The organism is Streptomyces sp. NPDC002324, assembly GCF_053593335.1.
Map to the genome: position 1 here is coordinate 1 of NZ_JBSFCF010000007.1, position 114,316 is coordinate 114,316.

91 protein-coding genes and 3 pseudogenes (1 of these 94 cut by a window edge) are annotated in these 114,316 nt (G+C 72.7%); 48 read left to right on the forward strand and 46 right to left on the reverse strand.

All coding sequences use genetic code 11. The features are described from left to right. Nucleotides 1–59: 59 nt before the first annotated feature. Nucleotides 60–356, reverse strand: coding sequence for a DUF4235 domain-containing protein (locus ACWCRJ_RS12145; RefSeq protein ID WP_450939187.1), 297 nt, complete (start codon nucleotides 354–356; stop codon nucleotides 60–62). A 34-nt stretch (nucleotides 357–390) separates the two neighbouring features. Next, nucleotides 391–1,407, reverse strand: coding sequence for a glutathione S-transferase family protein (locus ACWCRJ_RS12150; RefSeq protein WP_450939188.1), 1,017 nt, complete (start codon nucleotides 1,405–1,407; stop codon nucleotides 391–393). A gap of 106 nt (nucleotides 1,408–1,513) precedes the next feature. Here ACWCRJ_RS12150 and ACWCRJ_RS12155 point away from each other — a divergent pair, with 106 nt between their 5' ends. Continuing rightward, a complete protein-coding gene (locus tag ACWCRJ_RS12155; protein ID WP_450939189.1) occupies nucleotides 1,514–2,554 on the forward strand; it encodes a cation diffusion facilitator family transporter in 1,041 nt (346 codons plus the stop codon). 117 nt (nucleotides 2,555–2,671) lie between these two features. On the opposite strand, the gene ACWCRJ_RS12160 is transcribed toward ACWCRJ_RS12155, so the two are convergent. The 3 genes from ACWCRJ_RS12160 to ACWCRJ_RS12170 form a co-directional block, all read right to left on the reverse strand. After that, a complete protein-coding gene (locus ACWCRJ_RS12160; protein ID WP_450939190.1) occupies nucleotides 2,672–3,118 on the reverse strand; it encodes a nitroreductase family deazaflavin-dependent oxidoreductase in 447 nt (148 codons plus the stop codon). Between the two features lie 116 nt (nucleotides 3,119–3,234). Further along, complete coding sequence (locus ACWCRJ_RS12165) at nucleotides 3,235–3,873, reverse strand: LysE family transporter (RefSeq protein ID WP_450939191.1); 639 nt, start codon at nucleotides 3,871–3,873, stop codon at nucleotides 3,235–3,237. 264 nt (nucleotides 3,874–4,137) lie between these two features. Further along, nucleotides 4,138–4,710: a MarR family winged helix-turn-helix transcriptional regulator gene (locus ACWCRJ_RS12170; RefSeq protein WP_450939192.1), complete on the reverse strand. Its 573-nt coding sequence runs from the start codon at nucleotides 4,708–4,710 to the stop codon at nucleotides 4,138–4,140. An 83-nt stretch (nucleotides 4,711–4,793) separates the two neighbouring features. On the opposite strand from ACWCRJ_RS12170, the gene ACWCRJ_RS12175 reads away from it, so the two are divergent. Beyond that, a complete protein-coding gene (locus tag ACWCRJ_RS12175; RefSeq protein WP_450939193.1) occupies nucleotides 4,794–5,735 on the forward strand; it encodes an LLM class flavin-dependent oxidoreductase in 942 nt (313 codons plus the stop codon). 62 nt (nucleotides 5,736–5,797) lie between these two features. Here ACWCRJ_RS12175 and ACWCRJ_RS12180 read toward each other — a convergent pair whose 3' ends face one another. The 4 genes from ACWCRJ_RS12180 to ACWCRJ_RS12195 all read right to left on the reverse strand — a co-directional run bounded on the left by ACWCRJ_RS12180 (nucleotide 5,798) and on the right by ACWCRJ_RS12195 (nucleotide 11,341). After that, nucleotides 5,798–7,495 carry an amidohydrolase gene (locus ACWCRJ_RS12180; RefSeq protein WP_450939194.1) on the reverse strand — a complete coding sequence of 566 codons (1,698 nt, stop codon included), beginning with the start codon at nucleotides 7,493–7,495 and terminating at the stop codon, nucleotides 5,798–5,800. Nucleotides 7,496–7,574: 79 nt separating this feature from the next. Beyond that, nucleotides 7,575–8,567, reverse strand: coding sequence for an ABC transporter permease (locus ACWCRJ_RS12185; RefSeq protein WP_450939195.1), 993 nt, complete (start codon nucleotides 8,565–8,567; stop codon nucleotides 7,575–7,577). Next, complete coding sequence (locus tag ACWCRJ_RS12190) at nucleotides 8,564–10,294, reverse strand: sugar ABC transporter ATP-binding protein (protein WP_450939196.1); 1,731 nt, start codon at nucleotides 10,292–10,294, stop codon at nucleotides 8,564–8,566. The genes ACWCRJ_RS12185 and ACWCRJ_RS12190 overlap by 4 nt, the downstream gene beginning before the upstream one ends. Before the next feature lie 9 nt (nucleotides 10,295–10,303). Continuing rightward, entirely contained in the window at nucleotides 10,304–11,341 is a 1,038-nt protein-coding gene (locus ACWCRJ_RS12195; RefSeq protein ID WP_450939197.1) for a sugar ABC transporter substrate-binding protein, read from the reverse strand. Nucleotides 11,342–11,671: 330 nt separating this feature from the next. Between ACWCRJ_RS12195 and ACWCRJ_RS12200 the strand changes: the two genes are divergently transcribed. Together ACWCRJ_RS12200 and ACWCRJ_RS12205 are read left to right on the forward strand one after the other, a co-directional pair. Continuing rightward, nucleotides 11,672–12,700 (forward strand): response regulator transcription factor, encoded by a 1,029-nt coding sequence (locus tag ACWCRJ_RS12200; protein WP_450939198.1) that lies wholly within the window; start codon nucleotides 11,672–11,674, stop codon nucleotides 12,698–12,700. A 23-nt stretch (nucleotides 12,701–12,723) separates the two neighbouring features. After that, nucleotides 12,724–13,311 carry a flavoprotein gene (locus ACWCRJ_RS12205; protein WP_450939199.1) on the forward strand — a complete coding sequence of 196 codons (588 nt, stop codon included), beginning with the start codon at nucleotides 12,724–12,726 and terminating at the stop codon, nucleotides 13,309–13,311. On the opposite strand, the gene ACWCRJ_RS12210 is transcribed toward ACWCRJ_RS12205, so the two are convergent. After that, a complete protein-coding gene (locus ACWCRJ_RS12210; protein WP_450939200.1) occupies nucleotides 13,301–14,092 on the reverse strand; it encodes an MBL fold metallo-hydrolase in 792 nt (263 codons plus the stop codon). The genes ACWCRJ_RS12205 and ACWCRJ_RS12210 overlap by 11 nt on opposite strands. 359 nt (nucleotides 14,093–14,451) lie before the next feature. Here ACWCRJ_RS12210 and ACWCRJ_RS12215 point away from each other — a divergent pair, with 359 nt between their 5' ends. From ACWCRJ_RS12215 to ACWCRJ_RS12225, 3 genes are all read left to right on the forward strand, one after another. Then, a complete protein-coding gene (locus tag ACWCRJ_RS12215; protein ID WP_450939201.1) occupies nucleotides 14,452–15,600 on the forward strand; it encodes an ABC transporter substrate-binding protein in 1,149 nt (382 codons plus the stop codon). 101 nt (nucleotides 15,601–15,701) lie between these two features. Further along, the gene (locus ACWCRJ_RS12220) at nucleotides 15,702–16,946 is read left to right on the forward strand and encodes a sensor histidine kinase (protein ID WP_450939202.1); all 1,245 of its coding nucleotides are present in this window, start codon (nucleotides 15,702–15,704) and stop codon (nucleotides 16,944–16,946) included. Then, nucleotides 16,943–17,608, forward strand: coding sequence for a response regulator (locus ACWCRJ_RS12225; RefSeq protein ID WP_450939203.1), 666 nt, complete (start codon nucleotides 16,943–16,945; stop codon nucleotides 17,606–17,608). The genes ACWCRJ_RS12220 and ACWCRJ_RS12225 overlap by 4 nt, the downstream gene beginning before the upstream one ends. A 13-nt stretch (nucleotides 17,609–17,621) precedes the next feature. Here the strand turns inward: ACWCRJ_RS12225 and ACWCRJ_RS12230 are convergent, their stop codons facing one another. Continuing rightward, nucleotides 17,622–18,416, reverse strand: coding sequence for a phytanoyl-CoA dioxygenase family protein (locus ACWCRJ_RS12230; RefSeq protein WP_450939204.1), 795 nt, complete (start codon nucleotides 18,414–18,416; stop codon nucleotides 17,622–17,624). Nucleotides 18,417–18,479: 63 nt separating this feature from the next. Here ACWCRJ_RS12230 and ACWCRJ_RS12235 point away from each other — a divergent pair, with 63 nt between their 5' ends. Next, entirely contained in the window at nucleotides 18,480–19,400 is a 921-nt protein-coding gene (locus tag ACWCRJ_RS12235) for a helix-turn-helix domain-containing protein (RefSeq protein ID WP_450939205.1), read from the forward strand. Between the two features lie 26 nt (nucleotides 19,401–19,426). Here the strand turns inward: ACWCRJ_RS12235 and ACWCRJ_RS12240 are convergent, their stop codons facing one another. Beyond that, nucleotides 19,427–20,686: an SLC13 family permease gene (locus tag ACWCRJ_RS12240; protein ID WP_450939206.1), complete on the reverse strand. Its 1,260-nt coding sequence runs from the start codon at nucleotides 20,684–20,686 to the stop codon at nucleotides 19,427–19,429. A gap of 119 nt (nucleotides 20,687–20,805) precedes the next feature. Beyond that, complete coding sequence (locus tag ACWCRJ_RS12245; protein ID WP_450939207.1) at nucleotides 20,806–23,220, reverse strand: SpoIIE family protein phosphatase; 2,415 nt, start codon at nucleotides 23,218–23,220, stop codon at nucleotides 20,806–20,808. A gap of 356 nt (nucleotides 23,221–23,576) precedes the next feature. On the opposite strand from ACWCRJ_RS12245, the gene ACWCRJ_RS12250 reads away from it, so the two are divergent. From ACWCRJ_RS12250 to ACWCRJ_RS12265, 4 genes are all read left to right on the forward strand, one after another. Beyond that, the gene (locus ACWCRJ_RS12250; RefSeq protein WP_450939208.1) at nucleotides 23,577–25,820 is read left to right on the forward strand and encodes a glycoside hydrolase family 9 protein; all 2,244 of its coding nucleotides are present in this window, start codon (nucleotides 23,577–23,579) and stop codon (nucleotides 25,818–25,820) included. 126 nt (nucleotides 25,821–25,946) lie between these two features. Next, nucleotides 25,947–26,192 (forward strand): hypothetical protein, encoded by a 246-nt coding sequence (locus tag ACWCRJ_RS12255; RefSeq protein WP_450939209.1) that lies wholly within the window; start codon nucleotides 25,947–25,949, stop codon nucleotides 26,190–26,192. A 3-nt stretch (nucleotides 26,193–26,195) separates the two neighbouring features. After that, nucleotides 26,196–26,573 carry a toxin Doc gene (locus ACWCRJ_RS12260; RefSeq protein WP_450939210.1) on the forward strand — a complete coding sequence of 126 codons (378 nt, stop codon included), beginning with the start codon at nucleotides 26,196–26,198 and terminating at the stop codon, nucleotides 26,571–26,573. A 544-nt stretch (nucleotides 26,574–27,117) separates the two neighbouring features. Then, nucleotides 27,118–29,040, forward strand: a complete 1,923-nt coding sequence (locus tag ACWCRJ_RS12265; RefSeq protein ID WP_450939211.1) for a ricin-type beta-trefoil lectin domain protein — start codon at nucleotides 27,118–27,120, stop codon at nucleotides 29,038–29,040. A gap of 46 nt (nucleotides 29,041–29,086) precedes the next feature. On the opposite strand, the gene ACWCRJ_RS12270 is transcribed toward ACWCRJ_RS12265, so the two are convergent. Further along, nucleotides 29,087–30,256: a lactate 2-monooxygenase gene (locus ACWCRJ_RS12270; protein ID WP_450939212.1), complete on the reverse strand. Its 1,170-nt coding sequence runs from the start codon at nucleotides 30,254–30,256 to the stop codon at nucleotides 29,087–29,089. Between the two features lie 504 nt (nucleotides 30,257–30,760). Here ACWCRJ_RS12270 and ACWCRJ_RS12275 point away from each other — a divergent pair. Further along, nucleotides 30,761–31,195, forward strand: coding sequence for a protease inhibitor (locus tag ACWCRJ_RS12275; RefSeq protein ID WP_179859944.1), 435 nt, complete (start codon nucleotides 30,761–30,763; stop codon nucleotides 31,193–31,195). Between the two features lie 199 nt (nucleotides 31,196–31,394). Here ACWCRJ_RS12275 and ACWCRJ_RS12280 read toward each other — a convergent pair whose 3' ends face one another. From ACWCRJ_RS12280 to ACWCRJ_RS12295, 4 genes are all read right to left on the reverse strand, one after another. Continuing rightward, nucleotides 31,395–31,586, reverse strand: a complete 192-nt coding sequence (locus ACWCRJ_RS12280; RefSeq protein WP_450939213.1) for a hypothetical protein — start codon at nucleotides 31,584–31,586, stop codon at nucleotides 31,395–31,397. Nucleotides 31,587–31,696: 110 nt separating this feature from the next. Next, nucleotides 31,697–32,176 carry an STAS domain-containing protein gene (locus tag ACWCRJ_RS12285; protein ID WP_450939214.1) on the reverse strand — a complete coding sequence of 160 codons (480 nt, stop codon included), beginning with the start codon at nucleotides 32,174–32,176 and terminating at the stop codon, nucleotides 31,697–31,699. Nucleotides 32,177–32,374: 198 nt separating this feature from the next. Further along, on the reverse strand, nucleotides 32,375–32,560 hold the full coding sequence (locus ACWCRJ_RS12290; protein WP_450939215.1) for a hypothetical protein: 186 nt from the start codon (nucleotides 32,558–32,560) through the stop codon (nucleotides 32,375–32,377). A gap of 27 nt (nucleotides 32,561–32,587) precedes the next feature. Beyond that, nucleotides 32,588–33,610: a Ppx/GppA phosphatase family protein gene (locus tag ACWCRJ_RS12295; RefSeq protein ID WP_450939216.1), complete on the reverse strand. Its 1,023-nt coding sequence runs from the start codon at nucleotides 33,608–33,610 to the stop codon at nucleotides 32,588–32,590. A 214-nt stretch (nucleotides 33,611–33,824) separates the two neighbouring features. Here ACWCRJ_RS12295 and ACWCRJ_RS12300 point away from each other — a divergent pair, with 214 nt between their 5' ends. From ACWCRJ_RS12300 to ACWCRJ_RS12315, 4 genes are all read left to right on the forward strand, one after another. Further along, nucleotides 33,825–34,379, forward strand: a complete 555-nt coding sequence (locus ACWCRJ_RS12300) for a GNAT family N-acetyltransferase (protein ID WP_450939217.1) — start codon at nucleotides 33,825–33,827, stop codon at nucleotides 34,377–34,379. Between the two features lie 70 nt (nucleotides 34,380–34,449). Beyond that, nucleotides 34,450–35,943 (forward strand): ABC transporter substrate-binding protein, encoded by a 1,494-nt coding sequence (locus ACWCRJ_RS12305; RefSeq protein ID WP_450939218.1) that lies wholly within the window; start codon nucleotides 34,450–34,452, stop codon nucleotides 35,941–35,943. 299 nt (nucleotides 35,944–36,242) lie between these two features. Further along, on the forward strand, nucleotides 36,243–37,712 hold the full coding sequence (locus ACWCRJ_RS12310) for an ABC transporter permease subunit (RefSeq protein WP_450939219.1): 1,470 nt from the start codon (nucleotides 36,243–36,245) through the stop codon (nucleotides 37,710–37,712). Continuing rightward, on the forward strand, nucleotides 37,709–39,007 hold the full coding sequence (locus ACWCRJ_RS12315; protein ID WP_450939220.1) for an MDR family MFS transporter: 1,299 nt from the start codon (nucleotides 37,709–37,711) through the stop codon (nucleotides 39,005–39,007). The genes ACWCRJ_RS12310 and ACWCRJ_RS12315 overlap by 4 nt, the downstream gene beginning before the upstream one ends. Before the next feature lie 245 nt (nucleotides 39,008–39,252). On the opposite strand, the gene ACWCRJ_RS12320 is transcribed toward ACWCRJ_RS12315, so the two are convergent. The 4 genes from ACWCRJ_RS12320 to ACWCRJ_RS12335 all read right to left on the reverse strand — a co-directional run bounded on the left by ACWCRJ_RS12320 (nucleotide 39,253) and on the right by ACWCRJ_RS12335 (nucleotide 45,435). Continuing rightward, nucleotides 39,253–42,075 carry an NHLP bacteriocin export ABC transporter permease/ATPase subunit gene (locus tag ACWCRJ_RS12320; RefSeq protein WP_450939221.1) on the reverse strand — a complete coding sequence of 941 codons (2,823 nt, stop codon included), beginning with the start codon at nucleotides 42,073–42,075 and terminating at the stop codon, nucleotides 39,253–39,255. A gap of 1 nt (nucleotide 42,076) precedes the next feature. Continuing rightward, the gene (locus tag ACWCRJ_RS12325) at nucleotides 42,077–44,314 is read right to left on the reverse strand and encodes an NHLP family bacteriocin export ABC transporter peptidase/permease/ATPase subunit (RefSeq protein ID WP_450939222.1); all 2,238 of its coding nucleotides are present in this window, start codon (nucleotides 44,312–44,314) and stop codon (nucleotides 42,077–42,079) included. Beyond that, a complete protein-coding gene (locus ACWCRJ_RS12330) occupies nucleotides 44,311–45,117 on the reverse strand; it encodes an HlyD family efflux transporter periplasmic adaptor subunit (RefSeq protein ID WP_450939223.1) in 807 nt (268 codons plus the stop codon). Before ACWCRJ_RS12330 ends, ACWCRJ_RS12325 begins: the two co-directional genes overlap by 4 nt. A gap of 102 nt (nucleotides 45,118–45,219) precedes the next feature. After that, a complete protein-coding gene (locus ACWCRJ_RS12335; protein WP_005484006.1) occupies nucleotides 45,220–45,435 on the reverse strand; it encodes a hypothetical protein in 216 nt (71 codons plus the stop codon). 773 nt (nucleotides 45,436–46,208) lie between these two features. Between ACWCRJ_RS12335 and ACWCRJ_RS12340 the strand changes: the two genes are divergently transcribed. Continuing rightward, nucleotides 46,209–47,669: a S1 family peptidase gene (locus ACWCRJ_RS12340; RefSeq protein ID WP_450939224.1), complete on the forward strand. Its 1,461-nt coding sequence runs from the start codon at nucleotides 46,209–46,211 to the stop codon at nucleotides 47,667–47,669. 213 nt (nucleotides 47,670–47,882) lie between these two features. Here the strand turns inward: ACWCRJ_RS12340 and ACWCRJ_RS12345 are convergent, their stop codons facing one another. Further along, on the reverse strand, nucleotides 47,883–50,027 hold the full coding sequence (locus ACWCRJ_RS12345) for a SpoIIE family protein phosphatase (RefSeq protein ID WP_450939225.1): 2,145 nt from the start codon (nucleotides 50,025–50,027) through the stop codon (nucleotides 47,883–47,885). Nucleotides 50,028–50,328: 301 nt separating this feature from the next. Between ACWCRJ_RS12345 and ACWCRJ_RS12350 the strand changes: the two are divergent. Then, nucleotides 50,329–50,829: pseudogene (locus ACWCRJ_RS12350) on the forward strand (LuxR C-terminal-related transcriptional regulator); the annotation flags it as partial. On the opposite strand, the gene ACWCRJ_RS12355 reads toward ACWCRJ_RS12350, so the two are convergent. From ACWCRJ_RS12355 to lanKC, 4 genes are all read right to left on the reverse strand, one after another. Beyond that, entirely contained in the window at nucleotides 50,752–52,716 is a 1,965-nt protein-coding gene (locus ACWCRJ_RS12355; protein ID WP_450939226.1) for an ATP-binding cassette domain-containing protein, read from the reverse strand. The pseudogene ACWCRJ_RS12350 and the gene ACWCRJ_RS12355 sit on opposite strands and share 78 nt — an antisense overlap. Then, complete coding sequence (locus ACWCRJ_RS12360) at nucleotides 52,716–54,527, reverse strand: ATP-binding cassette domain-containing protein (RefSeq protein WP_450939227.1); 1,812 nt, start codon at nucleotides 54,525–54,527, stop codon at nucleotides 52,716–52,718. Before ACWCRJ_RS12360 ends, ACWCRJ_RS12355 begins: the two co-directional genes overlap by 1 nt. 243 nt (nucleotides 54,528–54,770) lie before the next feature. Beyond that, nucleotides 54,771–54,887 (reverse strand): SapB/AmfS family lanthipeptide, encoded by a 117-nt coding sequence (locus tag ACWCRJ_RS12365; RefSeq protein ID WP_005483995.1) that lies wholly within the window; start codon nucleotides 54,885–54,887, stop codon nucleotides 54,771–54,773. 84 nt (nucleotides 54,888–54,971) lie between these two features. Continuing rightward, complete coding sequence (lanKC, locus tag ACWCRJ_RS12370) at nucleotides 54,972–57,701, reverse strand: class III lanthionine synthetase LanKC (RefSeq protein ID WP_450939228.1); 2,730 nt, start codon at nucleotides 57,699–57,701, stop codon at nucleotides 54,972–54,974. A 251-nt stretch (nucleotides 57,702–57,952) separates the two neighbouring features. Between lanKC and ACWCRJ_RS12375 the strand changes: the two genes are divergently transcribed. Beyond that, complete coding sequence (locus tag ACWCRJ_RS12375) at nucleotides 57,953–60,373, forward strand: SpoIIE family protein phosphatase (RefSeq protein WP_450939229.1); 2,421 nt, start codon at nucleotides 57,953–57,955, stop codon at nucleotides 60,371–60,373. A 171-nt stretch (nucleotides 60,374–60,544) separates the two neighbouring features. Further along, entirely contained in the window at nucleotides 60,545–61,048 is a 504-nt protein-coding gene (locus ACWCRJ_RS12380; RefSeq protein WP_450939230.1) for a metallophosphoesterase family protein, read from the forward strand. 33 nt (nucleotides 61,049–61,081) lie between these two features. On the opposite strand, the gene ACWCRJ_RS12385 is transcribed toward ACWCRJ_RS12380, so the two are convergent. Further along, nucleotides 61,082–62,212, reverse strand: a complete 1,131-nt coding sequence (locus ACWCRJ_RS12385) for an XdhC family protein (protein ID WP_450939231.1) — start codon at nucleotides 62,210–62,212, stop codon at nucleotides 61,082–61,084. Nucleotides 62,213–62,422: 210 nt separating this feature from the next. Here ACWCRJ_RS12385 and ACWCRJ_RS12390 point away from each other — a divergent pair, with 210 nt between their 5' ends. Together ACWCRJ_RS12390 and ACWCRJ_RS12395 are read left to right on the forward strand one after the other, a co-directional pair. After that, the gene (locus ACWCRJ_RS12390) at nucleotides 62,423–64,453 is read left to right on the forward strand and encodes a GTP-binding protein (protein WP_450939232.1); all 2,031 of its coding nucleotides are present in this window, start codon (nucleotides 62,423–62,425) and stop codon (nucleotides 64,451–64,453) included. A gap of 228 nt (nucleotides 64,454–64,681) precedes the next feature. Next, a complete protein-coding gene (locus ACWCRJ_RS12395) occupies nucleotides 64,682–66,547 on the forward strand; it encodes an endoglycosylceramidase (protein WP_450939233.1) in 1,866 nt (621 codons plus the stop codon). Here the strand turns inward: ACWCRJ_RS12395 and ACWCRJ_RS12400 are convergent. Then, complete coding sequence (locus tag ACWCRJ_RS12400; RefSeq protein ID WP_450939234.1) at nucleotides 66,540–67,805, reverse strand: YncE family protein; 1,266 nt, start codon at nucleotides 67,803–67,805, stop codon at nucleotides 66,540–66,542. The two genes, ACWCRJ_RS12395 and ACWCRJ_RS12400, sit on opposite strands and share 8 nt — an antisense overlap. Before the next feature lie 216 nt (nucleotides 67,806–68,021). Between ACWCRJ_RS12400 and ACWCRJ_RS12405 the strand changes: the two genes are divergently transcribed. Beyond that, the gene (locus ACWCRJ_RS12405) at nucleotides 68,022–68,666 is read left to right on the forward strand and encodes a TetR/AcrR family transcriptional regulator (protein ID WP_450939235.1); all 645 of its coding nucleotides are present in this window, start codon (nucleotides 68,022–68,024) and stop codon (nucleotides 68,664–68,666) included. 538 nt (nucleotides 68,667–69,204) lie between these two features. Here the strand turns inward: ACWCRJ_RS12405 and ACWCRJ_RS12410 are convergent. Together ACWCRJ_RS12410 and ACWCRJ_RS12415 are read right to left on the reverse strand one after the other, a co-directional pair. Beyond that, nucleotides 69,205–70,431, reverse strand: coding sequence for a glycosyltransferase (locus ACWCRJ_RS12410; RefSeq protein ID WP_450939395.1), 1,227 nt, complete (start codon nucleotides 70,429–70,431; stop codon nucleotides 69,205–69,207). A gap of 111 nt (nucleotides 70,432–70,542) precedes the next feature. Further along, a complete protein-coding gene (locus tag ACWCRJ_RS12415) occupies nucleotides 70,543–70,908 on the reverse strand; it encodes a nuclear transport factor 2 family protein (RefSeq protein ID WP_450939236.1) in 366 nt (121 codons plus the stop codon). Nucleotides 70,909–71,073: 165 nt separating this feature from the next. Between ACWCRJ_RS12415 and ACWCRJ_RS12420 the strand changes: the two genes are divergently transcribed. Then, complete coding sequence (locus ACWCRJ_RS12420; RefSeq protein WP_450939237.1) at nucleotides 71,074–71,370, forward strand: hypothetical protein; 297 nt, start codon at nucleotides 71,074–71,076, stop codon at nucleotides 71,368–71,370. Between the two features lie 184 nt (nucleotides 71,371–71,554). Further along, nucleotides 71,555–73,015, forward strand: coding sequence for an aldehyde dehydrogenase family protein (locus tag ACWCRJ_RS12425; RefSeq protein ID WP_005483977.1), 1,461 nt, complete (start codon nucleotides 71,555–71,557; stop codon nucleotides 73,013–73,015). A gap of 14 nt (nucleotides 73,016–73,029) precedes the next feature. On the opposite strand, the gene ACWCRJ_RS12430 is transcribed toward ACWCRJ_RS12425, so the two are convergent. Beyond that, a complete protein-coding gene (locus ACWCRJ_RS12430) occupies nucleotides 73,030–74,790 on the reverse strand; it encodes an ABC transporter ATP-binding protein (protein WP_450939238.1) in 1,761 nt (586 codons plus the stop codon). 310 nt (nucleotides 74,791–75,100) lie between these two features. On the opposite strand from ACWCRJ_RS12430, the gene ACWCRJ_RS12435 reads away from it, so the two are divergent. From ACWCRJ_RS12435 to ACWCRJ_RS12445, 3 genes are all read left to right on the forward strand, one after another. Continuing rightward, nucleotides 75,101–76,189, forward strand: a complete 1,089-nt coding sequence (locus ACWCRJ_RS12435) for an S-(hydroxymethyl)mycothiol dehydrogenase (RefSeq protein ID WP_450939239.1) — start codon at nucleotides 75,101–75,103, stop codon at nucleotides 76,187–76,189. Then, nucleotides 76,189–76,818 carry an MBL fold metallo-hydrolase gene (locus ACWCRJ_RS12440; protein ID WP_450939240.1) on the forward strand — a complete coding sequence of 210 codons (630 nt, stop codon included), beginning with the start codon at nucleotides 76,189–76,191 and terminating at the stop codon, nucleotides 76,816–76,818. Before ACWCRJ_RS12435 ends, ACWCRJ_RS12440 begins: the two co-directional genes overlap by 1 nt. Before the next feature lie 268 nt (nucleotides 76,819–77,086). Beyond that, nucleotides 77,087–78,001 carry an SDR family oxidoreductase gene (locus tag ACWCRJ_RS12445; RefSeq protein WP_450939241.1) on the forward strand — a complete coding sequence of 305 codons (915 nt, stop codon included), beginning with the start codon at nucleotides 77,087–77,089 and terminating at the stop codon, nucleotides 77,999–78,001. 7 nt (nucleotides 78,002–78,008) lie between these two features. Here ACWCRJ_RS12445 and ACWCRJ_RS12450 read toward each other — a convergent pair whose 3' ends face one another. Beyond that, complete coding sequence (locus tag ACWCRJ_RS12450; protein ID WP_450939242.1) at nucleotides 78,009–78,602, reverse strand: hypothetical protein; 594 nt, start codon at nucleotides 78,600–78,602, stop codon at nucleotides 78,009–78,011. A 78-nt stretch (nucleotides 78,603–78,680) separates the two neighbouring features. Here ACWCRJ_RS12450 and ACWCRJ_RS12455 point away from each other — a divergent pair. Together ACWCRJ_RS12455 and ACWCRJ_RS12460 are read left to right on the forward strand one after the other, a co-directional pair. Beyond that, nucleotides 78,681–79,154 (forward strand): annotated as a pseudogene (locus ACWCRJ_RS12455) (SDR family NAD(P)-dependent oxidoreductase); the annotation flags it as partial. A 783-nt stretch (nucleotides 79,155–79,937) separates the two neighbouring features. Beyond that, nucleotides 79,938–81,191, forward strand: coding sequence for an IS110 family transposase (locus ACWCRJ_RS12460; RefSeq protein ID WP_450939243.1), 1,254 nt, complete (start codon nucleotides 79,938–79,940; stop codon nucleotides 81,189–81,191). Nucleotides 81,192–81,201: 10 nt separating this feature from the next. Here ACWCRJ_RS12460 and ACWCRJ_RS12465 read toward each other — a convergent pair whose 3' ends face one another. Next, complete coding sequence (locus ACWCRJ_RS12465) at nucleotides 81,202–81,741, reverse strand: hypothetical protein (RefSeq protein ID WP_450939244.1); 540 nt, start codon at nucleotides 81,739–81,741, stop codon at nucleotides 81,202–81,204. A gap of 160 nt (nucleotides 81,742–81,901) precedes the next feature. Here ACWCRJ_RS12465 and ACWCRJ_RS12470 point away from each other — a divergent pair. After that, nucleotides 81,902–82,237: pseudogene (locus tag ACWCRJ_RS12470) on the forward strand (SDR family NAD(P)-dependent oxidoreductase); the annotation flags it as partial. 65 nt (nucleotides 82,238–82,302) lie between these two features. Here the strand turns inward: ACWCRJ_RS12470 and ACWCRJ_RS12475 are convergent. Continuing rightward, nucleotides 82,303–83,082, reverse strand: coding sequence for a DUF3050 domain-containing protein (locus tag ACWCRJ_RS12475; RefSeq protein ID WP_450939245.1), 780 nt, complete (start codon nucleotides 83,080–83,082; stop codon nucleotides 82,303–82,305). 177 nt (nucleotides 83,083–83,259) lie between these two features. Here ACWCRJ_RS12475 and ACWCRJ_RS12480 point away from each other — a divergent pair, with 177 nt between their 5' ends. From ACWCRJ_RS12480 to ACWCRJ_RS12505, 6 genes are read left to right on the forward strand one after another with little or no spacing between them, the layout of a single operon-like run. Next, the gene (locus tag ACWCRJ_RS12480; protein WP_450939246.1) at nucleotides 83,260–83,901 is read left to right on the forward strand and encodes an antibiotic biosynthesis monooxygenase; all 642 of its coding nucleotides are present in this window, start codon (nucleotides 83,260–83,262) and stop codon (nucleotides 83,899–83,901) included. A gap of 30 nt (nucleotides 83,902–83,931) precedes the next feature. Beyond that, nucleotides 83,932–86,052 (forward strand): aminodeoxychorismate synthase component I, encoded by a 2,121-nt coding sequence (pabB, locus tag ACWCRJ_RS12485; protein ID WP_450939247.1) that lies wholly within the window; start codon nucleotides 83,932–83,934, stop codon nucleotides 86,050–86,052. Then, on the forward strand, nucleotides 86,049–87,671 hold the full coding sequence (locus ACWCRJ_RS12490; RefSeq protein WP_450939248.1) for a benzoate-CoA ligase family protein: 1,623 nt from the start codon (nucleotides 86,049–86,051) through the stop codon (nucleotides 87,669–87,671). Before pabB ends, ACWCRJ_RS12490 begins: the two co-directional genes overlap by 4 nt. A gap of 4 nt (nucleotides 87,672–87,675) precedes the next feature. Continuing rightward, nucleotides 87,676–89,304 carry a class I adenylate-forming enzyme family protein gene (locus ACWCRJ_RS12495; protein WP_450939249.1) on the forward strand — a complete coding sequence of 543 codons (1,629 nt, stop codon included), beginning with the start codon at nucleotides 87,676–87,678 and terminating at the stop codon, nucleotides 89,302–89,304. Continuing rightward, entirely contained in the window at nucleotides 89,301–90,500 is a 1,200-nt protein-coding gene (locus ACWCRJ_RS12500) for an FAD-dependent monooxygenase (RefSeq protein WP_450939250.1), read from the forward strand. The genes ACWCRJ_RS12495 and ACWCRJ_RS12500 overlap by 4 nt, the downstream gene beginning before the upstream one ends. 23 nt (nucleotides 90,501–90,523) lie before the next feature. Next, entirely contained in the window at nucleotides 90,524–91,318 is a 795-nt protein-coding gene (locus ACWCRJ_RS12505; RefSeq protein WP_450939251.1) for an aminotransferase class IV, read from the forward strand. 108 nt (nucleotides 91,319–91,426) lie between these two features. On the opposite strand, the gene ACWCRJ_RS12510 is transcribed toward ACWCRJ_RS12505, so the two are convergent. Next, nucleotides 91,427–91,912: a carboxymuconolactone decarboxylase family protein gene (locus ACWCRJ_RS12510; RefSeq protein ID WP_450939252.1), complete on the reverse strand. Its 486-nt coding sequence runs from the start codon at nucleotides 91,910–91,912 to the stop codon at nucleotides 91,427–91,429. A 134-nt stretch (nucleotides 91,913–92,046) separates the two neighbouring features. Between ACWCRJ_RS12510 and ACWCRJ_RS12515 the strand changes: the two genes are divergently transcribed. After that, the gene (locus tag ACWCRJ_RS12515) at nucleotides 92,047–92,742 is read left to right on the forward strand and encodes a L,D-transpeptidase family protein (protein ID WP_450939253.1); all 696 of its coding nucleotides are present in this window, start codon (nucleotides 92,047–92,049) and stop codon (nucleotides 92,740–92,742) included. 40 nt (nucleotides 92,743–92,782) lie between these two features. On the opposite strand, the gene ACWCRJ_RS12520 is transcribed toward ACWCRJ_RS12515, so the two are convergent. Beyond that, entirely contained in the window at nucleotides 92,783–93,985 is a 1,203-nt protein-coding gene (locus ACWCRJ_RS12520) for a Gfo/Idh/MocA family protein (RefSeq protein ID WP_450939254.1), read from the reverse strand. 167 nt (nucleotides 93,986–94,152) lie between these two features. Between ACWCRJ_RS12520 and ACWCRJ_RS12525 the strand changes: the two genes are divergently transcribed. Together ACWCRJ_RS12525 and ACWCRJ_RS12530 are read left to right on the forward strand one after the other, a co-directional pair. Next, on the forward strand, nucleotides 94,153–95,313 hold the full coding sequence (locus ACWCRJ_RS12525) for an ROK family protein (RefSeq protein WP_450939255.1): 1,161 nt from the start codon (nucleotides 94,153–94,155) through the stop codon (nucleotides 95,311–95,313). A gap of 78 nt (nucleotides 95,314–95,391) precedes the next feature. Continuing rightward, a complete protein-coding gene (locus ACWCRJ_RS12530) occupies nucleotides 95,392–95,574 on the forward strand; it encodes a hypothetical protein (RefSeq protein ID WP_020115084.1) in 183 nt (60 codons plus the stop codon). Nucleotides 95,575–95,633: 59 nt separating this feature from the next. On the opposite strand, the gene ACWCRJ_RS12535 is transcribed toward ACWCRJ_RS12530, so the two are convergent. From ACWCRJ_RS12535 to ACWCRJ_RS12545, 3 genes are all read right to left on the reverse strand, one after another. Beyond that, nucleotides 95,634–97,013 carry a S1 family peptidase gene (locus tag ACWCRJ_RS12535; RefSeq protein ID WP_450939256.1) on the reverse strand — a complete coding sequence of 460 codons (1,380 nt, stop codon included), beginning with the start codon at nucleotides 97,011–97,013 and terminating at the stop codon, nucleotides 95,634–95,636. A 100-nt stretch (nucleotides 97,014–97,113) separates the two neighbouring features. Continuing rightward, nucleotides 97,114–97,647 carry a GNAT family N-acetyltransferase gene (locus tag ACWCRJ_RS12540; protein WP_450939257.1) on the reverse strand — a complete coding sequence of 178 codons (534 nt, stop codon included), beginning with the start codon at nucleotides 97,645–97,647 and terminating at the stop codon, nucleotides 97,114–97,116. Continuing rightward, the gene (locus tag ACWCRJ_RS12545) at nucleotides 97,644–98,483 is read right to left on the reverse strand and encodes an SAM-dependent methyltransferase (protein ID WP_450939258.1); all 840 of its coding nucleotides are present in this window, start codon (nucleotides 98,481–98,483) and stop codon (nucleotides 97,644–97,646) included. Before ACWCRJ_RS12545 ends, ACWCRJ_RS12540 begins: the two co-directional genes overlap by 4 nt. A 288-nt stretch (nucleotides 98,484–98,771) precedes the next feature. On the opposite strand from ACWCRJ_RS12545, the gene ACWCRJ_RS12550 reads away from it, so the two are divergent. Both ACWCRJ_RS12550 and ACWCRJ_RS12555 read left to right on the forward strand, forming a co-directional pair. After that, on the forward strand, nucleotides 98,772–99,407 hold the full coding sequence (locus ACWCRJ_RS12550; RefSeq protein ID WP_450939259.1) for an HAD family acid phosphatase: 636 nt from the start codon (nucleotides 98,772–98,774) through the stop codon (nucleotides 99,405–99,407). A gap of 91 nt (nucleotides 99,408–99,498) precedes the next feature. Then, complete coding sequence (locus ACWCRJ_RS12555; protein ID WP_450939260.1) at nucleotides 99,499–99,888, forward strand: PPOX class F420-dependent oxidoreductase; 390 nt, start codon at nucleotides 99,499–99,501, stop codon at nucleotides 99,886–99,888. A 43-nt stretch (nucleotides 99,889–99,931) separates the two neighbouring features. On the opposite strand, the gene ACWCRJ_RS12560 is transcribed toward ACWCRJ_RS12555, so the two are convergent. From ACWCRJ_RS12560 to ACWCRJ_RS12575, 4 genes are all read right to left on the reverse strand, one after another. Continuing rightward, the gene (locus ACWCRJ_RS12560) at nucleotides 99,932–100,633 is read right to left on the reverse strand and encodes a response regulator (protein ID WP_450939261.1); all 702 of its coding nucleotides are present in this window, start codon (nucleotides 100,631–100,633) and stop codon (nucleotides 99,932–99,934) included. 81 nt (nucleotides 100,634–100,714) lie between these two features. Beyond that, entirely contained in the window at nucleotides 100,715–102,718 is a 2,004-nt protein-coding gene (locus ACWCRJ_RS12565) for an FtsX-like permease family protein (RefSeq protein ID WP_450939262.1), read from the reverse strand. Between the two features lie 118 nt (nucleotides 102,719–102,836). Continuing rightward, nucleotides 102,837–103,520, reverse strand: coding sequence for an ABC transporter ATP-binding protein (locus ACWCRJ_RS12570; RefSeq protein WP_450939263.1), 684 nt, complete (start codon nucleotides 103,518–103,520; stop codon nucleotides 102,837–102,839). 35 nt (nucleotides 103,521–103,555) lie between these two features. Beyond that, entirely contained in the window at nucleotides 103,556–103,924 is a 369-nt protein-coding gene (locus ACWCRJ_RS12575; protein WP_450939264.1) for a hypothetical protein, read from the reverse strand. 163 nt (nucleotides 103,925–104,087) lie between these two features. Between ACWCRJ_RS12575 and ACWCRJ_RS12580 the strand changes: the two genes are divergently transcribed. The 3 genes from ACWCRJ_RS12580 to ACWCRJ_RS12590 all read left to right on the forward strand — a co-directional run bounded on the left by ACWCRJ_RS12580 (nucleotide 104,088) and on the right by ACWCRJ_RS12590 (nucleotide 108,687). Then, entirely contained in the window at nucleotides 104,088–105,332 is a 1,245-nt protein-coding gene (locus tag ACWCRJ_RS12580; protein ID WP_450939265.1) for a sensor histidine kinase, read from the forward strand. A 76-nt stretch (nucleotides 105,333–105,408) separates the two neighbouring features. Then, on the forward strand, nucleotides 105,409–106,209 hold the full coding sequence (locus tag ACWCRJ_RS12585; protein WP_450939266.1) for a peptidoglycan-binding protein: 801 nt from the start codon (nucleotides 105,409–105,411) through the stop codon (nucleotides 106,207–106,209). A gap of 90 nt (nucleotides 106,210–106,299) precedes the next feature. After that, nucleotides 106,300–108,687 (forward strand): SpoIIE family protein phosphatase, encoded by a 2,388-nt coding sequence (locus ACWCRJ_RS12590; RefSeq protein WP_450939267.1) that lies wholly within the window; start codon nucleotides 106,300–106,302, stop codon nucleotides 108,685–108,687. 52 nt (nucleotides 108,688–108,739) lie between these two features. Here the strand turns inward: ACWCRJ_RS12590 and ACWCRJ_RS12595 are convergent, their stop codons facing one another. Further along, nucleotides 108,740–110,644, reverse strand: a complete 1,905-nt coding sequence (locus tag ACWCRJ_RS12595; RefSeq protein ID WP_450939268.1) for a phosphatase PAP2 family protein — start codon at nucleotides 110,642–110,644, stop codon at nucleotides 108,740–108,742. A 96-nt stretch (nucleotides 110,645–110,740) separates the two neighbouring features. Then, nucleotides 110,741–111,655 (reverse strand): BadF/BadG/BcrA/BcrD ATPase family protein, encoded by a 915-nt coding sequence (locus ACWCRJ_RS12600; protein ID WP_450939269.1) that lies wholly within the window; start codon nucleotides 111,653–111,655, stop codon nucleotides 110,741–110,743. 264 nt (nucleotides 111,656–111,919) lie between these two features. Here ACWCRJ_RS12600 and ACWCRJ_RS12605 point away from each other — a divergent pair, with 264 nt between their 5' ends. Both ACWCRJ_RS12605 and ACWCRJ_RS12610 read left to right on the forward strand, forming a co-directional pair. After that, nucleotides 111,920–113,038: an ROK family transcriptional regulator gene (locus ACWCRJ_RS12605; protein WP_450939270.1), complete on the forward strand. Its 1,119-nt coding sequence runs from the start codon at nucleotides 111,920–111,922 to the stop codon at nucleotides 113,036–113,038. A gap of 276 nt (nucleotides 113,039–113,314) precedes the next feature. Beyond that, nucleotides 113,315–114,316 carry the 5' portion of an ABC transporter substrate-binding protein gene (locus tag ACWCRJ_RS12610; RefSeq protein WP_450939271.1) on the forward strand. 327 nt of this gene lie beyond the right edge of the window, so only the first 1,002 of its 1,329 coding nucleotides appear in the window; its start codon is at nucleotides 113,315–113,317; its stop codon lies beyond the right edge, outside the window.

Sequence of the window (114,316 nt, forward strand, 5' to 3'; positions counted from 1 at the left end):
GCCGCGCCGGGCCCCGGTCGCGGCCCCCCGGCCGGGCTACCCCGCCCCGGCCCCGGACGTCAGTCCCGGCCGCCCTTCTCGGTGGCCGGCCACACCCCGGTGGACCGCTCGATGGCCTTCGCGCCCGCGCGGTCCACCGCGCTGCGCACGACCGCGAAGATCGCGCCCTGCACGGCCGCCGCGAGCAGCACCTCGCCCCAGCCGCGGTCCCGGTCCAGCGCGTCGGGCGCGTCGTCCTCGTGCCGGATCAGCTTCCAGGTCTTCTGGAACGCCAGCGAGGCCAGCGCACCGCCCCCCCAGCCGAGGGCGAAGCCCAACGGCTGGTAGGCGAGCGGGAGCTTCTTCTTCTTGGACATCTGGTCCTCCTCCTACGTGTAGCGATGTCGCCGGTCAGGGGCGACCCTGTGGGGCCACGGCCTCGGCGGCGGGCACCGGCCCCGGCGCCGTCCCGTCGCCGAACGGGCTGCCGCCCAGGTCCTCACGGCCGTGCGGCGTGAGCCAGCCCGCCAGATCTGGCCCCAGCGGCACCACGGCGGTCGGGTTGATGCCCGTGTGGACCTGGTAGTAGTGCCGCTTGATGTGGTCGAAGTCGACGGTGTCGCCGAATCCGGGGGTCTGGAAGAGATCACGGGCGTAGGCCCACAGCACCCGGTCCTCCGTCAGCTTCCAGCGGTTGCACTTGAAGTGACCGTGGTAGACGGGGTCGAAACGCACCAAGGTCGTGAAGAGCCGGATGTCCGCCTCCGTGATCGTCTCCCCGACGAGGTAACGCTGCCGTGCAAGCCGCTCCGACAGTGCCTCCAGCCGCCGGAACACACCGGTACAGGCCTCCTCGTACTCCTCCTGCCCGGTGGCGAAGCCCGCCCGGTACACCCCGTTGTTGACGTCCTCGTACACCTCGGCCATGACGGTGTCGATCTCGTCGCGCAGGGCCCGCGGGTACAGGTCGGGCGCGCCCTCGCGGTGCAGGGCCGTCCACTCGGTGGCGAGGTCGAGGGTGAGCCGCTGGTAGTCGTTGGTGACCAGCTCCCCGCTCGGCACGTCCACGAGCGCGGGGACGCTGACCCCGCCGGGATAGCCGCTCTCCCGCGCGTCGTACGCCTCCTTCAGGAACCGGATGCCGAGGACCGGGTCGCGGCCTTCGGGGTCCAGCGTGAAGCGCCAGCTGCGGTCGTCCTGCACGGGGTCGGCGACGGCCATCGACAGTGCGTCCTCCAGGCCCAGCAGCCGCCGGGAGACCACGGCCCGGCTCGCCCAGGGGCAGGCCCGGCTGACCACCAGCCGGTAGCGGCCCGCCTCCACGGGCCAGCCGTCCCGGCCGTCGGCGGTGACCCGGTCCGCGAAGTGGCTCCCGGACCGCTTGAACGGCTTCCTCCCGTACGCCTCGTTGCCCTCGCCGACACTCATGCCGTCCGACCTCCCGGTCCGTCCGGATACGTATGCCCTGATGAGAGTTCCCCGATTTCGGCGACACCCACGGTGTGAGCGCGACGGGTCGGGGCAAGCGGCGAACGTGACGCGGACACCAGCAGACACGGAGACGACGGACGACCGGGGCGGGGCGGTGCTCGAAGGGCCGGGGACCCACGACGAGAGCAAGGCGCGGGAGGACCACAGGACGCGGATCACCGTCCTGGTCGCCCTCGGAGCCAACCTCGTGATCGCCGTGGCCAAGACCGTCGGCGGACTCCTCGCCGGATCGCCGGCCCTGATGTCGGAGGCCGCGCACTCGGTCGCCGACAGCCTGAACGAGGTATTCCTCCTCGCCGCGCTGCGCCGCAGCCGCCGCCCCGCCGACAGCCGGCACCCCTTCGGCTACGGCAAGGAGCGCTTCTTCTGGTCCCTGCTGGCGGCCGTCGGCATCTTCGTGATGGGCGGCTGCTTCTCCTTCTACCAGGCCTTCCACGCCCTGACGGCCGAGAGCGCCGAGTCCTACGACGGCTATGTCGCCGGCATCGCCGTCCTCGGTGTGGCTCTCCTGTCCGAGGGAGCCTCACTGCTCCGCGCCCTGCACCAGGTGCGGAGCCAGGGCGGTGTCGAGGGGCTCCGGGACCCGGCGCTGCGCACGGTCGTCGCCGAGGACGGCACGGCGGTGCTCGGCGTGACGCTCGCGATCGCCGGGATGGTCCTGCACATGATCACCGGTCAGGTCGTCTGGGAGGCCTCCGCCTCGTTCGCGATCGGGGCGCTGCTCGTGTACGTCGCCTACTGGCTCGGCCGGGACGCCCGCGAACAGCTCATCGGGGTCGCCGCCGACGCCGAACCCAGCCGGAAGATCCGCTCCCTGCTGGCGGCGCAGCCGGAGATCGACAGCGTCGAGGCTCTGCTGACCATGCAACTGGGCCTGGACTCCACCCTCGTGGCCGCCCGCGTCGACCTCGTCCCCGGCCTCGACAGCGAGGAGGTCGAACAGGTCGCCGTCCGTATCAAGGGCTCCATCGCCCACATCGTCCCCGAGGCCGACCAGATCTTCCTCGACGTGACGGAGAAGACGGGCTCGGGGGAGCGGGCAGGGGAAAGCCCCGCCGCGACGGGGGAACGCGGCGGGGCCTGAGTCCCGGGTGCCCGGTGCGCGAGAGGTCATGCGGGGGCGTCGAAGGAATTTCCTCCCCGCTCCCCGGCACTCTCCCTCGCACGCCCTCTCACCGCCGGCAGGCCGACGGGCGGGTCCTCATTCAGCCGCCGGCTCCAGCACGAAGACGGGAATCTCCCGGTCGGTCTTGGTCTGGTAGTCCGCGTACGGCGGGTACGCGGCCACCGCGCGCTCCCACCACTCGGCCTTCTCGTCCCCGGTGACCTCCCGCGCGGTCAGCTCCTGCCGCGCGGGTCCGTCCTGGAGCTCCACCAGCGGGTCGGACTTGAGGTTGTGGTACCAGACCGGGTGCTTGGGCGCGCCGCCCTGCGAGGCCACGACCGCGTACCGTCCCTCGTGCTCCACCCGCATCAGCGGTGTCTTACGGAGCTTGCCGCTCTTCGCGCCGCGCGTGGTGAGCACGATGACCGGCAGCCCCGTGTCCCGCAACGTCGTCCCGCGCGTGCCGCCCGAGCTCTCGTACAGCTCGACCTGCTCGCGCACCCACTGCGCCGGGCTGGGCTCGTACTCGCCCTCAAGTGGCATGGCAACCGTCCCTGGTAGTCGTGTTCGGCTGTTCCTCGCATTCAACACGCGCCCCTCCCGGTTTCATCCTCGTCCCGGCGAACGGGCGCGGGACCTGCCCGCCTTCCGCACGTACGTCACCCACCGTGCGACGGCACCAGCATCAGCGCCGCCAGTACCGCGATCACGGCGCTGGACAGCAGGCCCGTCACCAGGCGCCCCCGGTGCCCGGTCAGGGCCCGGCCGAGCAGTGCGCCGCCGCCCGCGAGCAGCAGTTGCCAGCTCGCGGAGGCGAGGAACGCGGCGAGGACGAACACCCCCTGTTCCACGGGGCTGACGGCGTCGGTGGCGCGGCTGCCGAGCACCAGCGCGGCGAAGTAGACGACGGTGGTGGGGTTGAGGAGGGTGATGCCCAGGAGGGCGACGTAGGCGCGGGCCGGGCTCACCGGGTCCCGCTGTGCGCGGGTGATGAGCCGTCCGGCGCGGTACTGGCGCAGGGCCGTGACCGCGCCGCGCACCGCCAGGGCGAGGAGCACCAGGGCGGAGACCCGGCGCAGGGGCGTGAGCACCGGCTGGAGGGCGGCCGCGAGGGCCGTCCCGCCGAGTGCGGCGAGCAGCGCGTACAGTCCGTCGGCCGTCGCCACACCGAGCGCGGCGCAGGCTCCGGTCCGCAGCGACGTACGGGCGGTGAGGGAGACGAGGTAGGTCGCGACCGCTCCGACCGGGATGGCGATGCCATAGCCGGCGAGGAGTCCCGCGACGAGCGCGGCCGTCATGACCGGGGCGGTGTCGGTCCCCACGGTCGGCCGGACTGCTGCTGACCCCGCACCGGCGAGGCGGTGGCGAAGGTCAGGGGCAGGGCGGCGTCGATGATGAGCATGGGCAGATCCTGGGGTCGCGGCCCTCGTCCCCGCAATCGAATTTACCGGGGACTCTTGACCGTGGTTCCCCGCCTGCCTAGTTTGTTTGCATCCAAACGATACGAGGCGATGTGAGGACGGTGGACGCGTGGACGCACGAGTGCGCCCGCCGCGCGGGCCTCAGGCCTTCGGACGCCGTCCGCTGCGACGGGGCGCGGGCTCGGCGCCGTTCAGCAGCGTGCGGCGGCGCTCCTCACCGTGCTCCTCGACCTGCAGCACGACACTGCGCAGCCCCTCCGCGAGGCTCCGGCACTCCGTGTCGCTGAGCTGCCCGGTGACGAAGGCCTCCTCCTCGTTGAAGGCCGGGAACACCCGGCGCATCAGCTCCTCGCCCTGGTCGGTGAGGGCCAGCAGCACCAGCCGCCCGTCCGTCGGGTGGGCCGTCCGCCGCACCAGCCCCCGGGACTCCAGCGTGCGGGCCACCCCCGTCAGCGTGCCCTTGGAGATGCCCGCCTCCTCGGCCACGTGCCGGGTCTCGGACTCGCCCCACACCCACACGACCCACAGCACCACGAAGGCCGTCCACGTCAGGTCGGAGCCGCGCAGCACGGAGTTCTCCAGGTGCTGCCGCACCGCGGAAGCGGCCCGGTAGATGTTCGCCACCGCCGCCATCTGGTCCCGGCGGATGGAGAAGTCCCCCAGTTTCGCCGCGGCGAGCTTCTCGGCTTCGGTGATGGATCGCTGGCCGGGCACGGGGGCTCCTCGGATCGATGGTGCGGACGGGTCGATGGTTCGGTCATTCGGCATCAAATTGTACGGAGGAGAGGGAAACCGCCATGAGCACCACCCCCCGCATGCTGCTGGTCCTCAGCGAGAACTGGACCCTGACCGGCGGCCGGGCCGACCTGCCCGCCGCCGTACGGTGGGCCCGTGAGGCCGAGGACGCCGGGTTCGACTCCGTCATGGTCAGCGAACACATCGTGCTCGGACCCGACGCCGCCGCCGACGGCATCATGGGCAACCCCCGCGACTACGCCCTCCCCGGCAACCAGGACCCCTACACCCCCTGGCCCAACTCCCTTCTCCTCCTCGCCTCCATCGCCTCCGTCACCGAGCGCCTGCGCCTGGCCGCCGCGGCCGTCCTCGCCCCGCTGCGCCACCCCCTGCTGATGGCCCGGGAGCTGGGCACCCTCGATCTGCTCAGCGAGGGACGACTGCTGGTGCAGCCCACGGTCAGCTGGAGCAAGGACGAGTACGACGCGCTCGGCGTGCCCTTCGGCAGGCGCGGCCGGCTGCTCGACGAGCACCTGGAGGTCTGGGCGAAGGCCTGGGGACCGTCCCCGATCTCCCACGACAGCGAGCACTACCCCTTCCGGGACGTCTACTTCGAGCCCAAGGCGTACCGCCCCGAGGGCCCGAGGCTGTGGTTCGGCGGGCAGCGCCTGCACGGCCCCGTACTGCGCCGGCTCGTCCGGTACGGCCACGGCTTCCACCCGCTCGGACGGCCCACCCCGGACGACCTCAAGGCGCTCGACGAGGCGATGACCGCCGCCGGACGGAACGCCACCGACCTGGAGATGATCGGCGGCACCCAGGCGGTCTTCCCCGACGACCACGCCCCGGCGGACCTCGGCGCGGCCCTCGCCTCGATACCGGAACAGCTGGAACAGGGCTTCACGACCTTCTGCGTGAAGCCGAACCAGTTCATCGACGACCCCGACGGCGTGGGCGCCTTCTGCAAGGAGGTCATGCGCCGGGTGGAGGCGCTGACGGGGTGAGGTCACGGCGTGGGGCCGGTGCCGCGCTTCGCGACACCGGCCCCACGCACGCACACCGCCGCTCAGCGCTCGAAGACGATCCCGCCGTCGAACACCGTCATGTCCACGCCGACCTCCGTGATCTCGTGAGGGTCGAGGTCCAGCAGCGGCCGGTCCAGGACGCACAGGTCGGCCACCTTGCCCACCTCCACGGACCCTTTCCACTCCTCGGCGAAGTCCTGCCGCGCCGGGTTGATGGTGTACGCCCGCAGCGCCTCGGCGAGTTCCACGCGCTGTTCGGGACCGCTGACCCGGCCGCTGGCCTTCGACTCGCGCAGCAGCATCCCGGCGACGCCCTGCCGCCAGTCGGGCTCGGTGATCGGCGCGTCCGAACTGGCGCACACCGCGAGGCCCGCGTCGAAGGCCGAACGCGCGGGCCACTGGTACGCCGAGCGCTCCGTGCCCACGACCTCCGCCATCAGGTCGGAGATCGTCCACTTGATGGCCGGGTTCATGTTCACCCCGTAACCGTGCGCGGCGAGCCGGGCGAGGCTGTCGGCGCCGATGAAGTCGCCGTGGATCACGTAGTGCCGGGCGTCGGCGCGTGGCACGGCCTCCTGGGCCGCCACGAACGCGTCCACCACCAGGTCGATGGCCCGGTCGCCGGTGACATGCACGCCCAGCTGGTAGCCGGCCTCGTGGGCAACCCGGATCATGTCGAACAGTTCGTCCACCTGCAGCTCGGGCGTGCGTCCGTGCACACAGAGGGAGCCGTGGCCGCCGTCCGCGTAGGGCTCGTTCATCCAGGCCGTACGGTTCGGGGGCACCCCGTCGGCGAAGATCTTCACGCCGATGGCGTGGAGCAGCCGGGGGTCCGCGGACTCGGGGCGATGGAGTTCGGCGAGGCCCTTGCGGACGTCGTCGGCGGAGCCGCCGATCGGCGCGGGCAGCAGCAGGACGCTGACCCGGGCGTGCAGACCGCCGCTCGCGGCCAGGTCGGCGTAGGCGGTCCAGTTGTCGGTGCTCAGTCCGCCGAACAGGGTCTCGGAGCCGCCGGGGCCGAGGCCCGGCTCGGTGTAGCTGGTGATGCCGCGCGAGTGGAGTTCGACGACGACGTTCCGGATGGCCCGGCGGCGCTGGGCGACGGTGGGGGAGGGCAGAGCGGCCTGCAGCAGGACACCGGCCGCCTCGCGCAGGATGCCGGTGGGCGCGCCGTCGGCGTCCCGGTCGACGATCCCGCCGTCGGGTGCCCGCGTCCCGGCGTCGATCCCGCAGCGGCGCAGGGCCGCACTGTTGGCCCACACCATGTGCTGCGAGAAGTCGGTCAGGCAGACGGGGTGGTCGGGTGCCACCGCGTCCAGGTCGGCGCGGTGCGGGAGACGGCCCGGATCGGCGAGGCACTCGGCGAGATAGCCGGGGTCCCAGCCCAGGCCGACGATCCACTCACCGGGCGCGGCGGCGCGCACCGCCGCGCCCACCACCCCGGCGATGTCGGCGATCGAGCCGACCGCCGGGTGGCCGACGTCGAGGGCGAACGGCGGCTTGGACAGCCCGTACGCGGCGCCGTGCAGATGCGAGTCGTTGATGCCCGGCAGCACGGTCCGCCCGGCCAGTTCGACGATCCGCGTCGCCGGTCCGGCCAGGGCACGCATCGCGGCGTCCGTGCCGACCGCGACGATCTCCCGGCCGCGCACGGCCACACCCTCGGCGACCGTGAATCCGGCGTCGACGGTGATGACCTGACCGCCGGTCAGGACGAGGGTGGGGGACGTGTCGCTCACGAGGACCTCTCGGGGGTGTCTGGGTGTACTTGCGGGTGCGGGGGAGAACCGGACGACCGGGGGGCGCCGGGCGCGCCGGTCACCGGGTCGTCCGTGGGCCGAAGTAGGCGAGCGCGGCGCCCGCCACCAGGGCCACGCCCTGGGCCATCTGCTGCCAGAACGTCGGCACGCTCAGCAGTGTCAGCCCGTTCTGCAGGCAGCCCAGGAACAGCACGCCGAGCAGGACCCCGAGAACCGAACCGGAGCCGCCGCTCAGCGCGACCCCGCCCAGCAGCACCGCCGTGAGCACGGTCAGTTCGAAGCCCGTGCCCGAGGTGCCGGCGACCACGCTGTCCAGCACGGACGCCTTGATCGCCCCGGCCAGCGCGGCGGCCGTACCCGTGACCACGAACAGCGCGAACGGCGTACGGCGGACGTCGATGCCGGAGAGGTACGCGGCCTCCCGGTTCACACCGATCGCGAACACATGGCGGCCGGTCGGTGTGAACGCCAGGAACAGTGCCCCGGCGACCAGGACGGCGGCCGCGACGACCACGGGCGCCGCGATCCCGGCGATCCGCGCCCCGCCCAGCCAGGCGAAACCGTCGCCGAAGCCGCTCAGCGGCAGCGGGAACAGCTGCTGGGCGAGGCCACGCACGGCCGCCAGCATGCCCAGCGTCACGATGAACGGCGACAGCCCGAGGTAGCAGCAGAGCACCCCGTTCACGGCGCCGACCGCCGCGCCGACGGCCAGCGCCCCGAGGACGGCGACCACGGGCGACTGGGCCCGCTCACCCGCGAGCCAGCCCGCCGTGAGGGCGCCGAGCGCCAGCGTGGAGCCGACCGACAGGTCCAGATAGCCGCTGATGACCAGCAGGGCCAGGGGCACGGCGACGATCGCGAGGGCGGCCGCGTCGGTGGCGATCCCGCGCAGGTTGCCGGGGTCGAGGAAGCTGCCGGTGGACACCTGGAACACCAGCACCAGCAGGGTCAGGACGACGATCAGGGGATTGCGCCGCAGGGCCGCGAGGCCCTGCGCGGCCAGCGCGCGAGGGCCGGGGACGACGCGCTCGGCGGCGGTCACGGTGGTCATGCTGCTCCTTCGTGGGACGGTGCGGGGGGCGCGGCCGGATCGTCCTCCGGCGGGTGGGACGGCCGCCGTGCCGCCGGTCCCGCGTCATGGACGGCGGCCAGCAGGGCCTCCTCGGTGAGGTCGGCGCCGGAGAGTTCGGCGATGATCCGGCCCCGGTCGACCACCAGACAGCGGTGGGCGAGAACGGCCGCCTCCTCCGGGTCGCTGGACGCGAACAGCACGGCCGTGCCGCGCTGTCCGGCGAGCGAGGACACGACGTCGTAGATCTCCTGCCGGGCACCGACGTCGACGCCCTGGGTCGGCTCGTCCAGAAGCAGGACGTCGACGGCCCGCGCCTCGTTGATCCAGCGGCCGAGCAGCAGCTTCTGCTGGTTGCCGCCGGAGAACGCCGAGGCCGGCAGCCCCGGGCGCGCGGGCCGCAGCCCGACCGACTCGGCGAGCGAACCGAACACCCGCCGCTCGGCCCCGAGCGCCCGCACCCCGCGCCGGGCGAGCGTCCGCACACTCGGCAACAGCACGTTGTCCTGCGCGCTCAGCCCCGCGAACAGCCCCTGCGCCCGCCGGTCGGCCGGTACGAGCGCGATGCCGGCGGCCAGCGCGTCGGCCGGACGGGCCGAGGAGACGGCCCGCTCACCGACCTGGACCGACCCGCCGGACGCGCGGCGCCTGCCGAACAGCGTCTCCAGCACCCGCGTACGCCCGGACCCGATGAGCCCGTACAGCCCGACGATCTCGCCCTCGGCGACGGTCAGATCGACGGGCCCGAAGCCGGGGCCGCGCAGACCGCGCAGGGTGAGGCGGGCGGGGGGCGTGGCGGGCGAGGGGGCCCCGGAACCGCAGTCGGGGACCTTCGCCGGTGCCCCCGCGTCCACGGCCGCAGCGGCGCCCGCACCGGGCAGCGGCCCGTCGGCCGGGGCGCGGGCCGCGGTCGGCCCCTGTCCGCCGGCGCCGGCCCGCCCGGCCCCCCGCCCTCCCGTGATCGCCTCCACCAGGTCCCGGCGGTGGTGGCTCCCGGTCGCCGCGTGGTGGGCGACCCGGCCGTCGCGGAGCACGGTCACCGCGTCGGCCAGGCGTTCGACCTCCGCCAGGAGGTGGGTGACGTAGACGATCGCGAGGCCCTGGGTGCGCAGGTCCTCCACCCGGGTGGCGAGGGCGTCGCTCTCGGTGCCGGAGAGGGCGGCCGTGGGCTCGTCCAGGACCAGGACCGAGGCGCTGCGGCTGAGGGCCTTGGCGATCTCGACCAACTGCTTCTGTCCCATGGGCAGTTCACCCACCCGGTCGCGCGGCGAGCAGCTCGCGGCGACCCGGTCCAGGAGTTCGGCGGACACCTTCTCCTGGGCCCGGCGGTCGATCCGGCCGTACCGGGTCCACTCCTGGCCGAGGAAGATGTTCTCGGCGACGGTCAGCGAGTCCACGACGCTGAGCGTCTGGAAGATGATCGCCACCCCGGCCGCGATCGACTCGCGCGGACTGAGCCGGGCGTGGGGGACACCGCCCACCTCGATCGTCCCGGCGTCCGGCGGGAACGCCCCGCCGAGACACTTGATCAGTGTGGACTTGCCGGCGCCGTTGTGCCCGAGCAGGGCGTGGACCTGCCCGGCGGGCACGGTCAGGTCCACCTCGTCCAGCGCCCGCACACCGCCGAAGGACTTGCTCAGGGAGGTGATCCGCAGATTCGGCGGGTTCGCCGCCCCGCTCACCCCGCGCGTGTCGTTCACGTCGGCCATCGCGCGGCCCTACCCGTTCTGGGCGAGCAGCGCGTCGATCTCCGCCGTGTCGCCGCGCTGGATCAGCTTGACCGGCACGTCGACGCTCGGGTCCGCCTTCCCGGCGGCGACCGCGAGCGGCACGTCGACGATGGCGTTGGAGATGTCCAGCGGGGCGAGGGCGGCGGAGGCCCGGTAGAACGTGCCCTGCTTGATGGCGAGGAGGGAGGGGGCCGAGCCGTCCTGGCCGCCGACGAACGTCCTCTTGTCGCCGTTCTTGCGCCCTGCCTGCTGCAGCGCCTTGAACCCGCCGTACGCCGCCGCGTCCGTGACGCCGAGGATGAGATTCAGGTCGGGGTGCTTGGCGAGCAGCGCGGTGGACTTCGACAGACCCGTGTCGGGGTCGATGGCCTGCTCCTGTGCCACCACGTCGACACCGGGTGCGAGCTTGGTGAACGCGTCGATCATGCCCTTGGTGCGCTCCCGGCCCAGGTCGATCGTGTTGTCGACCAGGAAGGCGATCTTGCCCTTCCCGTTCAGCTCCTCGTTGGCCCAATTCGCGGCCGACTCGCCGAGCAGCGTGCCGCTCTCGCGGAAGCTGAACCGGATGTCGGCGCTCTGGCTCTCCAGGGTCCCGCCGTACGTCACCCAGATCAGGCCCGCGTCGAGCGCGGCCCTGGCGATCGCCTCGGTGGCCTCGAAGACCATTGGGAACGACACGATGGCCTGCGTCTTCTGCGTGACCCAGGCGTTGAGGTTGCTGGCCTGGGTGTCGGGGTTGCTCGCGTCGCTCGTCGTCAGCAGCTTGACGTCGTGCTTCTTCGCTGCGGCCGTCGAGAGCTTGACCAGGGTGCTGTAGAGCGGGATCTGGGTGAAGGGGTAGTCGAGGCCGATCTGCGTGAGCTTCCTGGCGGCGGGGGAGGCGTCCGCCGCCTTCGCCGCACCGGAGCCGCTCTCCGGTGCGCTGCAGCCCGTGGCGGCCAGTCCGGTCGCGGTGAGCGCTCCGGCGGACCACGCGAGGAACCGCCTGCGCGAGGCCGGGGTGACGGAAAGGGGGCGTCTGGTCATGGCGGGGATCTCCAAGGGGGACGGGGCCGCCGACGGCGGGCGACGTGTTGCCGAAGGCGAGTGCGGTGCCGAGGCGAGCGCCGGGCCGAAGGCGAGTGCGTGCCGAAGACGAGTGCTGTGCCGAACAGGAAAGACCCCGGCGCCCCGCCCCACCATCCGTACAAATACCGAGTGCGTGCGGCGGGCGCTCGCGGGCGGTGCGTGCCGGCGGGCGCGGGCGCGGGCGCGGGCGCCCCGGCCCGGTGCGTGCCTTGTCCACCTGACCGCCTCCCCCTATCGTTAGGACCCAAAAGACCTGACCCGGTCTCGGGGCGTCCCCGGGAGGCGCGCATGCTCACCCATCACCAGATCGCCGCCGCCGCCCGCATCGGCATGCTCACCCGCGAACGCGACACCGCCTCCGCCTGCGCCGAGGCCCTCCACCAACTCGGCCGCGCCCTGCCCCTCGATGCCGCCACCCTCCTGGAGATCGACCCGGTCACCGGCACCCACGTCCAGGTCGCGGGTGTCGGCTACGACGCCGACGTCTCCGCGGCCCTCGCCGCCGAGTTCGTCTCGACCCCCTGGTACGCCAACGTCCTGCGCAGCGAGATCCCACCCTCCATCTGCGAGGACGTCGAGGACCCGGGCCAGCGCTACCGCGACGGCTGGTTCTACGCCGAACGCATGCGCCCGGCCGGCGTCCGCGACGCGGTCACGGGCGCCCTGCGCCACCACGGCCGCCTCGTCGGTCTGATCACCCTCTCCACCGCGACCCCCGACGCCTACGACACCGGCACCCGCCGGCTGCTGGCCTCGCTGCTGCCCGCCCTCGGCGTCCTCGCCGACCCCACCGCGCACGCGGGCGCCCTCCCCGACCTCCCCACGGAGGGCGGCGCGAGCCTGGTCGTCGCCGACGACGTCCTCGAACTCCCCGGCCGGGACCCCGCCCTGGTCCTGCGGGACACCGAGTTCCGCCGTCTCCTGCGTGCCTTCGCCGACTCGCACGGCACCCGGCTGCGCCTGCTCTGGCCCGTCGGCACCGAGTGGTACCGGGTCACCGTCCGCCGCCACACGCTCGGTTCGGCCGTCGTCCGCCGGGCGGTCCTCGTGCACGAGACGCCCGCCCCGCTGCCGTACGGGCTCAGTCCGCGGGAGCTGGAGGTGCTCACCCGGGCGGCCACCGGTCAGACGAACCAGGCCATCGCCCAGGCGCTGTTCCTGTCCCCGCGTACCGTGCACACCCACGTCGAGCATCTGCTGCGCAAGACCGGCGCCGCCTCCCGCGCCGAGGCCACGGCCCTCGCCGTACGCGACGGAGTGCTCCGGCCGACCGCCGAGGACGTCGAACGCTTCGTCGAGAGACCGCCCGGCGGGTGAGCCGGGTTGAGTAGGGTCGACGGGTGACTGCCACCGCGAACACGGCCGACGCCCGGTCCGGACAGGGCGGAAAACCCTTCCTCTACGTCGTCGTCTGCGCCGCCGGCATCGCGGTGGAGGTCAGCAAGCTGATCACCGTGGCGCAGGAGCGCGACTGGGAGGTCGGGGTCGTCGCGACACCCCTCGCCCTGGACGGGTTCTTCGACGCGGCGGCGGTCGAGGCGCAGACCGGCCGCCCGATCCGCTCCGCCTGGCGCAGGCCGGGCGACCCGCGCCCCTTCCCGCCGCCGGACGCCGTCGTCGTCGCGCCCGCCACCTTCAACACCGTCAACAAATGGGCCGCCGGCCTGGCCGACACCCTCGCGGTCGGCACCCTGTGCGAGACGTCCGGCCTCGGCGTCCCGATCGCCGTCCTGCCCTGTGTGGCCGACGCGCTCGCGGCCCACCCGGCGTACCGCGCGAGCCTGGACCGGCTGCGCGGCATGGGCGTCCGGTTCGGCGATCCGTACGCGGGCGGCGCCGAGGAGGGCGACGGACGCCGGGAGTTCCACTGGGAACGCGCGCTGGACCTGCTGGAGGCGGGCGGCGGGGGCGCGTCCCTCACACGCTGATGTCCGTCGCCGTCCCCGGCGGCAGCCAGCGGAAGGCGTCGCGGACCTCGGCCGGGGCCCCGGCCAGCGTCCGCTCGGCCGCCGCCCGGGGTTCGCGGAAGTGACTCCACCCTTCGTAGTGCACGGGCACGACGGTACGGGGACGGAGCAGCCGGCAGACCTCGACGGCCCCGGCGGCGGTCATCGTGTAGCGGAGCGGCCCCGTGACGGGGAATCCGACGCCGCCGAGGTGGAGCAGCGCGGTGCTCACGGTCAGACGGCGGCCGACCTCCCGTACGCCCTCGAAGACGACCGTGTCGCCGGAGATCCACAGCACCCCGTGCCGCTGGCCCGGCCAGCCGAGGGCGAAGCCGGTGACCTCGCCGACGATCGGGCGGGACAGCGGCGGGCCGTGCCGGGCGGGGGTGGCGGTCACCTCGACGGTCGTGCCGTCGGGGGCGGACAGCTGCCAGGTGTCCCAGGGGGCGAGCCCCCGTGCGTTGCCGCCGAGCCGCCGGGCCCCGGACGGGGTGGTGAGCACGGTCCCGGCGCCCGGCAGAAGGGCGCGGCCCGCGTCGTCGAGGTTGTCGCCGTGGTGGTCGTGGGTGAGCAGCACCGCGTGCACCGGGGGCAGTTCGGCGGCCGGCAGCGCCGGCCCGGCGGTCTTGCGGGACGACGTGCCCCAGCCGAAGGCGTAGCGGCGGCCCGGCGGGTCGAACGTCGGGTCGGTGAGCAGGCGCAGCCCGCCGATCTCGATCAGGGTGGTCGGGCCGCCTATGTGCGTGACGCGGACGCCGGTCATCCGGAGTTCCCTTCCAGCAACTGGAACGAGGTGAACAGGGCCTGAGCGATGGGGAGTTGAGCCCTCCGCAGAGGACGAGGAGCGGAGTCCCGCGCGGGGGACGCGGTGGAGCCGCCTCATTCAACCAGCGGGCCGCCCGTCGTACGAGGGCATCGGGACAGGGCGGTACGAGCGGATCGGCCTGAGGCGCGTGGGGCGCGGGGGCCGGGCGCGCCTCGCCCCGAGACCCTGTTCAACCGAACGGTTGAACAGGGTCTCGGCTTCCGGGGGACGCGCGGCGGACGCCGTCGATCACAGACTTACGGTGCCGCCGCAGCGGCACCGCCGTCGAGTCAAGCCCTGAAAGGACCTTTCCCCCCATGGCCAGCAGTTTCAGCAGGCGACGCATTCTCACCACCGGAGCGGGCGCCGCGCTCGGAGGCCTCGCCGCGACCGGCGCCGCCCAGGCCGCCACCGCGTCGGCGGCGGGCTCCCGTACGGCGGCGCCGGGCCCGGAGGAGACGCGCTCCCTCGACGAGCTGTGCCGCGACGCCGTCGCCGAGGGCGGCAAGCTCGTGATCTACGCGGGCGGTGACACCGCCACGCAGCAGGACTTCACTGCCCAGGCGTTCCGCACGCGCTTCCCGGACATCGACCTGACGATGGTCGTGGACTACAGCAAGTACCACGACGTCCGGGTCGACAACCAGCTCGCGACCGACAGCCTGGTCCCGGACCTCGTCCAGCTCCAGACGCTGCAGGACTTCACCCGCTGGAAGAGCCAGGGCAAGCTGCTGCCGTACAGGCCCGCCGGCTTCTCCAAGCTGTACAAGGACTTCCGCGACCCGCAGGGCGCCTGGACGGCCGTCGCGGTCATCGCCTTCAGCTACATGTACGGCGTCGACGCCGTCGCCGGGAACGCGCCCAAGTCGCCGCAGGAGCTGGTCGACCCGCGCTGGAAGGACGCCATCGCCTCCTCCTACCCGCACGACGACGACGCGGTGCTCTACCTCTACTCCCTCTACCAGGAGGCCTACGGCTGGGACTGGATCGCGAAGTTCGCCGCCCAGCAGCCGCAGTTCAACCGCGGTTCGCACACCCCGGGTGTCGCGGTCAACGGCAGGAGGAAGGCCATCGGCGTCGGCGGGTCCGGCTCCCTGACCGCCCCCTCCACCGCCGCGACCCGCTTCGCCGTGGCCGACGGGCACCCCTTCATGGCCTGGGGTCAGCGCGCCGCGATCCTCAGGAAGGCCGCCCACCCCACCGCCGCCAAGCTGTACCTCAACTGGGCACTGTCCGCCGAACGTCAGCAGGGCGCCTTCAACGGCTGGTCCGTCCGCACGGACATCACGCCCGCCGGCGGCCTGAAGCCCGTCTGGACCTACCGGAACGCGCACCTCGACGGCTTCCCCCGGTTCATGGAGGACCGCGCCCAGGTCGAGCGGTGGAAGCAGACCTTCGCGCTCTACTTCGGCGAGGTCAAGGGCGACCCGACCCCGGGAGTCCTGGGCCTGCACCCCGGGCGGTAACCACCCCGCCGGTCACGGCGGTACGGCGTTTTCCTTTACTCCGGACACACGTGTCACTGTCTACACTCGGCTGGCCCCGCCAGCCCGTGCCCGTCAGCCCCGTGCCCGTCCGGACCGTCGTAGAGGGAATCGCCGCCGCCGTGCCCGCCATCGCCGCCCCCGCCGTCCCGCACCGAGGTCCACTGCCGGTTCGCCGACTGCCGGACCTGCTGTTCCTGACCGTCGTCGTCGGCGGAGTCGTCCGCCTCGTCGACCTGAACTCCGCGCTGTGCTGGGAACTGGTGCCGCTCATCGCGCTGTTGGCGGCCGGGTACGTGGCCGGGCTCGCCCTCCGGGACCGGCTCGGCCGGTGGGGCCGGCCTCTGTGGTTCGGCGCGCTGCTGGCGCTGTGGTGCCGGGTCTCCTGGGAGATGCCGGCCCCGGCCGCCACCGCCTACACCTGGCTGGCGCTCCCGCTCGCGATCCTCGCCCTGCGCATGTTCACGGGCCGCACGGCACTCGCCGTCGTCGGCGTGATCACCGTGCCGCTCGTCCTGCTGATCGCCCGGACCGCCGGAACCGTTCATCCCGAACAGCTCCTCCCGCCGACCGCCGCGCTGTGGGCCACGGTCGCCCTCTACCGGGCCCAGCAGCGACTCCTCGGCGAACTGCGGCGCACCCGCGCCGAGTTGGCGCGGGGTCAGCGCGAGGCGGGCCGGCTCGCCGAGCGCGCCCGGATCGCCCGCGACCTGCACGACACCCTCGCCCAGGAACTCGCCGGCAGCCGTATGCTCCTCCAGGCCGCCGACCGCGACTGGGACCGCCGCCCCGACCTCGCCAGGGCCCAGGTCCGCACGGTCGTCGACGCACTGGACACCAACCTCGCCGAGACCCGCACCATCATCAGCGACCTCACCCCGCCCGCCCTGGAGCACGACGACCTCTCCACCGCGCTGCGCACCCTCTGTACCCGCTCCACGGCCACGCCGTCACGGGTGGTGTTCCGCACCGAGGGCGAGCCGGGCGATCTGCCGCACGACCGGGCCGCCGCCCTGCTCCGCGTCGCCCAGGGCCTGCTCGCCAACGCCTGTGAGCACGCCCGCGCCCGGCACGTCTGGGTCACCCTCGACCACCGCGACGACACGACCGTCACCGTCGAGGTACGGGACGACGGCGTGGGCTTCGACACGAGGGCGACGACGGCGAAGCGGCGCGACCGGGGCCTCGGCCTGACCGGCGGCCGGGAGCGCCTGGGCGCCCTCGGCGGCTCGCTCACCGTCCGCAGCGCACCTGGCCGCGGCACCCTGGCCCGTGCCAGCCTCCCCGTGGGCTCCCTCGCCCTGGCCGGCCCGGCGGGCGACCGGTGACCACCCCGGACGACACCCCGCTGCGTGTCCTGATCGTGGACGACCACATGGTCGTACGGGCGGGCCTGCGTGCCCTTCTCGGCGGTGAGCCCGGCTTCGACGTCGTCGGCGAGACCGGCGACGGCGAGGAGGGCGTACGGCTCGCCGTGCGGCTCGGCCCCGACGTGGTGCTGATGGACCTCCGCCTGACCGACGACACCGCTCCCGCCCGCCGGCTCAACGGGCTGGACGCGACCCGGCGCATCACCGCCGAGGCCCCCGGCAGCAGGGTCGTCGTCCTCACCAGCTCCGGCACCCAGGGCGATGTCGTACGGGCCATGGAGGCCGGCGCCCGCGGCTACGTCCTCAAGGCGGGCCCGCCCGAGGAGCTGTTCCGGGCCGTGCGCGCCGCGGCGGCCGGCGGGATGGGACTCGCCCCCGAGGCCGCCGGACACCTCGCCGGGCACCTGGCCGATCCTGGCGCCGCCCTGAGCGACCGGGAGATCGAGGTCGTACGGCTGCTGGCGCTGGGCCGCAGCAACCGGGCCATCGCCGCCGCCCTCCACCTCACCGAGGCCACGATCAAGACCCATCTGGTCCGCGTCTACCGCAAGCTCGGCACCGAGAACCGGGCGAGCACGGTGTCCGAGGCGGTCCGGCGGGGGCTGCTCGAACTGGGCTGAAACGGGGCCCGGTTCAGTGGGCGCCCATCGGCTCGAACTCCGTGCCGCACGGGCCCGCTCCCTCGCTCTCCGCCAGCGGCACCGGGGCACCGGTCATCGTCAGCACGTCGTAGTAGCGGCCGATGCGTTCGGTGGAGCGGCCCACGTAGTGGCCGATGAAGGAGCGCCGGAAGCGGTCGGTGGTGCGGTTGGGCTGGGAGCCGTGGACGAGGCTTCCGTTGAAGAAGAGGACGTCGCCCGGGGCCATGTCGACCGGCACGGCGGACAGACCGGGCGGCGGCGGGACGTACTCGCGGACGAACGAGACCTCCGCGTCCGCCACCTCCGGGCAGAACAGATCCATGCGGTGCGTCCCCGGCACGACCTCCAGACCGCCGTTGGCGCGGTCGATCACATCGCAGGCGATCCAGGCCGCCACACAGGTCCCCGGCTCCACCCGCAGATAGAAGTTGTCCTGATGCAGCGCCTGCCCCCGGGCCCCCGGCGGCTTGAAGTAGAACATGCTCTGCGCCGCCAGGACCTCTTCCCCCAGCAGCCCTTCGAGGATGACCCGCAGCCGTGCGTCCAGGAGCACCCGCAGGGACAGCTCGTCGACGCGGTGCGGGTGCATCACCCGGGGGTGGGTGTCCAGCGGGTCGGCCGGACCGTCCGCCGCGGGCGTCCTCGGCTGGAAGTGCCCCGGGATCGGCCCGCCCTCCCGCAGGGCCGTGAACCGGTCGCACAGCTCCTCGATCTCGGCGGACGTGAACAGCCCCCGCGCCACCAGAAAGCCGTTCTCCTCGAACTCCGCCCTGCTCGTGGCTGCCATCGGCGTGCCCCTTTCCCTGTCGTCGACCCTGTCCCACGCTAGGTCCGAGCGCCTTTCGGGAGGATGCCTGTGCGTGCTGACGACCTGCCTGGAACTGCTGCGCCCGCCGACCCGTCACCTCCGCCGGGTCAGATGATCGTCGGCCGCTTCGACCAGCGGCCGCCGTACGCGGTGCACCGGCCGCGCGGCGCGGACAGCTGGCTGTTCACCTGGACCACGGGAGGCGCGGGACTGCTGCGGCAGGGCACCGCACGGATGCGCGCGACGCCGGGCGACCTGGTGGTCCTCGGCCCGGGCGTGCCCCAGCACTACGCGGTCGGGCCCGGCGCCGGGCACTGGGCGTTCTGGTGGGTGCACTGCCAGCCGCGTGCGTCCTGGACGGCCTGGCTGCGTCGTTACGAGTCCGGCGACCGGCTGTACGCCGTGCCGTCGGCCCCCGGCGGCATCCGTGAGCGCGTGGACGCGGCCTTCGGCCGGATGCTCGCCGACGCCCGCTGGATCGGCGACGGCGCACCGCCCGCACCCGCACCCCCGGGCGACGAGCACACCGACGTCGCGGTGGCACACGGCACGGCGGCCCGCGAACTCGCCCTGTGCTCCCTGGAGGAGGTGGTCCTGCTCACCGCCGCCCGGTCCGAGCCCCGCCCGTCGGGGGCGGATGCGCGGATCCGCCGGGCGGAGGACCTGATCGCCGCCGACCCCGGAGCCCCGCACACCGTCCGTTCCCTCGCCGAGAGCGTCGCCCTCTCCCCGTCCCGGTTCGCGCACCTGTTCACCGAGCAGCTGGGGCACTCCCCGATGCGCGCCCTGGGCCACGCCCGTCTGCGCCACGCCGCCCGCCTCCTGGAGGCCACCGAACTGACCGTGGAGCGCGTGGCAGCCGCCTCCGGGTTCGGCAGCCCGTTCCACTTCAGCAGGGTGTTCCGCCGGCGCTACGGGGTGCCGCCGGGGGAGTACCGGCAGCAGCTGCGCGACGGCCGCTGACGACCACGCGCTTCGACGGCGTGCGCTCAGCCCCCGAAGGCGAGCAGCGACAGCCACAGCGCCACCACCGAGGAGAACAGCGCCGCCGGGACGGTGAGCAGGCCGAGGCGGGTGAACTCGCCGAGGTCCACGTCGTGCTCGTGCTGGTGGACGATGCGTCGCCACAGCAGGGTGGCCAGGGAACCGGCGTAGGTCAGGTTCGGGCCGATGTTGACACCGAGGAGCACGGCGAGGACGGCGCCCGTGCCGAGCGGGGCGGCGAGGGGGACCAGGACCAGGACCGCCGGCAGGTTGTTGATGACGTTGGAGAGCAGGGCGGCGAGGGCGGCGACGCCGAGGAGGGCGAGCAGGCCGCCGCCGGACGGCATCACGTGGCCGAGCGCGTCGGCGAGGCCGTTGTCGACCACCGCGCGCACCACGATGCCGAGCGCCAGCACGAACGCGAGGAAGGGCAGGGAGACGGACCGTAGCAGCGCGGCAGGGCCGGTGGTGCGGCGCACGAGCGCGCGGACCGACAGCACCACGGCCCCGGCCAGCGCCGCCCACACGGGCTCGATCCCGAGCACGGATGTCAGCACGAACCCGGCGAGCGTGCACAGGACGGTGACCAGCGCGAACATCGGCAGCTCGGGCGCCTCGACCGGCTTCTCGGGCGCGGGCGCCACGACGTCCAGGTCGGCCGCGAAGAACCTGCGGAAGATCACGTACTCGGCGGCCACGGCCACCGCCCACGGCGCCGCCATCAGCAGCGCGAACCGTGTGAAGGTCAGCCCGCTCGCCGTGAACGCCAGCAGGTTGGTGAGGTTGGAGACGGGCAGCAGCAGCGAGGCCGTGTTCGACAGATGCGCGGTGGCGTACACATGGGGCTTGGGGCGGGCGCCGAGCCTGGCGACCGTCGCGAACACCACCGGGGTGAGCAGCACGACCGTGGCGTCCAGGCTGAGCACCGCCGTGATGCCGGAGGCCAGCACGAACGTCGAGCCCAGCAGCCGCCGGGGCCGGCCCGCCGAGGCGCGCGCCATCCACGCCCCGCACGCCTGGAAGAGTCCCTCGTCGTCGCAGAGTTTGGCGAGCACGAGCACGGCGGCCAGGAAGCCGAGCACCGGGCCCAGCAGTTCGGCCTCGGCGCGGGCGTGGTCGAGGGAGACGGCGCCCACGGCGACGACGAGGCCGGCGGCCGGGACCGCGACCACGGCCTCCGGCAGCCCGAACGGGCGGGCGACCGCGCTGCCGAGGACGACGACGAGCAGGACGACGGACAGGACCTCGGCGAGGGCGGTGTTCACGGCAGGGCTTTCGAGCGGTAAGTGGCGCGGAGACCTGAGCACCCTACAACCGCCCGGTCGGGCGGAGGCCGGTGCGGCCCTGTGATGAGGCCCTTCTCACGCGGCCCGGGGAGCCTGTCTCACTCCTCGGAAAGGGTCAGCTCCGCCCAGATCGTCTTGCCGTCCTCGGTGTGCCGGCTGCCCCAGCGCTGGGTCAGCTGGGCCACCAGCAGCAGACCGCGCCCGCCCTCGTCGAAGGTCTTGGCACGGCGCAGGTGCGGGGCGGTGCCGCTGCCGTCCGACACCTCGCAGATCAGGGTGGTGTCGTCGTGGATCAGGCGGAGCTGGATGGGCGGGGCGCCGTGCCGGATGGCGTTGGTGACCAGCTCGCTCACCACCAGTTCCGCCGTGAACGCCGACTCGCTGATGCCCCACAGCGCCATCTGTGTCAGCACGTACTGGCGGGTGCGGGCGACGAACGCGGGGTCGGCGGGTATCGACCAGGTCGCGACCTGTGCCGCCTGCAGTCCGCGCGTGCGGGCCAGCAGCAGGGCCACGTCGTCGGGGGCGCCGTTCGCGGGCAGCAGGGAGTGCACGACACCCTGGCAGATGTCGTCCAGCGAGCCCGTGCGGCCGGAGAGCGCCTCGGCCAGCAGCTCCTGACCGGCGTCGATGTCCCGGTCGCGGGTCTCGATCAGACCGTCGGTGTAGAGGGCGATGACGGTGCCCTCGGGCAGTTCGAGTTCGGCGGACTCGAAGGGCAGTCCGCCGAGGCCCAGGGGCTGTCCCGACGGCACTTCCACCTCCATCGGCCGCCCGTCCGGGTCCAGCACGACCGGCGGCGGGTGCCCGGCGCGGGCGAAGGTGCAGCGACGGGTCACCGGGTCGTAGACGGCGTAGAGGCAGGTGGCCCCCACCTCGCCGGTCACCCCCTCGCTGCCGGCCTCCGCGGAGAGCCGTACGACGAGGTCGTCGAGGTGGGTGAGGAGTTCGTCGGGGGCGAGGTCGACGTCGGCGAGGGTGCGGACGGCCGTTCGCAGGCGGCCCATGGTGGCGGAGGCCTGCACGCCGTGCCCGACGACGTCACCGACGACCATGGCGACCCGCATCCCGGACAGCGGGATGACGTCGAACCAGTCGCCGCCCACCCCGGCCTGGGCCGCCGGGAGGTACCGGGAGGCCGCCTCCAGCGCGGGCATGCGGGGGAGCGTCTGGGGGAGGAGGCTGCGCTGGAGGGCGAGGGCGGTCTCGCGTTCGCGGGAGTAGCGGCGGGCGTTGTCGATGCAGACGGCGGCGCGGGCCGTCACCTCCTCGGCGAGCAGCTCGTCGTCGGCGGTGTACGGGTCGAGTCGCTTGAAGCGGGTCAGGACGGCGACGCCGAGGGTCGTGCCGCGGGCCCGGATCGGCACCGACATGGTGGTGTGGACGCCCAGCTCCTTGACCCGCGCGCTGCGCAGGGGGTCCCAGGCGAGCCAGTCCGCCAGGGTGTTCGCCGGGTCGGCCGCCACGACGGTGTGGCCGACGGACAGGCAGGCCGCCTGCGGTGAGGTGGCCGGGTAGACGTCGGTGCGGCCCACCTCGACCACCGCCTCGGGGCAGCCCGGGGTGACCGACTGGTGGGCGGCGCGGCGCAGCGTGAAGGGTGCGGAGAGCGGGCCCTCGTGCGGTTCGTCGCCGTGGTCGAGGGACTGCATGAGGTCGACGCTCACGAAGTCGGCGAGGACCGGGACGCACACGTCGGCCAGTTCCTGGGCGGTGCGCGTCACATCGAGGGTGGTGCCGATGCGGATGCTCGCCTCGTTCACCAGCTGCAGCCGCTGTCGTGCCAGGTACTGCTCGGTGATGTCGTGCCCGGTGACACAGACCCCGATGGGTGCGCCGGCGTCGTCCAGGAGCGGGGCGATGGCGGCCGACCAGGCGTGGGCGCGGTTCTCGTCGGCGGCCCGCAGGAAGGTCTGCACGTCCTTGCGCCGACCGCCGGCGAGCACCTCCCGCAGGTGGCCCTCCAGTTTCTCGCCCTGGCGCCCGCCGATGATCTCGGACATGTGCAGGCCCCGGAGGTTGTCCTCGGGCATCCCCACCGCGTCCGCCATCACGTCGTTGATGCCGCGCAGCCTCAGCCGGTCGTCGAAGACGGCCATGGCGCACGGTGACTGGAACATGACGGCCGCCGCGAGCGGATCGTCCCGCCCCAGCGGGCCGGGATCGTCGAGCGGACACAGAACCAGCCAGTTGCCGTTGCCGTCGCCGTTCTTCGCGCGCTGTTGGTGGGCGAGGAGCCACGCGGTCACCGCGCGGCCGTCACGGTGACGCAACGTGAGCGTTCCGCTCCAGCTGCGACTGCCCGGCGGGGGTGGCGGAAGAGGGTCGCCCGGGGCCAGCAGCTCCTCGGCGGGGCGTCCCACGACATCCGCCGCGGGCCAGCCCAACAGGCGCCTCGCGCCTTCGTTCCACTCGACGATCGTGCCATCGCCGTCCATGGCCGCCCGCGCCGTGGCGGCACCGTCCAGGGCATACGCAGGGGTGTCACCGTGCGTTACCTTGCGGCTCCTCATCGTCGCGAGTTCCATTTCGCCGGACCGAACGGGCTTACGGGTGAAATCCAGCCTATGCGCTCCGCCGGGAAAGCGGACCGGAAACCGCATGCCCGTGCGTTCTGTCGTACCGGTGTTCGCCGAGTGGCGGGCGGGACTCCTGCCGTCCCGGAGGTGCCGTTGTCCGAGGGCGACGCCCCGTCCGTACGGGAGAGCCGGAGGGAAACCAGTCCCGTCCGGACCGTTGACGGGCTGTCATGTCTCTAACAGCATGGCCAAGGTCCGCATCTGGGAGCGCTCCCACGCCCAAGTCGTCTCCTGCGCCACCGTACGTCCGTCACCGCTGTGCGCCCCCACCTCCCCCGAGGAGCCCAGACGTGAAACGCCGCAGAACCAGCCTGCTCGCCCTGACGGCCCTCGTGGCGGCCGCGCTCACCGCGCTGCCCGCCGGGCCGGCCCAGGCCGAGGAGGTCGAACAGGTCAAGAACGGCACCTTCGACACCACCACCGCCCCCTGGTGGACGACCGCCAACGTCACCGCCGGTCTCACCGACGGCCGTCTGTGCGCCGACATCCCGGGCGGCACCGCCAACCGCTGGGACGCCGCCGTCGGCCAGAACGACATCACCCTCGTCAAGGGCGAGTCGTACCGGTTCGCCTTCTCCGCGTCCGGCACACCCCAGGGCAACATCGCGCGGGCGATCGTCGGCCTGTCGGTGGCCCCGTACGACACGTACTTCGAGGTGAGTCCGCAGCTGAACGTCTCGGGCGACTCCTACACCTACACCTTCACCTCGCCCGTCGACACCACCCAGGCCCAGGTCGGCTTCCAGGTGGGCGGCAACGCGAACCCGTTCACCTTCTGCATGGACGACGTGTCGCTGCTCGGCGGAGTACCGCCGGAGGTGTACGAGCCCGACACCGGGCCCCGGGTGCGCGTCAACCAGGTCGCCTATCTGCCGGCCGGGCCGAAGAACGCCACCCTGGTCACCGACGCCCCGGCGAAGCTGCCCTGGAAGCTGCAGAACGCCTCGGGCACCGTCGTCGCCCACGGGCGGACCACCCCGCGCGGGCTGGACGCCTCCTCGGGGCAGAACGTCCACTCGATCGACTTCGGCGCGTACAGGAAGCGCGGTACCGGCTTCACGCTGGTCGTCGACGGCGAGACCAGCCGCCCCTTCGACATCGACCCGCGCGCCTACGAACGCCTCCGCCTCGACTCGCTGAAGTACTACTACACCCAGCGCAGCGGCACCCCGATCAGCGACGCGCTGCGCCCCGGCTACGGCCGCGCGGCCGGCCACGTCGACATCGCGCCCAACCAGGGCGACGGGAACGTGCCCTGCCAGCCCGGTGTCTGCGACTACCGGCTCGACGTCACCGGCGGCTGGTACGACGCCGGCGACCACGGCAAGTACGTGGTCAACGGCGGCATCTCCACCTGGGAGGTGCTGAGCACCTACGAACGCGCGCTGCACGCCCGTACCGGGAAGGCGGGGAAGCTCGGCGACGGCTCGCTGGACATCCCGGAGAGCGGCAACAAGGTGCCCGACCTGCTGGACGAGGTTCGCTGGGAGCTGGACTTCATGCTCAGGATGCAGGTGCCGAAGGGGCAGCCGCTCGCCGGCATGGCCCACCACAAGATCCACGACGAGCAGTGGACCGGCCTGCCCCTGATGCCCGCCGCCGATCCGCAGAAGCGCGAACTGCATCCGCCGAGCACCGCCGCGACCCTGAACCTGGCCGCCACCGCCGCCCAGGCGGCCCGCCTCTACCGCCCCTACGACCGTGCCTTCGCCGCCAAGACCCTCGCGGCGGCCCGCACTGCCTGGGCGGCGGCCGTCGAGCACCCCGCGATGTACGCCTCCGAGAGCGACGGCGTCGGCGGCGGCACCTACGCCGACAACACCGTCACCGACGAGTTCTACTGGGCGGCCGCACAGCTGTACCTGACCACCGGTGAGAAGGCGTTCCAGGACTACGTCCTCGCCTCGCCGGTGCACACCGCCGACATCTTCGGACCCATCGGCTTCGACTGGGCCCGGACGGCCGCCGCCGGACGGCTCGACCTCGCGACCGTGCCGAGCAGGCTGCCCGGCCGCGACAAGGTCCGCAAGTCCGTGATCGAGGGCGCCGACCGCTATCTGGCCACGCTGAGGTCCCAGCCGTACGGCATGCCGTACGCGCCGGACGGAAACGTCTACGACTGGGGCTCCAACCACCAGATCCTCAACAACGCGGTCGTCGTGGCCACCGCGTACGACATCGGCGGAGCGTCCAAGTACCGCGAGGGCGCGCTGCAGAGCATGGACTACCTCTTCGGCCGCAACGCCCTCAACATCTCCTACGTCACCGGCTACGGCGAGGTCGACGCCCGCAACCAGCACAGCCGCTGGTACGCCCACCAGCTCGACCCGGACCAGCCCAACCCGCCGGCCGGCACTCTCGCGGGCGGCCCGAACTCGGGCATCCAGGACCCCTACGCACAGAGCAAACTCCAGGGCTGCGTCGGTCAGTTCTGCTACATCGACGACATCCAGTCCTGGTCGACCAACGAGCACACGATCAACTGGAACGCGGCGCTGGCCCGCATGGCGTCGTTCGTGGCGGACCAGACCTGAGCACGGCGTGACGGAGTGTGCGGCCGGTGTCCCGACCGGGCATCGGCCGCACCCGTCGGTACCGCTGGTCATGCCAGGTGACCTGCGACTATTTACGGGTAAGTACCCGCGCGGTACCGTGGACGCATGCCAGCTCTGAATGTGGAGTTCAGCGACCGCGAGCTAGAGGACCTGCGGCAGATCGCCAAGGAACGCGGTACGTCGATGAAGGCGCTCGTGCGTGAGGCGGCCGCGGCCGACATAGTGCGACACCGGGCGCTCAAGGAGGGCGCGGAGGCCTTCCGCCGGTTCTTCACCGCGCACTCCGACGAATTCGCGGCCGCCTTCCCGGACGACGAGCCCGCCGCGCGGTCACGAGGACGGGCCGTCTGACCGATGGCCTCCGTCATCCACATCGACGTGCCCTGGCTGCTCCAGCGGCACGAAGAGGTCATGCCCGAGCAGCCCAGCATCAACGACTTCTCCGCACTCGTCGCCGCCGTGGCCCGGCACCGCGTCGATCCCCCGCGGCTCGGTGTCGACTCCGACCCCGCCTGGCGGGCCGCCGCCCTGCTGCACACTCTCGCGGTGCTCAAGCCCCTGCCGGCCGCCAACGCCCGGTTCGCCTGCGCGACGGCCGTGTCGTACATGTTCGTCAGCGGTGTCGGCATCAACCCGCCGTACGGATCCCTCGTGGATCTGGCGCGCGATCTGCTCTCCGGGGCGACGGACGTCTACGGGGCGGCGGACCGGCTGCGGTCCTGGCAGATCTGAGCGGGAGGCGGACAGGGCCCCCGGGGCCGCCGGCCGAGGGCGGGAGGATCAAGGCCGGCGGCCGTTTCGCGCGGGAGAGCCGCCGTTCCGCGCGGGGCCTTCCGAGGTGGCCGCCTCGATTGAACAACCAACCACCGGCTCGGGGGAGCGTGCGCGTGCCGTCGGGGTGTGCGCACGGTTCACACGGGGTGCTTGCGTCCTTGAGTTCTCAAGAACCGGAAGGCTTCATTCTGCGAAGCGGAAGCTTTCGTACCGGTCATCTGACCTGCTTTTAGTGATGCAGATGTTGCTCAAGCGCCTTGTTAGCCATGAGTAACTTGTGCAAGGGTGAACTTCCTGCGCATGGGCAATGGCCCGGCTGGAAAGGCTATTTGGCCTTTCCGGTCGCCGAAGGGCCCAAAAGGCTCTGGGGAGACGGCCGTTGCGCGGCCCGGTCCCCGGCCGCTTTCCCCGCGCCCGCCAAAAAGGTACGCACCAATCCAGGGCCCTTTTCGGCGGCCACAACTCCGTGTGCCATCTTGTGCCTTGGAAGGAAACCCGCTCTGTGCACACCCCCCACCCTCCCCGCCCCACCTATGCGCCCGCTCCCGGCCCGGTGCCCGGAGAGTCCGACGAGACTCTCGCCGCCCGGCTGAGAGGCTGGCCGGAAGGCGGCACCGGCGACCCCGTCGCCCTGCTGATGGCACGGCACTGGCAGTCGACCTACGACTACGCGGCGATCTGTCTCGCCACGCAGTCCGGTGTCGCCTCGATGGTGACCGCCACCGCGTTCCACCGGGTGCTCGACGGGCTGATGCGGGGCGAGTCGGGCGTCGCGCTGCGGCCCCGGCTGCTGGTGGCCGCGCGCGACACCGTCAAGGAATGGTCCGCGGACGAGGGTGTCTCCCAGGTGCTGTCCGACCTGAGGAAGCCCGCCGGCGGGCGCGGTATGCGGGCGGCGAAGTCCATGACGCCCGAAAACCGCAAGCTCATCGAGCGATCTTTCCAGGCTCTTCCGGCGGTCTCCCAGTGCCTGTTGTGGCACACCGAAGTAGAAGCCGAAACGATAACCATACCCACTGGTCTGCTGGGGCTGGACGCCGACAGCGCGGTGGCCACGCTGGAACAGGCGCGCGACAAATTCCGGGAGGGCTGCGTCCGTGCCCACCGGGAACTCGCGCCGTCCAAGGACTGCCGCTTCTACAACCGGCTCCTGGACGTGCCCATTCGCCGCGGCGGAGCCCTGCTGCCGGATGTCCAGCAGCATCTGCTGGAGTGCCGCTACTGCCGTTACGCCGCCGAGCAACTCAGCCATTTCGAGGGCGGACTGGGCGGTGTGATCGCCGAGGCCGTACTCGGCTGGGGGGCCCGGCGCTATCTCGACTCCCGGCCCGGCCGCATGCCGCACAAGGGTGCCTCCAGGCGGCCGGGGAGCGGTGGCCGGCACCGTCTGCTCTCCCAGATTCCCGCGCAGCGCCGCAAGCTCACCTCCGGCGCGCGCAACCCCCGGGCCCTGATCACCGTCGGGGTCTCCTCCGGCGCGCTGCTCGCGGCCGTCCTGGGCGCCGCGTTCCTCTCGGACGACGGCGGCGCGGCCGATCCCGCCGCCTCCACCAGTGCCACCGGAGGCGTCGCCACGGCGCCGGACACGGGCAACGAGACCACCAACGACACGGCCTCGCCGACCCCTCCCGCCTCGGCCGGAAGGCCCACGGGACCCCAGCAGACACGGCTGCGCAACCAGGCCGCCGACCTGTGCCTCGACATCAAGGGCGGCAAGGCCGTGAAGGGCGCCTCCACCGAACTCGCGGCGTGCGACTCCGACTGGACCCAGAAGTGGTCCTACGAGGAGGACGGTCTGCTGCGCAGTGTCGCCAACCCCGAACTGTGCCTGGACTCCCAGGTCGACGCCGGAGTCGTCGTCCTCGGCAAGTGCGCCGACGAGGACTCCGAGCGCGGTGACGACGTGCGCTACGACTTCACCGTGCAGGGCGAGTTGCTGCCCCGCTGGGGCGAGGGGCTCGCCGTCGCCCCCATCGGCAGCGACCCCAGGGCCGACATCGTCATCAAGGGCCGGGACAACTCCGGCCGTCAGCACTGGCTCACCGACGGCGTGGCCGCCAGCCCCGACTCGCTGTCCGTCTCCGGCTCCGGGGCCCCCACGCCCGAGACCGAGCCGGTCACCCGCGAGCCCGGGACGGACGCCTCCCCGGCGCCGGGACCGGAGAGGTCCGGCTCCCCGGAGCCGGGCGCGTCCCCCGAGGCGGAGGCCGAACAGGGCGGTTCGGTCCGGTCGGTGGCCGACGCCACGACGACGGAGACCGAGCCCGGCGCCGGCACCGGCTTCGGCTTGGGCACCGGCTTCGGCTTGGGCTCCGGCTTCGGCTTGGGCTCCGGCTTCGGCACCGGCACCGGCTTCGGCACAGTGCCGGTACGTCCCCTGACGTCCCTCCACATTCCGCAACCCCTCACAGGGTTCAGCTGGTGAGGCGGAGCGGTCCTCGCGCGCGGGGGCGCGAGGACCGGCAGCGGGGTCAGACGCCCGAGCCGGCGAGGCTCTCCGGCCCGATCGAGGCCGGCGTACGGTGCCCGGACAACGCGAGCGTGAGGTCGAACTCGGCGAGCAGACACCGGATGACGTGTTCCACACCGGGCTGCCCGTCGAGGGCGAGACCGTAGACGTAGGGGCGCCCGAGAAGCACGGCCCGCGCGCCGAGGGCCAGCGCCTTGAAGACGTCGTCCCCGCCGCGGATCCCGCTGTCGAACAGCACGCTCACGCGGTCGCCGACCGCCCGGGCCACGCCCGGCAGCGCGTCGGCCGCCCCGACCCCGCCCGCCACCTGCCGGCCCCCGTGGTTGGACACCACCACCCCGTCCATCCCGGCGTCCGCGGCGAGCCGGGCGTCGTCGGGGTGCAGAACCCCCTTCAACACGATCGGCCCGTCCCAGTGTTCGCGCAGGAACGCCAGGTCGGGCCATGTCTTGGCGGGATCCCCGAACATGCCCGCGAAGTGCAGCACGGCCGCGTTCGGGTCCTCGTGGACCGGCTTGGCGAGGCCCGCTCGGAACGCCGGGTCGGAGAAGTAGTTGGCGGTGCCGACACCGTGCAGGAACGGCAGGTACGCCCGCTCCAGGTCACGGGGCCGCCAGCCGAGCAGCGGGGTGTCCAGGGTGACGACGAGTACGGAGTACCCCGAGGCCTTCGCCCGGTCCAGGAAGCTGCGGGTGACCTCACGGTCCTTCGCCCAGTAAAGCTGGAACCAGCGCTCCGCGTCGCCCAGCGCCTCCGCGACCTGCTCCATGGGCGTGCTGGACGCCGAGGACAGGATGTAGGGCACGCCCTGCGCGGCGGCGGCCCGCGCGGCCGCCACCTCCGCCTCCGGGTGCACGATCGACAGCACGCCCACCGGGGCCAGGGCCAGGGGCGCGGGCAGCGCGCGGCCCAGCACATCGACGGACAGATCACGGTCACTCACGTCCCGCAGCAGCCGTGGCACGATCCGCCGCCGCTCCAGCGCCGCCCGGTTGGCGCGGGCCGTGCCGCCGTCGCCCGCGCTGCCCGCCACGTAGCCGACGGGACCCGCGCCGAGCCGGTGCTCGGCCAGCTCCTCCAGCCGGCGCAGATCGGTGGGCAGCCGCGGCACGGACCCGCCCATCCCGCCCAGGTAGATCTCGTACTGGAAGTCCGCCCAGTGCTTCGCCATCCGTCCGCCCTGCCCCTCGCCGTCGAGAACGCCCCGCGTCGCCGACGATCCTGACGAGCGGGGCGGGTGCCGTCCAGCGTCACGCACGGGGGAGGGCGCTTCGCCCGTTCCGCGGGGCCGAAATGGATGAATCGTCCACCGTTCCCGGCCGTGCAGGAGCCGTGCAGCAGCCGTGCAGCAGCCGTGCGGGGGCTGTTCGGGCGGTTGTCGCGAGCGGAAGCGGAATGTTTCAGGCCTATTGCGCAGCCGTGCGGATCCGGCCATTCATGATCATGGGGCGATCGGGAGCCGCTCAGAATCGGGGTTCACATGGTCGGATTCCGTGACTTCGAGCCACTGATTCAATACTCAAAGTTACTGAAACGCGTGGGGTCGATGTGTGTTCCGGTCCCGGACCCGGCAGACTCGCGCTCGCCGATCCGGCACCGGCCGGGCCGGCTCCGTACACACGACCGATGTGGCGGGGCCGCCCGGGAACTCCTGCAGAGCGGAAGGATGCACATCATGCGGAAGACCGCGCGTTGGGCAGCGACTCTCACCCTGACGGCCACCGCCGTCTGCGGTCCCCTCACGGGCTCCGCGCTCGCCGCCCCCGAGCCCGCCGCGGCCGGGCTCTACGCCCCCTCGGCCCTGGTGCTGACCACGGGTCACGGCGAGACCGCGGCGGCCGTCACCCCCGAGCGCGCGGTCACCCTGACCTGCGCGCCGAAAGCCTCCGGCACGCACCCGGCACCCGTCGACGCCTGCGCCGAGATCCGCCGCAGCGGCGGCGACTTCGACGCCCTGGCGGGCCGTGCCCACGCGATGTGCAACAAGCAGTACGACCCGGTGGTCGTCACCGTGGACGGTGTCTGGCAGGGCAAGCGCGTCGCATACGAGCGCGTCTTCGCCAACCCGTGTCTGAAGGACGCCGCCGCGAGCGTCCTGTACGCGTTCTGAGCGTCCCGGACGACCAGGCCGCCTCGCGCGGCCGACAGACCGGGGTCGTGTGGTTCCGCGAGTGATGAGCGAGGGCCCGTGGCTGGGGAGCGCGAGCCCTGTCGCGGTGTGCCACGTGATCCCGCCCGGGGGCCGGCCGAAGCGGAGTGGGGCCGCGGCCGGCCCCCGGCATCACCTCTGCCGGGGAGCCTGCGGCCGGTCACTCGGGAGCGATGCTCCAGCGTCCGACCTCCTGGTGCCCGGAGTCGTACAGGGGCTGGCCGTCACCGGGTTCGATCTCGCAGTGCCGGAGGTTGCCGCCCCAGTAGCGCAGGATGCGCTCCAGTTCCTGCACGGTGGTGCCCTCGTCCCAGTCCGTGCCGTCCAGGTCGACTTCGAGAAGAAACTTCACTTCGCGTGTCCCCACTTCCGTGTCACTTCTGTGTAGCTCGGATTCCGTGCCGGCGTCCCCCGGAACGGAGGGTGTGCCTGCCGTGGTCCTTCAATCGTTTCATTGAACTGCTACTTGAGACCTGGCCGCTCCGGCGGGGGCGACGCGGGGGGAACGGGAGGCAGCTCCGCGAGCGGCGGGAAGCGGCCGAGCAGCCGGGCGGCGCGCAACAGCCGGTGCATCAGGGGCTGGTCGCAGACGAGCCGGAGCCGTCCGCCGCGTGCCGTGGCCGTGGCCTCGGCCCGGCACAGCACGCGCAGGCCCGAGCAGTCGAAGAAGGCGACCTCGCGCAGGTCGACGAGCACGTCCGGCTCGCCGGGGCCCGTGGCGGCGGCCGTCAGATGCGCGGCCACGAGATCCGCCGACGCCACGTCGATCTCGCCCACGACCACGATCACGGTGTACGGGCCGACCCGGCGAGTGCTCGCGTACGGGTTGGCGGGCGGGGCGGCGGGCAGGGTGTCGGCGGATTCCGTGGCCGGACCGGGTCCGGGCCCGGCGGCCGCGTCCTCGGGCCGGGGGGCGGCGCGGTCATGGGCGTCCGGAGTCATGGCGGCTCCACCTTGTCAGGGGTAGGGCGCGGTAGATCCCGTTAGCTACCCCGGCGCGGAGCCGGTCATCCCTTCCGAGCCGCGCGCAAGATCTGCAGCACTCGAAAAGGTGAATTCCCCCTTTATGTATTGACGCTGGCAAAGTCGGCTGATCCGGCGGGTGCGGTCGCGGAGGCTGTCGTCCCGTCGGCGGGGACGTCAGTCGTGGTGGGACTCCTCCTGCGCCTGTTCGTCGGGCGTGATCGCGTCGCCCGCCTCGCCCCGGCGTCGGCGCCGCTGTTCGGGGTCGGTGACGCGGGTCTGCGCCTCCTCCGCCTCGTGCAGAACCTCGTCCAGGGCGGGGTCGGGTGTCTCGTCGGCGTTCCGCTCGTCGTGGTGGGTCATCGCGTGTGCCTTTCGGCGGGGGAGGGGTCAGCGGGCCGGCGCGGCGATGCGCAGGGGCACCGCGCCCGCTCTGCTCGACACGGCCGACCCGGTGTCCTCGACGTCCCGCGTCACCTCCGACCACCACGCCGGGCCGTCCTCGATGTGCCGCAGCAGTACACCCTCACGGATCGCCCACGGGCAGATCGTCACGGACTTCAGGCCCGCGAGCTTCATCGTCGTGTGCCCGACCAGCGCCCCGGCGAGGCTCTGCTTCGCCCGGGGCGCCGAGATGCCCGGGAGCACCGACCGCTCGGCCGAGGGGAGGCGGGCGAGACGCGCGATGGCGACCTCCAGGTCCGCGCACCGCAACTCCCGTTCCACGAAGGGCCCGTGGCGGCCCGGCGCCGACCCGCACAGCCGGGAGAGCTGCTGGAAGGTGCGCGAGGTGGCCACAGCGGTGCGCGGCCCCTCCCAGCGGATGCGTGCGGAGACGTCCCGCAGCTGATGACGGACCTTGCGCCGCAGTGCCTTGACGCTCTCCGGCGACGGAGGGTCCTGATCGAGGAAGAACTCGTGGGTCAGCCGGTTCGCGCCCAGCGGCAGCGAGGCCACGAAGTCCGGCAGCCGGCCGCGACCGAAGGCCACCTCCAGCGAGCCGCCGCCGATGTCCAGCAGGGCGAGCGGCCCCGACCGCCAGCCCATCCAGCGTCGCGCCCCGAGGAAGGTCAGCTCGGCCTCCACCTCGCCGGGCAGGGTGCAGATCGGTACCCCGGTCGCCGCGCGCACGGCCCGCAGCACGTCCTGGCAGTTCGGCGCGGAGCGCACCACGGCGGTCGCGAAGGCGAGCGGCGTCGACGCCCCCCATCTCTCCGCCGTCTGTGCCGCGGCCGCGACCGCGACACACAACTGCCGTACGGCCTCGTCGGGCACCTCACCCCCGGGCGTCACCTGCTCGGACAGCCGCAGGCGCCACTTCGCGGTGTGTACCGGCAACGGGACACCGCCCTCCGCGTCCGCCACGACCAGCCGTACGGTGTTCGATCCGACATCCAGCACGCTCATCCGCATGAACGACGAAGTACCCGCAAGTCGTTCGCGCACGCGTCCCCCGCTCGGCGGGCGGTGGCGCACGGTCGCATACCGGCCGCCCGGGCGCCGTCGCACACGCCCGGCGGAGAGCCGATCGCGCGGTGCCCGCGGTCCGGCCGGTCACGCCGGCCGGGGGGTGAGCGTTCGCACTCCTGATCGGAATCAGATCAGAGTTATTGCCTATGATGTGCAGGTGCATGACTACGACATCAGAGTGGCGGGGCCGGGCGACCTCGACAACGCCCGTACGGTGATGCTCGACACCCTCTACCGTGACTTTGACACCGGTTATGTGCCGCGCTGGCACGGGGACATCATCGATCCGCTCGGCGCCTACGTCGCTCCCGACCGGCACGTGCTGCTGGTCGCGGTCGACGGGCGGGACGGCGCGGTCGTCGCCACCGGGGCGCTGGACTCCCGGGGGCCCGCGCATCCGCCCAACCCCCGCTGGCTGGCCGAGCGTTACCCGTCCGGTGAGACCGCCCAGCTGCGCCGTGTGTACGTGCGCGCCGAGCACCGGCGGCGCGGCCTGGCCCGGCGCCTGGTCGCCGCGCTGCTCGACTTCGCGGCGGCCGACGGCGGTTACCGCTCTGTCTATCTGCACACCGACCCCGGGGTGCCCGGCGCCGAGGCCTTCTGGCGGTCGCAGGGCGTGGCCGTGTGCGACGAGCGCGAGGTGACGGGGGAGCGGGTCGTGCACTTCGAGATCCCGGTGTCCGTGAGGGTCGGCCCCCTCGTCGCGGGATGAAAATCATTCTCATGTAGGCTGCCTCGCGCACCAACGCCACCCCCGCTGTCCTCACAGAGAACCAAGGACCATGCGCACTCCCCGCCGCCGTCGCGTCGTCGCCGGCCTGCTCCTCACCCCCGTGCTGACCGGCTGCTTCGCCTCGGGCGGTGACGCCTCCGACGACGCCTCCGCCGACGGCTCCCGGCTGCGGGTGGCCCTGGCCTTCCCGCCCGCCGAGAACTTCTCCCCGTACGGCGCCGACGCCACCCTCCTCAGCCGGCTCGGGGTCACCGAGGGCCTCACCAAGCTCGACACCAACGGCGCCCCCGCCCCCGCGCTCGCCGAGTCCTGGACCCGCGAGAACGACCGGAACTGGCTTTTCACCCTGCGGGAGGCCACCTTCCAGGACGGCACCGAGGTCACCCCGGCCGGCGTCGCCTCCGCCCTCGTCCACGCCACCGAGGCCGAGCCGGTCACCGCCGCGCTCTCCGGCGTCACCCTCACCGCCGAGGCCGACGGCGACCGCCAGGTGCGCGTCACCACCGAGGACCCGGACCCCGCCCTGCCGCTCAGGCTCACCAGCCCCGGCCTCGCGATCCTGTCCGCCAAGGCCTACGGCGCAAAGCGCGTGAACCCGGTCGGCACGGCCACCGGCCCCTTCGAGCTGACCAAGGTCACCGGCACCACCGCCGCCACCCTGGACCGCTACGACGCCTACTGGGGCGGCCGTGCCCAGGCGAGCGGCATCGACGCCCACTTCATAGCCGACAGCTCCGCCCGCACCAACGCCCTGCGCACCGACCAGGTCGACATCGCCGAGTCCGTCCCCGTGGCCCAGGCGTCCACCCTGGACAAGGGCACCCGGCGCGAGACGGCCACCACCCGCACCGCCAGCCTCCTCCTCAACACCAAGTCCGGCGCATTCAAGGACCCGAAGCTCCGGGCCGCCGCCCGCGAGGCCGTCGACGGAACCGTCCTCGCCAAGGACGTCTACGAGGGCTACGCCGACGCCGGAGCAGGCATCTTCGGACCCGCCGTGACCTGGGCCGCCGGCAAGCGCGTCGCACCGGCCGGCCGCGCGAAGGCCGCCGCCCCGGACGGCACTTCCGTGACCATCGCCACCTACGACAACCGGCCCGAGCTGCCCGAGGTCGCCCAGGTGCTGCAACAGCAGCTCCAGAAGGCCGGGTTCAAGGTGAAGCTGGAGGTCCGCGAGTACTCCCGGCTGGAGAGCGACGCCCTCGCGGGCAAGTTCGACGCCCTCGTCGGCGCCCGCAACTCCCTGCTCGACACCGGCGACCCCGTCTCCATCCTCGCCAGCGACTTCACCTGCGACGGCAGTTACAACCTCGCCCTGCTCTGCGACAAGAAGGTCGACCGGGCCGTCGCCGCCGCCGCGAAGGAGTCCGACACCGCGAAGCGGCAGCAGGCGGCGATGAACGCCGAGGCCGCGATCCTCGCGACGGACGCCACCGTCCCGCTCGTCCACCAGAAGATCATCACCGGCGTCGGCACCTCGGTCCGGGGCGTGATCCTCGACCCGTACGAGCGCACCCTGGTCGGAACGGGGACCCGGCGCTGAGACGGGCACTCTGGCGGGCCCTGCTCGCCGTCACGCTGCTGTGCGGCATCGGTCTGCTGCCGTGGCTGTCGCGCACGGACCCGGCCCTCACCGTCCTCAAGGCGCGCTCGGCCGAACGCGACCCGACACCGGAGGTCCTGGCGGCCGTACGGGACGAGATCGGCCTCGACGCCGGCCCGTCGAAGCTGCTGGTCCAGTGGTGCGGCGGGCTGCTGCGCGGTGACGCGGGCCGCTCGTGGATCTCCGGCGCGGAGGTCACCCCCGCCGTCGTCCAGGCCCTCGGCGCCTCCCTGTTGCTGATGGCCGCCGCGCTCATCGTCGCGGCGGCCACGGCCGCGGCGGTCTGCGCCCGCACCCTCTGGCTTGGCGCGCACCGCCGCCTCGACGACCGCCGAGGCGGCGGCAGCGTGGCCGCGATGCTCGCCGCGCTGCCCGAGTTCCTCACCGGCTCCGTGCTCGCCGTCGCCGTCGGGGTGCACCTCGGCTGGCTGCCCGCGCTCGGCTGGTACGGGCCGCGGTGGACGGTGCTGCCCGCCCTCGCCCTCGGTCTGCCCGCCGGCGCGCTGCTCGGCCGGATGCTCGACGACCTGCTCCCCGGCGCCTTCGCCGAACCCTGGGCGCTGGCAGCCGCCGCCCGCGGCATATCCGGTCGGTCCACCGCCCGACAAGCCGTACGCCGCTGCATACCCGGACTCCTGCCCAACGTCGGCCTGTTCGTGGTCGGGCTCACCGGCGGCGCCGTCACGGTCGAGCAGATCTTCGACATACCCGGCCTCGGCCGCACCACCCTCCAGGCCGCCATCGCCCAGGACCTCCCCGTCCTCCAGGCCGGCACCCTCGCCCTCGTCCTGCTGGCCGCCCTCGCCGGAGCCCTCGCCCGCCTCGCCGCCCGCCTCCTCATCGGCCCGGCCCTCCGCGACGGCGCGCTGCACTCCCTGCACCGACCGAGCCCGCCGGCACCACGCCGCTCCCCCCTCCTCCACGGCGCCGTCCTGCTCACGGTCGTCGGACTCGGCCTGACCCGCGACCCGCTCGCCCTCGACACCGGCGCACGGCTCCTACCCCCGTCCTGGGCGCACCCGTTGGGCACCGACGCACTCGGCCGGGACCTGCTCGCCCGTATCGGCCACGGGGCGTTCACCACCCTCGCCCTGGCGGTCACGATCAGCGCGGCCGCACTGCTGACGGGCCTTCTGCTCGGGCTGCTGCCGCGGTTCTCCGGCCCCCTCGTCGACACCGTCAACGCGATACCGGCGGTCCTCGCGGGGCTGCTCGTCGCCGGTGTCGCCGGCAGCGGAGCGACGACGCCCGCGCTGGCCGTCGCCGCCGTCGCCTGGGTGCCGCTCGCCGCGCACACCACGGCCCTGCTCGAACAGGAACGGGCCACGACGCACATCACGGCCACGAAGGGGCTGGGCGCGGGGGACGGCTATCTGCTCCGCCGCGAACTGCTGCCCGCCGTCCTGCCGCCCGTCGCCCGCCACGCCCTCCTCCGGCTGCCCGGCGTGGCCCTCGCCCTGACCTCCCTCGGCTTCCTCGGCCTCGGCGCACAGCCGCCCGACCCGGAATGGGGCCTCCTCCTCGCCGAGAACCAGCCCTACGCCGAACGCGCCCCCTGGGCCGTCCTCGCCCCCGCCACCGCCCTCGCCCTCCTCGGCGCGCTCGCAGTCACGGCGGCGGGCGGGGTGCGCCTGCCGCGCCGCCCCCTGGCCCGGGCCGTGCGGCGACCGCGTCCGGCAGCCGCCACGACCGCCACAGAGACCGGATGACCGGGCCCGAGGAGCAGCGAACGGTGACCGACGTCCCCACGACACGGCCGACGAGCGAGACGTCCGAGGGCACGGCCGAGCCCTCCCGGCGCGGCACCTGGGCGAGGCTCGACCCCCTGCTGAGGCTGCTGATCCTCACCCAGCTCGCCTTCAACGTCGGCTTCTACGCCGTGCTGCCGTTCCTCGCCGAGCACCTCGGCACGGCGATCGGCATGGCCGGCTGGATGGTCGGCTTCGTGCTCGGGCTGCGGACCTTCAGTCAGCAGGGGCTGTTCGTGGTGGGCGGTGCGCTGACCGACCGCTACGGGGTACGGCCCGTGGTGCTGGCCGGATGTCTGCTGCGGATCGCCGGGTTCGCGTGGCTCGGCTACGCGGACGAGACCTGGTCGGTCGTCGGCGCGGTCCTGCTCATCGGATTCGCCGCCGCGTTGTTCTCCCCGGCCGTGGAGTCCGAGGTCGCCCGGCAGGCGGTGGCCTGGGAAGAGTCGGGCGGCGGTCCCCGGACTGGCGTGCTCGCGCTGTTCACGGTGGCGGGGCAGGCGGGGGCGTTCGTCGGGCCGCTCATCGGCGCGTTGCTGCTGGCGGTGGACTACCGGGTGGTGTGCCTCGCGGGCGCCGGGGTCTTCGTGCTGGTCCTCGCCGGGCACGTCCGGCTGCTGCCGCAGCACATTCCGGGGCGGGAACGGGTCGCGGTGAAGGGCGGCCTCGGGGGGCTGCTGCGCAACCGGCGGTTCCTGGCGTTGTGCTGCGCGTACGGGGCGTATCTGCTGGCCTACAACCAGCTGTACCTGCTGCTGCCCGACGAGGTGGAGCGGGTCACCGGGGCGCAGGCGGCGTTGGCCTGGCTGTTCGGGCTGTCCTCGTTGCTCGTCGTGACCGCGCAGCTGCCGGTCACGCGGTGGGTGGCGGAGCGGCTGGACCTGCGGCGGTCGATGACGGTGGGGTTGTCGCTGATCGGCGCCGGGTTCGCGGTGGTGGGTGGGGCGCTGCCGGCGGGGTGGACGGGGGGTGCGGGGCTGCTGCCGGCCGCCGGGTTCGTGGTGTTGCTGACGGTGGGGCAGATGCTGGTGGCGCCTGCCGCGCGGGCGTGGGTGCCGGATCTTGCGGCGGAGGGGCGGTTGGGGCTCTACACGGGGGCGATGTCGTCCGTGTCGGGGTTGATCGTGCTGGTGGGGAGTGCGGGGGTCGGGGCGTTGATGGATGCGGGGGTGTCGAGGGTGGTGCCGTGGGTGGTGCTGGCGGTGGTCCCGGTGGCCTCGGTGCTGCTGCTGCCGCGCCGGGGGGTTCGTCCGTAGGACATCCGGCTTTCCTCGCCCCCGCCGCCCCTACCCGTCCCATCCCAGGGGCTGCGTCCCTTCGACCCCCAGCCGCGTGTCCGGCGGGGCTTCTCGCGCAGTTCCCCGCGCCCCTGAGAAGCAGGGGCTGCCGCCCACCGCTTCTCAGGCCCGCCGTCGTCCTGGCCCGGCCCGCAGGGCCTGGGCTCCTAGGGCGCGGGGAACCGCGCGAGAAGCCCCCACCGGACCCGCACCCGACAACGGACCTAGGCCAGTTGCCGGCGGACCAGTTCGTGCAGGTGGCCCCTGGGGTCGGCCAGGAGATCCGCCGGGGCGCCCACTTCCGCCACCTTCCCGTCCTCCATCACGACCACCCGATCCGCGTCCATGACCGTGGACAGCCGATGGGCGATCACCACCCGCGTCGCGTTCAACGCCCGCGTGCTCTCGATGACCGTCCGCTGCGTCTCGTTGTCGAGCGCGCTCGTCGCCTCGTCGAAGAAGAGGATGCGCGGGCGACGGATCAACGCCTGGGCGATCATCAGGCGTTGGCGCTGGCCCCCGGAGATCGCGCCGTTACCCTGGACGATGGTGTGCAGCCCCATCGGCATCAGCTGGATGTCCTCCGCCAGCCCCGCCATCGCGGCAGCCGCCATCGCCTCCTCCGGAGTGAACGGCTCGGTGCCGCAGATGACGTCCAGGATGGAGCCCGTGAACGGCTGCGCGTGCTGGAGGACGACACCGCACTGCCGTCGTACGGCGGAGGGGTCGAGGGCGCCGAGGTCCTGGCCGTCGTACAGGACGCTCCCCGAGACCGGCTTGTCGAAGCCGATGAGCAGGCGCAGCAGGGTCGACTTCCCGCAGCCGCTCGGACCGACGATCGCCACGAACTCCCCGGGAGCGACGGCGAGGGACACGTCGTCCAGCACCAGGGGGCCGTCGTCGGCGTAGCGGAAGGAGAGCCGCCGGGCCTCCAGCGCGCCCGACAGCACCCCCGGCCGGGTGCTCGCCGTGCGGACCTCCGGGGCCGCCTCCAGCACGGGCTTCAGCTCCTCGAACAGCGGCAGCACCGCCACCGCCGACACGAAGGCCCCCGTCAGCTGGGTGACCGACGTGAGCAGCATCGTCACCGAGGTGTTGAAGGTGAGGAACTCCGCCGCCGACATCGAACCCCGGGCCGGGCCCGCCAGCAGCATGAACATCAGCAGGGTGCACAGCGGCAGATACACCGCGCCCAGCACGGTGTTGAGGTTCTTGATCCCGCCGACCTTCTGCTGCAGCTCCCGGCTGCGCGCGAACTCGCCCGCCCAGGCCGCGTACGCGTAGTTCTCCGCGGCGGCCACCCGCAGCTTCGGCAGGCCCCGCAGGGTCTGGTACGCCTGGTTGTTCAGCTTGTTGCCCAGCACCACCAGGTGGCGCTGCCAGCGGACCTGCCAGAGGCCGAGGCCCAGGAACACGGCGGCCACGACCACCAGCATGCCGATCGCCGCCAGGGCCATCGGCACGCTGAACCAGAGCAGCAGACCGAGGTTCACGGCACCGATCGTCACCGACTGCGCGACCACCGGGCCGACCCCGGCCAGGGTGCGGCGGATCGCGCTGATGCCCATGGCCGCGCCCGCCAGCTCACCGGTCGAACGGGAGGCGAAGAACGTCGTGGGGAGCCGCAACAGGCGGTCCCAGACGGCAGGTTGGAGCGTCGCCTCGATCCGGCCCTCCATCCGCAGGATCGTCAGGTTCTGGAGCAGCAGGAACGCGGCCGACACCACACTCGCGAGCATGATCGCCAGGCAGACCCGCACGATCAGGTCCTCCTGCGCCTTCGGCACGTACTCGCCCAGGATCGTGCCGGTCGCGACGGGCACGAGCGAGCCGAGCACGACCGTCACCAGGCCGCTCAGCAGCAGGCCCGTCAGATCGCCGCCGGTGCCGTGGAGGCTGAACCGCATCAGCCGCAGCGGGGTCAGCGCCCGTTCGGGCAGCGGCCGGTAGAACATCACGGCACGCGGCTCGAACTCCGCCGCGTTCGCCTTCTCGACCGGTGTCTCCCGGCCGGACGAGGGCTGCACGGCCACATAGCCACCGCGCCGCCACAGCAGCGCCACCGGCGCGCCGGACAGGGCGCGGTGCCCGACCAGCGGGCCCACGTTCTCCCGCCACCAGTTCCCGGCGAGACGGACGGCACGGACCCGGACCCGGGAGGCGAGCGCGATCCGTTCCACCGGGTCGAGCCGGTCGCTCTCGGTGCCGCTCTGCGCCGGCTCGGAGAGCGTGATGCCGGCCGTCCGCGCGACGAGCACGCAGGCCGCGTACGTGGCGTCGGCGTCGGCGGCCGTGGCGGGCCGCTTCGCGGAGGACCTGCCGATGGAGGCGAGCAGTGTGCGGTCGGCCTGGGCGCGCACGGCCTCACCGGCCTTGATCCCGGCGGCCGTACGGTCCTCGTGGGTGCGCTCCAGCTGCTCGATCCAGCGGTCCAGCGTGGCCAGCAGCCGGAACTGCTGGTCGACCATGCTCTGCCAGACCCCCGGGTCCATCAGCAGGTCGGCCGCCGCCTCCGCCCCGTACAGCGAGCCGTACTGGACGCTGCCGGGCGGCACCCGCATCCAGAACACGTCGTCGTCGGTGGGCGCGGCGGCCTGCTCGGTGGCCATCGGCGCCTGGAAGAGGAGGGACAGGCCCCGGCCGACGCCCAGGGCGAGGGCGTGTTCGAGGGGGCTCGTCCGCGGAGGCACGAGCTGCGGGTTGCCCCACGCGTCGTACGACCAGGTCTCGGTGCCACCCTGTGGGTACAGCTCACGCAGGCCGATGCGCCGCACCACGCAGTCCCGCGACGGCCGGGCCACCAGGGTGTGCTGGGGCCCGGCGACCGGACCGAGCAGCAGCGCACCCGCTTCGAGACGGCCCAGGTGGTGCCAGTGGCCCTGCCGGCCGGCGTCGACCGCGAACAGGTCCAGCGCACCGGACGCCACCAGCCACAGGGTCTGCGGGCCTTCGAGGTCGAGCCGGGTGTGGCCGGCGCAGTCGAGGGGCGTGCCCAGCGCGCCGAGCGCGCCGAGGACGAGGTCGCCCTCCTGGGGTACGGCGGTCATCTCATCGCTCCCTGACCAGCTGGGCGTACGCGCCGCCGCGTGCCAGCAGTTCCTCGTGCCGGCCCCGCTCCACGATCGTGCCGTGCCGCAGGACGACGATCTCGTCGCTGTCGCGGACCGTGCTGAGGCGATGGGCGATCACCACACAGGCGCAGCCGCGCTTGCGCAGGCTGTCCATGACGGTCAGCTCGGTCTCCGCGTCGAGCGCGCTGGTCACCTCGTCGAGGATCAGGATGCTGGGCCTGCGGACCAACGCCCGCGCGATCTCCAGCCGTTGGCGCTGACCGCCCGAGAAGTTCCGGCCGTCCTGCTCGACCCTGCTGTGGATGCCGCCCGGACGGCGGGTCACCACGTCGTACAGGGCCGCGTCCCGCAGCGCCTCCACCACGGCCTCGTCCGGGATCGAGGGGTCCCACAGGGCCACGTTGTCGCGGACCGTGCCCTCGAAGAGGAAGACCTCCTGGTCGACGAAGGAGACCGAGGCGGCCAGCGCTCCCCTTGGGATGTCCTCCAGGCGCCGGCCGTCGATCCGGATCACCCCGTCCCAGGGGGTGTACAGGCCGGAGATCAGCCGGGACACCGTCGACTTGCCGCTGCCCGAGCCGCCGACCAGCGCCACCTGCTGACCGGGGCCGACGGTGAGGTCGAAGCCGGTGAGCAGGGGTTTGTCGAGGGGGCTGTAGCCGAAGGTGATGTTCTCCAGCTCCACATGGCCCTGCAGCCTGCGGGTGGACCCGGTGGCGTCCGGGCGGGCGTACAGCGGGTCGGCCCGGAAGTTCTCGACGTCCTTGAGGCGGGCCACGTCCGCCGCGAAGTCCTGGATGCGGCCCGCGACGCCGTTGAGGCGGGTGATCGGCGCGGTGAACCGGGTGACCAGCGCCTGGAAGGCCACCAGCAGGCCGACGGAGATATGGCCCTCGACCGCTCGCATGCCGCCGATCCAGAGGATGAGCGCGCTGTTGAGCGTGGCGAGGGTCGGGGCGACGACCCCCAGCCAGGCGCTCGGCACGCCGAGCCGCTGCTGCTCCTCCAGCGTGGTGGCGTGCTGCCCGGCCCACTTGCGGAAGTAGCCCTCCTCGCCGCCGGTCGCCTTCATCGTCTCGATCAGCTGCAGACCGGTGTACGCCGTGTTGGTGAGCCGGGCGTTGTCGGCGCGCAGCTTCGCCGTACGGGTAGCGCGCAGCCGGATCACCACCCGCATCGCCACCACGTTCAGCAGCGCCACCGCGATGCCGACGAAGGTGAGCTGCGGATCGTAGGTGTAGAGGAGTACGGCGTAGAGGACGACGACGACCGCGTCCACACCGGCGGCGGCGAGGTCGCGGGCCAGGGTCTCGGCGACCGCGTCGTTGGACTGCAGCCGCTGGACGAGGTCGGCGGGGCTGCGCTGCGAGAAGAACGTGACGGGCAGCCGCAGCAGGTGGCGCAGGAAGCGGGCGCTGGACAGGGTGGAGGAGATCAGACGGCCGCGCAGCAGGTTGGCCTGTTGCAGCCAGGTCAGCAGGACCGTCAGCAGCACGCACGCGCCCATCGACCCGAACAGCACACCCAGCAGGGAGGTCTGGCCGCCGATCAGGAACATGTCGATGTAGGTGCGGCTCAGCGCGGGCACCGCGGCGCCGACCGCCACCAGCAGCAGGCTGGCGAGGACGGCGGCGGGCAGGGTGCCGGCGGTGCCGCGCATCCGGGCGGGCATGGCGCCGAGGACACCGGGTCTGCGGCCGCCCTCGGCGAAGTCGTCGCCCGGCTCCATCACCAGGACGACCCCGGTGAAGGAGGCGTCGAACTCCTCCATGGGCACGAACCGGCGCCCCTTGCCCGGGTCGTTGATGTGCACACCGCGCCGGCCGAGGCGGCGCCCCATGCCGTCGTAGACGACGTAGTGGTTGAACTCCCAGAAGAGGATCGCCGGCGCCCGCACCTCGGCGAGGGCGGCCACGTCCATCTGCATGCCCTTGGCCGTCAGACCGTGACTGCGCGCCGCCTTCAGGACGTTGCTGGCACGGGAGCCGTCACGGGAGACACCGCAGGCGATGCGCAGTTCCTCCAGCGGGACGTGCCGGCCGTAGTGGCCGAGGACCATGGCGAGGGAGGCGGCGCCGCACTCCACGGCCTCCATCTGCAGGACGGTCGGGGTGCGCACGGCCCGCTGCCCGCCCTTGGGTGTCGGGGGCTTGCGCGGGGCGGCCTTGCGTCTGCCGCGCGTCGACGGCCGGGCGGTGTCCTCGGTCGCGGTCACGGGAGCAGCCAATCGATCGGACGCTCGTCGGCCAGCCGGATCGAACCCGTGGCCATGGTCATGGAGGTCAGCTCGAACGGCGGCCCGTCCTGCGAGGACCACTCGTAGCCCGACTCCGTCGAGGCCTTCCGGTCCAGCCGTACGGTGACGGCCACCGGCCGGCCCTTCGCGGTGAACTGCTCGCCCAGCCGGCTGTCCCCGAGGAACGCGCCGATCGACTGCGGGGTCTGCGCGGTGCGGTCCACCTTCGTCACATGGCCGCGCAGTACGCCGTACCGGCGGGTGGGCGCCGACGGCACGGTCAGGTCCACGGGGGCGTCCTCGGGGATCGAGGCGGCGTTCTCGGCGGGGACGTACACCGTCGCGTACAGCGGGTCGTCGGCGTCGGCGACCTTCTCGATCGCCGCGACGTCGTCGCCGGTCCGGATGATCCGGCCGATCGTCGCGGCGAGCGCGGAGACCCGGCCGGCAGCGACGGACCGTACGACGGTCTCGCCGCCGGCGGTGGCGACCTTGACGACGGGGGCTCTGGCGGGCAGTCGCTCGCCCTGTCGCGCGAGCACGGCGGTGACCTGGCCGGCCACCGGGCTCTGCAGGATGTAGCTGCCCTGCCCGTGGGTGAGGACGGCCGGGGCGCCGACCGTGGAGGCGACGGAACCCGTGACGGCCCACACGGACGCGGCGGCCATGGCGACCACCGTCACGGACAGCACCAGCCAGCCCTGCGGGCGGGCGAAACGCACCGGCAGGTCGAGTTCCTCCGGTGACTGGAGCTTGGCGAGGGCCTGTTGGCGGAACTGCACGGGACTTCCCTCACCTGCGCGACTCGGGAGGAGGACGTTCGGGCACCGGAGAGTCCCGGAACCTGTCAGATGGTTCCGGGACTCAGCGGCACAGGGGCTCGATCAGAGACCGGCGACCAGGCTCGTGACCGGGGCGGTGTTCAGACCGGTGACACCCTCGACGGTGCCGACGGCCGTGTTCACCAGGCCGGAGACCGGAGCGACGCCGTCCACCAGGCCGGTGACGGTGCCGACGGCGTTGACGGACAGGCCACCGGAAACGGCGTCGAGGGCGGCGTCCGAGATCTCGGCGGTCTCGACCTGGGGGGTGGAGTTCATGGGGGAACTTCCCTTCGTATAGCTCTTCATAGGGGGGAGCGGCCCCCTTCTGGGGACAGAACGACGGCCGCGCACGGGGATGCCCGCTCTCGTCTCCGAGAGTCCGGCGGCCCCCGCGGTGCGATGGATCAAAGCAGATCGCCGCCGCGCATCTCCAATCAACATGGCCCTTCACCAGCGCACTTGGTGACCATGACGGTTTATCCGTGCAGGGCCGCGCACGTGTTGGGGGCAGCTTCTTCACACGGAACCCGGCATCGTCATAGGTCGTTCATCGCCGGCCGGAAAGCGAAATGGACAGTCCCGCCCCAAAGGCACGGCACACGTGCCGGCCCTGTGCAGAACCGTCGTCGACCGTGACCCCGCCGAGTATTCGGTGTGGAGATTCACCGAAGCCGGTTTCCGGTACGACGCCGACGACGGACGGCCACCGGCCGATCGCCGAATGTGCCTGGCCGTGCGGCCGGCCGCCCCGCCCGCGACGGATCGCGAAAGTGCGTCCGAGGAGGGTCGGAAGGGGCGGAGGAGGACCGGAGGAGGGTCGCGGCCGTCGCCGCGGAGGGGCTCCGCGGCCCCCGACGCACCCGAGCGTGCGGGAAGTCGTGACATGGCGGGCGAACTGGGGGCGTAGCGCGCTTTGCGAAATGGAAGACCGGAATCTTTTTGCGGAGCGTTGAACACCCCACCGGAACCATCCGTACCAACTGGCAACCAGGCGCCCCCAGTTCACCCGCAAGACGGCGGTACGGACCCCGTCCCCAGGAGGTCAAGAGTTGAGTCACAAACGAGCCACCAAGCGTAAGGCGTTCATAGCCACAGGCGGCGTGGCGGCGCTCGGCGCGGCAGCCCTCATCCTGCCCAACGCGATGGCGTCCCAGACGGAGTCGAAGGACGCCGCCCCGAAGACGCTCGCCGCGAGTGACGCCTCGGACCTCGCCTCCCAGCTCCGGGAGGCACTCGGTGACGCGTTCGCAGGCGCGTACTACGACTCGGCCGAGAAGCAGCTCATCATCAACGTCATCGACGGCCTCCAGATCGACGGCGACGACAACAACGTGATCATCCAGGCCCAGTCGGCCGGTGCGGAGGTCCGTGAGGTCGAGAACAGCTGGTCCGAGCTGCAGAAGGGCGCGGCGACGCTGAAGGCGAAGGCCAGCGTCCCCGGCACCGCCTGGGCCATCGATCCCCGTACGAACAAGATCCAGGTCACCGCCGACTCCACGGTCACGGGCGAGAACTGGGACACCATCGAGTCGGCCACCAAGTCGCTCGGCACGGGCATGGCGACCATCAAGAAGTCCGCCGGCACCTTCAAGACGTTCCTGGAGGGCGGCGACGCCATCTTCGGCGGCGGCGCGCGCTGCTCGGCCGGCTTCAACGTCGTCAACGCCGAAGGCGCCCCGGCCTTCCTGACCGCCGGTCACTGCGGTGTCGTCGAGGCCGAGTGGTCCGAGGAGGAGGGCGGCGCCCCGATCGCCACGGTCGACGCCGCGACCGCCACCTTCCCCGGTGCCGGTGACTTCGCCCTGGTCAACTACAACGACCCGGCGACCCAGGCGGCCAGCACGGTCGACCTCGGCAACGGCCAGACGGTCGACATCAACGCGGCCGGCGAGGCCGAGGTCGGCCTCCAGGTCTTCCGCATGGGCAGCACCACCGGTCTCGCCGACGGCCAGGTCACCGGTCTCGAAGCCACGGTGAACTACCCCGAGGGCACGGTCACCGGTCTCATCCAGACCGACGTCTGCGCCGAGCCCGGCGACAGCGGCGGCTCGCTGTTCACCGAGGACGGCCAGGCCATCGGCCTGACCTCCGGTGGCAGCGGCGACTGCACGGTCGGCGGTGAGACCTTCTTCCAGCCGGTCACCACCGCCCTCGCGGCGGTCGGCGCGACCCTCGGCGACGCGGGCGCGGGCGCCGGTGAGGAAGCTGCCGGCGGTGCCGGTGACGCCGCGGGTGCCGGCGAGCAGGCCGACGGCGGTGCCGCCGCCGGTGCCGGTCAGGAAGAGGGCGCCGCAGCCGCGGGCGCTGGCGAGGAAGAGGGTGCCGCCGCCGCGGGCGCGGGCCAGGAAGAGGGTGCCGCCGCGGCCGGTGCGGGCGAGGAGCAGGGCGCCGTGGGCGGTGCCGATGACGCCGGCGCCGCGGCCGGTGCCGGTGACGACGCCGGAGCGGGCCAGCAGCACGACCAGGGCGCCGAGCAGCAGGGCGCCGAGCAGCAGGGCGTCCGGCAGTAGGCGGACACCACCCCACACGTGGACGACGGCCCGGACTCAGCGGCCACTGACCCCCGGCCCGTCACCCCACGACCCACCTGCCGGCCCCACCCCAGCGGTGCGGCCGGCAGGTGGAACGGTCCGGCCCTCCGGCGGGAGGGCCGGACCGCTTTCGTCCGTGAGGACCGCTTTCATCCGTACTGCGGAGACACCCGACCCGCGGCACACGGACGGTCACCCGGCGGTGCCCGTGGCCCGCAGCAACAGCAGGGCCACGTCGTCCGCCCGCTCCTCCGCCGCCTCCGTCTCCCGCACGAGCCGGTCGGCGAGCCATTCCAGGGGCCGCTCCCCGGCCGTCGACAGCCGCTCCCCGAGAGCCGCCAGCGCGTCCTCGATGTCCACCCCGGGCGACTCGATCAGCCCGTCGGTGTACAGGACCAGCTCCGACCCCGGTGTCAGCGCCACCTCGGTCGTCGGATACGTCGCCGCCGCGTCGATGCCGAGCAGCGGACCACCCGCGAGGTCCAGCACCCGCACCTTCCCGTCCGGCCTGCGCAGCAAGGGCGGCGGATGCCCCGCCCGCGCCATGACGGCCGTCCCGTGCTCCGGGTCGAGCCGTAGATACAGACAGCTCGCGAACAGCTCCGAACCCAGGTCGATCAGCAGCCGGTTGGTACTGCTCATCACCTCCTCCGGTGACTGCCCGACGGTCGTGTACGCGCGGACCGCCGTACGGATCTGCCCCATCAGGCCCGCCGCCGTCACGTTGTGCCCCTGCACGTCCCCGATCACGGCGGAGGCCCGCCCGTGCGAGAGGACCAGGTCGAAGAAGTCGCCGCCGATGTCCATGCCCCGGGTGGCGGGCAGATAGCGGGAGGCGGCCTCGATCCCCGGGATCGACGGCAGCGAGTGCGGCAGCAGCGCCTGCTGCAGACCGTGCGCGAGCTGGTGCTTGGCGTCGTACAGCAGCGCCCGCTCCAGGGCCTGGGCGATCAGACCGCTGAGGCTGGTCAGCACCGCGCGCTCGTCGGCGGGGAAGGGGTGCGGCTCCGCGTACCCGAGCACCCAGGTGCCCACCGGCCGGCCCGAGGCGATCAGCGGGATGTACGCCCAGGCGCTCAGCCCGTCCGGGGTGTCCTGCCGCACCGGGTACAGGTGCTCCAGCTGCTGCCGGGACTCGAAGAAGGCCGGCACCCCGGTGGTCAGGGCGTGCGCCCCGGGCATCGGCGCGGTGAGCGGAGTGCCGTCGAAGCGCTCCACGAGGTGCGGGTCGGCGTAGCCGCGATGGCCGAGCACATGCAGCCGCCCGGCACGCGAGCCGTACATCACGAGGGCCTGACCGCCGATGGCCGGGACGATCTCGTCGGCGACCAGTTCCACCACGTCCTGCACGCCCACCGCCTCGGTGAGCGCGCTCGCCAGCGCCAGCACGTGGTGGATGGTCACCAGGCGGCCCGGCCCGTCGCCCTCCACCCGCGCGGCGTGCTCGGCCTCGGCGACCGCGCGGGCCCGCGAGATCCGTACGCTCAGCCCGTTCGTCCCCGGGTACAGCCGGAACGACAGCCAGTCGCTCGGTGGTCTGAGCGCCACGAACGACGTCACGTGCTGGCTCATCAGCGCCGCCCGGTACCGGTCCTCGTACGCCGGATCGTTGAGCCACGGCACCGACACCCACAGCTGGGTGCCCAGCAGACCGCTCACCGGGATGCCGAGCAGCTCGGCGGTGGCCGCGTTGGCGAAGGTGATCCGCCCGTGCAGGTCGAGCGCGCACATGCCGTACGGCAGCCGCGCCACCATCCGCGCCGCCTCCACCGTGCCGAGCGTCCCCGCGACCATGGTCGCCGACGGCGCCGACAGGTCCGGCTCCGGCAGCACCGGGCGGCCCTCCTCCTCCGCGCGCCGCAGCCGCTTGGCGAGCCGGTCGCAGGCCGAGGTCAGCTGGTCGCGCTCGCGTTCGCTCAGCTCCGGCGGGTGGGAGCCGGGCCAGGTGAGGAAGACGGCGCCGTAGGTGGTGTCGCGGGTCGCCACCGGCAGCGCGGCCAGGGCGAACGGATAGGGCAGGACCACGGCGATCCGGGGATAGCGGCGGGCCATCTGCTCCTCGCCGCTGACCCACACCAGCCGCTGTCCCCGCACCGCCTCGGAGACGGGGACGGGGGCGCTCAGCCCGACCCGCTCCCACGGCGCGGCGAACGACCTCGGCAGCCCCGCCATGACCGCCATCTCCAGGACCGGCTCGTCCGGCGCCAGCAGATACACCGCCCCGGAGTGGGCCCCGACGTCGTCCATCATCGAGGCCAGTGCCAGGGAGAGCAGCGGATGGCCGACACGGGCCGTCTCCATGGTCGTCCGCCCCGCGGACGCATGGACGTCGGACATGCCCACCACCTCCTCGCACGGCCGCGCGACGGTTCCAGGGTCCAGGCTCCTCCTAGGGGGCCGCCCACGCACGGCGAGCGCCCGCCCCGAGAACCGCCGTACCCCCTCCCGCCCGGCCCATGCCCCCTCGCCTGATGCGCGCGCTCGCGCACGGGCGCCGTGAGTGCGCCCCCACGCCCCCCGATGGCTGGTTCTCCGTGCCCTGGCGTGTGGTCGGGGACGCCGACAATGGGCACGCGCTTGGGGCGGAGGACATCGGTGGGCCGGGAGGCGGAGGGCGAACGTGATCGGGGTACTGCTCGTGCACGACGAATGTCTGGTCAGGTCGGTCCTCGCGGAGTGGCTGCGCCAGGAACCCGACCTGGTGGTGTACGACGCGTCCTGGCGCGCGGCGCCGGGCCGTGTCCGGTCCCTGCGGCCGGACGTCTGCGCGGCGGACCTGGACTGCGCCGACGCGGTCGGCATCCCGCCCCTCGGCGATCTGCGCGGCGCGGGCGGCCCCGCCCCCGGGCTGCTGGTCCTGGCCCACGCGGGCAGACCCGGCCTGCTGAAACGCGCGGCGGAGGCCGGGGCCCTCGGGTACGTGGACAAGAAGGGCTCGCCCCGGCGGCTGGTGTCGGCGATACGCGAGGTCGCCCGAGGGCGACGCTTCGTCGACGACTCCCTCGGCTTCGGGTTCCTCAAGGCCGCCGAGATGCCGTTCACGCGCCGCGAGCTGAGCGTGTTATCCCTGGCCGCCGAGGGTGCCTCGGTGGCCGAGATCGCCGGCAGCCTGCACCTTTCGCACGGGACCGTGCGCAACTACATGGCCGCCATCACCCGTAAGACCGGGGCGCGCAACAGGATCGACGCCATCCGGATCTCGCAGGGGGAGGGCTGGCTCTGACCAGCGCCCGCCGCGCGGGTGCGGCGGAGCCGGTACGGGGGACCAGGCGCCGACCAGGTCCCGGTAGAGCGGCGAGCGGGCCAGCAGCTCGCCGTGCTCCCCGTGGGCGACGGACCGCCCGTCCATGACCAGCACCCGGTCGGCGCGGCGGGCCGAGCTGACGCGATGGGCGACCACCACGAGGGTCGTGCCCGGCCGCCGGGCGAAGGCCCGTTCCGCGCGCTCCTCCGCCTCCGGGTCCAGGTGACAGGTCGCCTCGTCGAGGATCACGACCGGCGCCGGCGACAGGTACGCCCGGCCCAGCGCGATGAGCTGCCGCTCCCCGGCGGACAGCGCGCGCGGGTCGACCTCGGCGGCCGGACCGCCCAGCCGGACCATCACCTCGGTGAGCCCCACGGCCTCCGCGGCGCCCCACAGCTCCTCCTCGGGCACGGGTTTCGGCCGCAGTTCGCCGAGGTTTTCGGCGAGGGATCCCCCGAAGACGTACGCCTCCTGCGGAATGAGCACCCGATGTGCATGCGCTGTGGCGCCGGGTACCGGCTCCCCGCACAAGCGGACGGTGCCGTGCCGGGGGCGCAGGAGGCCCGCGGCGAGCCCCGTGAGGGTGGACTTGCCGATGCCGCTGGGGCCGACGACGGCCAGGTGCGTGCCCTGGGCGATGTGGAGGCTGAGGTCGTCGATGACGGGGGTGGCGGAGGAGCCGTAGGCGAAGGTGACCGAGGAGAGGGAGAGGGCGGGAGCGCCGCCGGGAGCGGACGGGGTGGGGAGGGGCGAGGTGGCCGGCGGGTCGGGAGGGTGAGGCGGGTCGCCCGGCGGGAGCAGGCGGCGCAGTACCACCACGAGCCGGGAGCCGCTGGTGCCGAGGCCGTGGACCAGGTTCTGGAGGGCGGGCAGGAGGGACTGGGTGACGTAGGCGAGGGCGCCGATCAGGGAGCCCGCGGTGACGCCCCGGGCCACGAGCCAGGGTGTGGTGGCCAGCAGCAGGACGACGGGCAGATGGCCGCCGATCGCGAGGGCGGCGACGCGGACGACGCCCCAGCGGGCCAGCGCGCGGGCGGCCCGGTGCTCGGCGTCGACGCGACGGCCGGTGTCTGCGGCGACGATGTCCTCCGCGCCGGCCGCCGTGATGTCGCGCAGCCCGGGGCAGACGTCGCCGAGCCGGTCGGCGAGCGCCTCGTCGGCGACGAGGAAGGTCTCCTGCCGTCGGGCCAGCGGCCTGAGCGTCGCCAGGAAGAGGGCCACGCCCGCGACCAGCGGGGGCGCCACCACGAGCAGCAGCGGCGGCGCCAGCGAGAAGAGTCCGACGAGCGCCCCGGCGGCGGTGAACAGGAACGAGCGCGACACCATCACCAGCCCGGCGAAGGTGTCCCGGGCGATCTCCACCTGCTGGGTGAGCCCGGACAGGGCCCCGCCGTCCGCCTCCCGCACCCCCCGCCCGACCACCCCGCGCACCAGCCGGTCCCGCAACGGCTCCACCAGCCCCGCCACACCCCCGTACACCCGCCCGGTCCCGAACGCCCCGACCAGCACCGCCCCCGCCCCGACCCCGAGCCACCCCAGCCCGACGCCCGCGCGCCCGGCCAGGAACCCCTCGTCGAGGGCCCGCGCCAGCGCGTACCCCGTCAGAAACGTCTGCACCGTCTCCAGCACGGACCACAGCACCAGCGTGACGACGACCCGCGCCCGGCGCCGGAGAAAGCGGAAGCCGCGACGGGGGAGGCCGGGTGGAGGGATCGGTTGTCCCGACCGGCCGGGTCCGGTGGCCGGCCGGTCGGTCGGTCGACGTTCGTCCCGGTCGCCCATCACGAACCGCCGTACGGGGGTATGTCGTCCTCGGCGGCCTTCGCCCCGCCCGCGCCGGACGAGGCGGAGACGCCCTCCTCGCCCCCCTCTGCGAACAGCTCCCGGTACGCCGCCGTCCGCCACAACGTGGCGTGGGGCCCCACCGCCCGGACCCTCCCCCCGTCCAGCCATGCCACCGTGTCCGCGCGGGCGGCCGTGGTGGCGCGGTGGGCGACGATCAGGCGGCTGCCGCCGGTGGGGCGCAGCAGCGCGGCGGTGATGTGCTGCTCGGTGACGGTGTCGAGGCTGGAGAGGGCGTCGTCGAGCACGAGGAGCCGGCTGTCGCGGGCGAACGCCCGGGCGAGACCGAGGCGTTGGACCTCCCCGCCCGACAGGGGGGCGTCGGCGCACGGGGTGGCGTAGCCGTCGGGGAGGCGCCGGACGAAGGCGTCGGCGTGCGCGGCGCGGGCCGCTTCCCGGACGCGGGCGGGGGAGGGCCGGGGGACACCGAAGGCGATGGTGTCCTCCACGGACTCGCCCAGCAGGGCCGGGCGTTCGAAGGCGTGGGTGATCGCCCGGCGCAGCTCCCGGCGGTCCAGTTCGGGCAGGGGCACCCCGTCGAGCCGTACCTCTCCCTCGTCCGGGTCCGTGAGCCGCCCCGCGACGGCCGCGAGCAGCGACTTGCCCGCTCCGGACCGGCCCACGACGGCCAGCGTGGTCCCGCCCGGTACGACGAGATCGACCCCGTCCAGCACGGTGCGCCCCCCGCGGCGGACGGTCACGGAGCGCAGTTCCAGCCGCCCCTCGGGGGCGCCCCGCCCCGGCGGCGGGAGCAGCCGTTCGCCGTACGCGGTCGGGGGCTCGGTCAGGATCTCGGCGAGCCGGTCCGACCCCGCCCGGGCGCGGACGAGGCCCGAGACATGGCCGACCAGGACGCCGATGCCGGCGGCCAGCACCGCGTAGCGGGACGCGGCGAGCAACTCGCCCACGGACAGACGGTCCCGGGTCATCAGGACGCCCGCGGTGGCCACGACGGAGAGCTGCAGCAGGGGTGCCACGGCGGCCGCTCGCGCGGCGGCCCGGCCCTGGACCCGCCACATCCGGTGCCCTGCGCGGGAGAGTTCGGGCAGGGGGCGAAGGACGCGGGCGACGGTCCGGTCGGCGATGCCCGCGGCGGCGATCGTGCGGTGTCCGGCGACGGCCTCGGCCAGGCCGCCCGCGACACGCCCCTGGGCCCGCTGATAACGCGCGACGCAGTCGGAGGAGTCCCGGGCGAGCGCGCGCAGCAGCAGCGCGAGCAGCGGCGCTCCGACCAGGAACACCACCGCGAGGGACGGGTCGATCAGGCCCAGGGCCACCACCGCGCCCAACGGCCCGACGAGCGCCGCGAGAAGCGCGGCGACGGTGGCGGGCGCCGTTCCCGCCTGGGCCGCGTTCCCGACGAGCCGGGCCACCAGGTCCCCCGGCCCGAACCGGCCGACGGCCCGTGGTCCCACCGCCAGTACGTGTCCGATCGTGCGGTGGCGGAGCCAGGCGGTGGACCGGGCGTTCGTGGTCCCGGCGAGGACGGTCTCGACCGCGTCCAGGGCGGCGACGGCGAGAACCAGCCCGGCGCACCACAGCACCCGGCGCGAGGCGCCCGGGTCGCCGGCCAGCAGCAGATCCAGGGCCCGCCCGAGGGCGAGCGGCAGCGACAGGTTCGCCCCCGTCGCGGTCATGGACACGAGTGCCAGGACCGCACCACGGGGGCCGGAGTGCCGGACAATGGAGCGCGGCAGGGAGAGGGACGCGGCGGCCGGGCCGGGGGCGCCGGCTTCGGAGAAGGTCGTCATACCCGTCCTGACGTGGGATGACCGGGTGACCGGGATGACCGGACGAAGGGGCGGAGGGACGAAGGGGGCGAAGGGGCGGAGACGGAGGTCGCACCACCGCCGTGTGACAGTGACGCGGAGGTGAGTGAGCCCCGGACGGCCCCTCCCCAGGCAGGGGAGAGGAACCGTCCGGAGCCGTCGGCGCGGCTCAGCCGCCGTGCCGGTCCGACGGACGCCCGGGAGCACCCGGACGCCCCGGCCGGGTCAGAGGCAGAGCGTGATGCTGGCCGCGCTCACACAGGACAGGACGCTCAGGGAGCTGGGCCCGCCGGTGCCGGTCGTCTCGTCGGCTTCCATCGTCTGCAGGTCGAGGAGTGCCATGTCGATTCCTTTCGGTCGTGGCCCGCTCAGGGGCCTTGGGGACGGGGGTGTTGCGTCACGACTCCGCCGGGTGGCGGAACCGCGTCATAGGGGCCGCCGTCGTAGCGGCGGCAGGAACGGAAGATGCGCCGTGGCGTCGTCGGCGGCGTGTGCCGCGCCGAGCGCCAGCAGGCAACCCGCCGTCCCGGTACCGAGGTCCATGGAGAGCCGCATCAAGTGGTTGCCGGGGAAGGCCAGTTGCCCCTCGTACGGCATGGAGTGCCAGCCGAGCGCGGCGATCTGTTCCGTCAGCGCCTCGCGCGGGGCGCCCGTCCGGGCGAGGTGCAGGATCATCCCGGCGCGACCCTCGAACAGCCCCGGCTGAGCGTAGAAACGGTAGGTCGCGGCGGCCAGGACGCCCGCACGGATCCGGGCGAAGCCCTCCGCGAAGCTCTCCACGCCGAGGGTTCCCCGGGCCATGGCGTCCTCCGCCCGGGAGACGGCCGCCGCGAAGGCGCCCGTTCCGAAGGCACCCGCCCCGGGTCCGTCCGTCGCGGTGCCGGCCGCGGCCGTGTAGTCGTCGAGCACCATGCCGACGCCCACGCTCCCGTCGCCGAGATACGGCATCGTCCGCCATCCCTCGTCGACGGCCAGACCGCCGTTCTTCTGCTCGACCAGGCACTCCAGGTCCTGCCGCAGCGCCTCACCGGCCGAGGCGAGCAGCGCGGGATCACCCGTCGCCTCGTACCGGCGCAGCAGGAACAGGGCGGGACCGCTCGCGCCGCGCAGCAGGCCGGCGCGGCGGCGCGGCGGAGCCGGGCGGGGCTCGGCGAGACGGTCGACGAGCAGGCGCGCGGCCTCGGCCGCCCGCTCCCGCAGCCCCGACTCACCGGTGCTCCGCGCCAGCTCGTCCAGCACCAGGCCGAGCCCGGCCAGACCCCCGCGCAGGTCGGACGACAGCCGGTGCCACTTCTCGCCGAGGATCCGCTCGACCAGGTCCAGGGCCCGCTGCCGGTGGCCCAGCCGGTCCAGGGTCAGGGCCACGCCCGCGAGCCCGTCGTACAGGCCGAGCGGGGTCCCGATCGGCACCGGGGCGGTGTGGTCGAGCAGCCAGCGCTCGCCCTCCTCGTAGCGCTCCGCGCCGACCTCCGCGAGCGCGTACAGGACGCCCGCCGCTCCGTGCGCGAGGCCGAGTCCGCCGCCGTCGGAGAACTGGGCGACGTCCCCGGGAAAGAGCCGGTCGTCGCGCTCCGGCGTGGCCGAGGCCAGGATCGCCTTGACCATCGAGTCACGGCTGTACGGCCAGTCCCCGGGCTCGGCGAGGGACCAGTCGCCCTCCGGGGCGCGTGTCCCCCGTGCGCCGGCCGGCCGGTGGCCGGCGGCGCCGCCCGCGCGGGTGATCTCCGCGACCGCCTCGTCGAGGAACGCGCGCGGCACCGCCGGGAACTGCTCGGCGATCACCGTGGCCAGATGGGCGGCCTTCTCCCGCTCCACCACGAACAGGGACGTGACCGGCAGGAACAGCGCGAGGCGCAGACACGCCAGGGCGTAGCGGTCGACGTCCTGGCCGGTGCGGTCCGGGGGCGCGAGGAAGCCGGGGTGGGCGACGGTCTGGCGGCCGTCGTCCTCGGCGGGCGCCGCCGCCTCGAAGTCGAGGAGGGACACCGACCGATCGTCGGGCGCGACCATGATGTTGAAGACGTGCAGGTCGTTGAAGACGATCCCGCGCGAGTGCACCGCCGCCACCGCCTCCTCGACGGCCCGGTGCACGTGCAGCGCCCAGGCCGTGTACGCGGCGACCGCGTCCGGCTCGGGGTCCGGGGCCAGCAGGGGGTGCCGTTCGGCGACGCAGGAATTCAGCGGGCGGCCCTCGACGAAGTCCATGACGAGGAAGCGGTGGTCGCCGAGCGTGAACCAGTCGCGCACCTCGGGCACCACCCCCAGCCCGGCCAGCCGCTCCAGCGCGTCCTTCTCCCGCTCCAGCCGGGTCACCGCGTCGGCCCCGTCGGCGGCCAGCCCGGCGTGCGGGCGCCCCTCCTTGAGGACGACCCGGCGGCCGTCACGGGTGTCCGTGCCGACGTACACCCCGCCGCCGTTGGAGAAGTGCAGGGCCTTGTCGATGCGGTACGGCAGATCGCCGACGGTGGTCGTGTTGCGCGCCGCCAGCTGCGGCTCCAGGAACGCGGGCAGGGTCACCCACGCGGGCACATGGAAGGTCGGCTTGCGCTGGTCCGGCACCAGGGTGCCCGCGCCGTCGCGGACGGCCGGGACGAGCGTGCCGCGCTCGTCGACGACGAAGGAGCGGGCGAAGGCGCCGTAGCGGACGTACAGCGGTCCCTCGTTCCAGCGCAGGTCCGTGAGGATGTACGGCCCGTCGAGGCCCTTGAGGAGGTCGCCCAGCTCGCACAGGACGAGGTGCAGCTGCTCCTCGTCGGCCGGGTAGACCGTGACGAACTTGCCGCTGGTGTCGCGGGCCGCGTACTTGGCGTTGCGCAGATGCAGCAGATGCGGGCCCGGCACGAACTTGAACGGGATGCCGCGGGTCACGCAGTAGTCCCACACGATCGCCGCGATCCGGTCCGCGTTCCCCCGAGTGGCGGAGGCGTGCACCTTCCATCCCTGGGTGGGCCCGGGACGGGGCCGCCCGCCGTCGTCGACCGGTGTCAGCGTCAGCCAGTCCCCGATCCGGGCGGCCCGCCAGCCCTCGGGGACCGCGCGCCCGGCGGTCGCGTAACCGGGAGCCGCCGCGCCGGCGCGGTCGCCGGCCGAGAGCCGGTCCGGTGTCTCGTAGAAGTGTCTGTCGGCGAGCGCGTACGCCTCGTACCGCTTGTCCATGCCGGTTCCCCCGGGTCGTGTGCCGTCGCTCCCTGGGCCAAGTGACGACGAGCCTTCCAGCCCGCCGACGCGCCCGACAGTCACGGCTGTCACCAGAAACCCGTCACGGCTGTCACGCGCTCACCGTGCGGAACGCACGCGTAAAGATGTGTTCGACGTTCTTCGAAACGGGCAGCCCGCGGCGGGCCGCCGACCCGGCGGAACGGTCCCAGGGGCTGCGCGACCGTGCCGGAAGCGCTGTAATTGCGGACGTGGTCAGTGCAGGCGCTGCGGAACGCGGAACGAGGACGCTGCGTGCCGAACTCGCGCTCAAGTCGCTCGGCGGCCATCTCGATCCGCACGAGCGGCTGCACGCCATCCTCGAACAGGTGCTCGTGTTCACGAGTGCGACCGTCGCCGCCGTGTACCTCCCGGACGGCGAGGGCCAGGCGCTGCTGCTGGCCGGCTCCGCCGGCGTCCCGAGGAACCTGTACGGGCTCCGGGACAGCTATCCGGCGGCGGGTACCGCCCCGGTCGCCGAGGTGTGCCGTTCGGGCCGGCGGCGCTGGCTCGCCCCCGCCGACCTCCAGCACGACGCCGACGTCCGCCGGGCCCACGCCGAGGACTTCTCACTGGGCGTGCTTCCGCTGCGTGAACGCGGCTGCCTCGTCGCCGTCGGCGACGGCGCGGACGCCTTCGGGTCCGAGGACCGGCAGTGCCTCGACCTGCTCGCCGAGGCGGTCACCAGCTCCGCACCCGCGCCGCCCGCCGGACCCGGCGCCTCGTTCGACCTGGCCATGGACACCGGGCGGGTGGAGGTCGACGAGGGGCTGCTGGAACTGTTCGGCATGGGCCCGGACGACTTCGACGGCCGGGTGGAGACCCTGATCGCGCTCACCGTGCCCGAGGACCTGCCCGCGCTGATGTCCGTCGTGGAGGCGGATCACATGTCGATCGGCGACCGGGAGCTGGAGTTCCGCATCCTGCAGCCCTCGGGGGAGCAGAAGTGGCTCCGGCTGCGCGGCCGGATCCTGCCCGGCGGCGAGGACCGGCCCGCCCGCCTCGTCGGCACCGTCGCCGACGCCTCCACCCTGCGCACCGGCCGCGGCGACGTGGCCCGCATCCAGCGCCTCGCCGCCTCCCTGGCCACCGCCGGCACGGTCCGTGACGTCAGCCAGGCCGTGGTGACCGCCCTGCGCAAGCCGCTGCGGGCCGACCGGATCGCCCTCGCCGAGCTGGAGGGAGACCGCCTGGTCGTCACCGTCCTCGATCCGCCGCAGCCGGAGGTCTGGCCCGAGGTGTGGCGCTCCGAATGGCGCTCCGAGTGGCCCGACGCGCCCGTGCGCACCATGCCGACCCTCGCCACCGCAATCCGCGAGGGACGCGCCGGGATCTGGCCCGCCGGCGCCGATCTGGAGCCCGCCCTCGCCGAGGTCGGCCCCGGCGGCCTGGCCGTCCTCCCGCTGCCCGCCGGGGGCCGGATGGCCGGGGCCTGTCTGATCGGCTGGGACAACCCCCACGACTTCGGCCCCGAGGAGCGCGCCCTGCTCACCGCGGCCTCGGGCCTCGCCGGGCAGGCCCTGATGCGGGCCCACGCCTTCGACGCCGAGCACGAACTCGTCGGCATGCTCCAGCGCACCCTCCTGCCGCGCCGGCTGCCCCAGCTGCCGGGCGCGGTCGCCGTCGCCCGGTATCTGCCCACGACCGCCGGTCTGGAGGTCGGCGGCGACTGGTACGACGTCATCCCGCTCCCGGACAACCACGTCGCCCTCGTCATCGGCGACGTCCAGGGCCACAACGCGGGCGCCGCCACTCTCATGGGCCAGATGCGCACCGCCCTGCGCGCCTACGCCGTCGAGGGGCACCCCCCGGACGTCGTGGTCTCGCACGCCAACCGGCTCCTCATGGACATGGAGACCGACCTCTTCGCCACCTGCTGCTACGTCGACATCGACATGGAGGAGGGGTCCGCCTGGTACGTGCGCGCCGGACACATCCCGCCGGTGGTGCGTCACCCGGACGGCTCCACCGAGATCAGCGAGTCGGAGGGCGGACCGCCGCTCGGCGTCGTCATGCGCGCCGACTTCCCGATGAGCCCCCTGCGGCTGGCCCCCGGCACACTGCTGGCCCTCACCACCGACGGCCTCGTGGAGTCCGCCGACGTCGACGTGGAGGACGGCCTCGACCATCTCGCCGCCGAACTGGCCGCCGCCGACCCCGCCCACCTCGGCGTGGTCGCCGACACCCTGCTCGGCGGCGCCAACCGCGACGACGACGTGGCCCTGCTCCTCGTGCGCTACGACGGCATGGCCCTGCGCCCCCAGCGCGAGAACTGGAGCGTCTGGCGGGTCCCCCAGGCGGTCGGCCAGGCCCGCCGCTACACCCGGCGCGTCCTGCGCCGCTGGGGCGTGGAGTCCACGGCCGACACCGTGCTCCTCGTCGTCTCCGAACTCGTCACCAACGCCCTCGTCCACACCGACGGCCGCGTGCGCCTCGATCTCACCCTCCTGGCCGACCGTCTGCGCGTCGCGGTCGCCGACTCCTCCCCGCGTACGCCGGCGAAGCCCACGGTCATCGGCTGGGAGGCCACCGGCGGCCGCGGCATTCTCCTCGTCGAGGCCATGTCCACGGCCTGGGGCACCGTCCCCGTCAGCGGCGGGAAGCAGGTGTGGGCGGAGATCCCCCTCGACTGAGGCGGGTACCGGCCGGACCGGCCGAGCGGCCGGCGGGTCGGTGTGCGTGCGGACGCGGCTGCGCGTGCGGGGCCGGGTGTCGGTGCGGGTGCTGTCGCGTGACGCGCGCCCGCCCGGTGGCTCCCGCGCCGCCGACGGCGTACGGCCCTCGCCGGATGCGACCCTGTCTCCGTGCGCCTCCTGCTGACGACCGACACCCACCTGCCCAAGCGCGCCAAGGCGCTGCCCGAGCGGCTTCTCGCCGAGATCGCGGAGGCCGACGTGGTCGTCCACGCCGGCGACTGGGTCGACGAGGACACCCTCGACCTCCTGGAGACCCGTGCACGCCGGCTGATCGCCGTGTACGGCAACAACGACGGCCCCGCCCTGCGCGCCCGCCTCCCCGAGGTCGCCCACGCCGAACTGGCCGGGCTACGCCTCGCCGTCGTCCACGAGACGGGTCCCGCCCAGGGCCGCGAGCCGCGCTGCGCCGCCCGCTTCCCCGGGACCGACGTCCTCGTCTTCGGCCACAGTCACATCCCCTGGGACACGACCACGGCCACCGGCCTGCGCCTGCTCAACCCCGGCTCCCCGACCGACCGCCGCCGCCAGCCCCACTGCACCTACATGACGGCGACGGCCGCTGACGGCCGGCTCACGGACGTCCGGCTGCACCGACTGCCGCCCCGGACCTGACCGGGGACCTGACCGAGGCCCTCGCCCCCGGGCTCACCGGGACGGGTCCGGCGGGGGATGGATCATCCCGGTCGTCGCCGTCAGGGGCACCCCGCTGCCGCCCCACCTCAGCGCGACGATCTCCGCCGCCACGGACACGGCCACCTCCTCCGGCGTACGGGCGCCGAGGTCCAGGCCGACCGGGGAGCGCAGCCGGGACAGCTCGGCCGCGTCGAGCCCCGCCTCCCGCAGCCGCCGCGCCCGGTCGTCGTGCGTACGGCGGCTGCCCATCGCCCCGATGTACGCGGCCGGCCGGCGCAACGCCTCCCGCAGAAGCGGCACGTCGAACTTGGGGTCATGAGTGAGGACGCAGATCACCGTGCGGTCGTCGGTCCGCGTGCCGCGCAGATAGCGGTGGGGCCAGTCGACGACCACCTCGACGGCGGCGGGGAAGCGCTTCGGGGTGGCGAAGACCGGGCGGGCGTCGCACACCGTGACGCGGTAGCCCAGGAAGTCGCCGATACGGGCGACCGCCGCCGCGTAGTCGATCGCGCCGAACACCAGCATGCGGGGCGGCGGCGCGAAGGAGTGCAGGAAGACGGTGACCGAGTCCTCGCGCCGCTCGCCGTGCGGCCCGTAGTGCCGTCGCCCGGTGGCACCCTGGGCCAGCTCACCCCGCGCGTCGTCGACGACGGCCACGTCCAGCCCCGCCGAACCGAGCGTGCCGAGGGTGCCCGGGGCGGCGGGCGCGGCGTCCGGCCACACGGCGAGGGTGGCGCCGCGCGGGGCCGGGCCGTCGAGCACGGTCGCCACGGTCACCGGGTGCCCGACGCCCACGGACTCCGCGACCCGCCCGAAGGCGAGGTCCTCGGCCGCCGTCACCCGCCGCACCAGCAGCGTGATCTCCCCACCGCACGTCAGCCCCTCCGCGAACGCGTCCTCGTCGCTGTAACCGAAGGTCTCCAGCCGCGCCTCCCCGGACGCCACGACCTCCCGGGCCAGCTCGAACACCGCGCCCTCCACACACCCTCCGGAGACGCTGCCCACGACCTCGTCACCGGGCCCGACCGCCATGGCGGCCCCCGGCCCGCGCGGCGCGCTGCGGCTGACCGCGACGACCGTGGCCAGCCCGAAGGGGGAGCCCGCCGCGTACCAGGCGCCGAGCGCCGGAAGAACCTCACGCACGGACCCGCTCCTCTCGCCACCGCCCCGTGCCTCCAGCGTCCGCCGACTCGGCCCGCACCGCCCGCCGGGGGCCCGGAAACCATTTGCGACCGCGCAAACCGCTCTGCTTCACTGCGAAGGAACCCCCGAGCGATCAAGGAGAGCCCCCGATGCGCGCAGCGTCCATGTCCCACCAGGAAGGAATGCACCCCATTTCGAAGGACATGACGCTTGTCACGCACGCTCAACCTCGGCATCCTCGCGCACGTCGACGCAGGTAAGACCAGCCTGACCGAACGCCTGCTGCACACCGTCGGAGTCATCGACGAGATCGGCAGCGTCGACGACGGCAGCACCCGCACGGACACCCTCGCCCTGGAACGGCGACGCGGCATCACCATCAAGTCCGCCGTCGTCTCGTTCGCGATCGACGATCTCACCGTCAACCTCATCGACACCCCCGGCCACCCCGACTTCATCGCCGAGGTGGAGCGCGTGCTCGACGTGCTCGACGGCGCCGTCCTGGTCGTCTCGGCCGTCGAAGGGGTTCAGGCGCAGACCCGGGTCCTGATGCGCACCCTGCGACGCCTGCGCATCCCCACGCTGATCTTCGTCAACAAGCTCGACCGCCGGGGCGCGCGCCACCAGGACCTGCTGGAGAGCATCGCGGCACGCCTCACCCCGGCGATCGTCCCCATGGGCGAGGTCGCCGAACTCGGCACACCCGAGGCCCACTTCCTCCCCTACGACCCTCTCCCGCCCCGGCTCCTCGAACTCCTCGCCGAGTACGACGACGACCTGCTCGCCGCCTACGTCGACGACGAGACGGCCGTCCCCGAGGCCCGGCTGCGCTCGGCCCTCGCCGCCCGGACCGGCGGGGCCCTGGTCCACCCGGTGTTCCACGGCTCGGCGATCACGGGATCGGGGATCGCCGAACTCGTCGACGGCATACGGGAGTTGCTGCCCTCGACGGACGCGGACCATGGGGGCGACACGGAGGGCGGCGGAGACGGAGAAGCGGCGGCCCCGCCCTCCGGCACCGTCTTCAAGGTCGAGCGCGGCCCGGCGGGCGAGAAGATCGCCTATGTGCGGATGTTCGCCGGAACCGTACGCGTCCGCGACCGACTGGCCTTCCGTGACGGCGCCCGCGAAGGCAAGGTCACCGCGATCAGCGTCTTCGAAGGCGGCGCGGACGTGCGCGCGAGCGCCGTGTCGGCGGGCCGGATCGCCCGGCTGTGGGGCCTCGCCGACATCCGGATCGGCGACACCGTCGGCGCGCCCCGGGAGCGGGCGGCGGCCTACGGGCACCACTTCGCCCCGCCCACCCTCGAAACGGTCGTCCTCCCCGCCCGCGCCGAGGACGGCGCCGCCCTGCACCTCGCCCTCACCCAACTCGCCGAGCAGGACCCGCTGATCGGCCTGCGCCACGACGAACTCCGGCGGGAGATGTCCGTGTCGCTGTACGGGGAGGTGCAGAAGGAGGTGGTGCAGGCGACGCTCGCCGACGAGTACGGCCTCGACGTCGCCTTCCGCGAGACGACGACCATCTGCGTCGAGCGTCTCGCCGGGGTCGGCGCGGCCGTCGAGTTCAACAAGAAGGACGGCAACCCCTTCCTCGCGACGATCGGGCTGCGGGTGGAACCGGCGCCGGTCGGCTCCGGGGTCGCCTTCCGGCTGGAGGTGGAGCTGGGGTCCATGCCGTACGCCTTCTTCAAGGCCGTCGAGGACACCGTCCGGGAGACGCTGGAGCAGGGGCTGCACGGCTGGCGGGTCCCCGACTGCACGGTCACGATGACGCACTCCGGCTACTCGCCCCGGCAGAGCCACGCCCACCAGGGCTTCGACAAGAGCATGTCGAGCACGGGCGCGGACTTCCGCGGGCTGACCCCGCTGGTGCTGACGGACGCCCTGCGGCGGGCCGGCACCCGCGTCCACGAGCCGATGCACCGCTTCCGGGTCGACGCCCCGGCGGACACCCTGGGCGCGGTGCTGCCGGTGCTCGCCGCGCTGCGTGCCGTACCCCGGCAGACCCGGACGAGCGGGGCGGCCGTACGGCTGGAGGGGCTGGTGCCCGCCGCCCGGGTGCACGCGCTGGAGCAGCGGCTGCCCGGACCGACCAACGGGGAGGGTGAGCTGGAGACGGCGTTCGACCACTATGCGCCCGTCGGCTGTGCGGCCGTCCCCTCCCGGCCGCGTACCGACCTCAATCCTCTCGACCGCAAGGAGTACCTGCTGCACCTGACCCGCCGGACGGGTGTCTGAGCGGCGTTTCGCGGGAGCGGCGCGTGGGAGTCCTGGGACAGGAGGGCGAAGGGGGTCTTTATCGGGTCCCCGCGCGGGCGCACAAGGGCCCTCCGGGTCGCGCAGGGCAAAGAATCGGTCGGGGTAGGTGAACTGTCTTGCGAAAACGGGTACTTACTCGTGCGTCAGTTGCTATTGACGGCCCGCCTGACCATTGGGACGGTAGTGCACATGTCGAATGTGGCGGACATGTCAAGATTGCGCACTCGTCTGCTCGGTGTCCTGGTACTCGTCACCGGCTTCCTGACCACGGCGGGCCCCATCCAGCCCGCCTCCGCTCTCACTGATGATCTCTGGTTCGACTCGCAGGCCGCGGCCACCCTCACCGTCGAGGGCGGCCGCTTCAAGGACGGACTCGGCCGCGAGGTCGTCCTGCGCGGCTACAACGTCTCGGGTGAGACGAAACTCAAGGAGAACAACGGGCTGCCCTTCGCCTCGGTCGCCGACGCGAGGAAGTCGGCGACCGCGCTCCGGGCACTGGGCGGCGGCAACTCCGTCCGCTTCCTGCTCTCCTGGGCGTACGCGGAACCGGTGCGCGGGCAGGTGAGCACCACCTACCTCGCGGCGGCCACCGCGCAGATGGGCGCGTTCCTGGACGCGGGGATCAGGGTCTATCCCGACTTCCACCAGGACCTGTACTCCCGCTGGCTGTTCGACTCCGACAGCTGGTACACCGGCGACGGCGCCCCCAAGTGGGCCGTGGACCTCGGCGACTACCCCGACGAGTACTGCGGGGTCTGCCCGTTCTGGGGCCAGAACATCACCTCCAACGCGGCGGTGACGAAGTCGACGTACGACTTCTGGCACAACACCTACGGTGTCCAGGACTCCTTCCTGGACACCGCGCAGAAGACGATGGCGTACGTGAAGTCCAACCTCACGTCCGCCCAGTTCCAGGGCGTGGTCGGCTTCGACCCGTGGAACGAGCCGCATCCCGGCGTCCTCGACTCGGGGCAGACCAGCAGGACGTGGGAGAAGGACGTCCTGTGGCCGTTCTACGTCAGGTTCCGCTCCCGGATGGACGCGGCGGGCTGGCAGGCGAAGCCGGCCTTCGTCGAGCCGAACCTCTTCTGGAACGCCAACATCGACTTCCAGAAGCAGGAGGGCGGACTCCTCGACGCGGGCACCATCGGACCGCGCTACGTCTTCAACACCCACTTCTACGACCAGAAGGCGATCTCCGGCGTCTTCATGTGGGGCAAGGCGGAGAACGGTCAGTACGTGAACGACTTCGGGACCGTGCGCGACCGGGCCGCCGCCGGGGGCACCACGGCCGTCGTCAGCGAGTTCGGACACCCGCTCAGCGGCTCGGTCTCCGACAAGGCGCCCACGGTCTACAAGGCCATGTACCAGGCGCTGGACTCCCGGGTGAAGGGCGTCGACTGGTGGACGAAGCCGGCCTCCTCCGGCCCGGTCCTCTCCGGCTCCCAGTGGCAGTGGGACATCTACTGGGGCCGCCACCACGAGCTGATGAACGACAACCCCGACAAGGTGCAGGCCGAGGCCGACGGCTGGAACGGTGAGGACCTCTCCGCCGTACGTCTCGACGACACCGGAACGGCCGTGCTCCGCCAGGACGCCCGGATGCTGGACCGGATCTACCCGAGCGCCACGGCGGGCAGCACGGTCGCCTTCACCTACGAGGACCGCTCGCGGGACGGTTCCACGACCCTGACGTGGAACCCGGTGCCCAGCTCGCTGCCGAACGTCTCCTCGCTCGTCGGCTCCGGCCAGTACTCCCTGCTGGTCTGGCGCTCGGACGGCAGTACGGAGCCGACCGAGCTGCACCTGCCGGCGTCCTTCCCCACCGCGTCCACCACGGTGGTGTCCGACCTCGGGGTGACGGCGGCGCCGCCGGCGTACACCACGTCCACACCGATCGCCGCCGCGAAGGAGCCGGGCGGCACCGGCAGCCGCCGTCTGCTGCTGACCGCCGCCGACACGGGCAAGCTCCACTACGCCCTGGTCACCAACGGCGCGACAGCCCCGTCCGCCGCGCAACTGGGCGCGGCACGGACGGAGCTGTCGAACTGGCTGACCGCCAGGTTCAGTTAGCCGAGGGTCCGGTCCAGTCGGCGGGCACCTGTGCCACGCGCACCCGCTGGGGGTGGTCGCCGACTGCGACGGACACGGTCTTCTTCCCGGTGGCGAAGTCGATCGCCGTGACCTGGTCGGCGCCGCTCTCGGAGACCACACAGGACTTGCCGTCACCGCTGACGGTCGACCAGTACGGCTTGGAGACGGGGACGAGCGGGCCCTCCTGGAAGGTCGCGCGGTCCACGACGGTCGCGTAGTCGTCCATCGTGCCGGCGATGCACAGCTTCGTGCCGTCCGGCTTCATGGTGAGGCCGTGGTGGCGCGAGTCGTTGACGAAGGTGGTGCGGTCGTCGCTGACGCCCGGGGACTTCGGCAGGGTCTTGGTGCGGGTGATCTTGTCGGTGGCGATGTCGTACTCGAAGAAGCCGTTGAAGAACGACACCTGGAAGTACAGCTTCGTCTCGTCGGGCGAGAAGGCGGCGGGCCGGACGGCGTCCGAGTAGTCGCTCAGCCCGATGGCGTCGAGCCGCGCGCGCATGTCGATCACCTTGACCTGCTGGAAGGTGTTCGCGTCGGCGACCGTGATCTTGCGGTCGCCCTTCGTCCAGTCCAGCCAGGGCGCGTCGGTCTGGGTGTTGACGTCACCGATCGCCATGTTCCAGATGTACTTGCCGTCCTTGGTGAAGATGTTCTCGTGCGGCTTGTCGCCGGTCTTGAACGACCCGAGCTGCTTGCCGGTGACGATGTCCAGCACGTGCACGGTGTTGCCGGTCGACGCCGACACCGCCACGCGCTTGCCGTCGGGGGAGACCGCCATGTGGTCGGAGCGGTAACCCGACACCGGGAAGCGCCAGTTGATGGCGCCGGTCCTGACGTTGATGGAGACCACGTCGGCGAAGCTCGGGCGGGAGACGACCATGGACGAGCCGTCCGGCGTGGAGTACATGTCGTCCACGTACTGGTCGTGGCCCTCGCCCACGCTGTTCCGGATCGTCATGTAGGCGATCCAGCGGATCGGGTCGGCGTTGATCTCCGCCATCCGGGCGTCCTTGTCGGGGATGACGTTGATCCGGCCGATCTTGGCGAAGTCGCCGGAGGCCTTGATGACGTCCGCGGTGCCCTCCCAGTTGTTGCCCACGAACATCACCTCCCGCAGGTCGGCCGCGGCGCTCGCGGGCCCGGCGGTCGCCACGGCGGTGGCGGTCAGCGCGAGCGCGGCTACGGCGGCACCGACATGCCGGGTCCTACGGCGGCGGGGGGTGGGGGAGACGGACATATCGGTTCCTCCTGCTTGCTCAGGGCATGACAAGGCGACTCGGGGACCGTGAAGGCCGGAAGCGGCTACGGGAAGTCTGAATACGGCAGCGTTCAAATGGACTTACTGGAAAGTAAGGAACGGCCCCGCTTCACCACAAGACCAAAGACACGACAAAATCAGCCGACGGCCGAACCCGGCCGTCGCAGCGAGCGGTGATCTGTCGGGAGGAGCAGCGTGGCGGGCAGGCTCAAACAGCCCACCGGCCGGTACGGGGGCAGGTCCGCGGCGGAGCGCCGGGCCGAGCGCCGGGACCGGTTCCTCGACGCGGGTCTGCAGATGTTCGGCGACACCCCAGGCTTCCGGGCGACCACGATCGCGGGTCTGAGCGAGGCCGCCGGACTGTCGACCCGCCAGTTCTACGAGGAGTTCCACACCCTGGAGGATGTGCTGGCCGCCCTCCACCTCCGGGTCAACGACTGGGCCGAGGAGGCCGCGCTCACCGGTCTCGCGGCGGCGCAGGGCGAGTCGATCGCCGAGCGCGCCACCGCCGCGTTCCGCGCCTACGCCGCGAACGTCACCGGTGACCCGCGCCGGCTGCGGATCACCTTCACCGAGATCATCGGCGTCAGCCCCCGCCTGGAGCGCCAGCGCCTGGAACGCCGCTCCCGCTGGGTCGACTTCATCTGCGCCGAGGCCACCGCGGCCGCCGAACGCGGTGAGGCGGCCCCCCGCGACTACCGCATCGCCGCCACGGCCTTCATCGGCAGCGTCAACGGCCTCCTCCACGACTGGCAGGCCGGCTTCGTCGACGCCCCCCTCGACGAGGTGGTCGACGAACTGGTCGGCCTGCTGCTCGGGATCCTGCGGCCGGCGGGGTGAAGCCCGGAGACGGACTGACCCGAAGCCGGGGCGGCCGGCCCGAGGCTTGCCGACTGTGAACCCCGAGTGCGAGACCGGCGGGGGCGCACCGGACGCCGGTGGGCGGGAGGCTCGGGCGGAGAACCGGGGGGGTTCCGGCCGGAGGCCGGGGGCCGGGGCGCGGGGAGCGGGGTCGGCGAAGAAGGAATGTGCCGACCGGGAGGGTGGAGCCGGCAAGGCGGGGTGCCGAGGGACGTTGACCGAGGGAGGAGCTGGCCCGACGGGTGGTGACTGCGAACCCGTGCACCACCGGGGGACGGCTGAGGCGGAGGCCGGTGGATGGGGGCAGGCTGAGCCCGGAGTGGCCCGGAGTCGCCCCGAAGGGCCAGGCCGAGCGGTCGGGGAGCCGAAACCGTGGCGGCCGGGCGAGGCTGGGCCGAAGGTCGACGACCGGGAGGTGAACCAGTCGGAGGCCGGCGACGAGGAGGCGGCCGGCGGCCGAGGGCGGCCGCTGCCGAGGTCCACGAGTGGGAGAAGAGGGGCAGGCGGAGGTCCGGCGTCAGGAGAGTCGGTCCAGGGCCGTCAGGACCGGTTGTACCCCGTCCTCCCCGCGCAGTTCCTCAGCCAGGGTCCGGGCGCGGTGGCCGTACGCGGGGTCGGTGGTCGCGCGGCGCAGGGCGGACGCCAGTGCGCCGGAGGTGAAGCCGCGCAGGGGGACGGCCGTGGGCGACACGCCGAGGGCGACGAGGCGGGCGGCCCAGAAGGCCTCGTCGAACTGGACGGGCACCGGCACCGCCGGGACCCCGGCGCGCAGGCCCGCCGCCGTGGTGCCCGCGCCCGCGTGGTGGACGACGGCGGCCATCCTCGGGAAGAGCAGGGAGTGCGGCACCTCGCCCACCGTGCACATGTCCTCGCCCTCACCCCGCAGTTCACCCCATCCCCGCTGGATCACCCCGCGCAGCCCGGCCGCCCGCAGGGCCCGTACGACCTCGCCGCTCATCCGTTCCGGGTCGGGCACGGTCGCGCTGCCCAGGCCCACGAAGACCGGGGGCGGCCCGGCGTCGAGGAAGTCCAGCAGCGGTGCGGGCAGCCGGTCCTCGCGGTCGTACGGCCACCAGTAGCCGGTGACGTCGTGCCCGGCCCGCCAGTCGCCGGGGCGGGGCACCACCCGGGGGCTGAAGCCGTGGAAGACCTGTCGGCCCAGCCGCTCCCGGGCCCGGCGCAAGGCCACCGGGCCGGTACGCGGGAGCCCGTACTCGGTACGCAGTCGCCGCACCTCCTCCGTGAAGATCCACTCGACGGCCGCGTTCACCGCGTGCCCGGCCACCCTGTTGCCGACCGGGCCCCAGGACCGGACCCCGGTCATCGGAGGGGCGAACTCCCGTGTCGGCGCGAGGGGTTGCAGATTGACGCCCAGGCTCGGGACCGACAGTCCCCGGGCGATGGCGTGGCCGAGCGGCGCGACCGTGCCGGCCAGCAGCAGAACGTCACCGGCACGGGCGGCGGCCTCCAGATCACCGGCCATCCGCCCCACCAGACTCCGGGCCATCTCCGCCGCCCGGTACAGCTTCCCGGCCCCGGTGGAACTTCGGTGCAGTCCCCGTCCGCGCTCCGACTCCAGCTCCGCCCGGGGATCCACGGGAAGGGCGTGGAAGGCGACCCCCGAGCCCGCCACCAGCGGCTCGAACCGGGCGTGCGTCACCAGCGTGACCTCGTGCCCGGCCCGCGCCAGCCCGTGCCCCAGCCCGGTGTACGGGGCCACGTCACCCCGGGAACCCGCCGTCATGATCGCAACACGCACGCCCGACAGTATGGCGTCGCCGCCGGACAGCGGCAGCGGGACCGCACCACGATGACCCGAAAAAGCCGCTGTCCGAAACCGCCCGCACGGCCCCGGCTACTCGTCCCAGGCCTGAAGCAGGGTGTGGTCGATGATCTTGCCGTCGCGCAGGGAGATCATCGAACTGGCCCAGACCCGTACCCCGTCGGGGTACTCGCAGGACTCGGTGACGGCGACCTGATCGCCCTGGACGAGGCACTGCTCGATCTTGTGCGTCATCTCCCGGCTGCAGACGTCGTCGTACATCGCGGCGATCTCGTCCCGGCCGTGCAGCACCTTGGGATGGCTGGGCTGGGTGTTGCGGTCCACGACGCGCATCTCGGCGTCGTCCGCGTAGAGCGACGTCAGCGTCGCCGCGTCCGCTTCCTCCGTGCCCCGGCGCAGCGCTTCGACATCGAAGGCGGGGCTCGTCGAGGTGCCCATGGCTGACCTCCTTCGAAGGCCGGGCCCGGCAGGGGGCGACGGGCCGCTCAAGGCCTCTCCTGCCAGGCTCCTCCGCCGGGCGGCGCCCGGCAAGTGCTGTGGCGGACGTGCGCCTCACGGGTGAGCGGCCGTGACCGACCGGGGCCGGGGAGCGTTGCTGAGGGCATGATCTCAACTCGACGCATCGTCGCCGCCGTGGGTCTCGCCGTGGGTGTCACGGGTCTGGCCGCACCGATGGCGAACGCGGACGCGACGGCGGACGCGACCCGCTTCAGCCCGATCTCCACGCTGGACTCGCTCGCCGTCAGCGACCTCCCCGAGGAGCGGAAGGCGAGCCTTCCGCGTCCCTCGCAGCAGCTCGACAGCCTGAACCAGGTCCACGAGCTGAACCGGCTGAACGAGCTGCACCAGGTCACCGACCTCGCCGCGCCCGCCCTCGGCCTGCTGGGCGCCGTCCAGTAGCGAAGCCGGTCGAACAGAGCGAGAGCCCCGCCGCGGTCAGCGTGGTGGGGCTCTTGACATCCCCCGGGAAACGGGCAGAGCATCACGGAACAGTAACGTAATTGAATTTCGCACTACGATCGTTCACGAGCGATCATGCTCGATCACGTACCGTCGTCGATACGTACCCCGAGGAAGCCGCATCATGGCCTTGACCCGTGACCTTCTGATCGGCGGCAAGGACGTGCCCGCCACGTCCGGCCGCACCGCCGAAGACCTCGACCCGTACACGGGGGAGGTGTACGCGACGGTCGCGGCGGCCGGACCGGAGGACGTGACCCGGGCCGTGGACGCCGCCGACGCCGCGTTCGAGGAGTGGGCCGCGCTCGCCCCGTTCGCCCGGCGGGCGATCTTCCTCAAGGCCGCCGACCTGCTGGAGGGCCGGGGCGACCAGGTCGCCGACATCATGGCGCGCGAGGCCGGCGGCACCCGCCCCTGGGCCTACTTCAACGTGGCGCTCGCGGCGAACATCCTGCGCGAGGCGGCAGCCGCGATCACCGCTCCGCGCGGCGAGGTGCTCGCCACCCAGAAGGAGGGTGCGCTGAGTCTCGCGGTGCGCGAACCCCTGGGCGTGGTGGCCGCGTTCGCGCCGTGGAACGCGCCGGTCATCCTCGGCGTACGGGCCGTGGCGGCACCGCTGGCCGCCGGCAACACCGTCGTCGTCAAGCCCAGCGAGGACGCGCCCATCGCCTGCGGGCTGCTGGTCGCGGACGTGCTCCGGGAGGCAGGGCTGCCCGACGGCGTGCTCAACGTCGTCACCAACGCGCCCGAGGACGCCGCGGAGATCGCCGAGGCGCTGATCTCCGACGAGCGGGTGCGCGCGGTGAACTTCACCGGCTCCACCGGCGTCGGCCGCATCATCGGCACGCACGCGGCGAAGCACCTCAAGCCCGCCGTACTGGAGCTGGGCGGCAAGAACGCCGTCATCGTGCTCGAGGACGCCGACGTGGACTACGCCGTCGACGCCGTCACCTTCAGCGTCTTCATGAACGCCGGACAGATCTGCATGTCCGGCGACCGCATCCTCGTCCACGAGTCGCTGGCCGAGGAGTTCGCGCGGAAGTTCACCGCCAAGGTCGCCACCCTCCAGGCCGGAGACCCGAACCACCCGCACACGGTGGTCGGCCCGCTCGTCAGCGCCGACGCCGCCCGGCGGATCGCCGCGCTGGTCGAGGACGCCGTCGCCAAGGGCGCCACGGTGCTCACCGGAGGCGGGCAGCCGGAGGGCGCGGTGCACCCGGCGACCGTGCTCACCGACGTCCCCCAGGACGCCGACCTCTACTACCAGGAGTCCTTCGGCCCGGTCTGCGTGCTGCAGACGTTCGCCGCCGACGCGGAGGCCGTGGCCATCGCCAACGACACGGACAACGGCCTGAGCTGCGGCGTCATCACCGAGAGTGCCACGCACGGCCTGACCGTCGCCCGCCGGATCCGCACCGGCATCGTCCACGTCAACGACCAGTCGGTGGCCGACGAGCCGATGGTTCCCTTCGGAGGGGTGAAGGCCTCCGGCTACGGGCGCTTCGGCGGCCGCTGGGGCATCGAGGCCTTCTCCAACACCCGCTGGGTGACCATCGCCACCCAGCAGGCGCACTTCCCGTTCTGACCGGCCCCGGCCGTTCAGCCGGCCGTCGCGAGGAACTGCGTGGCCGCCAGCTCCGCGTACAGCGGGTCGGCGGCCACCAGTTCGCGATGGGTGCCGACGGCGCGGACCCGGCCCCCGTCCATCACCACGATGCGGTCGGCCATCGTCACCGTCGACAGCCGGTGGGCCACGACCAGCACCGTCGTCGTCCGGGCCACGTCGGCGACCGTGTCCCGCAGCGCCGCCTCGTTCACCGCGTCCAGCTGACTCGTCGCCTCGTCGAGCAGCAGCAGACGGGGGCGGCGCAGCAGGGCGCGGGCGATGGCGACCCGCTGGCGTTCGCCGCCGGACAGCTTGGTGCCCCGGTGGCCGACCAGGGTCTCCAGGCCCTGCGGGAGCTTGGCCACCAGACCGTCCAGCCGGGTCGTCTTCACCACGCGCGTGAGGTCGCCCTCGTCGGCACGGGGGTTGCCCAGGAGCAGGTTGTCGCGCAGGGTCCCCGACAGCACGGGCGCGTCCTGCTCGACGTAACCGATCGCGGACCGCAGCCGGGACAGCTCCCACTCGGCGACATCGCGGCCGTCGACGGTGATCAGCCCGGCCTCGGGGTCGTAGAACCGCTCGATGAGCGAGAAGACCGTCGTCTTGCCCGCGCCCGAGGGCCCCACGAACGCCGTCATGCCCCGCGCCGGGACCTCGAAGGTCACCCCGTGGTGGACGTACGGCAGATCGTCGGCGTACCGGAAGCGGACCTCGTCGAAGGAGAGGGCGGCCGGTGCGGCGTCGGGGGAGGGCAGGGGAGCCGGCTCGCCGGCCGGTTCGGCGGGCAGTCGCAGCGCCTCCTGGATGCGGGAGAGCGCGGCGGCACCGGTCTGGTACTGGGTGATCGCTCCCACGACCTGCTGTATCGGCGACATCAGATAGAAGACGTACAGCAGGAACGCCACCAGCGTGCCCACGTCGATCGCGCCGGTCGCAACCCGGGCGCCGCCCACCGCCAGCACGGTGATGAAGGCGATCTGCATGGCGAGTCCGGCCGTGTTCCCGGCGGCGGCCGACCACTTGGCGGCCCGCACGCTCTGCCGCCACGACTCCTCGGCCGCCGCGTGGATCGTCTCCTCCTCGCGGTGCTCGGCGCCGGACGCCTTCACCGTGCGCAGCGCGCCGAGGATCCGCTCCAGGGAGGCGCCCATCGCGCCGACCGCGTCCTGCGCCGCCCGGCTCGCCCGGTTGATGCGGGGGACGATCACCCCGAACACCACGCCCGCGCCCAGGATCACGCCGAGCGTCACGGCCAGCAGCACCGGGTCCACCAGCCCCATCAGCACCACCGTGGCGACCAGCGTCAGCCCGCCGGTGCCGAGGCCCACCAGGGTGTCGGTGGTGACCTCGCGCAGCAAGGTGGTGTCGGAGGTGATCCGTGCCATCAGGTCGCCCGGCTCGCTGCGGTCCACCGCCGTGATCCGCAGCCGCAGCAGATACGAGGACAGGGCCCGCCGCGCGCCGAGCACCACCGATTCGGCGGTGCGCCGCAGCACGTACGAACCCACCGCGCCCACCGCCGCGTTGGTGACGACCAGCGCGGACATCAGGACGAGCGCCCAGGTGATGGTCCGGTCGTGCGAGAGGTCGTCGATCAGTTCCCGGGCCACCAGCGGCAGCGCGAGGCCGGTGGCGCCGGTGACGAGGGACAGCAGCGCGCCCAGCAGCAGTGCCCAGCGGTGGGGCCGTACATAACCGAGCAACAGCCGCCAGGTGGGCGGCTGTTGCCCGGTCGTGGTCTCAGGGGTGCTCACGAGGCTCCTCGGCAGGTCGGTCGGGGAGTGGGGACCGGGGCGCGGAGCTTCAGCCTACGTCGGGGGCGCGGGCCGGCGGACCGCACGCCGGGTCGGGAGCGGCTGCCGCACCGACAGGAGCCCCCCGCCCGGCGAGGACGAGCGCACCGGCGGTGACGGGCATGACGACGCGCCCCGGCTCAGGTGGCGCCCGCCGGTCCGGCGCGACGCACGACGCACGAACCCCTCCGGAAGCCGTACCGGCTGGTCACTCCGTAGGGTGACCAGGGGCGGGCGACCGCCCGATCTCGGATCGACGGAAGGGTTCACCATGGCGCAGGAAGTACGCGGCGTGATCGCACCGGGCAGGAACGAACCGGTGCGGATCGAGACGATCGTCGTGCCCGACCCGGGGCCGGGGGAGGCCGTGGTGAAGGTGCAGGCGTGCGGGGTGTGCCACACCGACCTGCACTACAAGCAGGGCGGCATCAACGACGACTTCCCCTTCCTGCTCGGCCATGAGGCCGCCGGTGTGGTGGAGTCGGTCGGCGCGGGGGTCACGGACGTGGCCCCCGGCGACTTCGTGATCCTCAACTGGCGTGCCGTGTGCGGCAACTGCCGGGCCTGTCGACGCGGGCGCCCCTGGTACTGCTTCAGCACCCACAACGCCACGCAGAAGATGACCCTCGCCTCGACCGGCCAGGAGCTGTCCCCGGCGCTCGGTATCGGTGCCTTCGCGGACAAGACCCTCGTCGCCGCCGGCCAGTGCACCAAGGTCGACCCGGCCGCCGCCCCGGCCGTGGCCGGACTGCTGGGCTGCGGCGTCATGGCGGGCATCGGCGCCGCCATCAACACCGGCAACGTGGGCCGGGGCGACACCGTCGCCGTCATCGGCTGCGGCGGTGTCGGGGACGCGGCCATCGCCGGGTCCCGGCTGGCCGGCGCCGAGAAGATCATCGCCGTCGACATCGACGACCGGAAGCTGACCACCGCCAAGAGCATCGGCGCCACCCACACGGTCAACTCCAAGGACACCGACGCCGTCGAGGCGATCCGCGAGCTGACCGGCGGCTTCGGCGCCGACGTCGTCATCGAGGCGGTCGGCCGCCCGGAGACGTACAAGCAGGCGTTCTACGCCCGCGACCTGGCCGGCACGGTCGTCCTGGTCGGTGTCCCCACCCCGGAGATGAAGCTCGAACTGCCCCTCCTCGACGTCTTCGGTCGCGGCGGCTCCCTGAAGTCCTCCTGGTACGGCGACTGCCTGCCCGACCGTGACTTCCCCATGCTGATCAACCTGTATCTGCAGGGCCGCCTGGACCTGGAGGCGTTCGTCACCGAGACCATCGGGCTCGACGACGTGGAGAAGGCCTTCGAGCGGATGCACGGCGGCGACGTCCTGCGCTCGGTGGTGACGCTCTGATGGCCGCCCGCATCGAACACCTCGTCACCTCAGGGACATTCAGCCTCGACGGCGGCACCTGGGACGTCGACAACAACGTCTGGCTGGTCGGCGACGACCACGAGGTCGTCGTCATCGACGCCGCCCACGACGCCGACGCCATCGCCGAGGCCGTGGGCGAGCGCCGACTGGCGGCCATCATCTGCACCCACGCCCACAACGACCACATCGACGCGGCCCCCGCCCTCGCCGAGCGCATGGGCGCGCCGATCTGGCTCCATCCGGACGACCTGCCGCTGTGGAAGCAGACCCACCCCGACCGGCTGCCCGACCACTGGCTGGCCGACGGGCAGATCATCGAGGCCGCGGGCGCCGACCTGACCGTCCTGCACACCCCCGGCCACGCGCCCGGCGCCGTCTGCCTGTACGACCCGGGGCTCGGCACGGTCTTCAGCGGCGACACCCTCTTCTCCGGCGGCCCCGGTGCCACCGGCCGCTCGTACTCCCACTTCCCGACGATCATCGACTCCATCCGCGACCGCCTGCTCGCCCTTCCGCCCGACACGGTCGTCCGCACCGGTCACGGCGACAGCACGACGATCGGAGCGGAGGCCCCACACCTGGAGGACTGGATCAACCGGGGCCACTGATCAGGAGAGTCCAGCACCCCGCGCCCTCAAGGGGCGCGGGGAACCGCGCGAGCAACCACGACGAACCCGCAGTCGCCCGATCACCGATCACCGATCACCGATCACCGATCACCGATCACCGATCACCGATCGACCGATCGACCGAGCTTCTGGGCACCCCACCGAAAACCCGACAGAAGATGTCCGGCTTCCACGACACCCTCATCCCAAGGACGCCGGAACCCCCGACGTCGGCCAAGGTGACACCCGTACACACAGGAGGTCGGACATGTCGAAGCCGCTGGACGGCAAGGTCGCACTCGTCGCCGGAGCCACCCGCGGAGCGGGCCGCGGAATCGCCGTGGAGCTGGGCGCGGCCGGCGCGACCGTCTACGTCACCGGCCGCTCCACCCGCGAGCGACGCTCCGAGTACGACCGCCCGGAAACCCTGGAGGACACCGCCGACCTGGTCACCGAGGCGGGCGGCCACGGTATCGCCGTACCCACCGACCACCTCGAACCGGCGCAGGTGCGGACCCTGGTGGACCGGATCGCGGAAGAACAGGGCCGGCTCGACGTGCTCGTCAACGACATCTGGGGCGGCGAGAAGCTCTTCGAGTGGGAAAGCCCCGTCTGGGAGCACGACCTCGACAACGGCCTGCGGCTCCTGCGCCTCGCCGTCGAGACCCACGCCATCACCAACCACCTCGCCCTGCCCCTGCTGCTGCGCCACCCCGGCGGCCTGGTCGTGGAGATGACGGACGGCACGGCCGAGTACAACGCGGCCAACTACCGGGCCACCTTCTTCTACGACCTCGCCAAGACCTCTGTCCTGCGCATGGCGTTCGCCCTCGGCCACGAACTGGGCCCGCGCGGAGCCACCGCCGTCGCCCTCACCCCCGGCTGGCTCCGCTCGGAGATGATGCTCGACGGGTTCGGTGTCACCGAGGACAACTGGCGCGACGCCCTCGACCGCGTCCCCCACTTCGCCATCTCGGAGACACCCCGCTACGTCGGCCGGGCCGTCGCCGCCCTCGCCGCCGACCCCGAGGTCGCCCGCTTCAACGGCGAGTCCCTCTCCAGCGGCTCCCTCGCCCGCACCTACGGCTTCACCGACCTCGACGGCAGCCGCCCGGACGCCTGGCGGTACATCGTCGAGGTCCAGGACGCGGGCAAGCCGGCGGACACCAGCGGCTACCGCTGAACGGTGTTCAGGTGCGCGGCGCCGGAGCCGACGGTGGGGCGGACGCAGGCGTGCTCCCGGTGAGCCCCGCCGCCGACGCGTGCGGCAGTTGCCACCGCGCGGAGTGGCCGGGCGGCAGCGCCAAGTCCTCGCGTACGGCGGCGTAGTAGGCATCCCGCCCGGCGCGCTGCCTCTCCAGCAGCGCCTGCCATGCCCCCGGGTCCCGCGTCCCGGCACGAAGGAACTCCTCCATCCCCATCACGGTGACGACCCAGGCGCGGGCCCTGTCCACCACCTCCGGGCTGCCGAGGAGCAGCAGTGCCTCACCGGAGGGGTCCCGGGCGGTCGTCGCCTCCGCCATGAGGGGCGCGGCCTCCTCGGGCGACAGGGGGTGGGGATGTGGGTCGTTGCCGAGATGGGAGGCGACCCGGTAGGTGAGCGTGACCGACTGCTTCACGGCCCGTGCCCAGTCGGCGTACACCGCGAGCCGCCGCTCCTCCCAGCGGGTCTCCCGCTCGCGCCGGAACCGCACCTGCTCGCCGCGCATCACCACCAGATACGAGCCGAACGCGCCTATCACGACACCGAGCAGGGCGGGGAGTTGCTGCACGAAGGTCGACATGAGCAGACGGTATCGGGATCCGGGACGCAGATCGCGTCGCGCCTGTCCCGGTGATCGGCCGCGCAGTACGTTCGCCGTATGCATGCGACGCGACGCTTCGAGGGGTACGGGGTTCTGATCACGGGCGCGGCGCGGGGGATCGGCGCGGCGACGGCCCGGCGGCTGGCCGAGGAAGGGGCCCGGGTGCTGGTCACCGACGTGGACCTGACGGCGGCCGAGCGGAGCGTGACGGAGCTGCGGGGGCAGGGGCTGGCCGTCGAGGCGTACCGGTGCGACGTGGGGGACCGGGAGTCCGTCGAGGCGGCGGTCGCGCACGCGGTGTCGGTCCTCGGCTCCCTCGACGTCCTGGTCAACAACGCCTTCGGTTGCACCCCGGACGAGCCGCTCTTCGAGAACACCCCGGACGAGACCTGGGCCCGCGACCTCGACCTCACCCTGACCAGCGCGTTCCGCTGCTCGCGCGCGGCACTGCCGCACCTGGTGGCGTCCGGGCGCGGGGCCATCGTCAACATCGGCTCCGTCAACGGGCTCCAGGACTTCGGCAACCACGCCTAATCCCCTTGTAGCGGCGGGTCCGCGAAGCTTCAGCTCTTCGGATCTGTTCGAGTACTGGGGCCGTTGACATCTTGTTTCAGCCCGGCAGGCCATGCCTTCCTGCAGAGCGGTGCAACGTCCTGGTGCTCGTGGTGGTGGTCGGGTGGGTGTCGAGGCGACGCCTTCCGTAATCCGGGCATGCGAAGCCTCCACGGAGATCGTGCGGGTCTCGACGCCTTCCCGGCCGCCACCACGTGGATGGTGATGGGCCGGTGGGCGCCGAGCGGATGCCTGAATCACGCCGGGCTTTGACGCCTCGCTGTAGACCGCGCGGTGTTCGGCGCCTTCTCGGCCGTCACCACCGGCCCATAAGTGGTGGTACTCGTGGGCGCTGGGCGGATGCCTATGGGCACCTTGGGGCCCAAATGCCTAGCCGTAGATCGCGCGCCGTCCAGCGTCTTCGAGTACCACCACCACAGTGCGGATGTTGATGTTCGTCGGCGCTGGGCGGATGCCTGTTGCGATCCGGGCTCTGGTGCCTTAGCGCAGAGCGGCGCTGCCCAGGGCCGTCGAGCGTCAACACCCGAGCCTTGATCACTCGTTGGTGTTGGTGGTGCGAGCCCGCCGCACGGTGACCTCTTGTGAAGCCCGAGCCGTCTGAGCTCCCGGATAGACCGAGGCCCGTGGGGTGAGCTGGTGCCACGAACGGCTACTGAGGTGGCGGACCGGCCCTCGCGCCGAGTTCTGGGATTAGGTCGCCGCGTGGTTCCGCATGAGCTCGTGACCTGCACAGACTGCACTATGGGGAGGAACATCTTGATCTACTGCGGTATCGACTGGGCCGAGCGAACGCACGACGTCGCCCTCGTCGACGACAGCGGCCAGTTACGGGCCAAGCGGCATATCACCGACGATGCTGCGGGCTACAAGATCCTGCTGGACCTGCTGGTCGAGTACGGAGACAGCGAGGAGAACCCGATCCCGGTCGCGATCGAAACCTCCCGCGGCCTGCTCGTGGCCGTGCTGAGGGCCGGCAAGCGGAAGGTCTTCGCGATCAACCCGATGGCCGCCGCCCGCTACCGAGACCGGCACTCGGTCTCACGCAAGAAGTCCGACCCCGGCGACGCCCTGGTCCTGGCGAACATTTTGCGCACCGACATGCACGCCCACCGGCCACTGCCCGACGACAGCGACCTCGGCCGGGCCGTCGCCGTTCTCGCCCGTGCTCAGCAGGACTCGTTGTGGAACCGCCAGCAGCTGTCCAACCAGCTCCGTTCGCTGCTGCGGGAGTACTACCCGGCCGCCCTGGCGGCCTTCGAGCCCTGGCGCAACGGTCTGTGCCGGCCGGAGGCCCGGGAGCTGCTCAAGGCGGCTCCGACGCCGACCCGGGCCGCGCGGCTGACCCGCACGCAGCTGGAGGCCGCGCTCAAGCGGGCCGGCCGCAAACGCGGCATCACGGCCGAGGCCGAGCGGCTCCGCGACGTCTTCCGCGCCGACTACGCCCACCAGCCGCCGCTGGTCGAGGACGCGCTGGGCAAGCAAATGCTCGCACTCGTGGTCCAGTTGGAGGCCGCATGCACCGCCGCCGACGACCTCACCGAGGCGGTCGAAGAGGCTTTCCCTCAGCACCCGGACGCTGAGATCATCCTCAGCTTCCCCGGCCTCGGCGTCCAGCTCGGCGCCCGGGTGCTCGCCGAGATCGGAGACGACAAGACCCGCTTCGCGGACGCCCGCGGCCTGAAGGCATACGCCGGCGCCTCGCCCATCACCAGGGCCTCCGGCAAGAAGTCGAGCATCACCCGGCGCTGGGTGAAGAACGACCGGCTCAACCATGCCGGCTACCTCTGGGCCTTCGCATCCATCACCGCCTCACCCGGCGCCAAGGCCCACTACAGGCGCCGCCGTGACGACCACGGAGACTGGCACGCCGCCGCCCAGCGCAACCTCTTCAACCGCATGCTCGGCCAGCTCTACCACTGCCTCCAGCACGGACAGCCCTTCGACGAGGCCGTCGCCTTCCCTTCATCACCACCCGCGGTCGTCGAAGCGGCCTGAACGCGGGAACTCACACGAGTCCGGCAGCCTGCCGAAGCTTCGCTCGATCGTCAGGACGGGGCAGTTCCTCCGCCAACACCGCCACCACGCTCGCGTGCTCCGTAAACACAGCCCGGCACTGTTCACGCTCGGGATGATCGCTGTCACTGCCGAACCAGCGCACCATAGCTTCGTTGCTTCCGTCGATCGGCTCGGAGAATCCAGCGATCGAGACCAGAAGACCCAGCAGACCGGACTGCGCAGGAACCCGCGGGTCGCCTGCAAGACGGAACAGGAACGGCAGCACTGCCGGCATGGCCAGGTTCATCTCCCTGACGCTGTTGAGAATGGAGTTGGTGAGTACGCGCTTGGCCTCGGGCGCGGCAGCCTGATCGAGAAGACCGTGCAACAGCACCGGGATCGCTGCCGGGCACTCCGGGAACTCGGACCAGCGGACATCTTCACACCCGCGGAGGGCGGGATGACCACGGCCAGCCTCGACCGCCTGCGGGTAGTCCTGAAGGAATCGAGTTATCGCCGTCTCCTTGGCGGCCAGATCCGTGCTGCACACCTGTCTGTCCCCGTCCTGCCGCAACAAACCCTGAACTGCGCGTCAGTCGAACTCTTGCGCGATCAGAGATCCACGCGCAAGCCAAGACACCGAACCGATGGCGTTCGATTCCCCAAGCACCCACACAGCGCGGCTTGACGAGTTGGATGCCTGAGGTGTCTACAGCGCCGCCAAGGCGGGCCTGATCTCGCTCACCCGCACCCTCGCCGGGGACGCCGCGCCGCGCGGGGTCCGCGTCAACCTCGTGGCCCCCGGCACGATCCGCACCCCCGGCTGGGCGGGCCGGGAGTCCCATCTCGACGACCTCGCCGAGATCTATCCCCTGGGCCGGGTCGGGGAGCCGGCGGACATCGCGGCGGCCATGGCCTTTCTCGCCTCGCGGGACGCGGCCTGGATCACCGGCACGACCCTGCGCGTGGACGGCGGTCTGCTGGCCGTCAACACGTCGTTCGAGCGCGTGGCCCGTGCATGGCGGGAGGCGGAGAACGAGGCATAGAGGCGGCCGTCCGAAGGTGCCCGGCCGCGCTCTGCCGTCCAGAAGGTGCCCGGCCGCACGCGGCCTCACCCCATCGCCGCGACGATCCCGTCCCAGAACCGTGCGCGGGCCTCCAGCGCCGCCGTCGCCGTCTCCACCGCCTCCTCCCACCGCCGGTCCTCCCCACCGCACAGCTCCGCCACCATGGCCATCGCCATCGGCGTGTGCTCCTCCCCGTCCACCTCGATGTGCCGCGCGAGATAGTCGCAGAACAGCGGGAACCGCTCGGTGCCCTCCTTCTTGATCACCTGGTCGAACATGTCCGGGATCAGATCCTCGCGGGAGAACGCGAAGGCGGCGGCCCGGCAGTGCAGCGGCCCTTCCTGGATGATCTCGAAGGTCGTGCGGACGAACTCGGCCGCGGGGCCGGGTACTCGGGCGACCCGCAGTGCCGCGGGCACGTCGTGGCCCTCGCCGACGAGCCCGAGGAACGTGTCGAGGCGGGAGGTGTCCGCGCCCGCCTCGCTCATGCCCGCCCGGTACAGCTCGAAGTGGCTGGTGAACCCGCCGTTCAGCTCGTCGCTCTCCTCGACCAGCACGATGTCGTTGACGAGCCGTCGGCCGACCGCGGACCCGCGCGGCACCCAGGGGACGTCCACACAGGTCAGGTCCCGCTGGAGGGATTTCAGGAGGGACATGAAGTCCCAGACCGCGAAGACATGGTGTTCCATGAACACCGCCATATCGGCGCGTGTGTCGATGCGCTGATAGACCGGATGTGCGGTGACTTCTTTCCGTACGGGTTCGATCGCGGCGCGCGCCCGGTCGATTCCGTCGTGGTTCATATCCCAGTCGTACCTGGACATCGGCTCTCCTTCGTCTCCGGCAATTCCCCCCGAGCCTGTGGATGATGGTGCTCCTTTTCCGACTGGTCGGGCAACCGCTTCCCGGATTTGCCGGAAGTTACCCTGGCGTACCTCTCGACAGAACACGTCAAGGCATCTGAAACGCTGTCATAAACGTACGATCCGGACACCTTGAAAATGTTCGTTGAAGATTTGAACGGGGTCTTGGTTCCTCTCGTATTCGACGTCGTGAGCAGGAATCCCGTTACCGTCACCGTCGCGTACCAGGTGGTGCCGGGGCGCGAGGCCGACTTCCACTCATGGGGGTGGGCCGCGCTGCGTACGAGTGCGCAGCAGCCGGGTTTTCTGGGAGGTGGCGTACTCGTCGACGGAGAGGCGGATTGGCATGTGGTCTACCGCTTCGACAGCGAGGATACGGCCCGGACTTGGGAGAACTCCGTGGTCTGGGCTCAGTGGTCGGCCCGTGTCGACGCGCTGGCGCAGGAGACCGGGCGCCGGAGCATCGCAGGGTCCAGGGCCTGGTTCGACTCCCAGACCTCCCGGGCCCCGGCACCTGCCGGCCCCCCGGGGCCACCCCCGAAATGGAAACTGTGGCTGGTGAACATGAGTGCGGTCTTCCCGCCCGTGCTCTTATTCAACCTGCTGATACTTCCCTATCTCAACGACCTGAATCCGCTTTTTCGTACACTTCTGCTGTGTCTGGCCGTGACAGCCATTGTCACCTGGATTCTCATGCCGAGACTCCAGCGTTTCCTGAAGAAATGGCTGTACCCGCCGCTGCAGGCGCTGCGCGGCCGGCACAAACGACGGACCGCCTAGGTCCGCGAACGATCAGAGGGGGGTGGGCGGGTGAAGACCCTGCTCATCGACAATTATGATTCGTACACGTACAACCTGTTCCAGCTGATCGCCGAGGTCAATGGCGAGGAACCGGTGGTCGTGCTGAACGACGCCGCGGCCGAAGACATCCCGGAGCTGCGGGAATTCGACAACGTGGTGGTGTCGCCGGGCCCCGGGCACCCCTCGGAACCGCGCGACTTCGGCATCGCCGCCCGGGTGATCGCCGAGGCCGGGATCCCGGTGCTGGGCGTGTGCCTTGGCCATCAGGGCATCGCCGTGGGCGAGCGGGCCGATGTGGAGCCCGCCCCGTGGCCCCGCCACGGGCACCTGTCCACGGTCCGGCACGACGGACGCGACCTGTTCCGGGGGCTGCCCCAGAACTTCACGGTCGTCCGCTACCACTCGTTGTCCGTGCGCGAGCCGTTGCCGCCGACCCTGGAGGCCACCGCCTGGTCGGAGGACGGCGTCCTGATGGGGCTGCGTCACCGCGAACGACCGCTGTGGGGCGTGCAGTTCCACCCCGAGTCGATCCTGACCGACCACGGCCACCGTCTGCTGGTCAACTTCCGTGACCTCACGGAGGAACGGGCCGGCAGCCCGCGCACGAACAACACCGCGGTCATCTCCCTCAGCGGTGCGATCCCCCGCCCCCGGCGGGCCCCGGGACCCGCCTACCGGCTGCACACCCGCCGTATCGCCGGCGCGGTCGACGCCGAGGCCGCCTTCACCCGCATGTACGCCGACGCGCGGCACGCGTTCTGGCTGGACAGCTCCCGCGTGGAGCAGGGCCTGTCGCGGTTCTCGTTCTTCGGCGACGGCAGCGGCCCGCTCGCCGAGGTCGTCCGCTACGACGTCGACAGCGGCAGTTGCGAGATCGAGCGGGAGGGGCGCCCGACCCGCAGGGTCAAGGCGAGCGTCTTCGACTACCTGAAGCGCCAGCTGGCGAGCCGCAAGGTCGACGCGACGGGCCTGCCCTTCGACTTCACCGGCGGATACGTCGGCTACTTCGGCTACGAACTCAAGGCCGACACCGGTTCCCCGAACCGGCACCGGGCCCAGACCCCGGACGCCTCCTGGCTGTTCGCGGACCGGCTGATCGCGGTGGACCACCAGGAGGGCCACACCTACGCGGTCTGCCTGGCCGAGGACACCCCGGCGGCGTCCCGCGAGGCCGGCGACTGGCTCGATTCCGCGCTGGCCCAGCTGACCTTCATCGGCTCGGACACCACGGTCCCCCTGCGATCGGCCACACCGCCCTACCCGCGCGCCGCCGAACCCTGGCTCGTGCGCGACCGCGCCACCTACCTCGCCGACATCGACGCCTGCAAGGCCGAGCTGAACGCGGGCACGAGCTACGAGATCTGTCTGACCAACGCGGCCCGGTTACCCGCCCCGTACGACCCCTACGACTTCTACCGGGTGCTGCGCCGCATCAACCCGGCCCCGTACGCCGCCTTCCTCAGATTCGGTGACCTCGACATCGCGGGGTCGTCGCCCGAGCGCTTCCTGCGGATCACCCGCGACGGCATCGCCGAGGCCAAGCCCATCAAGGGCACCGCACCCCGGGGCGCCACCCCGGCGGAGGACGAGCGGCTGCGCGACGAACTGGCGGCGGACGCCAAGACCCGCGCCGAGAACCTGATGATCGTCGACCTGCTCCGCAACGACCTCGGGAGGGTCTCCCGCACCGGCTCCGTGAAGGTCACCCGCCTCATGGCCACCGAGACCTACGCCACCGTGCACCAGCTGGTCTCCACGGTCGAGGGCAGACTGCGCGAGGGCACCGACGCCGTCGACTGCGTCCGGGCCTGCTTCCCCGGCGGATCGATGACCGGGGCCCCCAAGCTCCGCACGCTGGAGATCATCGACTCGCTGGAGACCGAGGCGCGGGGCGTGTACTCCGGAGCCCTCGGCTACCTCGGGTGCAGCGGCGGCGCCGATCTCAACATCGTCATCCGTACCGCCGTGTTCCAGGACGGCCGTATGCATCTGGGCGCGGGCGGCGCGATCGTCCTCGACTCCGATCCGGCCGCCGAGTACGACGAGATGCTGCTGAAGACCGCGGCGCTGATGCGCGCCCACCGGGAGCACGCCTCCGCCCCGGCCGTCACCGAGGAGCCGACGCGATGACGATCACGACCACAGCGAAGCCCACCCGGCTCCCCGCCGACGCGGGCGCCCCCGGCAACCTCGCGGCGCACCTCGCGGCCCTCGCCGACCGCCGTGGCTGGACCGCCCGCCCCGCCTTCCACCAGGGCCACCGGGCCTACTCCCACGGCGAGGTGCACGACCTCGCGGCCCGCAGCGCCACGGTCCTCAGCGAGCACGGCGTCCGCCCCGGCGACCGCGTCCTCCTCGCCCTCCCCGACTCCGTCACCTGGGTCACCACGTTCCTCGCCCTGGCCCGCCTGGGCGCGGTCGCGGTCCTGGTGAACCCCGAACTCACCCCGCCGGAACTGCAGTTCATGGCGGAGGACACACAGGCGGTGCTCTGGGTGACGGGACCGGCGCTGGACACCTACATCCCGGCGCCCCGGTCGGGGCGCGGAGCCGCGGCCCCCGCGGCTCCGCCGCGCGGACGCGAGATGCCCCACCCGGCCCTCGGTGCCACCACCTCGCCGCCCCGCCTCGGGTCCGACCAGCTGACCGCCCTGAGCGCCACGGCCGCCCCCGCCCGGCACGCCCACCCCGTCGACGCCCACACACCCCTGTACATCCAGTACACCTCCGGTACCACCGGGCGCCCCAAGGGCGTCGTCCACGTCCACGGCGACCCCAGGACCTACCACGACCTCATCGGCCGCCGGCTCCTGCGCATCACCCCGGACGACGTCACCCTGTCCGTCTCCCGGCTGTACTTCGCCTACGGCTTCGGCAACGCCCTCGTCTTCCCCCTCTTCTCCGGCTCCTCCGCCGTCCTCACCGACCGCCGTCCCACCCCCGCGGCGGTCGACGAACTCGTCGCCCGGCACCGCGTGACCCTCCTCTACTCGGTGCCCTCGGCGTACGCGGCCCTGGTCACCGACCGCGCCGATGGCCACGAGGAATGCTTCGCCTCGGTGCGCGCGGCGGTGTCGGCCGGTGAGGGCATGCCCGCCGGACTCGGCAAGCAGGTCACCGAACTGCTCGGCGCCCCCGTCCTCGAACAGATCGGCTCCACCGAGGCCGGACACGCCTTCTGCGCCAACGGCTTCGACCACAACCACCCCGGCACGGTCGGCCGGCCCGTCCCCGGCTTCGAGGTCGAACTCCGCGACCGCGCGGGCGCCCAGGTCGCGGACGGCGAGGCCGGCGAACTGTGGGTGCGCGGCCCGACGGTGACCCCCGGCTACCTCAACCGGCCCGAGGAGACCGAACGCACCCTCGTCGGCGGCTGGCTCAACACCCGGGACCGGGCCGTGCGCGAACCCGACGGCACCTACCGGCACCTGGGCCGGGCCGACGACATGGAGATGGTCGGCGGCATCACCGTCTCCCCGCTGGAGGTGGAGGCCCTGCTGCGCACCCACCCCGGGGTCCGGGACGTCGCCGTGGCCGCCGTCACCGACGAGCGCGGCGCCAGCAGGCTGCGCGCCTTCGTCGTCCCCGTCCCGCCCATCAGGGTGGGCCTGGAGGCCGAGCTGATCTGCATGGCCCGCGACCGGCTCGCCGCCTTCAAGGTTCCCCGCAGCGTCAGCTTCGTGCCCACGCTGCCCCGCACCGCGACCGGCAAGCTCCGCCGGCACCTCGTCCGCCAAGGGGCGTGGTGACGCCATGGCCGACACCCTCATCCCCGCAGAAAGGCCCGGTCCCATGCGCGACCAGCTCCACGCCGACCGGCAGCCCGCACTCGCCCTCACCGGCCGCGGCTTCTACCTGGGCTCCATGTTCCGCGAGGCCGCCGACCGCCACGGCCCCGTCTTCGTCACCCTGGACCGGCCCCTCGACGTCCGCCCCGACCTCGGTACCGACCTCGCCTACACGACCCTGGCCGACGTGGTCGACGAACTTTCCGGCCGTCTCTGGGAAGCGGGCGTGCGCCCCTCCGAGGAAGTCGTCGTCCACAAGACGGACAACGTCGACATCGTGCTGCTGACCTGCGCGGTCTCCCGTATCGGCGCCGTCCCCGTCCTGCTGTCGCCCGGTCTCGCGGGCTCCGTGGTCGGGCAGCTCCTCGAACGCCTCCACCGGCCCTGGCTGATCACGGACAGGGCCAAGCTCGAAGGCACCCTGGCGGACGTCGGTCTGACCGGCCTGGTACGGCGCACCCTGTCCGTCGACGACGCCCCGGGCGCCGAACCGCTGCAGAAGTACGCGGGCGCCCCGACGCCGGCCGCCGTCCGTCTGCACCCCCGCGACCCCTCCCTCATCACCCACAGCTCCGGTACCACCGGCCTGCCCAAGCTGGCCGTGCACTGCCCGAACACCATGTGGAACCGGCTCGTCCCGCAGAAGGCCATGGGCTGGCCCACACGCGGCGAGACCGCCGCCCTGCACATGTCGTTCGTGCACTCGCGCTTCTACCACCTGCTCGGCGTCCTGCTGCACTTCGGCAGCCCGCTGGTCCTGATCATCGACCCGGAACCGTCGAACGTCGGGCCGCTGCTGGCCCGCCACCGCCCCGGCATCGTCGAGACCCACCCCAACACCTTCGTCCTGTGGGAGGAGCTGGCCGACGCGCCCGGAGCACCCCTGTCCCGCGTCCGCTCCTACGGCTCCACCTTCGACGCCATCCACCCGCGCACCGTGCAGCGGCTGTTGGACGCCTCCCGGCGGCGCTCGCCCTGGCTCATCCAGCTGTACGGGCAGAGCGAGACGGGTCCGGTCGCCTTCCAGTGGTTCACCCGCCGCAGCGCCGCCCGCGCCGACGGCCGCCGGGTCGGCATCGGCATCCCGGGCTTCACCCGGGTCCGGGTCGCCGACGACTCCGGCCGGCGGGTCGCCCCCGGCACCGCCGGCCGGATCGAGGCCCGCACCCGGGGCCGCATCCTCACCTACCTCGGCGCCCGGGAGCGCTACCTCCGCCAACTCGACAGCGGCTGGTGGCAGATGGGCGACATGGGTTACCAGAGTCGCTGGGGCGGCCTCTACCTCATCGACCGCGAGATCGACCAGATCGACTCCGTGCACAGCAACCTGGAGGTCGAGGACACCCTGATGTCCCGCCTGGAGGAGCTGCGCGAGGTCGTCATCGTCCCCGGCGTCGACCGTGAACCCGTCCCCGTGGTGTGCGTGCGCGGCGAACGCCCCCTGGACCTGCGGCGCTGGCACGAGGCCACGGCCGACCTGCCCACCATGGCCGAGCCCCGGCAGTGGCGGTTCGAGGAACTGCCGATGACGTCCACCTGGAAGGTCAAGCGGGTCGAGATCACCCGCATGCTCACCGAGAGCGCCCGCGCATGACGCCCCCCGTCCCCGTCCCCGTCCCCGTCCTCGTCGTGGGCGCCGGCCCCGTGGGCCTCTCCGCCGCCCTCGCCCTGCGCGCCCACGACCTCCCCGTCACCCTCCTGGAAGCCGACCCGGAGGGCCGCGAACGCCCCGGCAGCCGGGCCCTGTTCGTGCATCGCGAGACCCTGGAACTCCTGGAGGGCATCCACCCCGGACTCGCGGTCAAGATCGCCTCGTACGGCCGGACCTGGCACACCAGACGCACCCTGTACCGGGGCCGCGAGGTCTACGCCCGTACCTTCCCGCCGCCCACCGGCACCCCGCCCTTCACCAGCCTCCGCCAGGTCGACACCGAGCGCTTCCTGCTCGCCGCCTGCCGGGACGCGGGTGTGGAGTTCGTGTGGGACGCGCGGATCACCGCCGTGACGACCGATCCGGGCGGGGTGACCCTCACCGGCGAGGACGGCCGCACCTGGACCGGCGTCCACGCGGTGGCCGCCGACGGCGCCCGCTCGGCCGTCCGGCGTGAGCTGGGCATCCCGATGGAGGGCACCCACGGCGAGGGCTTCCACGTCGTCGCGGACATCGCCGACATCCCCGGGGCCGAACTGCCCCTGGAGCGGGTCTTCCACTACGAGCACCCGGCGCTCGGCGGCCGCAGCGTGATGCGGGTGCCGTTCACCGGCGGCTTCCAGCTGGACCTGCAGTGCCGCGACGACGACGCGACACAGGAGTTCGGCACCGAGGAGGCCGTACGGCGCTGGCTGCCGGAAGTGGTCGGCGACGGGTACGACGAGCGCGTCCTGTGGGTGTCCACCTACCGCTTCCTGCGCAAGGTCGCCGCCGAATTCACCGACCCGCACCGCCGGGTGCTGCTGGCCGGCGAGGCCGCCCATCTCTTTCCGCCGTTCGGCGCGCGCGGCATGAACAGCGGCATCGCGGACGCGGTCGCCGCCGCCCGCGCCATCGCCGACGGCACACCCGCGGCGGTCGACTCCTTCGCCGAGGTCCGGCGCTCGGCGGGGCTGTTCAACAGCGCCGCCGCCGGCACGGCCCTGGACCACCTGCGGCCCCGGCGGCGTATCGTCCGCGTCAAACAGCGGGCGGCGGCCGCCCTCGCCCCCGTGGTGCCCCGCTGCGGCGCCTGGCTGGAGCACGCCCCCTACGGACCCCGGCACGGCTCCCCGGCCGTCGCGGGCCGCAAGTACTGACCCGGAAGACCCAGGAGCACTGAGTGACACAACCGGCCATCGCGGAAGGTCTGCTGACCTGGTCACCCGAACACGGCCTCGTCCCCGGCCAGGCACACGGCGGCCGCCTCCTCGTCGCGGACTCGTGGCTGCTGCGCGACGGACGGGTGCGCGCATTCGACCGGCACCGCGAACGGTTCCTGCGATCCTGCGGCGAGTGCGGCGCACCGGCCCCGGCCCGGGTCGTCGACTTCTGGCGGGACATGACCCGGGCCCTGCCGCGCACGGGGGAGTGGTTCCCCCGGGTCGAACTCGCCGCCGGATCACTGGAGTTGCGGCTCCTGCTGCGCCCCGCGCCGGTCATCACGGCCGAGGTGCGGGTATGGGCGGCCGGTCAGCCCGACCCGCGGACCGTGCCCCGCCGCAAGGGGCCCGACCTGGACGCCCTGGCCCGCGTACGAGGACGGGCGGCGGGCGCCGACGCCGACGACGCCGTGCTCATCGCGCCCTCCGGCCTGGTGCTGGAGGCGGCCAGCTCCAGCGTCCTGTGGTGGGAGGACGACACCCTCTGCCTGCCGCCGCCCCGCCTGCCTCTGCTCCCCGGCGTCACCCAGGCCCTCGTCCAGGAAAGGGCCGCCCGCACCGGTGTCCGGGTCGCCCACCGCGAACGCTTCCTGGCCGAGCTGGACGGCCGCGAGGTGTGGCTCGTCAACGCCCTCCACGGCATCCGGCCGGTCGCCGCCTGGACCGGGCGCCCGATGACCGCGGGCCCGGTCGTCCACGCCCCGCAGTGGAGGACCTGGCTGGACAGCCTCATGGAGCCGTTGCCGGATCACTGAATCGACAGCTGCATACGGGCGCGGAAAAAGCGCCGGGCCGAAAGGAATTCGGCCCGGCGCTGAAAGTCGTTCAGAAATGGTGGCGGAAAGGTCTCGGCTGCCTCGGGATTACTTCTGGACGGGCTGGTAGGCCCCGGGAACCATACGGGTGGCAATCGCGATCCGGTTGTACGCGTTGATCACGGTGGCCGCCCAGATCAATGCCGCGACCTGCTGCTCGTCGAACACCTCGGCGGCGGCCGCGTAGACGTCGTCGGGCACCCGGCCGTCGGCGACGAGGGTCACCGCCTCGGTCAACGCCAGTGCGGCGCGCTCGCGTTCGGTGAAGAAGGGGGTCTCGCGCCAGGCGCTGAGCGCGTAGATCCGCTGCTCGGTCTCGCCCTGCGCGCGGGCGTCCTTGGTGTGCATGTCCAGGCAGAACGCACAGCCGTTGATCTGCGACGCGCGAATTCTGATCAGTTCGAGTATCTCGGGCTCGACCTTCGCGTCCTGGGCCGCGGAAACGGCGGCACCGTGCAAGGAGCCCATCGCCTTGGACACGTCGGGAGTTATTTTCTTGAGGGCCACACGAGAAGGGGAATGACTGTCGCTCATGGGGGAACTCTATATCCGAATTCCAGGCTGTGTAACTGTTTCGTCTCGACGTGGGCCGAACCACAACCGTGGGCGCCGACCGCATGTCTAGGCAGGCAGAAGCAGTGAAAACGTACGAAGGGGGAGGGCCCGGCATGGGGGACATAGGCAGAAGAGGCGCAGTCGCGCTCACGATCACCGGCCTGCTGACACCGCTCGCGCTCGCGATGGGCACCGCGCCCGCGCAGGCGGCGAGTTGTACGGCGACGAAGGGTCCGTACCAGAAGCAGGTGGAGAAGTTCCTCGGCCGGCCGGTCGACGGCAAGCAGTCCACCGCCGACTGCGAGGCCATCAGGGCCTTCCAGACCAAGCACGGCATCTCGCCGAACCTCGGCTACGCGGGCTCCGTCACCTGGGGCGTGATGGACCTGATGAACAAGCAGAAGGCCGTGGGCACGAACCCCAACGCGGCGGGCAAGTGCCCGACGAACAAGGGCCGTATCGCCTGTGTGAACCTGACCCTCCAGCTGAGCTGGATCCAGGACGGCGGCAAGCTCGTCTACGGGCCCGTCCCGGTCCGCACGGGCCGCGACGGCTACGAGACCCGCACCGGTCTGAAGAAGATCTACTGGCGGAACATCGACCACGTCTCGTCCATCTACCACGTGCCCATGCCCTACGCCCAGTTCTTCGACGGCGGTCAGGCCTTCCACTCCGTCGGCGTCAGCATGTGGAACCCGCCGGGCTCCCACGGCTGCACCAACATGACCAAGACGGACGCCAAGAAGTACTGGTCGCTGCTGAAGAAGGGCGACGACGTCTACGTGTACGGCCGCAAGCCGGGCACCTGACAGGCCATCAGGAGCCCGGCCGGCGGGCGGTGGCGGGACGTCACGCCCCGGGGGCGTCCCCGAAGTCCGGGATCTCCAGCCTGACGCCGCCCTGTCGCGCGGACTCGTGCGCGACGATGCCCGGCAGGGTGTAACGGGCCGCCACCCAGGCGTTGACCGACGGCAGGGTGCGGGTGTTGACGGCGGTCACGAAGTCGTCCACCAGGAAGTGGTGGCTGCCCTCGTGCCCGTTGTGCAGCTCGTCGAACTCCCGCGGCAGCCGCGACCGGTCGTGCACCGGCGCCGAACCGGAGGTGAAGGCGGCCCGCAGATCGGGCGCGATGTGCTGGAGGGAGGGATCGTCGGGAGACAGGGTCTGCTTGGGCTCCAGCAGCTCGCTGATGTCCGTCACCCCCTTCTTGTCCTGCCAGAACGCCACTGTGGCGAGCTGCTCCATGCTGGCCTCCGTGCCGAAGAACCGGAACCGCGACTCCCGGATCTGCGAGGGGTAGCCGACCCGCCGGAACTCGTTGGTCCGGAACGAGCCGCCGCCCGCCACCTCGAACAGGGCCGTCGCGTTGGAGAAGTCGTTGCCGAACTGGCTGACCTCCTTGTCGAACACCCCGTCCCCGCGCCCGTCCACGACCCCGATCGCCGACACGCTCACCGCGTGCGTCTGCCAGGCGCCCAGCACGCCGCCCACCGAGTGCGTCGGGTAGAGCAGCGGGGGATAGCTGGCGGTCCGCTTCCAGTCCTCGCCGCCGCTGTACTGGTAGGCCTCGTAGAACCCCAGGTCCATGTCGTGGACGTAGTCGCCCTCGGCGTAGAAGATCCGGCCGAACGCCCCCTCCGCGATCTGGTTGCGGGCGTGCACGGTCGCCGGGTTGTACTGGCTCGTCTCGCCCATCATGTACGTCAGCCCGGTCTCCCGGACCGCGTCGATGATCGCCGCGATCTCGCCGGTGGTGATCGCCATGGGGACGGCCGAGTAGACGTGCTTGCCCGCCGCCAGCCCCTGGAGGACCAGCGGCCCGTGCGTCCAGCGCTGGGTGAAGACGGCGACCGCGTCGACCGCGGGCGACTCCAGCATCGCCTCGTACGAGGGGAAGGTGCCGGCCAGGCCCTGGGTGGCCACGAGTTCCTCGGCCCGTTCGGGCAGCAGGTCCGTGACGTAGACGTCGCCGACGCCGGGGTGGGCCTGGAACAGCGTGGCGAACTGGCCGGAGAACTGGCCGGCGCCGACGATGCCGAGGGAGAACGTCATGTGAGGAATGTCCTTCTCTGCTGGAGAGTCACTGCCTACTTACTTTCGCCACGAAAGAATTGTGGCGTCAAGGGGGTGGCGGAAACCTTCTGGTGAGCGACCGGGCGGGCTGCTTCGGATAGATTGTTTCCGCGACGGAAGAAATCTGATGTGGGAGTCTGACCCTCATGACCGCACTCGCCGCCAGTTGGCTGCCGCTCAGTCCCGGGGAACGCGCGGTGGCGATCGAGGTGCTCGTGCACGGTCCGCTCTCGCGCACGGAACTGGCCCGGCGGCTCGGGCTCTCCGCCGGAAGCCTCACCCGGCTGACCAAGCCGCTGATCGAATCGGGCCTGTTGGTGGAATCCGCCGAGGGTGCCGCCCTCCCCGAGGCGCGTCAGGGGCGTCCCTCGCAGCCGCTGGACATCGTCGCCGAGTCCTGCGCCTTCCTGGGCTTCAAGATCACCGACGACATGGTGTACGGCGTCGTCACCACGCTCCGCAGCGAGATCGTCACCCGTCTCGACCGCCCCCTCACCACCCATGACCCGGAGCGGGTCGCCGACCTCCTCGCCGGCATGGCCGCCGAACTCGCCCGTACCCACCCCGCGCTCGCCGGCATCGGCATCGGGGTCGGCGGCTTCGTCCGGCGCCGCGCGGTGGTCGGGGAGTCGCCCTTTCTGTCGTGGCGTGACGTCCCGCTGGCCGAACTGGTCGAGGAGCGCACCGGGTTGCCGGTCGTCGTCGAGAACGACGTGGCCGCCCTCGTCGAGGCCGAGACGTGGTTCGGCGCGGGGCGCGGCCTCGACCGATTCGTCGTCCTCACCATCGGCGCGGGCATCGGTTACGGCCTCGTCCTGGGCGGGAGGCGGGTGGCGCATGCCGAGGAGGACCGGGGATTCGGCCGCCACTGGATCGTGGATCCCGCAGGACCGCTCACCCCCGACGGCAGGCGCGGCAGCGCCGTCTCCCTGCTCGGCATCCCCAGCATCCGCTACCAGGTGCGGGCGGCGACGGGGCGCGAGGTGACGTACGAGGAGATCCTGGCCGGTGCGGCCGACGGCGAGCCGATGTGCGCGCGGGTCGTCGGGGAGGCGGGGCGGGCGCTGGGCGCGCTGCTGGCCCAGATCGCCAACTTCGTGATGCCGCAGAAGATCCTGCTCGCGGGGGAGGGGGTGGGGCTGATGGAGGTGGCGGGAGAGACGGTGGACGAGGCCGTCCGCGCGCACCGGCATCCGCTGGCCGCGCCCGTCCCGCTGGAGACGAAGGTGTCCGACTTCCACGACTGGGCCCGGGGGGCCGCCGTGCTGGCCATTCAGGTCCTCGTGCTCGGGACGGTGGAGCCGTAAACGCAGAGTGATCAGCTTCACGGTCCGTAATGTCTGAAGTGGGACCTTTACTCACATCGGCTTCACGTTCGAGGACATATGGTTTACACCATGTCCACTACCCCTGATGTCGTCCTGGAAAGAGCGGAAGTACCGGCGCGAACGGCCGCCGAGGTCAACGAGGAGATCCGGGCGCTCTGGTTCCGGAGCGGCGGGACGTTGAACAGGGAGCAGCGGAGCGAGTACGAGCGTCTTGTCCTCGAATGGGCCGCCGCTTCGTAGTCCGTCGGCCGCGCCCCTCGCGGGGGCGCGGATCACCGGGGGCGTGGGCCCCTGGGGCCCTAACCCCAACTCCCCGAGTACTGGCGGCGGTATGCCTGCCGGTCCTGTTCCGTGCGGATGAAGCGGGTGGCCGCCAGGGCGACCATGCTGCCGGCGATGACCAGCAGGCCGGGCCCGACGTTGCGCGGGTCGACGAGGCGGTCGAGGAGGTCGGAGGCCGCGCCGATGGACTCGACGGGCTCCACGGATCCCGGCTCGGCCCCACCGGGAGCGGCGGCACCCTGGGAGTCGTCGCCGGAGGAGCCGTCGGCCGCCGCGGTCGGCTGGGCGGCGGACTGAGGCAGACCGGTCAGCCGGACGCCGAGGTCGTCGAGCGCGTCGGACAGGGGCTGGAAGAACGTCGTACCGCCCTCTTCGCAGTCGCCGTTCCCGCCCGAGGTCACCCCCAGGGCCACCCCCTCCGAGAACAGCGGGCCACCGCTGTCGCCCGGCTCGGCGCAGACCGTGGTCTCGATGAGACCGCTGACGGTGCCCTCGGGGTAGTTGACCGTGGCGTCGAGGCCGGTCACCTCGCCGTTGCGGAAGCCGCTGGTGCTGCCGCTGCGGAAGACCCGCTGCCCGACCGCCGCCTCACCGACGGAGGTGATGCGCACCCCGCGCCCGTCACCGACCGAGACGATGTTGGTCTTGTTGCTCGGCGCGTCCTGGAGGTACTGGACGAGTGAGTAGTCGGAGCCGGGGAAGTCGGTCTCGGTCGTCCGGCCGATCTCCTGCCGACCCTCGTTGTCCGAGAACCAGACCGAACCGGCCGGACCGCAGTGCCCGGCGGTGAGCATGAAGTCCCTCTCGCCGTCGGTCACGTTGAAGCCGATCGAGCAGCGCCCGCCGGTGCCGAAGATGGGCTGGGCACCGTTCAGCCGCATCGTGTACGTGCCCTCGACGCGCTCCATCCGCACGGACCCGCCGATCGTCTCGGCGAGATCGGTCAGGCTCGACCAGTCCTTCTTGGACACGGTGCTGTCGGCGCGCACCACGACCTCGTTGGAGGCGGGGTCGACGGCCCAGGATGTGCCCGCCACCCGGGGCGCGGAGCGCAGTGCCTTCGCGGCGGACCGCAGGTCCTCGCCGCTGAACTCGACCATCTTGGGGCGGGCGCCCGCCCGCTCGACCTCGGCGGCGGCCTTGTCGTCGGTGACCGCCACGACCGGCTTGCCGTCGTCGGCGATCCAGGTGCCCGCCGTGCGCTCGGAGCCCAGCTCGCGCACCAGGCCGTTCCCGGTGCCGGAGGCGGCCAGCACCGCACTTCGGGTCGCGGGCGGGGAGGTGGTGGGTTCGGTCGCCATCGCCGCCTGCGTGACCATCAGCGCTCCGCAGATCAGTCCACCGGCGGCCGTCAGCCGCGCCACCCGCTTCACGACTCGTCGTCGTGCGTGCCTCATCGCCTGGCTCTCCCGAACCCCGTCCGACACGGTGTCAACACCGCCAGGGCGTCCGGTCCTTGAGCGCCCTCCTCTTCTACGTGCGGGGGTCGGCACATGTTCACCGGTCCGCGTCGACGTATCCCAGTGTCCGGTTCATGGCGATCGCGCGCGCGTTGGCCGGGTGGTGCACCGTACGGACGGTGCTCACACCGCAGATCCCGGCGAAGCCGATGCCGAAGGTCTTCATGGCCACCGAGATGCCACGGCCCCGGTGGAGGGCTCGCACCCCGGTCATCTCGTTGAACACGAACCCGGACCGCCGTCGGTCCGAGGTGGCCGCCATGCCGATCCACCGGTCGCGGTCGAGGGAGTCGAGGGCGAGGACGACCCCGCGCGGATCGTAGGCGGGCACCTCGAAGCGGAGCCGGTGGTACTCGTCGTACGCGAAGAAGGGGCCGCGCCCCGGGATGTCCGCCGAGCACTCCTTGTTGAGTTCATACAGCGCCCGGCGGTGCCGTGGGGTGTCGCCGAGCTCGGAGAGGGTCGTCAGCCGGATACCGGAGGTTCGGCACCTGTCCACGTACGGCTGGAAACGTGCCAGGTCGAAGGCGGTGACGTCCAGTTGGAGCCGGACCATGTCCGTTCCCGTCAAGGCTTGCCTCCCACGCCGCAGTACATGGGCACGACCGAGGGTTCCCCACAACCGGGATCGCCGGTGGCCTCCGGTCGCCAGCGTGAGCACGAGACGATGCCGGGCTCCAGCAGGTCGAGTCCGTCGAAGAACCGGGCGATCTTCTCCGGGGTGCGCTGGGTCAGCGGCGGGATGCCGTGCTCGTTCCACCAGGCGGCCGCGATGTCCACGTCGGGCCACTCCGGGCTGGTGATGGTGTGGGAGAGCACCAGATGACTGCCGGAAGGCAGGGCCTCCAGCAGGTGGCGCACGATGCCGTACGGGTCCTCGTCGTCGCGGATGAAGGCCAGCACGTCGAGCAGCAGCAGCGCGACCGGCCGGGTCAGGTCCAGGGTGCGGGCCGCGTGGGCGAGGACCGAGTCGACGTTGCGCAGGTCCTCGTCGACGTGGTCCGTGCGGCCCTCGGGAGCGCTCGTCAGCAGGGCGCGCGCGTGCACCAGGACCAGCGGGTCGTTGTCGACGTAGACGATCCGGGAGTCCGGCGCGATGTGCTGGGCGACCTCGTGGGTGTTCTCCGCGGTCGGCAACCCGGCGCCGATGTCCAGGAACTGCCGGATGCCCACCTCGGCGGCCAGGTGACGTACCGCCCGCCCCAGGAACTGCCGGTCCGCGCGGGCGTAGTCGCCGATGCTCGGATACAGCCGGCGTATCTCGTCCCCGGCCTTCCGGTCGACCTCGTAGTAGTCGCCGCCGCCGAGCCAGTAGTTCCAGATCCGTGCCGCGGCGGGCCGCGTGGTGACGATGCGGCGGTTCAGCGAGGAAGAGGGGAAGTCCGGGGCTGCCGGGTTGTCCGTCACGGAGTCGACTCCTGGATCTTCTGTGAAGGTGCTTCATCCAACCGGCAATGTAGACCTGTCGGTTGGCCTTTGCCGAGACTTCGGCGATCTTCTCGGCGGCCGGACCGGACGGGTTCCGCCCGGCGCCGCCCGGCTTCGCGTGAGGGCCGCCCGACAAGGGTCGTCGCGACCCCTCTACTTATCAGTAACTCTTAGGTAGTCTCCCGGCCACCAATGGGCATGACCATGACCAGCGCGGCGGGGGTTTCATCGACCTCGCCGCTCTGACATGAGAAAAAGGGGACGAAGATGACAGGAAGCGGTGTGGGACGCCGCATCACCACGGTCGCCGCGGTGGCCGTACTGGGTCTGGGCGGTTCGGTGGCGGCGGCGGTGCCGGCGGTCGCGGCGCAGAGCGCGACCGCCGTCGGCGCGGCGGCGGCCGCCGAGGTGCCCTACGCGACCTGGCAGACGGACGTGAAGGCCGTCGTCGACACGGCCACGCCCTACGTACAGCAGCGCACCGCGAACTCCTCGGGGCAGAAGCTCGCCATCGTCTTCGACATCGACAACACGACGCTGGAGACGCACTACACGCCCTGGTACCAGCTGCCGACCCCCGCGCTGAAGCCCTCCCTGGCGCTGGCCAAGTACGCCAAGTCCCGCGGGGTCGCCGTCTTCTTCGTCACCGCCCGGCCGGGCATCATCGAGAGCGTCACCAAGTGGAACCTGAAGAACGTCGGTTACCCCGTCGACGGTCTCTACGTCCGTGACCTGCCCGATCTGTTCGCCGAGGTCTCGGCCTACAAGACCGCCTCGCGCGCGGACATCGAGTCCGACGGCTACACGATCATCGCCAACGTCGGCAACAACACCACCGACCTCGTCGGCGGCCACGCCGAGCGGACGTACAAGCTGCCCGACTACGACGGGCTGCTCGACTGACCCCGCCCCACCGTTCGTTCCTGGACACGGCCGTCGGTTCCCGCCGGCGGCCGTATGCCTGGGCTTCTCAGGAGGGCTCTAGACTCGCGCCATGGCCGACGACACCTCGCTCGACGCCCTCGGCGCGGGCAAGTACCTGCTGCTCACCACCTACCGCAAGAACGGCACCACCGTCCCCACGCCGGTGTGGGTGGTGCGGGACGGGGACGCGCTCGGTGTCTGGACGGTCGCGGACTCCTGGAAGGTCAAGCGCGTCCGTCACCGCGCCGACGTCCTGGTCGGCCCCTGCGACGTGCGTGGCAACCCCACCGGCGGCACCGTGCCCGCGCGCGCCGAGATCCTGGACGCGGCCGGCTCCGCCGCCTACCGCGGGCTCATCGCCCGCAAGTACGGCGTCCTCGGCCGCCTCACCCTGCTGGGCAGCCGGCTCCGCCGGGGTGGCGAGGGCACGGTCGGCATCCGCGTCACCCTCACCACGTAGGTCTCCTGGGCCGCCGCGAACTCATCGAGGGCCCGGGCGGACGTCACCCACGGTCGCCCGCGTGCCCCGTCCGCCACGCCCACGCCGCGATCTCCACCCGGTTCCGGGCGGCGAGCTTCAGCTGGATGCTGCCGAGGTGGGTCTTGACCGTGGAGAGGGAGACGAACATCGAGGCGGCGATCTCGGCGTTGGTGTGCCCCAGCGCGACCAGGCGCACGACGTCCAGCTCCCGGTCGGTCAACGGCTCCCGTGCGTGCGGGGTCCCGGGGCCGGGCGCGGCGCCCTGCTCCGCTGTCGCCGTCCTCTCCGTCGTGACGTGCTCGAGCAGCCGGACCGTCACCGACGGCGACACCAGCGCGTCACCCACCGCCGCCGCCCGGACGGCCTCGGCCAGCAGGGTCGGCCCGGAGTCCTTCAGCAGGAAGCCGCAGGCGCCGCCGCGCAACGCCCCGTAGACGTACTCGTCGAGGTCGAACGTCGTCACCACGACCACCCGCAGCGGATCGGCGACACCCGGACCGGCCAGCAGCCGGGTCGCCTCCAGCCCGTCCAGCCTCGGCATACGGATGTCCAGCAGACACACGTCGGGCCGCAGCTCACGGGCCAGCCGCACGGCCGTCTCCCCGTCGGCGGCCTCGGCGACCACGGTGATGTCCGGCTGCGCGTCGAGGAAGAAGCGGAAGCCGGTGCGGACCATGTCCTGGTCGTCGGCGATCAGGACCCGGATCGGGCTGCGGTCGTTCATGGGCGCATCATGCCTGAGCGGTGAAGGAGACCTGGCGGGGGGAGCGGGGAGCGGGACGGCCCGACGGGGTGACGCGGGGTGTCAGTCGGGGTCCTGGGCCCGTTCCGCCGTGACCTTCCGCAGCAGCGGCCTGCTCCCGGCGAGTGCCGCGAACATGGTGAGCGTGCCGAGGGCGACACAGAGGGCGAGACGCACGGCCCCCGACGCGTCCGGCTCCATGTGGAACATCTCGTCGACCTTCAGTCCGGCGTAGATCCCGGTCGCCGTCGTACCACCGGCGAGGACCACCAGGGGCAGCGCGGTCTCGCGCGTCCGGGCCCGGTCCAGGACCTTCAGCGGCGCACCGGCCAGCCGCAGCAGGCCGTAGACCCGGCGCCGGTCGAGCACCGTGGCCGCCGCGGTGAGTCCGGCGGAGGCGGCGGCCACCAGGAACCCCAGGGCCAGGACCGCGAGCCCCACCCGGCCGATGAGCCGGGTCGCCGTGTCCCCCTCGGCGTTGACGTAGTCCTGGGTGAACGGAAGGTTCCCGGGGGAGAGGGCGGACAGCGCGGTCGAGGCGGTGTCCCGTTGCTCCTGACCGCCGCGCACGTGGACCACGACGCCCTTGTCGCCTCCCAGCAGCCCCTCCCACGTGTCCGGGGCCGGCGTCTCCACCCGCGCCCGCACCTTGGCGTCCGCGAGCAACTCCCGTGCCCGTACGGCGAGTTCGCGCGGGTTCCCGTGCTCCGCGCGGACGGCCACCTGCCCCGGAAAGTCGTACCCCACGAGACCGACCTGACCGACGGTGAAGAACCCGGCGACGAGACCCGCCAGGACCAGACCGCTGACCGTGCGCCAGGCACCGCGGGGATCGTCACTGAGCCGGCGCGCGGCCAGCAGCGTGGCCGGGCGGCGCGCGAGGCGGCTCAACAGCCGCCCCAGCATGTCGACGACCCAGGGGCCGAGGGTCCAGAAGGCCCCGTACACCAGGACCACCAGCGCCAGCGTCCGGCCGGTGCTCAGCCCGCCGCCGTGGGCGCTCACCGCCACGTACAGCCCGACGGCGACGAACAGCACCAGCCGGATCAGCTTCGTCCGGCGCGGATCGGCCTGCTGGGCGACGCCCAGCGGGGAGCGGGCCACCCCGCGCAGCGTCGTCATGGCGCTGACCGACGTGAGCACGGCCACGAGCCCCACCACCGCGAGCAGCAGGGGCAGGCCGACCCACAGCTGTCCGGTGTACCAGGTGCCGATGCCGTACGGCACCCGCGCGAGGACCGGCAGCAGCAGGGTGTACGCGAGAGCGCCGAGGACACCGCCGGCCAGGCCCACCGCCGCCGACTCGGCGCCGGTCATCGCCAGGATCTGCCGAGGCGTCGCGCCGGCCAGGCGCAGCGCCGCGAGCCGCTGCTCCCGGCGGGCGGCGCCGAGACGTCCGGCGGCCGAGGCCAGCACGATCACGGGGACGACGAGAAGGGCGCCGCCGAGCACGGAGGCCTGCTGGTCGAAGGCGGTGAACAGGCTGGGCCGGGTGCCGTCGAAGCCGTCCACGCGGGCGCGGGCGGAGAGGGTGTCGAAGTCGCCGCCCTCCGCTGCCCGGGTGATCGCGGGGTCGGTGGGAGCGCGGCCCACGACCACGACGAGTTCCTCGGGGGAGGCGAGTCCGGCCTCGCCGATGGTGCCGTGGCCCGCCCCTGTGGGGAAGCGGTCCGCGAGCTGCCCGGCGGGCAGCTCGCGCATCAGCTTCGCCAGGGCGGGGGACAGGTAGGTGCGGCCGACGGCGGGGAACCGGTCCAGGCCGGGCGGTGCGGGGGTCCGGGGCCGGTGCGGGAGCTGGGCCAGGGAGACGACGGTGACGGGCTGGTGGCCGACGTAGGTCGTGCCCAGTGTCTGGACGGCGGTGGCCTGTCGCGCCGGTACGGCGTCCGGGGTGCGCCAGGCCGTGCGGTCGGCCCGGGCGCCGGCGCCCAGGTAGGCGGCGAGGAGGGTCAGCAGGACCAGCGCTCCGGTCGCCGCGGCGGCGGCGGAGAGGAGGTGGCTCTGCAGACCGCGCCTGCCGGAGGAGCGGGTCAGGTGCCAGGTGAGGGGCAGGACGGGGGAGCGCATCTTCTGGTCTCCGGTGAGTGGTGTGCCCGCGAGCTGGGCGGGATCGATCGGAGGGTGGACGTGGCGCGTGCGCGGCCGGTCGCGCGGTTTTCCGCGTCCCCGTGTGTTCCGGTGGCGCTCACGCCACCGTGTACTGGCTGTAGCCGCACACCCGGCCGTCCCGCACCTGCAGGACGCGGTCGCAGTGGGCGGCCACCTCCGCGTCGTGGGTGACCATGACCAGACAGGCGCCCTGTTCGCGGGTGACCGAGGTGAGGAGGCGGATGACCTCCTCGCCGGTGGACTGGTCGAGGGCGCCGGTGGGCTCGTCGGCGAAGACCACGTCGGGTTCCACGGCGAGGGCGCGGGCGATGGCGACCCGCTGGGCCTGACCGCCGGAGAGCTGGCCGGGGCGGCGGTGCTCCAGGCCCGCGAGGCCCAGCGGGGCGAACCACCTGCGGGCCTGCCGCACGGCCTGGCGGCGGGGTACGCCCTCCAGCATCAGGGGCAGGGCGACGTTCTCCTCGGCGGGCAGTTCGGGCAGCAACTGGCCGAACTGGAAGACGAATCCGAACCGCTTGCGGCGCAGCGCGCTGAGCTTGTTCTCCCCCCAGTGGTCGATGCGTTCACCGCGCAGCAGCACCTGGCCGTCGTCGGGACGGACGATCCCGGCGAGAGTGTGCAGGAGGGTCGACTTGCCGGAGCCGGACGGGCCCATGATGGCGAGGGACTGGCGCTCGGCGACCGCCACGTCCACCCCGGCCAGGGCGGTGGTGGGGCCGTACTTCTTGATGAGGCCGTTGCCGGCCAGGACGGTGTTCATGAGGTGCGGTACGGCCCTTCTCTGCTTGCGCTTGTCTACTTGCGCTCGAACTTCCAGGTGACGCTGGAGGCGTCGGCCTTGACGACGGTGACCGGGATGGCGAGGTCCTTGCCGTCGCCGTCCTTCGCGGTGCAGGTCACCCGGGTGCCGGCCACCGCCTTCAGGTCGGGGCACTCCAGGCCGGAGGTCTCGCCCCCGATCCAGGGCAGCGGGCTGTACTTGGACCCGGTGCGCCCGGCGACGATGTCTCCCTTGAGCGCCTTGTGCCCGTCCACGGTCACACTGGTGAACCGGTCGAGTCCGGTGGTGGACTGCGTACCGCTCATCGCGTAGGTGAGGGCTCCGCCGCCGACGGCCACCGCCGCCACGGCGGCGCCGGTGACGGCGAGGGGATTGCGTGTCATGAGGTGCTCCCGGTGGGAAGGGGTGGGGTTGCGGCACCCAACCTCTCCCGGCGGCGGTGGTGTCCGCCTCGGCCGAACGGCCAGGCTTCCCGGCCCGCCGACCAACGCCCGCTCAGCCGTTCGGCCGATCCGGCTGCCGCCCGGGCTGCCTACTGTGATGGGCGTGAACCTCCTGCTCGACACCAAGGAACCCGTGGGCGACGGCACCGGACGCCCGGCCCGGCCCGGCCGGCCGGGCTGTGTCACCGTCGGCGGCGTCGTGGCCCTGCTCCTGGCCTGTGTCTCGGACTTCCTCATCCTGTCGCTGGAGGACACCGACTGTCTGTGGCCGCACCTGTCCGCCGTGGCCGTGGGCCTCGCCGCGCTGCTGTGGCCCGCGCGCCGCCGGCCCGCCTGGCTGACCCCGCAGGTGCGCACCGGCGTACCCGCCCTCGCCGCCGCGGCGAACGTGGTGACCCTCCTCGTGGCGCGCCGCACCGGCGCCTTCGGCCCGGGACAGGCCGCCGTGCTGCTGTGTCTGATGGTGATCGCCATCCGCACCTGCCCGCCCGGCTGGGCGCTCGCCTGCGGACTCCTCGACGGTCTCGTCCTGCTCGTGCTTCCGCTGCCGTACTACGTCGTCGAGCCGGACGCCGGCCTCATCGGCGTCGCCATGGTCCTGTTGCTCATCGGCGGGAGCGCGGCCGCCGTGGCCGCCTACCTGCGCACCCTGGACAACCGCCGGGCCCGGGTCGTCACCGAGACCCGCCGGGCGGAGCGCCTCGCCATGGCCACCGACCTGCACGACTTCGTCGCCCACCACGTCACCGGGATCCTGGTGCAGACACAGGTCGCGCGGATGATGGCCGGCACCGAACCCGAGCGCCTGGACCCCGTCCTCGCCGGTATCGAGCGGGCCGCGACCGAGGCGCTGGCCTCGATGCGCCGCACGGTCGGCGTCCTGCGCGACCACGAGGAGGAGAGCGGCACCGCCGACCGGCGCCCGGTCGGGGATCTGGCCGGTATCGACGAGCTGGTGCGCGGCTTCGACGGCGTCGGCGGGGCCGACGGACGCGCGGCCCTGCGCCACGACCCCACCGTCCCCGCCGACCTGCCGCACGAGGTGCAGGCCGCCGCCTTCCGCGTGGTGCAGGAGGCCCTGACGAACGTCCGCCGTCATGCCGCCGACGCCACCGAGGTCACCGTCGACCTCCGTTACGCCCACGGTGATCTGGAGGTCGCGGTGCGCGACGACGGGCGCGGCGGTGCCCGGCTGCCGGAGGCGGCCCGGGGCGGCGGCTTCGGTCTCGTCGGTCTCACCGAACGGGTGACCGCGCTCGGCGGCCGGCTCACGGCCCGGTCGCGCGAGGACGGGCCCGGCTGGGAGACCGTCGCCGTGCTCCCGGCCGCCCCGGTGACGGCCGGGTGAGCTGAACCTCCCGGCCCGGCTTCCCGTATCTCCTCTCGGGGATGGCGGGAGACCGCGTGCACGGAAGGAGAACAGCGTGTCGAAACCGCCCGAACCGGGCCGGACGGCGAAGCGTCCCACGATCGAGCCGACCTATGTCATGCGCCGACGCCGGACCGAGGCCCTGGCCGAGTTGCTGCGGGAGTTCGAGCAGTACAAGGGGGCGGCCCCCGCGCCCGACGAGTACGAGACCGTCGCCGTACCGCCGGCACCCGAGCCGACGCCCGCTCCGGCGCCACCGCCCGAGCCCGCACCGCGGGCACAGCCCGCCGCCGAACGGATCCTGCCCCGGGTGGAGTACGAGACCGAGGAACTGCCCCCGGTCATGGTCGGCGAGGACTTCGGCTCCGGCACGGTCCCGCCGCGCGTCGAGCGGCGGCAGCGGCGGCGCGCGGCACCCGGCGGTGGATCGGGCCTGAAGCGCGCGGCGGTGGTCGTCGGTGTCGGCGCGGCGGCCCTCCTCGGCTTCGGCGCCGCGCTCCTGCTGCCCGGCGCCGACACCGAGAAGGAGGCGCGCACCGTCACCCCGAAACCGACCCCCTCGGCCCCCGCCGCCCCGGCGCCCGCGACCTCGGCACCCGCCCCGGACGGCGACGTCGACCCGGACGGCGCCGGCACCCTCCGCGAGGGCGACAGCGGCCCCCAGGTCTCCGAACTCCAGCAGCGGCTGCTCCGCATCCCCGACGTGTACGCGGGCGGCTCCACCTCGGGCCGGTACGACGGAGTACTGAAGGACGCGGTGGCCCGGTTCCAGCTCTGGTACGGCATCCGTGGGGACGAAACGGGCGTCTACGGCAACGACACCCGCCAGGACCTGGAGTCCCGTACCGCCCTCTAGCCCCGCGCGGCCCCGAGGCGGGCCGCGCACCCGGTACGTCACGGGCGGATCCGGGTTGTTGCCCCGCCTCGGACGGACCATCCTGTCCATATGGTGACGAAGGGGTCCCCCTCGCCGGCTGTCACGGACGGTGAGGCAATGGCGGTGGTCGACGCGCGCGGCCTCGTCGTGGGGTGGAGCGAAGGGGCCCGGCGGCTCACGGGGTACACCGCCGGGGACGTGACCGGGAAGCCGGCGGCCGACCTCGTCGACGGGGACGCGGCGGCGGTCCGGCGGACGCTGCTGGCGCACCGCGACGCGGTGGTGGACCTGCGCTACCGGGACGGGCGGCTGCAGAAGGTGGCGCTGCGGATCTGCCCCCTGCGGGGCGGGCCGGGGGAGCAGCGGCGGTTCGTCGTCCAGGCCGGGCCCGACCGGAGCGAGCGCGGTCTCGGCGAGCTGGCCTTCAAGCAGGCCTCGATGTCGATGTCCGTCTTCGACACCGAGCAGCGCTATCTGCGGATGAACGACTGGGCGTGCCGGGTCATGGGTCAGCCGGAGGAGGAGTTCCGGCACCAGTACTTCCCCGACACCGTGGAGGACGCCGAGCACAGCCGGGGATTCCTGCGTCACCTGGAGATCGTGGTGGAGACCGGGGAGCCGGTCCACTACGAAAGCTGGACCCGTTCGCCGTCCGGCCGGCGCATGCACGCCTGGAGCTTCGAGATGTGGCCCGTGCGGGACCGCTCCGGAGGGCTGATCGGCACCGCGCTCGCCGGGTTCGACAGCAGCGAGCAGTTCTGGGCCCGCCAGCGCCTCGCCCTGCTGAACGAGGCCGCCGGGTCCATCGGCACCAGGCTCGACGTCGTCCAGACCGCCCGCGAACTCGCCGAGCTGGTCGTGCCCCGGCTCGCCGACTTCGCCAGCGTCGACCTCCTGGAGTCCGTGCTGCGGGGCGAGGAACCCGAGATGGGCCCCCTGGACGGCGGTGTCCGACTGAGCCGCGCCGCTCACCAATCCCCCACGCCCGGTGTCCCGGAGGCGGCGATCGCCCTGGGCTCCGCAGACGTCTATCCCCCCGCCTCGCCGCCCGCCCGCGCCCTGCTCACCGGTGAGCCCGTGCTCACCGGCACCGGTGACGGCTCCCTCGACGAGTGGTTCGCCCGGCACGGCGCCCGCTCCAGCAAGCTCCGGGAGGCCGAGGACAACGACCTGTCGCTGATGGCCGTGCCGCTGGTCGCGCGGGGCACCACGCTCGGCGTGGCCGTCTTCGTGCGGCTCCTGACCCCCGAACACCCCGACGCCTTCGACCTGGAGGACGTGTCGCTCGCGGAGGAGCTGTGCAGCCGGGCGGCGGTCTGCGTCGACAACGCCCGCCGCTACACCAAGGAGCGGACGACAGCGCTGGCGCTGCAGCGCAGTCTGCTGCCGAAGACGGTCGCCGGACAGGCGGCCGTGGAGTTCGCCTCCCGCTATCTGCCCGCGCTGTCGCAGGCCGGGGTGGGCGGCGACTGGTTCGACGTGATCCCGCTGTCCGGGACCCGGGTGGCCCTGGTCGTCGGGGACGTCGTCGGGCACGGCATCCACGCCTCCGTCACCATGGGGCGGCTGCGCACCGCCGTGTGGGCGCTCGCCGACGTCGACCTGCCGCCCGACGAACTGCTCACCCACCTCGACGACCTCGTGGAGCACCTGGCCGCCGGTGACGGCACGGGCGAGGGGGAGATCGGCGCGACCTGCCTGTACGCGGTGTACGACCCGGTGGACCGCAGCTGCACGATCGCCTCGGCCGGGCATGTGCCGCCCGTGGTGGTGCGGCCCGACGGCGGTGTGGAGGTCGTGGAGGTGGTGGCGGGACCGATGCTCGGCGTCGGCGGACTCCCGTTCGAGGCGACGGAACTGGCGCTGCCCGAGGGATCCGTCCTCGCCCTCTACACCGACGGCCTGGTCGAGGCCCGCGACCGCGACGTCGACACGGGCACCGCCGCCCTGTGCGCCGCGCTGGAGGGGTCGGTGGGCAGTCTGGAGAGTGCCTGCGACACCGTACTGAAGGCGCTGCTGCCCGACACTCCGGGCGACGACGTGGCCCTGCTGCTCGCCCGCACCCGCGCACTCGACGCGGAACAGGTGGCCGTGTGGAACCTGACCGACGACCCGGCGCTGGTCGCCAACGCGCGCAAGCTGGCCACCGACCAGCTCACCCGCTGGGGGCTGGAGGAGGCCGTCTTCGTCACCGAACTCGTGGTCAGCGAACTGGTCACCAACGCCATCCGCTACGGCGGCGCCCCCATCCAGCTTCGCCTGATCCGCGACCGCGCCCTCATCTGCGAGGTCTCCGACGCCAGCAGCACCTCGCCCCATCTGCGCCGGGCCCGCAGCTTCGACGAGGGGGGCCGAGGCCTGCTCCTCGTCGCCCAGCTCACCGACCGCTGGGGCAGCCGCCCGAGCGGCGCGGGCAAGACCATCTGGGCCGAGCAGACCCTGCCGCCGAGCCTGTGAACGGCCGTCGGGGGCGGCTCGCGCCACCCCCGACGGCCGTTCCCGGCGGGTGTTACTTCTTCCGAAGGTGGACGGACACGCCGTGCGCCGTGAAGACCTGCTCGGCCGTCCAGCCCTCGACGGCCACGGAGACCTCGGCGAACCGGCCCTGCACGGACCGCGCCCCGATGACCGCCACCGTGTCGCCCGAACGCGGCGCCTGCGCGGCGTCGAAGCGGACCACCAGCTTGCTGCCCCGCTCCAGGACCGCGCGCCGGTCCACGTCGAGGGCCGGGCCGGTGCCCCGGTCCAGCGTCACGTCGAGGACACCGGCCTGCGTGTAGTCGCCGCGAACGCGCACGGACTGCCCGCCGGTGGCCAGCGTGCCGCCCTTCACCCGGACGTCACCGCGGCCGAGGGCCTCCTCGGAGCCGGCCGCGAGCACACCGGCCTCCACGACGGTGTCACCCTTGTACCGGTTGGCGCCGGTCAACGTCAGCGTGCCGCTGCCCCGCTTGACGAGACCGCCCTTGCCGTCGATGTCGTTGCGCCAGGCGTCGGCCGCGGCGAAACCGCCGAGCGCGGCGTCCAGCGTGACGGTGACGTCCGTGTCGAAGGCGCCGTAGCCGTCCGCCGCCGCGAACAGGTTGAGCCGGCCCCACTGCTCCCAGCCGTCCAGCAGGACGTACCCGGAGGGCAGCGCGGTCGTGCGCAGCACCTCGCGCCGCTGCGCCGCGTCGAGGTACGGCAGACGCGTCTCCAGCAGGACCTCGGCGCCCTTCGGCACGGTCATGCCGACGGAGTCACCGCGCCGGCGCAGCACGTACGTCAGCTTCGGCTCGACCAGACGGGCATTGGCCCCGCGGTCGGCGTACCGGTCGCCCGCGTCGGAGTGCGCGTAGGCGAACAGCGTGTCGGCGGTGGTGCCGGTCCTGGCCTGGAAGTAGTCGGCGGCCTGCTTGCGCGCGGCGGCCTTGAGCGCGGTGTTCTCCGGCTTGTGCAGCACGGCGGCGGCCAGCGCGGTGGCCATGATCCGGCCGCCCATGACGTCGACCGTGGAGTGCATGCCGGACATGATCCGGGTGTGGCTCAGCTCGAAGGCACGGGTGATGATCTCCTGGAAGCGCTCCGGGACCGCGTACGCGTAGGCCAGGGCCGCCAGGTGGAAGGCGTTGGTGTGGCCGCTGGGGAAACCGCCGTCCTCGGCCGGGACCTCGCTGCGCTGGCGCAGCAGCTGTGTCACGACGACGACGTCGGAGTCGTAGACCGGGAAGCCGAGCGCGTCCTTCTCGCCGGTGTCGACGACCTCGCTGTCCTCGTTCATCCGCCACGGCCGCGGGTACTGGAAGGTGAACTTGGCCGGGTTGCTGGAGGTGAAGTCGCCGCGCACGGTGTCGACGAGCTTGGCCACCAGGCCCAGGTCCGATGCGTACGAGCCGGCGCCCAGCGCGGAGCCGGCGGGCGCGCCGGCGGGGACGGCGTCGTTGATCTTGGTCGCGGGGATGCCGTCGGGGGCGGCGGTGATCGAGGTGACCGCCTTGGCGCCGGAGCGGTACAGGTCGGCCAGCGGGCCGAGCCCGCCGATCATGGCGTAGCTCTGGTGCTGCCGGTCGTGGACGAACGCCTCGCGGGCCTGGGCCTCGGTGCGGCGGCCGGTCAGACGCGCGCAGTAGCGCATGTTGTCGCGCAGGATCTCCGGCAGCAGCGGGGTGCCCGTGTTCCAGGCGCCGCCCGTCTTCCATATCTCGGCGAAGCCGCCGAGCGCGCGGACCACGGCGTTGGTCTCGGCGGTCTGGTTCGCCGTGGTGTTGGTGGAGTAGTCGTCGACGAACGCGGCGAACGCGGTGGCGGCCTTGGCCTCGGGGGCCTGCCACAGGCTCGTGAGGGCCGGAGCGGCGATCAGGCCGGCCGACACGCCGAGGGAGTTCCTGAGGAAGACACGGCGGTCGAGCGAGTGGTGCCCGGCGGATGACGGCATGGAGCGCCGCTCCTTTCGCGAGGTGGTGATCGGGTGCGGGCTGAGCGTGAGGTTGACGCATGACCGGTCGATGTCCGGTCGGCGACCGGAAGGTGATCAGCGCATGACCGGTCGGAGGAGAGTGTGTGAGAGTGTCAACGCCCCTACGACCGGCGGCACTTGGAGCACATGCGGTCGCGCGGACGGTACAACGTCGAGCAGTGCTTCGGCGAATGCGGAGTACAGGGCGGGCCTGGCGAGGATCGTCCCGCCGGCCACCACCACGTCGTCCACGGCGACCCCGCGGGCGTCGAGCCGTGCCACGAGCGAGGCGAGTGCGCGGCCCCCGTCGGTGATCACCCGGCGGGCGAGGAGAGAGCCCTCCTCGGCCGCCTCGAAGACCACGGGCGCGTGCCGGCCCCAGTCGGCGGACACGTCCGTGGCCGCTTCCAGTGCCCCGCCGAGAGCCGGGACCTCGCTCACCGCGAAGGCGGCCACGAGCCGCTCGGCGAGCGCGTCGGGCGCCTCGCCCCGGTCGTGCGCCGCCCAGACGGCACGGGCGGCCTCCCGGACGAGACCGGCGGCGCCGCCCTCGTCGCCGAGGACCGCCCCCCAGCCGCCGACCTGCACGGGCCCGCCGTCGGCGGCCCGGCCGACGGCCACCGAACCGGTGCCCGCGACCAGCCCCACCCCGCGCTCGAAACCGGCGGCGGGGGCCAGCAACTCGGCGTCGCCCACCACCAGGCACGGCACCTGAAGCCGTTCCTGGAGGGCGAGACGTATCCCTTCGCACTGCCGGGGCGTCTCGCAGGCGTGCGCGCCGACGGCCACGGCGGACGGGAGGGTGCGCGCGGGCAGCGCCTCCTCGACCAGCGTGGCCAGCCATGCGGTCGCGGCCGCCGGGTCGTGCGGCCGCCAGCCGCGGCTCGGACGGACGTGGTCGGCGACGGTGTCCGTCCCCGTGACAGCACGGAGATGGGTCTTGGTGCCGCCCACGTCGATACCGACCGCGACCGGCCCGGAGTCCTGCACGGAGGCTCCTCCTTCGTCGTCGTTGCGTTGCGATGGCGCAGCGACGGCTGGGCGAAACCGTGCCTGGACACACAGGGGCTGTGGGGGTGCTGTGGGGTGCTAGCGAAGCCCCGGGACGGGCCTCTGGCGGCGCGGTAGGCGAGTACCGCTTGACTTCGTTAGGAAATTAACTAACGAATAAGGGTGCGTCAAGGGTTCGGACCCGGATACCGCACGACCGTGCGGCCGGAAGATCGCGGCACGACTGGCACGACTGGGGAGAGCATGCAACTGAGCGAGAGCGCCCGCGCCGTCTTCGCCGTACTGGCCGCGTCGAGCACCGCCACCCGCCCCCAACTGGCGACCGGGGCACGGCTGTCCAAACCGACCGTCTCCACCGCCGTCGCGGAGCTGGAGGCAGCCGGTCTCGTCGCCCGGTCCGGCACGCTCTCCGGCGGAACCGGCAGGTCGGCGGCCGTATACGATCTCGGCGCGGCCGCCGGCGCCGTACTGGCCGTCGACCTCGGCCCCAGCGTCACCCGGGCGCGGGTCTGCGCCCTGGACGGCACCCTGCTCGCCGAGGGCACCGGCTCCCGCGAGCAGGCCGCCGACGCGGTGCGCGAAGCGCTGCGCGCGCTCCCCGCCGGAGCTCCGCTGCGCACCATCGTCGTGGCCGTCGGTGATGTCACCGCGCGCGCCGAGGAGGGCACCGTGCGTCCGGCGACCGCCAAGGCGGGCCCGGTCTTCGACGCGATGGCCGTGGCGCTGCCGCCCGGGGTGCCCGTCCACCTCGAGAACAACGTCAACTGCGCCGCGCTCGCGGAACTGCACGAGGGCGCGGCGCGGGGCCGGCACACCTTCGGCTATCTGCGGATCGGTGTCGGTATCGGTCTCGGCATCGTCGTGGGGGGCCAGGTGCTGGCCGGGGCGAACGGGGCGGCCGGAGAGCTCGCCCGGCTGCCCTATCCCTGGGACGACGCCCTGGAGCCCCGCCACGAGGCCCTGGAGGAGTACATCGGCGCCCGCTCGCTGCTGCGCCGGGCCGCCGAGGCCTGGCCGGAAACCGGCGATTCGTGCCCTAGTACTGTAGATCGACTTTTTTCGCTGGCCGGACAGGGCTGCGCCACGGCCCGTTCGATCGTCGACCGGCACGCGGTGGACGTGGGCCGGCTGGCCGCCGCGGTGACCGCCGTACTGGACCCCGGGCTGCTCGTCCTCGGCGGCAGTACCGGCGCGTTTCCGCAGCTCCTGCCCGGTGTGCGGGCCGAGCTGGAGCGGCTGAGCTGGCCCACCGAGGTGGTCAGCAGCCAGGTCGGTGACCTCGGTACCGTGGTGGGCGCGGCACGGCTCGCGGTGGCCAGAGGAGTCCAAACCGTGACCGAGGCTGGGCGGAACAAGGATTGACGGTTTCGGACTCGGTCTGCCAATGTCCGGACAAGCGCTTTCTAAGTCGGCCGGGACGCCGACTTGGGGTGAGCCTCCCGCCTGTACGAGACGTACGGCAACCGCACGAGGGCGTGCCCGTGCGGTGACGGCCAGAACGGCCGGGGATCCCGCCCCGCGTGGACGACGCGGCCGGGCGAGGCCGCGCCCCCCGGAAAGCAGCTTTCCTGCAAAATGCACCCGTGCCGCTTCGGTCGGCGCCGTGCTCCGTCCCCTACCGAAAAAAAGGGATCGAAGATGACCACTGTGGGTGTGCGGCGCTCAAGCCGACTCGGCCGCGGCGGTATGCGCCGCATGGTTCCCCTTGCCGCCGGTGTCTCGGCGGCCGCCCTGCTGCTCTCCGCCTGCGGAGGAGGGGAATCCGACTCGGGCGGTACCTCCAAGTCGCTGACGTTCTGGATCTCCACGGTTCCGGGGCAGGACGCGGGCTGGAAGAAGATGGTGGCGCAGTACGAGAAGGAGACGGGCGTCAAGGTCAAGCTCGTCAACATCCCCTACGACGGCTACGCGACGAAGCTGCGCAACTCCGCGCAGGCGAACTCGCTGCCCGACGTGGCGGCCGTGCCGGCGCTCGACCCGATCTGGTCGAACAAGCTGATCGACCTCAGCGAGATCGCCAACAACAAGACCAACAAGATCAACGCCAACTTCGTCGCCAAGGACTCGTCCGGGAAGGTGCTGTCCATCCCCTCGGACGTCACCGCGTCCGGCATGTTCATCAACAAGTCGCTCTTCGAGAAGGCCGGCGTCGACTACCCGACCTCGCCCGACAAGACCTGGACCTGGGACGAGTTCATCAAGGCGGCGAACGAGGTCCGGGAGAAGACCAAGGCCAAGTACTCCCTGACCTTCGACCAGTCGCCGTCCCGGCTGCGCGCCATGGTGTACGAGATGGGCGGCAAGTACGTCCACCGCACCGACGACTCCGGCAAGTTCTCGGTGGACGCGGCGACCAAGAAGGCCGTGAAGACCTTCGTCGGCTGGAACGACGACAAGACCATGCCGAAGTCGGTGTGGACGAGCGGCGCCGACCCGTCGGCCATGTTCCAGAGCGGTGACGTCGTCGCCTACTGGTCCGGCGTGTGGCAGGTCGCGGCCTACGCGGAGAGCATCACGAAGTTCGACTGGGCGAGTGTCCCGACCCCCGCCCAGCCGGTGCAGGCCAGTGACGTCAACAGCGGTGGCATGACGGTCGGCTTCAACAACAACGCCGACGCGGCCGCCGCCGCGAAGAAGTTC

Bases quoted from the DNA above. Each gene is read 5' to 3' on its own strand.
- ACWCRJ_RS12145 (WP_450939187.1), bottom strand. From the start codon at position 356: ATGTCCAAGAAGAAGAAGCTCCCGCTCGCCTACCAGCCGTTGGGCTTC.
- ACWCRJ_RS12150 (WP_450939188.1), bottom strand. From the start codon at position 1,407: ATGAGTGTCGGCGAGGGCAACGAGGCGTACGGGAGGAAGCCGTTCAAG.
- ACWCRJ_RS12160 (WP_450939190.1), bottom strand. From the start codon at position 3,118: ATGCCACTTGAGGGCGAGTACGAGCCCAGCCCGGCGCAGTGGGTGCGC.
- ACWCRJ_RS12165 (WP_450939191.1), bottom strand. From the start codon at position 3,873: ATGACGGCCGCGCTCGTCGCGGGACTCCTCGCCGGCTATGGCATCGCC.
- ACWCRJ_RS12175 (WP_450939193.1), top strand. From the start codon at position 4,794: ATGAGCACCACCCCCCGCATGCTGCTGGTCCTCAGCGAGAACTGGACC.
- ACWCRJ_RS12185 (WP_450939195.1), bottom strand. From the start codon at position 8,567: ATGACCACCGTGACCGCCGCCGAGCGCGTCGTCCCCGGCCCTCGCGCG.
- ACWCRJ_RS12190 (WP_450939196.1), bottom strand. From the start codon at position 10,294: ATGGCCGACGTGAACGACACGCGCGGGGTGAGCGGGGCGGCGAACCCG.
- ACWCRJ_RS12195 (WP_450939197.1), bottom strand. From the start codon at position 11,341: ATGACCAGACGCCCCCTTTCCGTCACCCCGGCCTCGCGCAGGCGGTTC.
- ACWCRJ_RS12200 (WP_450939198.1), top strand. From the start codon at position 11,672: ATGCTCACCCATCACCAGATCGCCGCCGCCGCCCGCATCGGCATGCTC.
- ACWCRJ_RS12210 (WP_450939200.1), bottom strand. From the start codon at position 14,092: ATGACCGGCGTCCGCGTCACGCACATAGGCGGCCCGACCACCCTGATC.
- ACWCRJ_RS12215 (WP_450939201.1), top strand. From the start codon at position 14,452: ATGGCCAGCAGTTTCAGCAGGCGACGCATTCTCACCACCGGAGCGGGC.
- ACWCRJ_RS12230 (WP_450939204.1), bottom strand. From the start codon at position 18,416: ATGGCAGCCACGAGCAGGGCGGAGTTCGAGGAGAACGGCTTTCTGGTG.
- ACWCRJ_RS12235 (WP_450939205.1), top strand. From the start codon at position 18,480: ATGCCTGTGCGTGCTGACGACCTGCCTGGAACTGCTGCGCCCGCCGAC.
- ACWCRJ_RS12245 (WP_450939207.1), bottom strand. From the start codon at position 23,220: ATGAGGAGCCGCAAGGTAACGCACGGTGACACCCCTGCGTATGCCCTG.
- ACWCRJ_RS12255 (WP_450939209.1), top strand. From the start codon at position 25,947: ATGCCAGCTCTGAATGTGGAGTTCAGCGACCGCGAGCTAGAGGACCTG.
- ACWCRJ_RS12260 (WP_450939210.1), top strand. From the start codon at position 26,196: ATGGCCTCCGTCATCCACATCGACGTGCCCTGGCTGCTCCAGCGGCAC.
- ACWCRJ_RS12270 (WP_450939212.1), bottom strand. From the start codon at position 30,256: ATGGCGAAGCACTGGGCGGACTTCCAGTACGAGATCTACCTGGGCGGG.
- ACWCRJ_RS12275 (WP_179859944.1), top strand. From the start codon at position 30,761: ATGCGGAAGACCGCGCGTTGGGCAGCGACTCTCACCCTGACGGCCACC.
- ACWCRJ_RS12285 (WP_450939214.1), bottom strand. From the start codon at position 32,176: ATGACTCCGGACGCCCATGACCGCGCCGCCCCCCGGCCCGAGGACGCG.
- ACWCRJ_RS12290 (WP_450939215.1), bottom strand. From the start codon at position 32,560: ATGACCCACCACGACGAGCGGAACGCCGACGAGACACCCGACCCCGCC.
- ACWCRJ_RS12295 (WP_450939216.1), bottom strand. From the start codon at position 33,610: ATGCGGATGAGCGTGCTGGATGTCGGATCGAACACCGTACGGCTGGTC.
- ACWCRJ_RS12305 (WP_450939218.1), top strand. From the start codon at position 34,450: ATGCGCACTCCCCGCCGCCGTCGCGTCGTCGCCGGCCTGCTCCTCACC.
- ACWCRJ_RS12310 (WP_450939219.1), top strand. From the start codon at position 36,243: ATGGCCGCCGCGCTCATCGTCGCGGCGGCCACGGCCGCGGCGGTCTGC.
- ACWCRJ_RS12315 (WP_450939220.1), top strand. From the start codon at position 37,709: ATGACCGGGCCCGAGGAGCAGCGAACGGTGACCGACGTCCCCACGACA.
- ACWCRJ_RS12320 (WP_450939221.1), bottom strand. From the start codon at position 42,075: ATGACCGCCGTACCCCAGGAGGGCGACCTCGTCCTCGGCGCGCTCGGC.
- ACWCRJ_RS12335 (WP_005484006.1), bottom strand. From the start codon at position 45,435: ATGAACTCCACCCCCCAGGTCGAGACCGCCGAGATCTCGGACGCCGCC.
- ACWCRJ_RS12345 (WP_450939225.1), bottom strand. From the start codon at position 50,027: ATGTCCGACGTCCATGCGTCCGCGGGGCGGACGACCATGGAGACGGCC.
- ACWCRJ_RS12355 (WP_450939226.1), bottom strand. From the start codon at position 52,716: ATGGGCGACCGGGACGAACGTCGACCGACCGACCGGCCGGCCACCGGA.
- ACWCRJ_RS12360 (WP_450939227.1), bottom strand. From the start codon at position 54,527: ATGACGACCTTCTCCGAAGCCGGCGCCCCCGGCCCGGCCGCCGCGTCC.
- ACWCRJ_RS12365 (WP_005483995.1), bottom strand. From the start codon at position 54,887: ATGGCACTCCTCGACCTGCAGACGATGGAAGCCGACGAGACGACCGGC.
- lanKC (WP_450939228.1), bottom strand. From the start codon at position 57,701: ATGGACAAGCGGTACGAGGCGTACGCGCTCGCCGACAGACACTTCTAC.
- ACWCRJ_RS12395 (WP_450939233.1), top strand. From the start codon at position 64,682: ATGTCAAGATTGCGCACTCGTCTGCTCGGTGTCCTGGTACTCGTCACC.
- ACWCRJ_RS12400 (WP_450939234.1), bottom strand. From the start codon at position 67,805: ATGTCCGTCTCCCCCACCCCCCGCCGCCGTAGGACCCGGCATGTCGGT.
- ACWCRJ_RS12410 (WP_450939395.1), bottom strand. From the start codon at position 70,431: ATGACGGCGGGTTCCCGGGGTGACGTGGCCCCGTACACCGGGCTGGGG.
- ACWCRJ_RS12415 (WP_450939236.1), bottom strand. From the start codon at position 70,908: ATGGGCACCTCGACGAGCCCCGCCTTCGATGTCGAAGCGCTGCGCCGG.
- ACWCRJ_RS12420 (WP_450939237.1), top strand. From the start codon at position 71,074: ATGATCTCAACTCGACGCATCGTCGCCGCCGTGGGTCTCGCCGTGGGT.
- ACWCRJ_RS12425 (WP_005483977.1), top strand. From the start codon at position 71,555: ATGGCCTTGACCCGTGACCTTCTGATCGGCGGCAAGGACGTGCCCGCC.
- ACWCRJ_RS12435 (WP_450939239.1), top strand. From the start codon at position 75,101: ATGGCGCAGGAAGTACGCGGCGTGATCGCACCGGGCAGGAACGAACCG.
- ACWCRJ_RS12440 (WP_450939240.1), top strand. From the start codon at position 76,189: ATGGCCGCCCGCATCGAACACCTCGTCACCTCAGGGACATTCAGCCTC.
- ACWCRJ_RS12445 (WP_450939241.1), top strand. From the start codon at position 77,087: ATGTCGAAGCCGCTGGACGGCAAGGTCGCACTCGTCGCCGGAGCCACC.
- ACWCRJ_RS12450 (WP_450939242.1), bottom strand. From the start codon at position 78,602: ATGTCGACCTTCGTGCAGCAACTCCCCGCCCTGCTCGGTGTCGTGATA.
- ACWCRJ_RS12460 (WP_450939243.1), top strand. From the start codon at position 79,938: ATGGGGAGGAACATCTTGATCTACTGCGGTATCGACTGGGCCGAGCGA.
- ACWCRJ_RS12475 (WP_450939245.1), bottom strand. From the start codon at position 83,082: ATGTCCAGGTACGACTGGGATATGAACCACGACGGAATCGACCGGGCG.
- ACWCRJ_RS12480 (WP_450939246.1), top strand. From the start codon at position 83,260: ATGTTCGTTGAAGATTTGAACGGGGTCTTGGTTCCTCTCGTATTCGAC.
- ACWCRJ_RS12490 (WP_450939248.1), top strand. From the start codon at position 86,049: ATGACGATCACGACCACAGCGAAGCCCACCCGGCTCCCCGCCGACGCG.
- ACWCRJ_RS12495 (WP_450939249.1), top strand. From the start codon at position 87,676: ATGGCCGACACCCTCATCCCCGCAGAAAGGCCCGGTCCCATGCGCGAC.
- ACWCRJ_RS12500 (WP_450939250.1), top strand. From the start codon at position 89,301: ATGACGCCCCCCGTCCCCGTCCCCGTCCCCGTCCTCGTCGTGGGCGCC.
- ACWCRJ_RS12510 (WP_450939252.1), bottom strand. From the start codon at position 91,912: ATGAGCGACAGTCATTCCCCTTCTCGTGTGGCCCTCAAGAAAATAACT.
- ACWCRJ_RS12515 (WP_450939253.1), top strand. From the start codon at position 92,047: ATGGGGGACATAGGCAGAAGAGGCGCAGTCGCGCTCACGATCACCGGC.
- ACWCRJ_RS12520 (WP_450939254.1), bottom strand. From the start codon at position 93,985: ATGACGTTCTCCCTCGGCATCGTCGGCGCCGGCCAGTTCTCCGGCCAG.
- ACWCRJ_RS12525 (WP_450939255.1), top strand. From the start codon at position 94,153: ATGACCGCACTCGCCGCCAGTTGGCTGCCGCTCAGTCCCGGGGAACGC.
- ACWCRJ_RS12530 (WP_020115084.1), top strand. From the start codon at position 95,392: ATGGTTTACACCATGTCCACTACCCCTGATGTCGTCCTGGAAAGAGCG.
- ACWCRJ_RS12535 (WP_450939256.1), bottom strand. From the start codon at position 97,013: ATGAGGCACGCACGACGACGAGTCGTGAAGCGGGTGGCGCGGCTGACG.
- ACWCRJ_RS12550 (WP_450939259.1), top strand. From the start codon at position 98,772: ATGACAGGAAGCGGTGTGGGACGCCGCATCACCACGGTCGCCGCGGTG.
- ACWCRJ_RS12555 (WP_450939260.1), top strand. From the start codon at position 99,499: ATGGCCGACGACACCTCGCTCGACGCCCTCGGCGCGGGCAAGTACCTG.
- ACWCRJ_RS12560 (WP_450939261.1), bottom strand. From the start codon at position 100,633: ATGAACGACCGCAGCCCGATCCGGGTCCTGATCGCCGACGACCAGGAC.
- ACWCRJ_RS12565 (WP_450939262.1), bottom strand. From the start codon at position 102,718: ATGCGCTCCCCCGTCCTGCCCCTCACCTGGCACCTGACCCGCTCCTCC.
- ACWCRJ_RS12570 (WP_450939263.1), bottom strand. From the start codon at position 103,520: ATGAACACCGTCCTGGCCGGCAACGGCCTCATCAAGAAGTACGGCCCC.
- ACWCRJ_RS12575 (WP_450939264.1), bottom strand. From the start codon at position 103,924: ATGACACGCAATCCCCTCGCCGTCACCGGCGCCGCCGTGGCGGCGGTG.
- ACWCRJ_RS12590 (WP_450939267.1), top strand. From the start codon at position 106,300: ATGGTGACGAAGGGGTCCCCCTCGCCGGCTGTCACGGACGGTGAGGCA.
- ACWCRJ_RS12595 (WP_450939268.1), bottom strand. From the start codon at position 110,644: ATGCCGTCATCCGCCGGGCACCACTCGCTCGACCGCCGTGTCTTCCTC.
- ACWCRJ_RS12605 (WP_450939270.1), top strand. From the start codon at position 111,920: ATGCAACTGAGCGAGAGCGCCCGCGCCGTCTTCGCCGTACTGGCCGCG.